This is a genomic window from Campylobacter pinnipediorum subsp. caledonicus, assembly GCF_002022005.1.
Lineage (GTDB): Bacteria > Campylobacterota > Campylobacteria > Campylobacterales > Campylobacteraceae > Campylobacter_A > Campylobacter_A caledonicus.
Window position 1 is genome coordinate 634,387 of record NZ_CP017258.1, and the last position, 115,343, is coordinate 749,729.

At 29.0% G+C, this 115,343-nt stretch carries 112 protein-coding genes, 2 tRNA genes and 1 pseudogene (2 of these 115 only partly in view); 54 read left to right on the plus strand and 61 right to left on the minus strand.

All coding sequences use genetic code 11. From position 1 onward, the window contains the following. From CPIN18021_RS03285 to CPIN18021_RS03310, 7 genes are all read right to left on the minus strand, one after another. Nucleotides 1-548: the start of a type II secretion system protein GspD gene (locus tag CPIN18021_RS03285; RefSeq protein ID WP_078423130.1), read on the minus strand. 583 nt of this gene lie to the left of the window's left edge; 548 of the gene's 1,131 nt are visible here — the first part of the coding sequence; it begins with the start codon at nucleotides 546-548; its stop codon lies beyond the left edge, outside the window. Next, nucleotides 511-1,632 (minus strand): zonular occludens toxin domain-containing protein, encoded by a 1,122-nt coding sequence (locus CPIN18021_RS03290; protein WP_078424390.1) that lies wholly within the window; start codon nucleotides 1,630-1,632, stop codon nucleotides 511-513. Before CPIN18021_RS03290 ends, CPIN18021_RS03285 begins: the two co-directional genes overlap by 38 nt. A gap of 3 nt (nucleotides 1,633-1,635) precedes the next feature. Continuing rightward, a complete protein-coding gene (locus CPIN18021_RS03295; protein WP_157888041.1) occupies nucleotides 1,636-2,034 on the minus strand; it encodes a fatty acid synthesis protein in 399 nt (132 codons plus the stop codon). Between the two features lie 30 nt (nucleotides 2,035-2,064). Next, complete coding sequence (locus CPIN18021_RS03300) at nucleotides 2,065-3,186, minus strand: hypothetical protein (RefSeq protein WP_078424392.1); 1,122 nt, start codon at nucleotides 3,184-3,186, stop codon at nucleotides 2,065-2,067. Nucleotides 3,187-3,602: 416 nt separating this feature from the next. Then, the gene (locus tag CPIN18021_RS09115; protein ID WP_257617017.1) at nucleotides 3,603-3,731 is read right to left on the minus strand and encodes a hypothetical protein; all 129 of its coding nucleotides are present in this window, start codon (nucleotides 3,729-3,731) and stop codon (nucleotides 3,603-3,605) included. 69 nt (nucleotides 3,732-3,800) lie between these two features. Then, nucleotides 3,801-4,010: a hypothetical protein gene (locus tag CPIN18021_RS03305; protein WP_078424393.1), complete on the minus strand. Its 210-nt coding sequence runs from the start codon at nucleotides 4,008-4,010 to the stop codon at nucleotides 3,801-3,803. 96 nt (nucleotides 4,011-4,106) lie between these two features. Then, the gene (locus CPIN18021_RS03310; protein ID WP_078423135.1) at nucleotides 4,107-4,502 is read right to left on the minus strand and encodes a hypothetical protein; all 396 of its coding nucleotides are present in this window, start codon (nucleotides 4,500-4,502) and stop codon (nucleotides 4,107-4,109) included. A gap of 220 nt (nucleotides 4,503-4,722) precedes the next feature. On the opposite strand from CPIN18021_RS03310, the gene CPIN18021_RS03315 reads away from it, so the two are divergent. Together CPIN18021_RS03315 and CPIN18021_RS03320 are read left to right on the plus strand one after the other, a co-directional pair. Beyond that, a complete protein-coding gene (locus tag CPIN18021_RS03315; protein WP_069637210.1) occupies nucleotides 4,723-4,956 on the plus strand; it encodes a histidine kinase in 234 nt (77 codons plus the stop codon). After that, a complete protein-coding gene (locus tag CPIN18021_RS03320) occupies nucleotides 4,953-5,483 on the plus strand; it encodes a restriction endonuclease (protein ID WP_078423136.1) in 531 nt (176 codons plus the stop codon). The genes CPIN18021_RS03315 and CPIN18021_RS03320 overlap by 4 nt, the downstream gene beginning before the upstream one ends. 11 nt (nucleotides 5,484-5,494) lie before the next feature. Here the strand turns inward: CPIN18021_RS03320 and CPIN18021_RS03325 are convergent, their stop codons facing one another. From CPIN18021_RS03325 to CPIN18021_RS03345, 5 genes are all read right to left on the minus strand, one after another. After that, on the minus strand, nucleotides 5,495-5,776 hold the full coding sequence (locus CPIN18021_RS03325) for a type II toxin-antitoxin system YafQ family toxin (protein WP_078423137.1): 282 nt from the start codon (nucleotides 5,774-5,776) through the stop codon (nucleotides 5,495-5,497). After that, on the minus strand, nucleotides 5,769-5,972 hold the full coding sequence (locus tag CPIN18021_RS03330) for a hypothetical protein (protein ID WP_078387530.1): 204 nt from the start codon (nucleotides 5,970-5,972) through the stop codon (nucleotides 5,769-5,771). Before CPIN18021_RS03330 ends, CPIN18021_RS03325 begins: the two co-directional genes overlap by 8 nt. Before the next feature lie 391 nt (nucleotides 5,973-6,363). Continuing rightward, entirely contained in the window at nucleotides 6,364-7,494 is a 1,131-nt protein-coding gene (gene truD / locus CPIN18021_RS03335) for a tRNA pseudouridine(13) synthase TruD (protein ID WP_226996003.1), read from the minus strand. Then, complete coding sequence (locus CPIN18021_RS03340) at nucleotides 7,463-8,284, minus strand: thiamine-phosphate kinase (protein WP_078423139.1); 822 nt, start codon at nucleotides 8,282-8,284, stop codon at nucleotides 7,463-7,465. The genes truD and CPIN18021_RS03340 overlap by 32 nt, the downstream gene beginning before the upstream one ends. A gap of 1 nt (nucleotide 8,285) precedes the next feature. Then, a complete protein-coding gene (locus CPIN18021_RS03345) occupies nucleotides 8,286-9,044 on the minus strand; it encodes a TSUP family transporter (RefSeq protein WP_078424395.1) in 759 nt (252 codons plus the stop codon). A 248-nt stretch (nucleotides 9,045-9,292) separates the two neighbouring features. Between CPIN18021_RS03345 and CPIN18021_RS03350 the strand changes: the two genes are divergently transcribed. From CPIN18021_RS03350 to CPIN18021_RS03400, 11 genes are all read left to right on the plus strand, one after another. Next, nucleotides 9,293-9,367, plus strand: a tRNA-Asn gene (locus CPIN18021_RS03350). A 757-nt stretch (nucleotides 9,368-10,124) separates the two neighbouring features. After that, nucleotides 10,125-12,191, plus strand: coding sequence for an ATP-dependent helicase (locus CPIN18021_RS03355; RefSeq protein WP_078423141.1), 2,067 nt, complete (start codon nucleotides 10,125-10,127; stop codon nucleotides 12,189-12,191). After that, the gene (truB, locus tag CPIN18021_RS03360; protein ID WP_078423142.1) at nucleotides 12,188-13,009 is read left to right on the plus strand and encodes a tRNA pseudouridine(55) synthase TruB; all 822 of its coding nucleotides are present in this window, start codon (nucleotides 12,188-12,190) and stop codon (nucleotides 13,007-13,009) included. The genes CPIN18021_RS03355 and truB overlap by 4 nt, the downstream gene beginning before the upstream one ends. After that, on the plus strand, nucleotides 13,003-13,233 hold the full coding sequence (gene csrA, locus CPIN18021_RS03365) for a carbon storage regulator CsrA (RefSeq protein WP_069632818.1): 231 nt from the start codon (nucleotides 13,003-13,005) through the stop codon (nucleotides 13,231-13,233). The genes truB and csrA overlap by 7 nt, the downstream gene beginning before the upstream one ends. Beyond that, on the plus strand, nucleotides 13,230-13,979 hold the full coding sequence (locus CPIN18021_RS03370) for a 4-(cytidine 5'-diphospho)-2-C-methyl-D-erythritol kinase (protein WP_078424396.1): 750 nt from the start codon (nucleotides 13,230-13,232) through the stop codon (nucleotides 13,977-13,979). Before csrA ends, CPIN18021_RS03370 begins: the two co-directional genes overlap by 4 nt. Continuing rightward, nucleotides 13,976-14,437 carry an SsrA-binding protein SmpB gene (smpB, locus tag CPIN18021_RS03375; protein ID WP_078423144.1) on the plus strand — a complete coding sequence of 154 codons (462 nt, stop codon included), beginning with the start codon at nucleotides 13,976-13,978 and terminating at the stop codon, nucleotides 14,435-14,437. Before CPIN18021_RS03370 ends, smpB begins: the two co-directional genes overlap by 4 nt. A gap of 11 nt (nucleotides 14,438-14,448) precedes the next feature. Beyond that, a complete protein-coding gene (locus CPIN18021_RS03380; protein WP_078423145.1) occupies nucleotides 14,449-15,060 on the plus strand; it encodes a redoxin family protein in 612 nt (203 codons plus the stop codon). 39 nt (nucleotides 15,061-15,099) lie between these two features. After that, nucleotides 15,100-15,534: a flagellar basal body rod protein FlgB gene (flgB, locus tag CPIN18021_RS03385; protein ID WP_078424397.1), complete on the plus strand. Its 435-nt coding sequence runs from the start codon at nucleotides 15,100-15,102 to the stop codon at nucleotides 15,532-15,534. Between the two features lie 10 nt (nucleotides 15,535-15,544). After that, a complete protein-coding gene (flgC, locus tag CPIN18021_RS03390) occupies nucleotides 15,545-16,042 on the plus strand; it encodes a flagellar basal body rod protein FlgC (RefSeq protein WP_078423146.1) in 498 nt (165 codons plus the stop codon). Beyond that, the gene (fliE, locus tag CPIN18021_RS03395; protein ID WP_078424398.1) at nucleotides 16,042-16,332 is read left to right on the plus strand and encodes a flagellar hook-basal body complex protein FliE; all 291 of its coding nucleotides are present in this window, start codon (nucleotides 16,042-16,044) and stop codon (nucleotides 16,330-16,332) included. The genes flgC and fliE overlap by 1 nt, the downstream gene beginning before the upstream one ends. Nucleotides 16,333-16,338: 6 nt before the next feature. Beyond that, the gene (locus CPIN18021_RS03400; protein ID WP_078424399.1) at nucleotides 16,339-18,090 is read left to right on the plus strand and encodes a peptidoglycan D,D-transpeptidase FtsI family protein; all 1,752 of its coding nucleotides are present in this window, start codon (nucleotides 16,339-16,341) and stop codon (nucleotides 18,088-18,090) included. A gap of 25 nt (nucleotides 18,091-18,115) precedes the next feature. On the opposite strand, the gene CPIN18021_RS03405 is transcribed toward CPIN18021_RS03400, so the two are convergent. The 4 genes from CPIN18021_RS03405 to CPIN18021_RS03420 are packed head-to-tail and all read right to left on the minus strand — an operon-like array spanning nucleotide 18,116 to nucleotide 23,972. Continuing rightward, nucleotides 18,116-20,962: a response regulator gene (locus tag CPIN18021_RS03405; protein ID WP_078424400.1), complete on the minus strand. Its 2,847-nt coding sequence runs from the start codon at nucleotides 20,960-20,962 to the stop codon at nucleotides 18,116-18,118. Further along, complete coding sequence (locus CPIN18021_RS03410) at nucleotides 20,959-21,711, minus strand: hypothetical protein (protein WP_078424401.1); 753 nt, start codon at nucleotides 21,709-21,711, stop codon at nucleotides 20,959-20,961. Before CPIN18021_RS03410 ends, CPIN18021_RS03405 begins: the two co-directional genes overlap by 4 nt. Then, on the minus strand, nucleotides 21,708-23,513 hold the full coding sequence (gene uvrC, locus CPIN18021_RS03415; RefSeq protein WP_078423150.1) for an excinuclease ABC subunit UvrC: 1,806 nt from the start codon (nucleotides 23,511-23,513) through the stop codon (nucleotides 21,708-21,710). Before uvrC ends, CPIN18021_RS03410 begins: the two co-directional genes overlap by 4 nt. Next, nucleotides 23,514-23,972, minus strand: coding sequence for a hypothetical protein (locus tag CPIN18021_RS03420; protein WP_078424402.1), 459 nt, complete (start codon nucleotides 23,970-23,972; stop codon nucleotides 23,514-23,516). Nucleotides 23,973-24,159: 187 nt separating this feature from the next. On the opposite strand from CPIN18021_RS03420, the gene nhaD reads away from it, so the two are divergent. The 3 genes from nhaD to CPIN18021_RS09120 all read left to right on the plus strand — a co-directional run bounded on the left by nhaD (nucleotide 24,160) and on the right by CPIN18021_RS09120 (nucleotide 27,933). Further along, a complete protein-coding gene (gene nhaD, locus CPIN18021_RS03425; RefSeq protein ID WP_078423152.1) occupies nucleotides 24,160-25,533 on the plus strand; it encodes a sodium:proton antiporter NhaD in 1,374 nt (457 codons plus the stop codon). Then, the gene (guaA, locus tag CPIN18021_RS03430) at nucleotides 25,533-27,068 is read left to right on the plus strand and encodes a glutamine-hydrolyzing GMP synthase (protein ID WP_078423153.1); all 1,536 of its coding nucleotides are present in this window, start codon (nucleotides 25,533-25,535) and stop codon (nucleotides 27,066-27,068) included. The genes nhaD and guaA overlap by 1 nt, the downstream gene beginning before the upstream one ends. 742 nt (nucleotides 27,069-27,810) lie before the next feature. Beyond that, on the plus strand, nucleotides 27,811-27,933 hold the full coding sequence (locus CPIN18021_RS09120; protein ID WP_257617016.1) for a hypothetical protein: 123 nt from the start codon (nucleotides 27,811-27,813) through the stop codon (nucleotides 27,931-27,933). A gap of 294 nt (nucleotides 27,934-28,227) precedes the next feature. Here CPIN18021_RS09120 and CPIN18021_RS03445 read toward each other — a convergent pair whose 3' ends face one another. After that, nucleotides 28,228-30,141, minus strand: a complete 1,914-nt coding sequence (locus tag CPIN18021_RS03445; RefSeq protein ID WP_078423154.1) for a DUF1561 family protein — start codon at nucleotides 30,139-30,141, stop codon at nucleotides 28,228-28,230. Nucleotides 30,142-30,267: 126 nt separating this feature from the next. Beyond that, a complete protein-coding gene (locus CPIN18021_RS03450; RefSeq protein ID WP_078424403.1) occupies nucleotides 30,268-34,098 on the minus strand; it encodes an N-6 DNA methylase in 3,831 nt (1,276 codons plus the stop codon). Between the two features lie 146 nt (nucleotides 34,099-34,244). On the opposite strand from CPIN18021_RS03450, the gene CPIN18021_RS03455 reads away from it, so the two are divergent. Next, nucleotides 34,245-35,732 (plus strand): protein adenylyltransferase SelO, encoded by a 1,488-nt coding sequence (locus tag CPIN18021_RS03455; protein WP_078424404.1) that lies wholly within the window; start codon nucleotides 34,245-34,247, stop codon nucleotides 35,730-35,732. An 82-nt stretch (nucleotides 35,733-35,814) separates the two neighbouring features. Here CPIN18021_RS03455 and CPIN18021_RS03460 read toward each other — a convergent pair whose 3' ends face one another. Then, nucleotides 35,815-36,447: a uracil-DNA glycosylase family protein gene (locus CPIN18021_RS03460; RefSeq protein ID WP_078424405.1), complete on the minus strand. Its 633-nt coding sequence runs from the start codon at nucleotides 36,445-36,447 to the stop codon at nucleotides 35,815-35,817. A 111-nt stretch (nucleotides 36,448-36,558) separates the two neighbouring features. On the opposite strand from CPIN18021_RS03460, the gene CPIN18021_RS03465 reads away from it, so the two are divergent. Both CPIN18021_RS03465 and CPIN18021_RS03470 read left to right on the plus strand, forming a co-directional pair. Next, entirely contained in the window at nucleotides 36,559-37,293 is a 735-nt protein-coding gene (locus tag CPIN18021_RS03465) for an ABC transporter ATP-binding protein (RefSeq protein WP_078423158.1), read from the plus strand. Then, a complete protein-coding gene (locus CPIN18021_RS03470) occupies nucleotides 37,286-38,803 on the plus strand; it encodes an ABC transporter permease/substrate-binding protein (RefSeq protein WP_078423159.1) in 1,518 nt (505 codons plus the stop codon). Before CPIN18021_RS03465 ends, CPIN18021_RS03470 begins: the two co-directional genes overlap by 8 nt. Nucleotides 38,804-38,871: 68 nt before the next feature. Here the strand turns inward: CPIN18021_RS03470 and rsfS are convergent, their stop codons facing one another. Both rsfS and nadD read right to left on the minus strand, forming a co-directional pair. Further along, nucleotides 38,872-39,210 carry a ribosome silencing factor gene (rsfS, locus tag CPIN18021_RS03475; RefSeq protein WP_069632397.1) on the minus strand — a complete coding sequence of 113 codons (339 nt, stop codon included), beginning with the start codon at nucleotides 39,208-39,210 and terminating at the stop codon, nucleotides 38,872-38,874. Then, nucleotides 39,210-39,746: a nicotinate (nicotinamide) nucleotide adenylyltransferase gene (nadD, locus tag CPIN18021_RS03480; protein ID WP_078424406.1), complete on the minus strand. Its 537-nt coding sequence runs from the start codon at nucleotides 39,744-39,746 to the stop codon at nucleotides 39,210-39,212. Before nadD ends, rsfS begins: the two co-directional genes overlap by 1 nt. Nucleotides 39,747-39,823: 77 nt before the next feature. Between nadD and gap the strand changes: the two genes are divergently transcribed. Genes gap through fabI form a run of 4 tightly spaced genes read left to right on the plus strand, consistent with a single transcriptional unit; the run spans nucleotide 39,824 to nucleotide 43,519 of the window. Further along, nucleotides 39,824-40,840 carry a type I glyceraldehyde-3-phosphate dehydrogenase gene (gene gap / locus CPIN18021_RS03485; RefSeq protein ID WP_078424407.1) on the plus strand — a complete coding sequence of 339 codons (1,017 nt, stop codon included), beginning with the start codon at nucleotides 39,824-39,826 and terminating at the stop codon, nucleotides 40,838-40,840. Further along, entirely contained in the window at nucleotides 40,837-42,042 is a 1,206-nt protein-coding gene (locus tag CPIN18021_RS03490; RefSeq protein WP_078424408.1) for a phosphoglycerate kinase, read from the plus strand. The genes gap and CPIN18021_RS03490 overlap by 4 nt, the downstream gene beginning before the upstream one ends. Then, entirely contained in the window at nucleotides 42,039-42,716 is a 678-nt protein-coding gene (locus CPIN18021_RS03495; protein ID WP_078424409.1) for a triose-phosphate isomerase, read from the plus strand. The genes CPIN18021_RS03490 and CPIN18021_RS03495 overlap by 4 nt, the downstream gene beginning before the upstream one ends. A gap of 14 nt (nucleotides 42,717-42,730) precedes the next feature. Next, nucleotides 42,731-43,519 (plus strand): enoyl-ACP reductase FabI, encoded by a 789-nt coding sequence (gene fabI / locus CPIN18021_RS03500; RefSeq protein WP_078423164.1) that lies wholly within the window; start codon nucleotides 42,731-42,733, stop codon nucleotides 43,517-43,519. A 35-nt stretch (nucleotides 43,520-43,554) separates the two neighbouring features. Here the strand turns inward: fabI and CPIN18021_RS03505 are convergent, their stop codons facing one another. Next, entirely contained in the window at nucleotides 43,555-44,868 is a 1,314-nt protein-coding gene (locus CPIN18021_RS03505) for a sodium-dependent transporter (RefSeq protein WP_078423165.1), read from the minus strand. 136 nt (nucleotides 44,869-45,004) lie between these two features. On the opposite strand from CPIN18021_RS03505, the gene CPIN18021_RS03510 reads away from it, so the two are divergent. Then, complete coding sequence (locus tag CPIN18021_RS03510) at nucleotides 45,005-46,324, plus strand: MATE family efflux transporter (protein ID WP_078424410.1); 1,320 nt, start codon at nucleotides 45,005-45,007, stop codon at nucleotides 46,322-46,324. Continuing rightward, nucleotides 46,300-46,944: a M48 family metallopeptidase gene (locus tag CPIN18021_RS03515; RefSeq protein WP_078424411.1), complete on the plus strand. Its 645-nt coding sequence runs from the start codon at nucleotides 46,300-46,302 to the stop codon at nucleotides 46,942-46,944. Before CPIN18021_RS03510 ends, CPIN18021_RS03515 begins: the two co-directional genes overlap by 25 nt. A gap of 104 nt (nucleotides 46,945-47,048) precedes the next feature. Here CPIN18021_RS03515 and radA read toward each other — a convergent pair whose 3' ends face one another. From radA to CPIN18021_RS03530, 3 genes are all read right to left on the minus strand, one after another. Further along, nucleotides 47,049-48,389, minus strand: coding sequence for a DNA repair protein RadA (gene radA / locus CPIN18021_RS03520; RefSeq protein ID WP_078424412.1), 1,341 nt, complete (start codon nucleotides 48,387-48,389; stop codon nucleotides 47,049-47,051). A gap of 95 nt (nucleotides 48,390-48,484) precedes the next feature. Next, nucleotides 48,485-49,351, minus strand: a complete 867-nt coding sequence (ftsY, locus tag CPIN18021_RS03525; RefSeq protein ID WP_078423169.1) for a signal recognition particle-docking protein FtsY — start codon at nucleotides 49,349-49,351, stop codon at nucleotides 48,485-48,487. Beyond that, entirely contained in the window at nucleotides 49,348-49,923 is a 576-nt protein-coding gene (locus tag CPIN18021_RS03530; RefSeq protein WP_078424413.1) for a TlpA family protein disulfide reductase, read from the minus strand. The genes ftsY and CPIN18021_RS03530 overlap by 4 nt, the downstream gene beginning before the upstream one ends. A 48-nt stretch (nucleotides 49,924-49,971) precedes the next feature. On the opposite strand from CPIN18021_RS03530, the gene CPIN18021_RS03535 reads away from it, so the two are divergent. The 9 genes from CPIN18021_RS03535 (at nucleotide 49,972) to purH (ending at nucleotide 60,033) form a co-directional block, all read left to right on the plus strand. After that, a complete protein-coding gene (locus CPIN18021_RS03535) occupies nucleotides 49,972-50,604 on the plus strand; it encodes a 5-formyltetrahydrofolate cyclo-ligase (protein WP_078423171.1) in 633 nt (210 codons plus the stop codon). Next, complete coding sequence (rny, locus tag CPIN18021_RS03540) at nucleotides 50,537-52,090, plus strand: ribonuclease Y (protein WP_078423172.1); 1,554 nt, start codon at nucleotides 50,537-50,539, stop codon at nucleotides 52,088-52,090. Before CPIN18021_RS03535 ends, rny begins: the two co-directional genes overlap by 68 nt. 31 nt (nucleotides 52,091-52,121) lie before the next feature. Continuing rightward, nucleotides 52,122-52,694, plus strand: a complete 573-nt coding sequence (locus tag CPIN18021_RS03545) for a lipid-binding SYLF domain-containing protein (protein ID WP_078424034.1) — start codon at nucleotides 52,122-52,124, stop codon at nucleotides 52,692-52,694. A gap of 1 nt (nucleotide 52,695) precedes the next feature. Then, on the plus strand, nucleotides 52,696-53,262 hold the full coding sequence (locus CPIN18021_RS03550; protein WP_078424035.1) for a DedA family protein: 567 nt from the start codon (nucleotides 52,696-52,698) through the stop codon (nucleotides 53,260-53,262). Continuing rightward, nucleotides 53,259-54,533 carry a YdgA family protein gene (locus CPIN18021_RS03555; protein WP_078423173.1) on the plus strand — a complete coding sequence of 425 codons (1,275 nt, stop codon included), beginning with the start codon at nucleotides 53,259-53,261 and terminating at the stop codon, nucleotides 54,531-54,533. Before CPIN18021_RS03550 ends, CPIN18021_RS03555 begins: the two co-directional genes overlap by 4 nt. 105 nt (nucleotides 54,534-54,638) lie before the next feature. Then, on the plus strand, nucleotides 54,639-55,316 hold the full coding sequence (locus CPIN18021_RS03560) for a F0F1 ATP synthase subunit A (RefSeq protein WP_078423174.1): 678 nt from the start codon (nucleotides 54,639-54,641) through the stop codon (nucleotides 55,314-55,316). Between the two features lie 178 nt (nucleotides 55,317-55,494). After that, complete coding sequence (gene purL / locus CPIN18021_RS03565; protein WP_078424414.1) at nucleotides 55,495-57,690, plus strand: phosphoribosylformylglycinamidine synthase subunit PurL; 2,196 nt, start codon at nucleotides 55,495-55,497, stop codon at nucleotides 57,688-57,690. A gap of 10 nt (nucleotides 57,691-57,700) precedes the next feature. After that, the gene (locus tag CPIN18021_RS03570) at nucleotides 57,701-58,465 is read left to right on the plus strand and encodes a DnaJ domain-containing protein (RefSeq protein ID WP_226995936.1); all 765 of its coding nucleotides are present in this window, start codon (nucleotides 57,701-57,703) and stop codon (nucleotides 58,463-58,465) included. A gap of 35 nt (nucleotides 58,466-58,500) precedes the next feature. After that, nucleotides 58,501-60,033 (plus strand): bifunctional phosphoribosylaminoimidazolecarboxamide formyltransferase/IMP cyclohydrolase, encoded by a 1,533-nt coding sequence (gene purH / locus CPIN18021_RS03575; RefSeq protein ID WP_078423176.1) that lies wholly within the window; start codon nucleotides 58,501-58,503, stop codon nucleotides 60,031-60,033. Nucleotides 60,034-60,067: 34 nt separating this feature from the next. Here the strand turns inward: purH and CPIN18021_RS03580 are convergent. The 4 genes and pseudogenes from CPIN18021_RS03580 to CPIN18021_RS03595 all read right to left on the minus strand — a co-directional run bounded on the left by CPIN18021_RS03580 (nucleotide 60,068) and on the right by CPIN18021_RS03595 (nucleotide 65,332). After that, nucleotides 60,068-61,265 (minus strand): annotated as a pseudogene (locus tag CPIN18021_RS03580) (MFS transporter). After that, nucleotides 61,262-63,070: an ATP-dependent DNA helicase RecG gene (gene recG / locus CPIN18021_RS03585; RefSeq protein WP_078424415.1), complete on the minus strand. Its 1,809-nt coding sequence runs from the start codon at nucleotides 63,068-63,070 to the stop codon at nucleotides 61,262-61,264. The pseudogene CPIN18021_RS03580 and the gene recG overlap by 4 nt, the downstream one beginning before the upstream one ends. Continuing rightward, a complete protein-coding gene (locus tag CPIN18021_RS03590; protein ID WP_078424416.1) occupies nucleotides 63,060-64,286 on the minus strand; it encodes a M16 family metallopeptidase in 1,227 nt (408 codons plus the stop codon). The genes recG and CPIN18021_RS03590 overlap by 11 nt, the downstream gene beginning before the upstream one ends. Next, nucleotides 64,286-65,332, minus strand: a complete 1,047-nt coding sequence (locus CPIN18021_RS03595; protein ID WP_078423180.1) for a dehypoxanthine futalosine cyclase — start codon at nucleotides 65,330-65,332, stop codon at nucleotides 64,286-64,288. The genes CPIN18021_RS03590 and CPIN18021_RS03595 overlap by 1 nt, the downstream gene beginning before the upstream one ends. A gap of 141 nt (nucleotides 65,333-65,473) precedes the next feature. Between CPIN18021_RS03595 and CPIN18021_RS03600 the strand changes: the two genes are divergently transcribed. From CPIN18021_RS03600 to CPIN18021_RS03660, 13 genes are all read left to right on the plus strand, one after another. Next, nucleotides 65,474-65,794, plus strand: a complete 321-nt coding sequence (locus tag CPIN18021_RS03600) for a hypothetical protein (RefSeq protein WP_078424417.1) — start codon at nucleotides 65,474-65,476, stop codon at nucleotides 65,792-65,794. A 165-nt stretch (nucleotides 65,795-65,959) separates the two neighbouring features. Continuing rightward, the gene (locus tag CPIN18021_RS03605; RefSeq protein WP_078423182.1) at nucleotides 65,960-66,628 is read left to right on the plus strand and encodes a tetratricopeptide repeat protein; all 669 of its coding nucleotides are present in this window, start codon (nucleotides 65,960-65,962) and stop codon (nucleotides 66,626-66,628) included. Then, nucleotides 66,628-67,134, plus strand: coding sequence for a tetratricopeptide repeat protein (locus tag CPIN18021_RS03610; RefSeq protein ID WP_078423183.1), 507 nt, complete (start codon nucleotides 66,628-66,630; stop codon nucleotides 67,132-67,134). Before CPIN18021_RS03605 ends, CPIN18021_RS03610 begins: the two co-directional genes overlap by 1 nt. 185 nt (nucleotides 67,135-67,319) lie before the next feature. Then, nucleotides 67,320-69,404 (plus strand): RNA degradosome polyphosphate kinase, encoded by a 2,085-nt coding sequence (locus tag CPIN18021_RS03615; protein ID WP_078424418.1) that lies wholly within the window; start codon nucleotides 67,320-67,322, stop codon nucleotides 69,402-69,404. An 84-nt stretch (nucleotides 69,405-69,488) separates the two neighbouring features. After that, nucleotides 69,489-69,761 (plus strand): 30S ribosomal protein S15, encoded by a 273-nt coding sequence (gene rpsO / locus CPIN18021_RS03620; protein ID WP_069632424.1) that lies wholly within the window; start codon nucleotides 69,489-69,491, stop codon nucleotides 69,759-69,761. 55 nt (nucleotides 69,762-69,816) lie between these two features. After that, nucleotides 69,817-70,284, plus strand: a complete 468-nt coding sequence (locus tag CPIN18021_RS03625; protein ID WP_078424419.1) for a phosphatidylglycerophosphatase A family protein — start codon at nucleotides 69,817-69,819, stop codon at nucleotides 70,282-70,284. Between the two features lie 13 nt (nucleotides 70,285-70,297). After that, a complete protein-coding gene (locus tag CPIN18021_RS03630) occupies nucleotides 70,298-71,713 on the plus strand; it encodes a COG3400 family protein (protein WP_078424420.1) in 1,416 nt (471 codons plus the stop codon). A 106-nt stretch (nucleotides 71,714-71,819) separates the two neighbouring features. Beyond that, the gene (gene aroB / locus CPIN18021_RS03635; RefSeq protein ID WP_078424421.1) at nucleotides 71,820-72,860 is read left to right on the plus strand and encodes a 3-dehydroquinate synthase; all 1,041 of its coding nucleotides are present in this window, start codon (nucleotides 71,820-71,822) and stop codon (nucleotides 72,858-72,860) included. Further along, nucleotides 72,857-74,437, plus strand: coding sequence for a mechanosensitive ion channel family protein (locus CPIN18021_RS03640; protein WP_078423188.1), 1,581 nt, complete (start codon nucleotides 72,857-72,859; stop codon nucleotides 74,435-74,437). The genes aroB and CPIN18021_RS03640 overlap by 4 nt, the downstream gene beginning before the upstream one ends. Beyond that, on the plus strand, nucleotides 74,434-75,681 hold the full coding sequence (mtaB, locus tag CPIN18021_RS03645; protein WP_078423189.1) for a tRNA (N(6)-L-threonylcarbamoyladenosine(37)-C(2))-methylthiotransferase MtaB: 1,248 nt from the start codon (nucleotides 74,434-74,436) through the stop codon (nucleotides 75,679-75,681). Before CPIN18021_RS03640 ends, mtaB begins: the two co-directional genes overlap by 4 nt. Then, nucleotides 75,668-77,323, plus strand: a complete 1,656-nt coding sequence (locus tag CPIN18021_RS03650) for an ATP-dependent metallopeptidase FtsH/Yme1/Tma family protein (RefSeq protein WP_078424872.1) — start codon at nucleotides 75,668-75,670, stop codon at nucleotides 77,321-77,323. Before mtaB ends, CPIN18021_RS03650 begins: the two co-directional genes overlap by 14 nt. 9 nt (nucleotides 77,324-77,332) lie before the next feature. Next, entirely contained in the window at nucleotides 77,333-77,875 is a 543-nt protein-coding gene (gene mog / locus CPIN18021_RS03655) for a molybdopterin adenylyltransferase (RefSeq protein ID WP_078424422.1), read from the plus strand. Between the two features lie 70 nt (nucleotides 77,876-77,945). Further along, the gene (locus CPIN18021_RS03660) at nucleotides 77,946-79,979 is read left to right on the plus strand and encodes an ATP-dependent helicase (RefSeq protein ID WP_078424423.1); all 2,034 of its coding nucleotides are present in this window, start codon (nucleotides 77,946-77,948) and stop codon (nucleotides 79,977-79,979) included. Between the two features lie 676 nt (nucleotides 79,980-80,655). Here CPIN18021_RS03660 and dnaK read toward each other — a convergent pair. The 3 genes from dnaK to CPIN18021_RS03675 are packed head-to-tail and all read right to left on the minus strand — an operon-like array spanning nucleotide 80,656 to nucleotide 83,914. After that, nucleotides 80,656-82,527, minus strand: a complete 1,872-nt coding sequence (gene dnaK / locus CPIN18021_RS03665) for a molecular chaperone DnaK (protein ID WP_078423192.1) — start codon at nucleotides 82,525-82,527, stop codon at nucleotides 80,656-80,658. A gap of 35 nt (nucleotides 82,528-82,562) precedes the next feature. After that, the gene (gene grpE / locus CPIN18021_RS03670) at nucleotides 82,563-83,117 is read right to left on the minus strand and encodes a nucleotide exchange factor GrpE (RefSeq protein WP_078423193.1); all 555 of its coding nucleotides are present in this window, start codon (nucleotides 83,115-83,117) and stop codon (nucleotides 82,563-82,565) included. After that, nucleotides 83,114-83,914 carry an HrcA family transcriptional regulator gene (locus CPIN18021_RS03675; protein ID WP_078423194.1) on the minus strand — a complete coding sequence of 267 codons (801 nt, stop codon included), beginning with the start codon at nucleotides 83,912-83,914 and terminating at the stop codon, nucleotides 83,114-83,116. The genes grpE and CPIN18021_RS03675 overlap by 4 nt, the downstream gene beginning before the upstream one ends. Nucleotides 83,915-84,200: 286 nt before the next feature. Between CPIN18021_RS03675 and CPIN18021_RS03680 the strand changes: the two genes are divergently transcribed. Together CPIN18021_RS03680 and CPIN18021_RS08995 are read left to right on the plus strand one after the other, a co-directional pair. Beyond that, complete coding sequence (locus tag CPIN18021_RS03680) at nucleotides 84,201-84,446, plus strand: helix-turn-helix domain-containing protein (protein ID WP_078423195.1); 246 nt, start codon at nucleotides 84,201-84,203, stop codon at nucleotides 84,444-84,446. 3 nt (nucleotides 84,447-84,449) lie between these two features. Then, complete coding sequence (locus CPIN18021_RS08995) at nucleotides 84,450-84,614, plus strand: hypothetical protein (RefSeq protein WP_180375108.1); 165 nt, start codon at nucleotides 84,450-84,452, stop codon at nucleotides 84,612-84,614. 11 nt (nucleotides 84,615-84,625) lie between these two features. On the opposite strand, the gene murG is transcribed toward CPIN18021_RS08995, so the two are convergent. The 13 genes from murG to murA form a co-directional block, all read right to left on the minus strand. Then, a complete protein-coding gene (gene murG / locus CPIN18021_RS03685) occupies nucleotides 84,626-85,657 on the minus strand; it encodes an undecaprenyldiphospho-muramoylpentapeptide beta-N-acetylglucosaminyltransferase (RefSeq protein ID WP_078424424.1) in 1,032 nt (343 codons plus the stop codon). Continuing rightward, the gene (locus tag CPIN18021_RS03690) at nucleotides 85,654-86,814 is read right to left on the minus strand and encodes a peptidoglycan glycosyltransferase FtsW (protein ID WP_078424425.1); all 1,161 of its coding nucleotides are present in this window, start codon (nucleotides 86,812-86,814) and stop codon (nucleotides 85,654-85,656) included. Before CPIN18021_RS03690 ends, murG begins: the two co-directional genes overlap by 4 nt. A gap of 742 nt (nucleotides 86,815-87,556) precedes the next feature. Further along, a complete protein-coding gene (gene thiF, locus CPIN18021_RS03695; RefSeq protein ID WP_078424426.1) occupies nucleotides 87,557-88,408 on the minus strand; it encodes a sulfur carrier protein ThiS adenylyltransferase ThiF in 852 nt (283 codons plus the stop codon). A gap of 14 nt (nucleotides 88,409-88,422) precedes the next feature. Further along, complete coding sequence (locus CPIN18021_RS03700; RefSeq protein ID WP_078424427.1) at nucleotides 88,423-89,592, minus strand: pyridoxal phosphate-dependent aminotransferase; 1,170 nt, start codon at nucleotides 89,590-89,592, stop codon at nucleotides 88,423-88,425. An 84-nt stretch (nucleotides 89,593-89,676) separates the two neighbouring features. Further along, nucleotides 89,677-91,512 carry a biosynthetic arginine decarboxylase gene (gene speA, locus CPIN18021_RS03705; RefSeq protein ID WP_078423201.1) on the minus strand — a complete coding sequence of 612 codons (1,836 nt, stop codon included), beginning with the start codon at nucleotides 91,510-91,512 and terminating at the stop codon, nucleotides 89,677-89,679. Beyond that, complete coding sequence (gene hisS, locus CPIN18021_RS03710) at nucleotides 91,505-92,737, minus strand: histidine--tRNA ligase (protein ID WP_078424428.1); 1,233 nt, start codon at nucleotides 92,735-92,737, stop codon at nucleotides 91,505-91,507. Before hisS ends, speA begins: the two co-directional genes overlap by 8 nt. Continuing rightward, the gene (gene tmk / locus CPIN18021_RS03715) at nucleotides 92,734-93,333 is read right to left on the minus strand and encodes a dTMP kinase (protein ID WP_078424429.1); all 600 of its coding nucleotides are present in this window, start codon (nucleotides 93,331-93,333) and stop codon (nucleotides 92,734-92,736) included. The genes hisS and tmk overlap by 4 nt, the downstream gene beginning before the upstream one ends. Next, the gene (gene coaD / locus CPIN18021_RS03720) at nucleotides 93,334-93,795 is read right to left on the minus strand and encodes a pantetheine-phosphate adenylyltransferase (RefSeq protein ID WP_078424038.1); all 462 of its coding nucleotides are present in this window, start codon (nucleotides 93,793-93,795) and stop codon (nucleotides 93,334-93,336) included. Between the two features lie 75 nt (nucleotides 93,796-93,870). Beyond that, nucleotides 93,871-94,425 (minus strand): UbiX family flavin prenyltransferase, encoded by a 555-nt coding sequence (locus CPIN18021_RS03725; RefSeq protein ID WP_078424430.1) that lies wholly within the window; start codon nucleotides 94,423-94,425, stop codon nucleotides 93,871-93,873. Then, nucleotides 94,422-95,228 carry a flagellar basal body P-ring formation chaperone FlgA gene (gene flgA / locus CPIN18021_RS03730; protein WP_078424431.1) on the minus strand — a complete coding sequence of 269 codons (807 nt, stop codon included), beginning with the start codon at nucleotides 95,226-95,228 and terminating at the stop codon, nucleotides 94,422-94,424. Before flgA ends, CPIN18021_RS03725 begins: the two co-directional genes overlap by 4 nt. Before the next feature lie 56 nt (nucleotides 95,229-95,284). Beyond that, nucleotides 95,285-95,359 (minus strand) — tRNA-Gly (locus tag CPIN18021_RS03735). A 52-nt stretch (nucleotides 95,360-95,411) separates the two neighbouring features. Further along, the gene (locus tag CPIN18021_RS03740) at nucleotides 95,412-96,572 is read right to left on the minus strand and encodes a molybdopterin molybdotransferase MoeA (protein ID WP_078423205.1); all 1,161 of its coding nucleotides are present in this window, start codon (nucleotides 96,570-96,572) and stop codon (nucleotides 95,412-95,414) included. After that, entirely contained in the window at nucleotides 96,572-97,840 is a 1,269-nt protein-coding gene (murA, locus tag CPIN18021_RS03745; RefSeq protein ID WP_078424432.1) for a UDP-N-acetylglucosamine 1-carboxyvinyltransferase, read from the minus strand. The genes CPIN18021_RS03740 and murA overlap by 1 nt, the downstream gene beginning before the upstream one ends. Nucleotides 97,841-97,962: 122 nt before the next feature. On the opposite strand from murA, the gene CPIN18021_RS03750 reads away from it, so the two are divergent. After that, the gene (locus CPIN18021_RS03750) at nucleotides 97,963-98,769 is read left to right on the plus strand and encodes a ferritin-like domain-containing protein (protein ID WP_078424433.1); all 807 of its coding nucleotides are present in this window, start codon (nucleotides 97,963-97,965) and stop codon (nucleotides 98,767-98,769) included. Further along, nucleotides 98,766-99,257: a SixA phosphatase family protein gene (locus CPIN18021_RS03755; RefSeq protein ID WP_078424434.1), complete on the plus strand. Its 492-nt coding sequence runs from the start codon at nucleotides 98,766-98,768 to the stop codon at nucleotides 99,255-99,257. Before CPIN18021_RS03750 ends, CPIN18021_RS03755 begins: the two co-directional genes overlap by 4 nt. Nucleotides 99,258-99,261: 4 nt before the next feature. Here the strand turns inward: CPIN18021_RS03755 and mnmE are convergent, their stop codons facing one another. The 6 genes from mnmE to rpmH are packed head-to-tail and all read right to left on the minus strand — an operon-like array spanning nucleotide 99,262 to nucleotide 103,826. Then, the gene (mnmE, locus tag CPIN18021_RS03760; RefSeq protein WP_078424435.1) at nucleotides 99,262-100,599 is read right to left on the minus strand and encodes a tRNA uridine-5-carboxymethylaminomethyl(34) synthesis GTPase MnmE; all 1,338 of its coding nucleotides are present in this window, start codon (nucleotides 100,597-100,599) and stop codon (nucleotides 99,262-99,264) included. Further along, nucleotides 100,580-101,461, minus strand: a complete 882-nt coding sequence (locus tag CPIN18021_RS03765) for a Jag N-terminal domain-containing protein (RefSeq protein ID WP_078423210.1) — start codon at nucleotides 101,459-101,461, stop codon at nucleotides 100,580-100,582. Before CPIN18021_RS03765 ends, mnmE begins: the two co-directional genes overlap by 20 nt. A gap of 2 nt (nucleotides 101,462-101,463) precedes the next feature. Then, nucleotides 101,464-103,038, minus strand: a complete 1,575-nt coding sequence (yidC, locus tag CPIN18021_RS03770; protein WP_078424436.1) for a membrane protein insertase YidC — start codon at nucleotides 103,036-103,038, stop codon at nucleotides 101,464-101,466. A gap of 4 nt (nucleotides 103,039-103,042) precedes the next feature. Further along, nucleotides 103,043-103,372, minus strand: a complete 330-nt coding sequence (yidD, locus tag CPIN18021_RS03775; RefSeq protein WP_078398051.1) for a membrane protein insertion efficiency factor YidD — start codon at nucleotides 103,370-103,372, stop codon at nucleotides 103,043-103,045. Continuing rightward, the gene (gene rnpA / locus CPIN18021_RS03780; protein WP_069632452.1) at nucleotides 103,369-103,704 is read right to left on the minus strand and encodes a ribonuclease P protein component; all 336 of its coding nucleotides are present in this window, start codon (nucleotides 103,702-103,704) and stop codon (nucleotides 103,369-103,371) included. Before rnpA ends, yidD begins: the two co-directional genes overlap by 4 nt. After that, nucleotides 103,692-103,826 carry a 50S ribosomal protein L34 gene (gene rpmH, locus CPIN18021_RS03785; protein WP_078398032.1) on the minus strand — a complete coding sequence of 45 codons (135 nt, stop codon included), beginning with the start codon at nucleotides 103,824-103,826 and terminating at the stop codon, nucleotides 103,692-103,694. Before rpmH ends, rnpA begins: the two co-directional genes overlap by 13 nt. Before the next feature lie 102 nt (nucleotides 103,827-103,928). Between rpmH and CPIN18021_RS03790 the strand changes: the two genes are divergently transcribed. Both CPIN18021_RS03790 and CPIN18021_RS03795 read left to right on the plus strand, forming a co-directional pair. Further along, on the plus strand, nucleotides 103,929-104,549 hold the full coding sequence (locus CPIN18021_RS03790) for a uracil-DNA glycosylase family protein (protein WP_078423212.1): 621 nt from the start codon (nucleotides 103,929-103,931) through the stop codon (nucleotides 104,547-104,549). Continuing rightward, complete coding sequence (locus CPIN18021_RS03795) at nucleotides 104,546-105,745, plus strand: hypothetical protein (RefSeq protein WP_078424437.1); 1,200 nt, start codon at nucleotides 104,546-104,548, stop codon at nucleotides 105,743-105,745. Before CPIN18021_RS03790 ends, CPIN18021_RS03795 begins: the two co-directional genes overlap by 4 nt. On the opposite strand, the gene CPIN18021_RS03800 is transcribed toward CPIN18021_RS03795, so the two are convergent. Genes CPIN18021_RS03800 through CPIN18021_RS03840 form a run of 10 tightly spaced genes read right to left on the minus strand, consistent with a single transcriptional unit; the run spans nucleotide 105,717 to nucleotide 114,899 of the window. Continuing rightward, on the minus strand, nucleotides 105,717-106,124 hold the full coding sequence (locus CPIN18021_RS03800; RefSeq protein ID WP_078423214.1) for a YbgC/FadM family acyl-CoA thioesterase: 408 nt from the start codon (nucleotides 106,122-106,124) through the stop codon (nucleotides 105,717-105,719). The genes CPIN18021_RS03795 and CPIN18021_RS03800 overlap by 29 nt on opposite strands. After that, nucleotides 106,121-106,627, minus strand: coding sequence for a threonine/serine exporter family protein (locus tag CPIN18021_RS03805; protein WP_078423215.1), 507 nt, complete (start codon nucleotides 106,625-106,627; stop codon nucleotides 106,121-106,123). The genes CPIN18021_RS03800 and CPIN18021_RS03805 overlap by 4 nt, the downstream gene beginning before the upstream one ends. Further along, entirely contained in the window at nucleotides 106,620-107,399 is a 780-nt protein-coding gene (locus tag CPIN18021_RS03810; RefSeq protein ID WP_078423216.1) for a threonine/serine exporter family protein, read from the minus strand. Before CPIN18021_RS03810 ends, CPIN18021_RS03805 begins: the two co-directional genes overlap by 8 nt. A gap of 13 nt (nucleotides 107,400-107,412) precedes the next feature. Continuing rightward, nucleotides 107,413-109,440 (minus strand): glycine--tRNA ligase subunit beta, encoded by a 2,028-nt coding sequence (glyS, locus tag CPIN18021_RS03815; RefSeq protein WP_078424438.1) that lies wholly within the window; start codon nucleotides 109,438-109,440, stop codon nucleotides 107,413-107,415. Next, a complete protein-coding gene (locus CPIN18021_RS08885) occupies nucleotides 109,433-109,576 on the minus strand; it encodes a hypothetical protein (RefSeq protein WP_153300791.1) in 144 nt (47 codons plus the stop codon). Before CPIN18021_RS08885 ends, glyS begins: the two co-directional genes overlap by 8 nt. Then, on the minus strand, nucleotides 109,573-110,493 hold the full coding sequence (locus tag CPIN18021_RS03820) for an endonuclease/exonuclease/phosphatase family protein (protein ID WP_078424439.1): 921 nt from the start codon (nucleotides 110,491-110,493) through the stop codon (nucleotides 109,573-109,575). The genes CPIN18021_RS08885 and CPIN18021_RS03820 overlap by 4 nt, the downstream gene beginning before the upstream one ends. Further along, the gene (locus tag CPIN18021_RS03825; RefSeq protein WP_078423219.1) at nucleotides 110,490-110,969 is read right to left on the minus strand and encodes a tRNA (cytidine(34)-2'-O)-methyltransferase; all 480 of its coding nucleotides are present in this window, start codon (nucleotides 110,967-110,969) and stop codon (nucleotides 110,490-110,492) included. The genes CPIN18021_RS03820 and CPIN18021_RS03825 overlap by 4 nt, the downstream gene beginning before the upstream one ends. After that, nucleotides 110,969-111,802: a formyltetrahydrofolate deformylase gene (purU, locus tag CPIN18021_RS03830; RefSeq protein ID WP_078424440.1), complete on the minus strand. Its 834-nt coding sequence runs from the start codon at nucleotides 111,800-111,802 to the stop codon at nucleotides 110,969-110,971. The genes CPIN18021_RS03825 and purU overlap by 1 nt, the downstream gene beginning before the upstream one ends. Before the next feature lie 31 nt (nucleotides 111,803-111,833). Further along, nucleotides 111,834-114,242, minus strand: coding sequence for an endopeptidase La (gene lon, locus CPIN18021_RS03835; protein WP_078424441.1), 2,409 nt, complete (start codon nucleotides 114,240-114,242; stop codon nucleotides 111,834-111,836). A gap of 9 nt (nucleotides 114,243-114,251) precedes the next feature. Further along, nucleotides 114,252-114,899, minus strand: a complete 648-nt coding sequence (locus CPIN18021_RS03840) for an outer membrane protein assembly factor BamD (RefSeq protein ID WP_078423222.1) — start codon at nucleotides 114,897-114,899, stop codon at nucleotides 114,252-114,254. Nucleotides 114,900-115,038: 139 nt separating this feature from the next. Here CPIN18021_RS03840 and fliW point away from each other — a divergent pair, with 139 nt between their 5' ends. Then, nucleotides 115,039-115,343, plus strand: the 5' portion of a protein-coding gene (gene fliW, locus CPIN18021_RS03845; protein WP_069632465.1) for a flagellar assembly protein FliW. The gene runs 79 nt beyond the window's last position; 305 of the gene's 384 nt are visible here — the first part of the coding sequence; the start codon lies at nucleotides 115,039-115,041; its stop codon lies beyond the right edge, outside the window.

Sequence of the window (115,343 nt, forward strand, 5' to 3'; positions counted from 1 at the left end):
AGTGGCTTTAAAATTGAAGTTAAATCAGTTCCACGATTATATAAATCGTTAAGATTTGTTTCAGTAATAACGATTTTAAAAGTTGCAGACTTTGGCAAAACATCATAATCTTTTATACTTTGTTTTATTTGTTTGTATGTAAAATCATCAGACCTAAAATATAAAGTATTGTTGTGAGTGCTAAAAGTAGAGTTTATATCATAAAGACTTAAAATTTTAGAAACATCATCAGGAATAAAATTATTAAATTTTATCTGTTTTAAGTCTTTTTTTAATTGCTCTTTGTCTGTAACAATATATAAATCATCTACAAAATCAATATATAAATTCTTGCTAGATAAAATCTTTTTAAACTCATCTAAACTAAGCTTATCATTATCGCCATTAAAAACAAAATGATAACTTGATACATCAATTTCACTATCAGAAATAATTCTAACATTGTTATATTTAGAAGTTAAAAACATTAAATCAAGTAGATTTATATATGTATTTATAGCATGTGAAAAACTACTTAAACAAAGAAGTATTAGTATAATCTTTTTCATCTTTAGAACCTTTATTAATAGAATTTAAAACATCAAACACGGGGCTTTTAAAAGCAAAAAAATAGTTTGTAAAACTTCCAATTTTAAAAGAAGTAAAATATAAAGCAGAATTGCGAGAAATAATAAATTCTAAAAATGATTTAGGAAACTCAATATCACTTTTTTTAATGAAACAATTAGAATCAATACAAGTAATATTATATAAATATAAATTTTCTAAATCATTATCAGATTTATTATATTTTTTTATTATCTTATTTTTGGAGTTATTAGATAAATTATAATTTTTTGTATCTATGTTGTTTATAGTTTTAATATCATTTGTATTATTTTTATTTGTGTCATCTGTCATACTATAAATAACAAAATAAAAAATAATAACTAAAACAAAAAGTAAAAATAATGATATTGAAAAGAATTTTTTTATTAAAGATGATTGATTTTTGATTTTTCCACTATGATATAAATTAAATACATCTTTAGAAAAATCAATATTTATTTTTCTATACTCATCTTTTGCATAGAGCTTATAAGAGCCATAAAGAATATATCTTAATTTATTTGTAAAAACTCTTTTAGAACTATCAACAGCTTTATAAAAAAATTCAGCAATTCTTTTATATTCTGGATTTATTAAACTTAAATCTTGAGTAATTAAATAGATTTCTTGGCTTAAATGTCTGTGATATGTTAGCCACCAAATCAAAACTTCATCTTTTTTATTTTTAAAAAAGTTATGTGCTTCATCAAGAATAATTAATACTTTAAATAAATTATATTGCTTTGCTATTTCTATTAAGTGCTTATCGCCTTTTTTATCTAAATAGCAAGCATATAAAATAGAAATATCATCATAAAACTTATCAAATTCAAAAGGTTTAAATCTATTATCTAAATCAAATTTAAAACCATCAATATTTGTATAACAAAAATAAAATTCATCTTGTTTTTTAGTTTCTTTCTTGTCTTTTTTAAATTTATAAAAAAATGATTTTTCTGGTTGTTTTAAAAAGGTTTCGTATATGCGATTAACAGCATAGTAAGTTTTACCACTACCGGGATTACCAATAATATACGAAATCATTATTTATAACTTTGATATAAATAATGTTTCTAATGTTTCCCTTATATTTTTTAAAACTACTATGCTTATTTTTAAGGAATAAACACTAAAAAATATTAAAAATATAGGCGAAAAAACAGAATAAACATCAACGAAAGCAGACCAAATACCAAAAGACTTTAAAACACTTATAAAATAACTTATTAAACTATCATTTGAATAAGAAAAATTATTAATAAAATTAATAATAAAATTAACTTTTGTATAAATAAATTCTATAACCTTATATAATAAATAAAAATAACTAAGTAAAGCAGTAGTTAAAAGCAAATTTATAGTTAACATCTTAGCAAATGTAAGAGATTTTAAAGCTATAGAAGCTATGTCAAAACCTTTTTTAAAAGTAAAAAATTCAAATATCATCATAAAAAAAATTAAGCATAACAAAACCCTTTAAAAGCTAAAGATAAATAATTTAATACAAATCATAAGAAACATGATAAAAAAGAAAATATAAAAAATTTTATAGATTAAAGGACTAACATCAGATAAAAAATTACATAAATCAATCTTTATAACTTGATTTTTAAAACCCAAGGGGACATTAAAAGATTTGGGACAACTATCAGGTATTGAAGATTTTTCTAATTGATTTAAACCATTTGTATCAAACAAATTTCTTAATTTATCAAGGTTTTTTAAATAATCATCAAATTTAGTGCTAACTTCATCTATGTCTTTTTTTACTTCATTAGTAAAATTATTATTAGCAGAATTTAAATCTGTATAATCTAATTTTTCACCAAAATTTACATCATCATCTTTACCTTCTTCATTGCCATTACCATTAACATGGTTATTTATAATATTATTACCGCTGGGTTTACCATTTGGGTCAGTTCTTTTCCCATCTTTTGGACTGTCAGACTTACCATTAGAGTCAGTTCCTTTCCCATCCTTTGGACTGTCAGACTTACCATTAGAGTCAGTTCTTTTCCCATCCTTTGGGCTATCCGGAGAAGTGGATTCATTATTTGGTTTATCTGTGGAAATATCAGGAGTGTCAGATTCAATATTTGGTTTACTTTCTTTTATTGGTCCATTTGGTTTACTTTTATCAGGTGTAAAATCTAACTCATTGTCTTTTTTTGGCTTTTTTGGTTTATCTTCTTTGTCTTCTTCTGGTATCTCTTTAAATCTTATTTCTTGACCATTAGCACAGTTAGTATCAATAAAACCACCCCAAGGAAGATAAGTACAAGCATAAGATTTAATATCAGCATTATATTGACAACTTTTATCGGTAGACTTAGACCAAGAAGAGCCTAAACCAGTGCATATACAATTAGCTATATTATCAAAGCCACGAACAGAAGAACAATCGATACAAGACTCATCAGGAAAACCAAATTTATTTAAATCTTCATCGGTGCAATCTTTGTAACATCTATCAGATTCAATGTCATAACTGTAACCATATTCACAAGGATTAATACCAACATCAGGAATATCATCATCAGCAAAAGAAAAAGAAAAAGCAAATAATAAAAATAATATTATTCTTATAGTTTTCATTTTTACATCTTTTTAGTTAATAAAGATAATCCAGCAATAATAGGAAAACAAAAAATCAAAAAATAGTAAAATATTGAAAAGAAATAATCAAAACTTGCTATATTAGTAACAGATACAACCATTTAGAACTCACTTATAAAAGAAATTACAAACGATTAACTTATATAAAACGAAAGATGATACATCCACGACTAACGCGCTATCGCTTGTTGGTGCAAAGTTTTTTTTAAACTAATTAATTAGTTTAAAAACTCTACTTTGCACTGAAAAAACAAAAAACATTTATTAACAAATAAATAAATTAAATACGAGATAGTAAAACAAGAACAATCAAGCAAAGTATAAAGCCACAAAGTGAACCACTAAGAGCCATTAAAAAATTATATTGTTGTTCGTTTATGCCTAAATCATACATTTTATTTACTTCTTAATAAATCAATAGCTAAAACAACAGATTTAACAACAACAAAAGCCGTTAAAATGATAGATAAAAGAATATTGATATTAATTATAAAATCTTTAACATCTATAAAGCTATATTCCATTACTACTTAACCTTTAATTTTTAAATACTCCCCTTACAGTAAAAGCAAGGGGTTTTATATAGGGAGTTATTATCCCCTTAAAAGGCGAAGACCTGTTTTAACAGCATAAACAACACCTAAAGCTGTAATAACAACACCCGCAACACCGTAAAATGTAGCCATTTCGACAGAACCACTCACGGCACCATCCGAATCCATAGTAACAGCAGCAGCTGCAGAATTAGCAGCAATAAGAGAAACAGAACCAAGAGCGAACAATTTTGATTTAAAATTTTTCATTTCAAACCCCTTTCATAGATAAATTTTTATTTTTAGTAGCTACTTGATAAAACATTTGATTTAAACACTTTATTAAGTAGCTACATATAAAATAAATTATTTAGCTTTTTTATCTTCTTTAAATTCTGTTTTAGTAATAGAAATATTATCGCTTAAAAAAGTATCGTAAGGCGTTATAATTTTTATAACTTTGCTATCGTTAGGTAAACTACCAGCAAAATGTAAAACTTCGCCTTTTTTAATTCTATCTTTTATTGATTTAGCAACTTTTCCGGCAGTTTCATTGTCAGGACATTCAATCTTAAAAGTTGCAATTTGTAAACTATCATCTATATTATCTGTTTTAGAGTTTTCAACTTCATAAACATTCTGTGAAATTAATCTAACACTTGGAGAATAGTCATTGCCCTCAAAAGAACCGCTCGCAGAGCTTCGAACAAGAGCAAACTTAACAGAGTAAGAAACCGTAAATTCTTCTTTTAAAATTTCCATCGTAAAACCTTTTAAATAAATTTTTTGTGTAGAACTTTTTAAAAAATCTCTCCCTAAAGGTTCTACAGCAAAAGAGAGAGATAAACAGTTTAAAGACTTGCTTAGGTCTTATCCAAAATTTTGATATAATAAAATCAATTTTTGAATAATTCAAAAGCGTTATAGGAATTATTACAAAAATAAACTTAATAATAAATTAAAATAGGTGAATAATTCAAAAATGGATAAAAAAGAAATAGCAAAAATAATAAAAAAAGACATAACAACATTATATAATTGGGAAAAGAGAAACCCAGAATTATACAAAGCTGTATATGAATATTTTAACGGGATACAGCTAACAGAAGATGAAAAAAAAATAATTGAATTATTCAATAAATTGAATAATAAAGAAAAAGAGTATTATGTATCAGAGATAACAGCAAGAATTTTAAAAAAGGAAATAGACAAATGAAATCATTAATAACAAAATTAAAAAGCTTTTTTGACACAAAAGAAGAAACAAAAAAAGATGAAATAATAGAGCAAGTAAAAAAAATCAGAGAAGAAAAAGAATTAAATGAATTTAAAGAAGAAGAAAACCAAAAACCAAAAGAAAACAGATACCAAAAGGGTAGAAAATACGAATTATATATTAAAAATTTCTTTGAAAAAAAAGAATATAAAGTATATCCAAAAGGCTATATTGAAAAAAGAAAAGATAGCGGTATAGATTTAATAGCTTATAAAAATAATGAGATGGCATTAATACAATGCAAAAACTGGACTAATCCACCAAAGCAAAAAGAATTAAAAGTATTTGTAATAAATTGCGATTTATATATAAATCAAAATAAAGATAAAATAAAAGATAAAACAATTAGAAAGCTTTTTATAACTTCAAATAGCAAACAAGATTATGGTGTAAAATGCTTTTTAGAAGAATATAACAAGCAAAATGATATAAAAATAGAATATATAATTATAAACATGGAAGATTAAAAAAATTAGTATTAATATTTTTTAAAAAGTTTAGAATGGGAGCCAATACGAGCTAATTCTACAATATTATTATTTATTCTGTAAATTACAACACAATCAGACTTTAAATGACAATCAAAAAAACCTTTATAATCGCCTTTTAAAGAATGATTTTTATAAATAACAGGAAGTGAAATTTTATCTACAAGCTTTAAATGTTCTAAAAAATCAATAAGTAAATCATCATCAAAACCTTGTTTTTTAAGATTTTTATAGTCTGATTTAAATTTATTTGAAAATTTAATCTCAATCATTTAAAGCTTTCATAATGCAATCAACATTTTGAAAAGATTTTGATAAATTTTTACCATCTTCAATATCTTTTATAACTTTCAATGTTTCATTATTAGGCTCATATTCTTCATAAAGCTCAACATCTCTATTTAAAGGCAAAAGAGATTTAATAACATTTAAAAAATCTTGATTAACATTAGTTAGTGTAATAGTCATTTTTTAATCCTTTAAATTTTTTAATATAAAATATTATACAATAAATTATATAATTATCAATATATAATAAAAATTTTACTCATAACCCGAAGGTCAGTAGTTCAAATCTACTCTCCGCAACCAAATACCGATTTTATAGTATCAAACTAACAGTTTTTTGTTACTTAATCATTTCTTAAAATTAATCAATTAAAATTCATACTTTTTTACTATTTTTTACATAACCGAATTAATTAAATTTTCTATTGTTTCACTTGATTTTTCAATTTTATTTGCAATGCGTTTCGTGTTTAGCTATAAGGCCATTTTTATATAAAATATATACAAACACTTTTTAGCGTTTGTATATAAGGCAATAAATTTAAAAATATTGATAAAAATCAGATTTTAATCACTCCATAATGTCTTTATGCAGCACTTCTTCTAAAACAACTGTAGCATAAGAGCCTTTTTGTAGTCCAAAACTTATACTATATTGCGCTGTTTCTTCATTATATTTATAGCTTAAGTTTTCAACATAGCTCCAAGAAAATCTTCTACCACCATTCATTTTTGACTCAAATTCAAAAGCTTGTTTGTAAATTTCATTTTCTATTTCATTTGCCAGACCAACAGATTTGTAAGCCTTAGAACCAATCAAAAGACCACAACTTGTCAAATCTCTTTTTAAAAATCTCTCAAGTTCATTGTCTAAATCTTCACACAAAAAGCATTTTCCAAAAGGATAGTGACCAAGAACTTCGCCTGGTAATAGTTTAAAAAATTGTTTTTGGGATTTTAGTTTCTTTACAATATCTTTATTAAATTTATAGATATCGCATATTTCTTTCTCACTGAAATCATTTACAAACCTTGAAATTTCAACTCTTTTACTAACATATTTATTAAATAGTTCACTTTGATATGCAGAAACTAAAAAATCTTTCATTTTTGGATTTTTGATTTTTTTACCATTAACCGTTCCATGTTGTAAAAGCTCAAGACCACTTTGAGAATTATCTTGAAATTTGCCAAAACGTTGATATCCAAAATAATTTGCAAAACCATTTTTATCTATACTATTTAAAATTTCATTTAACTTCAAAGCATCACTTGGCATTACTTTTTTAAGTCTTATAAAAAAACTATTTCCTTTTAAATGCCCTATTTTTAATTTATTTTTATGATAATTAACACTTAAAATTTTCATTTTATCATGTGAAAAATTGCTTAAATTGCTCTCAAATTTTTTTGGTAATGTAATAAATTGAGTTGTCATTCCTTGCTTATCTTTTAGTCCAGCATAGCCAAAATCACGCATCTTAGCACCAGTTACTTCACTTAAAATTTGCAAAGCTTGTTGGGTGTTTAAATCCTTTTTTTGAATTTGAATAAGTAGATGTTCCCCATCTCCACTTGGTTCATAAAGCGGTATTTCCCTTACTACAAAATCATCTGAGTTTTTTGAAAAATGCACATTTATAGGTGAATGTGTTAAATAATAAAGTGGCTTAAAAGTGGTGTTTTCTTGCATTTGATTTATATCTTCCTTTCGTTGCTTTTGCAAATATCGTTATTTTAGTTCTTGTTTGTTTTGAAATTTGTCTAATCTTTTTAAGATTTTTAGCAGAAAAACTAAATAAAATTTCATATTCTTCTCCGCTTTTAATCTGTAAAGTGTTTAATTTTTTTATAAATTTAACACCCTTTCTTGAAGCTAAGCATAATTTTTCCAAATCAAGCCCAAGTCCATCGCTTATATCCATTGAAGAGTTTATAAACTTTGATGCTTTGTAAAAAAACTTATCTTTTAACATTGGCTTTACAAATCTACTTTTTTTGCTTATACTTCCTTTGTTTAAAAGTGCTCTTAAACCCTTAAGACTATCGCCTAAACTACCAGTAAATGCCAAAAAATCATTAGTTTGTAAATTTTTTCTAAAAATAGGTTTATTTTTAAGTTCTCCGATAAGAGTTAGGCTAATAAAAATTTTATCACTAGCTATCGTATCCCCGCCGATAATCTTAACACCATATTCCTTACAAGCTATATTTATGCCGTTGCTTATTGATTTTATATCATCTGAACTTGTATTTTTTGGTATTCCAAGCCCCAAAAGAGCATATTTTGGCAAAGCATTCATAACAATTATATCTGAAATATTTACCGTCATGGACTTATAACCAATTTGTTCTAAACTAAGCCAATGTTTTAAAAAATGAGTGCCTTCCACAAACAGATCTTTTGCATAGACAAAATTGCCAACAACAGCGCCATCATCGCCTATAAATTCATTGTTAAAACAACTTATCGCAAAAGCTTCTTTGTCCATATTATTTAAAAAAATCCCATAAAAGTTTTAAAATAGTAAAAGCGACTACACTTAGAAAGACAAATCTTATAAATTTAATCTCTTTTTTGATAACTAAATTTGAACCAAAATAAGCACCTATGATAGCAGCCACACCCATCAACACACCAACAAACCATAAAATATTTCCACTTAAAATAAATATAAAAAGGCTTACTATGTTGCTCGTAAAGTTAAAAATTTTCGTATTCGCTACTGCTTTTTTGATATTTAGCCCAAGCAAAGCAACCATTGAAAATGTCCAAAAAGAGCCGGTCCCAGGACCAAAAAATCCATCATAAAAACCAAGCAATAAACCAAAACAAATATAAAAAACCTTTGGATCAATTTTTGATTTTCTATCTTGTTCTGTTATATTTGGTGAAAAAATAGTATAAACAAAAATAGATATAAGCAAAAATGGAACTATTATTTTTAGTATATCGGTATTTAAAAATAGTATTGTTTTTGCACCTATACATGCTCCAACAAATGTAAAAAATATGCATATAAAAACTTCTTTAAAATTTATCATACCTTTTAGTGTAAAGTTCAAACTCGCTGTAAAAGAGCCAAAACTTCCTTGTAATTTATTTGTAGCTAAAGCAGTATGAGGGTCTATGCCAAAAGCCATCAAAAGAGGGACTATTATAAGTCCTCCTCCGCCGGCGATAGCATCTATAAAACCTCCAACAAAGGCACCAATAAAAAAAACACAATAAACTAAAAAATCAAATTCCATAAAAACAACTCCCAAACAAGTTTTTACGATAAATATTAAGTAAATATGATACCAAAATTATTTTAAAAATTAGTTTTTAAAATGCATTTTATATCAAAATAACAAAAAAACACCCAACCACTATGGAGTTGATTTTGAAGAAAAATTACCAAATTTAATAAAAAATTGTAATTTTGTAAAAATTTAAATTTATTTTTATTGACAAAAAAAGATTTTTTTAATATAATCACAGCTCATTTTTATTATATTCCGGATTAGCTCAGCGGTAGAGTAGGTGACTGTTAATCACTTGGTCGCTGGTTCGAATCCAGCATCCGGAGCCACTTATGTTTAAAAACTATTTTCAAATCTCCATTTTACCTACGCTTTAAAAGGATTATATTTTCAACAAATTTGCTTTTTTCTTTCCTCTTTGTTCCGAAAATTTTTATCTTTTACAATAAATTCTAAGATGTTATAAATTCCTATAAATTATAAAAAATATTTTTAGGTGTGTAGATTTTATATAAAAATATATATTTGTTAATGTTTTATTGTGAATTAAATATATAAATTTTTTAAGTAATTTTATATATTTTTTATTATTTTTCTTATTTTTTGTTTTTTTTAAATTTATTTCTTTTAATTGTCTATATTGTATTTAAATTTGATAAATGTTGCCTAGCTTTTTGAAATATACATAAGAAAACTACTAATCTTGAATTTTTAAGATGGTTGATGGATTTAAGGTTTAAAAAATTTTATCAAGAAAAATCATACCAGATACATAGATGACAAATCATAAAAAACAAAAAAATATTAGTCTTTGATGCCAAATATAAAAATATGAATTAGTTGACGGTGAGCTAATATATCCACTTTAGCAAGGGAATAATAGTGATAATTGGTTTAGAGATATCAAGACTAAAATTATAATGGATGGTATAGAAATATTGGACGATAAAAACAAAGAAGATGAATTTATCGCTAGGATAAAAGAGCTTTTAAACACTTAATAAAATGCATAATTTATATTTTAACTATTTTTAGATAAAATCATACTAATTAATATAATCAAATTTAAAAAATTAAAGTTAGAAAATGAGTGAAATACTAAATCAATTAAACGACACACAAAAAGAGGCTGCAGCTCATATAGATGGTCCTATGCTTATACTAGCTGGTGCCGGAAGCGGTAAGACAAAAACAATAACTTCAAGACTTGCTTATTTGGTTGGAGAGGTTGGTATAGATCCAGCAAATACACTTACTTTGACTTTTACAAATAAAGCAGCAAATGAGATGAGGGTAAGGGCCTTGAGACTACTGGATAAGAATGAATTTCAAATACCTTTACTTTGTACCTTTCATAAATTTGGACTTTTGTTTTTGAAATTTTATATAGATAGGCTAGGTAGAAAAAATAATTTTATCATAATTGATACTGATGATAAAAAAAAGATTTTAAAAGGGTTTGAAAGTTCTTTGCCAACATCTGTTTTATCAAATGAAATTTCAAATTATAAAAATTCACTTTTTAGTGTTGAAGATGTTTTAAGTAATGCAACTTTATTGAGTGGAGAAAAAAATAAAGATGGCTTTTATCAAAAAGTAGCTCAAATTTATAAACAATATGAAGAGTATTTGAGTGCTAACAATCTTGTTGATTTTGATGATTTGCTAGTTCTTACATATAAGATTTTGGATAATGATGATGAGTTAGCAAAAAAAATATCCAATAGATATAAATATATAATGGTAGATGAATATCAAGATACAAATGAGCTTCAATATAAACTTTTAAGAAAGCTATGTACATCTCATTCAAATATATGTGTTGTTGGCGATGATGATCAAAGTATATATGGTTGGCGTGGTGCAAAAATAGACAATATTTTAAATTTTAAAAATCAATTTAATAATACAAAAATTATAAAACTAGAGCATAACTATCGCTCTACTTCACAAATTTTAAAAGTAGCTAATGAGCTTATAAATCACAATAGAAATCGTCTTGGAAAAATACTTATTAGTACAAAAGAAGATGGCGAAAATGTAAATCTTTTTGAAAGTATAGATGAGGTTGCTGAGGCTACAAAGATAGCTAAAAGCATAAAAGAACTTATACAAAGTGGTGTAAATGCGCCTGATATAGCTATACTTTATAGGGTAAATGCACTTTCTAGGTCATTGGAAGAGGGGTTGAATAAAGAAAACATACCTTACAAGATGGTTGGCGGTGTTAAGTTTTATGAAAGAGCCGAGATAAAAGATATCATAAGCTATATAAGACTTGTCACAAATCAAAATGATGATTTTTCTTTAAGAAGAATAATAAATCGCCCAAAAAGAGGTCTTGGTAAGGTTAGTCTTGAAAAGATAGAAAATTTTGCTTTTGAAAATAAAATTTCGTTGTTTAAAGCGGTTGAATTGCTTAGTGAAAAAGATGATATTTTTAATAAAAAAACAGCAACTTCTTTGTGTGATTTTATACAAAATTTAAAAGATATTGGCGATTCTGATGGAATTTTTAAACTCATTGATGATTTGGAAGCTAAGTTTGGAATAAAAAAATATTATGAAAGCTTGCCAGATGGTAGCGATAGAGCTGCGAATATTGATGAATTTTATGCAATGATAAAAGATCAGATAAAACAAGATCCAAGTTTTGATTTGGACGAGTTTTTAAATGAGCTTACTTTAACCAGCGAACAAGATGGTGTTAGCGATAAGATGATATCTATAATGAGTGTTCACGCTAGCAAGGGTTTGGAATTTGAGCATTTGTTTGTTATAGGTATGGAGGAGGGATTTTTCCCTTTGATAGGCGATGGAAGCGATTTGGAAGAAGAAAGAAGACTTGCTTATGTTGCTATAACAAGGGCTAAAAAATCACTTAGTTTAAGCTATGCAAACTCAAGATTTTATAAAGGTCAGCGTGCTAGACTTAATAAAAGTAGATTTTTATCAGAGGCTGGCTTGATCCAAGGTTCTTTGGTTATTGAGCGAAGTAATGAGTATAAAAAAGGAGATCTTGTAAAACATAAAATTTTTGGAATAGGGCGTGTTACCGGGCTTTCTAGAGTTAAAAAAGAGTTTAAACTGACTATAAATTTTGGCGGAAATGTAAAAGAGATAATGTCTAGTTTTGTGGAAAAAGCCGTATGAATGCAATTTTTGTAGCAAACAAACCTTATGGTTTGAGTTCAAATCATTTTTTAAGTAGGCTAAAACGCAAATACAAAGTAAAAAAAGCTGGTTTTTCTGGCACTTTAGACCCATTTGCTACCGGAGTTTTGGTTGTAGCTTTTGGCTCTTATACCAGGCTATTTTCTTATCTAAATAAAACTCCAAAAGTGTACGAAGCTACAATTTGGTTTGGCGCAAGTAGTGAGAGCGGAGATAATGAAAATATATCTCAAGTTGAAAAACTAAGACCGTTTTCGCCAGATGTTTTTGAGATAGTAAGAAAATCTTTGCTGGGCAAGGTTAGTTATATTCCGCCAAAATTTAGTGCTAAAAATATTAATGGTGTAAGGGCATATAAGCTTGCTAGAAGTGGTGTTGAGTTTGAACTAAAATCTCAGGAAATGGAGATATTTTCTTGTGAAATTTTAAACTATTCTCATCCGTTTTTAACTATAAGACTTAAAGTAGATGAGGGTGCTTATGCGAGATCTTATGCTCAGCTTTTTGCACAAAAAATGGGTGTTAGTGCTACACTTAGTGCTTTAAAAAGGGTTAGTGAAGGTGAGTTTAGATTTGAGAATGAACGATTTTTGGACCCTATAAGTATTTTAAATTTGCCAAAAAATGAGTATTTCGGCGATATTGATGAAGTGATGGATGGTAAAAAGTTAGATTTGTATAAGCTTAAAATGCAAAAAAATGGAAAATATTTATTGGAATATGATGAATTTTTTAGTATTATTGAGATAAAAGATGATGAGATAAGTTATTGTTTAAATAAGGTAAAAAAATGTTAATATTGTCAAGAAAAGAAAATGAAGAGATATTATTAGGCAATGATATAAAATTGGTTGTAGTTAGTATAAATAAAGGTGCTGTAAAGCTCGGAATAGAAGCCCCTAAAAACACAATGATACTAAGAAGCGAGCTTGCAAATCAAATTAAAGACTCAAATAAGCAAGCTAGCAAGGATGTTCCTTGTGATAGCTTTGATGAGCTTAGAAAAAAAATAGAAAAATGAAAAGTTTTGCTAAATTAAATATATTTTTAAAAATAGTTGGTACTCGTGGAAATTATCACGAAATTAACTCAAGATTTATACTTTTAAATGATATTTATGATGAGATTGATTTTAAGCTTTCTGATAAATTTTATATAGAAAGTAATTATGATATAGATGATAATATCGTATTGAAAGCAAAAAAAGAGTTAGAAAAATCAGGATATAAAAACGAATTAGATGAGTATTTTAAAAATCATAAAATAGTATTGAAAAAAAATATACCTATGGGAGGCGGAATGGGAGGTGGTAGTTCAAATGCTGCTACCTTTTTAAAATTAGCAAACGAAGAATTAAATCTAAACATAAAAACAGAAAAACTTGCTGAGATAGCTTCAAAAATAGGTTCAGATGTGCCTTTTTTTGTATATAATTACCCTAGTGCAAATGTAAGTGGTGTTGGTGAAAATGTGGTTTATTTTGATGATGAAATTCCACAAATAGATCTTATTATGCCAAATATATCTTGTGAAACGCCAAAGGTTTATCGTGAGTTTAGAGATAAATTTATGCAAAATATAGATATAAAACAAGCTGATAATTTTATGAAGACAAAAAGCAATGAGCTTTTGGGCGTGTATAAAAATTATGAGTTAAATGATCTATTTTTGCCTTGTCTATCTCTTTATCCTAAGATGAAAGATTTTGATGATAAATTTTTAAGCGGTAGCGGAAGCACTATGTTTAGTTTAAAGGGCGCAAAGTGAAAGAGATAGCAAAAAATAAAAAAGCATTTTTTGAATACTCTATAATAGAAAATTTTGAAGCTGGTATAGTTTTAAAAGGTAGTGAAACAAAGGCCTTAAGGCTTGGCAGGGCAAATTTAAAAGATAGCTTTGTTCGTATAATAAAAGGAGAGATTTTTTTATTAAATGCACATATTTCTCATCTTGAGACAACTCATAGTCATTTTAGACCAGATGAAAGAGGTGCGAGAAAGCTTTTGATGCATAGAAAACAGATAGATAGAATGTTTGGACTTGTAACTAGAGATGGATTTACTATAGTTCCTATTTCTATATATCTAAATGATAAAAATATGTTTAAGGTTAGAATTGCGCTTGCAAAAGGTAAAAATTTGCACGATAAGCGTGAGACATTGAAGAAAAAACAGGCTGACATGGACGCAAAGTCTGCTATGAAAAATTTTGGTAAAAATTTATAAAAAGGAATAAAATGAAAAAAGGTTTATTGTTTTTAATAATGGCTATATTTTTTATTGGCTGTTCAGAAGATAAGATAGATAATATTTCTGGTTTTAAAGAATTTAAAGATTCTGAAGAGGTAGTTTTAAAAGGCGTAAATGGACAAAATAAGGTTTTGGTCCGTAAAAATGGTGGCTTTGTTGTAAAAGGTGAAGAGAATAAGGTTGTTGTTCTTGATATATTTGGTACTTTTTGCCCACCTTGCCAAGAAGAGGCTCCAGGTATAGCAAAGTATCAACTTGACAATCAAAAAGATTTTTTAATCATAGGTTTAACTCATTTTGAAAATGTCACGGATGAATATGTTGTAAGTGATTTTATTCAAAAATATAATGCTTTTTATTTTATAACAAATGATCAAAGTGTAAATGATAGAATTGCAGAACAAGTTGTTAAAGATATAAGTTATCAGCACGAGATAGCACTTCCGTTTAAAGTTATTTTGAAAAATGGATATTATCAACTTGTAACTGATAATAATACTGGCAAATTCGGAGTTAAATACTATCTTGGTGGTATTAAAATGAGTAGAATGCAAAGTGATATTGAAAGAATTAATAATCTTAAGCAAAATATGGAATAAAATTTGCTTATAGTATTGTGTGATTAAAAAGGAGTAGCAATGTTTGTTTTAGAGACATCAAAATCAAGACCATTAGTTGAATCAGCTATGAGCGCTAGGGAGCTTAGACAAAAGATGATCTCTAGCAACATTGCAAATATAGATACTCCATTTTATAAATCAAGAGATATAGGTTTTGAATCAGAGCTTAGTTCTAGAGCTAGTGAAATTTACAATAAAACAAAAAGTAAAGAATTGAAATTAGCAAAAACAAATGACAAACATATAGATATGGTTGGTTTTCCAAGAACCGGGTTAGCTAGTGTGTTTTTAAGAGATGGTCATTTGGCTAGAAATGATGCAAATACTGTTGATTTGGATGTTGAAACAACAGAACTTAGTAAAAACTATATAATGTTAAATGCTTTGGATAGTGCTTATAAAAGAGATAGTTCTATATTTAAAAGTGTAATAGATGCAAGTGGCAAAATGTAAGGTTGAATAGATGTATTTAAATGATTTTGATATTAGTGGATATGGACTTAGTGCACAACGTTTTAGAATGAATGTTATTAGCTCAAATATAGCTAATGCAAATACGACTAGAACAGCAGAAGGAGGTCCTTATAGAAGACAAGAAGTTATCTTTAAAGCTTTTGATTTTGATAAAGTTTTAAATAAACAGATAAAAGAGCAAAACTCTATGCTTGAATATTCAAATCCTCTAGATGACCCTGCATCACCAAAAGATGCTTTTCCATCTGTTATGAGTGTTGTTGTTGATAAGATAGTTAGAGATGATAAGGATTTTCAGCTAAAATATGATCCAAACCATCCAGATGCAAATGCAGATGGGTATGTTTCTTATCCAAATATTAATCCAGTTATAGAAATGAGCGATTTGATAGAAGCTACTAGGGCATACCAAGCTAATGTTTCCGCCTTTCAAAGCGCTAAAAGCATAGCTCAAAGTGCTATACAGATGATTGCAGGGGGTCAATAATGAACGATATATCTAGTATATCCAAGATTTCACAATTAAATCAAAATAAAACTACTCAAAAAAAATCAGATGTTGATTTTGCTAGTGTTTTAGATAACTCATTAAAAGAGTTAAATAAGGTTCAAGAAAATGCCGATAAAGCAATCGCTGACCTTGCTACTGGAGAGGTTAAGGATCTACATCAAGCAGCAATAGCAATAGGCAAGGCTGAAACAAGCATGAAATTGATGTTGGAGATTAGAAATAAAGCTTTAAGCGCTTATAAAGAGATATCAAGAACTCAAATTTAGAATTTTATGAACTCAAACAAAACAAAAACTACTGTTCTTTATATAGTTATTTTAGTTTTTATATTGATTTTTTTATCATCTATGTTTTTTCGTATAAGCATAGATAGAAAATTACCAAGCATGCAAACAAGTGAGGATAATACTGCCTTACGAGGTTCTATAATTACAAAAGATGGTTTTAGGGTTGCTGTGAGTCAGAAACTATATACAGCCAAGCTAGATACAAGAAGTATAGACCCAAATAAAAAAGATATGTTTGTAAAACTTTACTCTATTTATAGTGGTGATAGTGAGAAAAAAATACTAAGTCTTATAAACAAAACAAGAGGTTTGCTTATATTGTCTGAAAATATAGATGCAAAAACAGCTATGCATTTAAAAGAATTATCAAGAAAATTATATCAAAAAAAGATTTTTATACCGATACATGGTTCTAGTTTTGTTCAGGGTCTTGATGTATTTGAGAGTGAAGAGAGTAGAAAAAATAGAACTTATATAGCAAAAAATGCTTTAACTCCTATAATTGGATATATGATACAAAAAGATGGAAAAAGCTCTGGTGCAAAAGGTATAGAAAAGTATTATGATGATTTTTTAGCACCTATTCAGGATGCAAAATTTATAGGCCCAAGAGATGTTGGAAGCAATATAATATTTACGAGTGAATCTAATCTAGCAAATAGGGTAGATGGATACGATGTTGGAATTTCTGTATCTTTAAAATTTCAAAGCATGCTTGAAAAAATAGTGGATAATCAAAGAGAATTTTTAGATGCTAGTGAAATTATAGCTTGTGTTATGGATAGCAAAACAGGTGAAATTTTAGCTCTTGCATCAAGTTCTAGATATGATCCATCAAGTATTAGAAAACAAGATATATTGTCTTTAAACTCATCAGCTACTGAGTATTCATATGAGATAGGTTCTGTGTTTAAACCTTTTATATTTTCTATATTGATGTCTGAAAAAAAAGTAAATCCAGTTGAAATCGTAAATACTTATAATGGTAAATATAAACTTGGAAAAAGAATCATAAGAGATACTCATCCTGAGCCAAGCATGAGTGCTGAGGATGTTATAGCATATAGTTCAAATATAGGTATGATTGAGCTGTCTAGGCGTTTAGATGGTATTCAGATATATAATGGTCTTATAAATTTTGGTTTTACTCAAAAAACTGGCGTTGATATACCTTATGAACAAGTAGGTGCGATACCAAGTGCCATTAAGCTTAATTCTCAAACATATAAAGCAACAGTTAGCTATGGCTATGGTATTAGTGCAACATTTATGCAGCTTTTAAAAGCTTATAATGTTTTTAATAACAAAGGTATTGCGGTCATACCACATTTTGCTGTATATTTTGAAAAAAATGGTAAAAAGTATTCGCCTCCTATACTAAATGGAATAAATCAAAACTCAAAGCAAATAATATCTCAAGATATTGCAAAAAGAATGAAGAGAATACTTATAAAAGTTGTTGAAAAAGGAACCGGGCAAAAAGCATTTACTCCTGGTTTGGAAGTTGGTGGCAAAACAGGAACAGCTCATATAGCTAAAAATGGAGTATATTCTAATACATACAATGGATCATTTTTTGGGTTCGCAAATGATGATTTTGGACATAGTTATACCATAGGTGTTCTTGCCAGAAATCCCAAGAAAAAATATTATTATTATGGGGCGCAAAGCGCTTTACCAGTATTTAAAAATACAGTTGATTTGCTTGTAAATGAAGGATATTTATTAAAAAAATAGATAAATAATTATTTGCTTGCAGTTTCTACACCCCTCCCATTATCTCTTTTTTTACTATCTCAACTAGTTGAGCCTTATTTATCTGTGGTGATAATATTTTAATATAAGGTTTAATGTTAAAATTATTTCTAGATTTATTGCTAAATATAAATAATTTTGTATCTATGCCAAATAGTATTCTAGAGTCTTCTATTAAGTTTAATGCTTTTTCGGTATCAAAATTTTTTTCATTATCATCTATAAATATTAGACCATAAATTTTATTTTTTATATAGTTTTCGAATTCTTCAAAGCTATCGGCAGTTGTCAAATATGTGTTAAATTCAGATAATGCTCCAGCGAATATTTTATTTTCAATAGGTGATTTTTTGAATAATAAAATATTGTAACTTTTTTTATATATATTATTGTTTAAAAAAGTATCAAAATTTGGTATAAAACTTGTGAGTATTCTTCTTAAATTCTTTTTGCTAAATGGTTTTTTTATGTATTCATCAAATACTGTTAATGATTGTTCCGGTGATATACTTCCAGCACTAGATATCATAGCTATTATAGGCGTGTGCCTTCCAATTTCATTATTTTTATATTTTTTTGCAATTTCTAAAGATTTTATTCCGTATGCATCTGTATCCATTAAAAATAAATCAAATCTTTTATTTTTTGTTAATTCTTCTATATTTTTATGATCACTTGCTGATGTTATATCAACATTATATTTCTCAAATGAATGCTTTATGATATTAAGATTTATATTATTATTTTCTATTATTAGTATTTGTGGTTTATTTAAAATAAATTTTTGAGTTGATTTTATATCTGTATTTTTTTGTAGATATTGTAAAATTTTTATAGGTGTTAAAGGATCTTTTATGCTTATAATATTTTGTGAATCATAAGATATATCTTTTGTTTTTCTTGTAAATATTATTCGATAATTTTTAATATTATCTACTTTATTTAAGCTTGAAAAAACAGTTGGATTTAAACCGATATTTTGTAATGTTTTTTTGAAAAATATATTATAGTCTTTATCTAAATCATCGATATATGCAGTAGGTATTTTGTTGTTTAAATTTTGATATTCTTCTATTTCATTCATTGTTTTTAATACAATTTCAAATGAAAATTCATTACCAATATCTTTTGAGCTTTTTATTTTGAGCTTTGATTGCATACTTTTTAAATAAAGGGAGGATAGAGATAGCCAAAATTGCATATATTCATCATCTATTGTTTCTATATCAACATCTTCGTTCTGAATAAAATTTTCAAGTGTTGAATCAGCATTGTTTTTTATAGTAAATAGTATATTTGCTACATCATTGTTTTTAGAATTTATGACTTGTTTTATTTTTACTATAATTTTTGAATATTGGTTGCATTGATATATAGCACAGAACAAAATATTAGATATTGTATTTATGATTTTATCTTTATCTCCTATAAGATTATTTTTTATTTTAGGATCTATAAAGGTTGCGTAATTTATATTTTTTTTGTTGATTTCATTAATTCTAGATTCAAGAGCTATGCTAAAAACATCTTGTGGATTAAAGACAACTTCGCTTTTTTCTAATTCGTTGTTTTCAAAATATACAGTGCTTAAGATATCATTGAACGTAGAGTATTCTTTTGAGTAATTTTCTTCTAATACACTAAGTGCTTTTAATTGTTCAGATGATGTGTAACTTTTTCTTAAAAATGATATGCTATGAAGTTTTTCTTCTAGTTGCATTTTTTGTCTTTGAGTTGCTTTTTTTATATATTTGCTTTTAATTTTATTTAAAGTAATAATTTTTTTATGTGATTTTTTTAAATTTTCATATATGTCTTTAAAATTTAAGATCGTATTGTAATTTTCTAAATTTAATTCATCTTGATTGTCATAAAAAGAATCCTTTGCTAATCTTATATTTTCTTTTATAATTTTTAGCTCTTTAATTTTTTTAACAATATTGATGGTAATAAATATAAAAATCATAAGCAACGCGACTGATAATATTATATTTTGTTTATATCTTTTTAAAATAATTGAATTTTTTATAGATAATTCAGACTCTATGATGTTTGAAGCTTCTAACAAAAATATAAATTTATCTTTTTGAAAATTATCTATTAGATAAAATTCTTCGTTTGTTATATTTTTTTTCTTTAATTCTGATAGTTTATTACCTTCTTCAAATATTTTTTTTAAATATCCACTATTTTTAGAAGTATTTAAAAAATTTATCATTCTTTCTTTTGATTCATTTTTTGGTAAAAATTTTATATCTATAAGATTTGAAATATCAGCTTGGAGCCAGTTTAATATATTATTGCTTGAAACTTGTTCGTTATTTATTATAGCTTTTTGTATGTATTCTCTATTAAAGTTTATTTTTGATGCATTTATATATATATCATTTAATATAATAATATATGTTCTTAATTCATTATTTAATGATTTGAGATCTAAAAATTTAGAATTTCCATTTATTATTGAATCATTTATATTTCTATAAAAATTTAAAAATATATTTAAAAATGTGTAATTACTAGTTATCCTTTGTCGTAAAATTTCAACTTGTGATTTTATTGATATTGTTTCATCTTGTTTTTCTGGCTTAAAGGAAATTAAGGCATCTATGTCATCATCGGTTTTTTTTCTTAAAATATCTATATTGTAAAAATTATTTTTTTTGGAATTTACTATCTCTCTTTCTAGTATAAGTGATTTTATTATATTTTTTAAAATATTTTGCTCTTTTATGCTCTCTGCTAATTTGTTAGAGTTGTAAACATAGGTGGAAAAATTATATATTTTATACAATATGAAAAAAATAGTAAAAATTAAAGGTATGATTACAATGTAGTCTTTAAATTTTTTCATAAATTCTCCTGATATTTAGACAAAACATTTTGTAATTCATCTATATTTTCTTTAACATTAAGTATTAATGTATTTAACTCTGAGTTGTTTGAATTTTGAATTTCTGTAAAAATTTTAACCAGGGGTGTTATATGTAATATAATTGCAGTTTCTTTTATTTTTTTTGTGATTTTTTTTATTTCTTGTATATTATGTGTAATAATTGCATTTTGTATTGCTAATTCATGTCTCTTGGCGCCTCTTATAAAAATATTCATATATGAAATAAATTCATCCTTTTCTAGGTTTAAGAAATTTCTATTTTTTTCAAGCCAAGCTTCATCAATAGATATATTTCTATGAAATTTAGATGTTTCTTTATTTTTTGTATTCTTTAGTATTGGAAGTCTAACTTCTGGAATATGAAAAATATTATCTTTTGTATTATTTTTATCTTGTGAAATTACATCTTCAATTACAAGCTCTAAGCTATAGAAACTATCAGTGCCTTTAGTAAAAAATTCATCTATTTTAAAAATCGCGATTGCAGTTTTACCACTTTTTGTTTTTATATTAAATTTTGTTTTTGTGCTTGAATTTTCTATGATATTTTGTATAAAAGGTTTGTTGATATTTTTCGGATAATTTTGTATTATTTCATCTATATCTTTGTGCTGTGATAAAAAATCTTCTAAGTCTTGATACTCTAAAATTCCTAAAGTTTTTTTGTCTATCCCTATAATCTTATAATCTTTGTTGTATATTATCAAGACTTTTCCTTAAATATTTTATCCGCAACACTTTTGTTTGTTATTTTTTTTATATCATCATAACTTGATTTATAGATTTTATCAAAACTTCCATAAAAATTAACTAATTTCGTAATGCTTCCCTTTGAAATTCCAAGCTTTGCTAGTTTTGAATTTTGTGTATCTTGTTTGTTTTTAATTTTTCTATGAAAGCTTATTGCAAAACGATGAGCCTCATCTCTCATTTTTTGAAAAAACAAAAGTTTTTTATCATCTGTAGCTAAGTTAAATTTATTGCTTATAGTATAAATTTTATCCTTTGCTTTCCCTTTTGCTCTATGTGCTTTTGCGTCAATTTTTTCTTTTGATATTGCTATAACATCTATATTTGTTCCAGAACTTTTTAAAATTTCAACAGCTAGATTTAACAAAGCTTCTCCGCCATCTATTATCCACAAATCAGGCGGACTTAATTTATCAAATCTTAAAGCTCTTATTGTCAAACTCTCTCTCATTTGGTCATAATCATTTTTGCTTTCAAGATGAAAATGTCTATACTTTTCTTTTATAAAGTCTCCATTTTCATATCTTATCATACCAGCAACTGTTGCTTCTCCAAATAGATGTGAGTTGTCAAAACATTCTATTGTGTTTGGTGTATGGCTTAGGTTAAAATATTCTTTTAGCTCATTTAAAAAGCCCATATCATTTGTTTTTATATGTTTTTGTATTGTTATTTGTGCATTTTTTTGCGCTATTTCACAAATTTTTCTTTTTTCTCCAACTTTTGGTTGTTTGATTGAAAATTTCTTATTGTGTCTTTTATTTAAAATTTCAGCTACCAAATCAATATCTTCAAACTCATCAAATGTATAAATTTTAGTTGCAGTTACTGGTTGATTTATCGCAAAATTATCAAGTATAAAGTGCTTGTATATCTCGTTTATTTCGTTATTTTCTCCATCTTTTGCATTCGTTATATCGCTTTTTACACCAACTATTTTTCCTTTTTGTATACTAAATCTTATCCCGCAAAATAAATCTAAATATTTAGTTACACAAAATACCTCAAAATCTTCAAGTTTTGCTATATCAACCTCTATTTTTACCTCTAAATTTTTTATACTATTTATCTGATCTCTTGTTATTGCGGCTTGTTCATAATTTTGTGAATTTGCATATATTTGCATGAGATTTGTTAGCTTTGGTATCATCAAACTTGGATTTTGTAAAGATATCAATGCCTCATCTACTATTTTTTTATAATCCTCTTTTGAAATTTCATTTTCGCAAGGAGCATAGCATCTTTTCATCTGATAAAAAAGGCACTTTTTTTTACTTTTTAGACATGATTTTTTTTGAATTAGCTTAAAATTTATATAAATAGCTTCTAGTAAATCTTTAGATCCGCTAAAAAATGGTCCAAAATATTTTATATTTGCGCCTTGAACTATCTTTCTTGTGATTTCAAATCTTGGAAAATCTTCGTTTAAATCTATAAAAATATAAGGGTATGTTTTATCATCTCTTAATAAGATATTATACTTTGGTTTTAGTTGTTTTATAAAAGAGTTTTCAAGTATTAATGCATCAGCTTCGCTACTAGTTACTATGTATTCAAGATGATTTGTTTCACTTATCATTTTATGAATTCTAGGGCTTAGATTTGATGATGGTGATAGAGTTGGTGTAAAATTAAAATAACTTTTTACTCTATTAAAAAGGTTTTTGGCTTTTCCTACATATAAAAGCCTATTTTTTTCATCAAAGTATTGATATACGCCAGAACTTTTTGGCAAAGTTCTTAACTCATCTAATAGCAATTAAATTTTTCCTTTTATGATTGTTCTAATCTCTTCAAAATGAATGTAAATTTCTTGAGTTTTTGCTAAATTTTTAAACTCACCTTTGGATTTTTTTTGCGTTTTTGTATTTTGATTGTAATTTATAACAAGGCTATTTTGTAATTGTATCTTATTTGTTACAAATATTTTTATATCGCTTACGCTAGCAAAAACAGATTCCGGTCTTATCTGAACGATAGTTTTTAATAAACCTTTTATCATTTTTATATTATTATCGTAACGCAGTTCACGAAGCAATATTGGATTTTTAAGTACTATAAATAATGTTTTGTCTTTTACGTAGCAAAATGATATAAATTGTTTATGAGCTTCGCTCATCATGCTTATTAGCTCTTGATATTGCCTTATTTTGTTTAGTTTTTCATATAAAGGATTTTGATACACATGTTTTTCAATAATAAATTTAATATCTTTCATAAAGTTATTTTAGCATTTCTTATATTAATTTTTCTTGGAGGGTGTGGTTATAAAGCAGATCCTTTTTATAATGAAAATGCTAAACAATCTGAGCATGTTAAAAGTTAAAATATATACTTAAAACTTAAATTTATATTGTTTTAGTAAAATACTTAGTTATTTAATTTTCATTCAAGGAGAAAAGTAGATGAAATTTCTTGGACTTATAGTCTTGTTTTTTGCAGCGGCCTTTGGTTCTGGTGCTGAGGTTGCGGTTGAGCATATAGACCTTAGTACAACTTGGGCTGGCTGGTTATGTCTTGTAGTATTTGTTATTGGATATTATTTTATAGCGGCTGAAGAGCTGTATCATGTAAATAAAGCTAAACCAGCTATATTTATAGGTACTTTTATGTTTATACTTTTGGGTATTTATATGGCCATAAATGGTATGTCTATGGAGCCTTTAAATAATGAGATAAATCACCTTATTATAGAGATTGCTCAGATAGTATTTTTCTTGATGGTTGCTATGACATACATAGAAGCATTGATAGAAAGAGATGTTTTTAATGCATTAAAATACAATCTAGTTTCAAAAGGATACTCTTACAAAAAACTTTTTTGGCTAACTGGTGTTATTGCATTTTTCTTAAGCCCAGTAGCTGACAATCTAACAACAGCACTTATTTTATCTACCGTTCTTTTAACAATAGATAGAGAAAATAAAGCATTCTTAGTAGCCGGTGCGATAAATATAGTTGTTGCAGCAAATGCCGGTGGTGCATGGAGTCCATTTGGAGATATCACAACTCTTATGGTTTGGGCGGCAGGAAAATCTCCATTTATAGATTTCTTAGCACTTTTCCCTGCTTCATTTATTGGTTGGATTATTACTGGATATTTATTGTCTTTAAAAGTTCCAGAAGGAAGTCCTCATTTTGATGTAAAAAGCGAGAAAAAAGTTATCATAAAACCTGGTGGTAAGGTTGTTATAGCTCTTGGAATTTCCACTATAGTTATAGCTGTTTTATGTCATCAGTTCTTTCATTTACCTGCTATGTGGGGTATGATGTTTGGTTTTTCTTTACTTACTATATTTTCATATTCATTTAAGAAGAAACACAAAAATGAAGACACTATGAATGTTTTTCACTATATGTCAAAAATAGAAAATGATACATTGTTATTTTTCTTTGGAATTTTAGCTGCTGTTGGCGCTTTGCACTACGCTGGTTTCTTGGAGTATCTAATAAAACTTTATGATAGTTTTGGATTTACTAGCATAAACATTGCTGTTGGTTTTGTATCTGCTATAGTTGACAATGTTCCTGTTATGTCGGCTGTTTTAAAATCAAATCCGGTAATGGGCGATGATGAGTGGTTGCTTGTAACGCTTACAGCTGGTATCGGTGGTTCTATGATCAGTTTTGGTTCAGCTGCTGGTGTCGGTGTTATGGGTAAATTAAGAGGTATTTATACTTTTGGTGCTCATATGTCTCAGGCTTGGAAAGTAGTTGTTGGATATATTATTTCTCTTGTTATATGGTATATTCAATTTGAAATTTTAGGATGGTATTAATGAAAAAAGCTGATATTATTGTTTTGGATTTTGGTTCTCAATATACACAACTGATAGCTAGACGCCTTAGAGAGCAGGGGTTTTATGCTGAGCTTTTGCCTTTTAATTCAAAGCTTGAGGATATAAAAGCAAAACAGCCTAAGGGTATTATTCTTAGTGGTGGACCAGCAAGTGTTTATGCTAATGATGCTTATTTCTGTGATGAAGGTGTTTTTGAGCTTGGAATTCCTGTGCTTGGAGTTTGTTATGGTATGCAACTTATAGCTCATCATTTTGGCGGTAGTGTTATACCTGCTAGAGAAAAAGAGTATGGTAAGGCTGAGCTATTTTTTGATGTTAATCATCCTCTTTTTGAAAATACAAAAGATGGTCAAATCGTATGGATGAGTCATTCTGATAAGGTTGAAAATTTACCTTCAAATTTTAAAGTTTTAGCTAAGTCAAAGCACTCTGATTTTTGTGCTTATGGTGATGATGAACGTAAAATTTATGCTTTACAATTTCACCCTGAAGTAGCTCATAGTGAATCAGGTGATGCTATTTTGAAAAATTTTGCAAAGTTGATATGTAAATGCGAAAGCAATTGGAATATGGGAAATTTTGCAAAAGAACAGATGGCTAAAATAAAAGAAAAAGTTGGTAATGATAAAGTTCTTTGTGCTGTAAGCGGTGGTGTTGATAGCTCTGTTGTTGCGGCTTTGTTGGCTCATTCTGTCCCTGATAACTTGATAGTTGTTTTTGTTGATAATGGTCTTCTTAGAACAAAAGAGCGAGAGCAAGTAGAAAATATATTTAAATCCAAACTTGGTGTTGATTTGATTGTCATTGATGCTAGTGAGTTATTTTTGGGAAGGTTAGCTGGAGTTGTGGATCCTGAACAAAAGCGTAAAATAATAGGAAATACTTTTATTGAAGTTTTTGAACAAGAAGCAAAAAAACATGAAAACGTAAAATACCTAGCTCAAGGCACACTCTATACAGACATTATAGAAAGTAGTGTTGTTGGTTCTAGTAAAACAATAAAAAGCCATCATAACGTAGGTGGTTTACCTGATTGGATGAAATTTGAACTTATAGAGCCTTTAAAAGAGATATTTAAAGATGAGGTTAGGGTGCTTGGACTAGAACTTGGTCTTAGTAAAGATTTGGTTTATCGTCATCCATTCCCAGGTCCAGGACTTGCTATACGCATAATGGGCGAAGTAAATGAGCCTAGCTTGGAACTATTAAGAGCTGCTGATGTTATCCTTAGAGATGAGCTTAAATCTAGTGGCTGGTATAATAAAACTTGGCAAGCATTTTGCGTGCTTTTAAATGTAAAATCAGTTGGTGTTATGGGCGATAATAGAACCTATGAAAACGCTGTTTGTATACGTGTTGTTGATGCTAGTGATGGTATGACGGCTAGTTTTTCAAGACTTCCTTATGATTTGCTTGAAAATGTAAGCCGCCGTATTATAAATGAAGTTAACGGCATAAACCGTGTTGTTTACGATATTAGCTCAAAACCACCCGCAACTATCGAGTGGGAGTAGTTAAAAACAGGCTCTAAAGCCTTATAAATAGCTATTTTGTGAGTGTTGTACTTGTAAAATTTATAAATGGGTCACTTAAAGAGTAATTCTTTGGGTGATATTGAAGAAAAAGCAACTGAGATTTTTGATTTTAGTTGCTTTTTGTTAATAATAAATTATAGTTTTAATGCTGCTTTCATTGAAACAGTGAGTAGTAGTTCTGTAGCAATAGTTTTAGCTATCTCTATTGTGAATGGTAGGGCTTTTTCTTTGATTACTTTCTTTATATATTCCATGTTATATCTTCTCTGATTTTATCTAAAAAACCATGTCTATATCTCTTTTCAAACTTAGTATCTCCTGCATGAGTTATAAATTTTGTTATGTCAAAGATTCTTTTTTTATAATAAATTATTTTCTTTCGGGCACTCAACCATCTTTTTAGAATTTCATCACGACTTAGTTCTTCAAATTCTTTCTGTGTAAGCGGTAATAAATGGTATTCGATAGATTTATTTTACATAGAATTAAACTGCTCTTTTGTAATAGAGTAAAACTCCAAGTCAAACAAATTATCGGATAGCTCTCTTAAGATATTACATAAATCACCATTAAAGGGATATTTCTTGTTATGTCATTGTCTTATCTATATCGTAAGTCTAAATAAACAAGAAAGTATAAAAAATATGATAAAAATGTATGTTAATGCTAAGAAGACTAGTAGAGATTGGGATGGAGGGTTTTAAAATCCAAGGCATACAAAATGATAAAAAAATTAAATGAAATAATGTTAAAAGACAATCCAAACTTAATAGTGATTGCAGGCAATGTTAATCAAAAATTTTATGAAGAAAACTGTTATGGACAAGAGAAAGAAGTGTATTAGTAAGCAAAGATAAAGAAAAGAGATGCATGGAAAATTTATTTGATATTTGAGGTATGTTGATTATGCTGAACATGATCTGGATAGATTATTGCTACCTGCTTTAAGAAGGGGTGGCAAGAGAAAAAAGAAAGTATACTTGGTAAAATAAGACATATTTTTGAGGTGTTTTTTGGTGTTTGAAATAGTCCAATATTAAGTATTATATCAAGTATGAATTTTATTATTTTTTGAAGAGCTTTATTATAATAAATCAAATAGATATTGTAATCTATTTGATTTTTAAAATTGTAAATTTTATCTACTTTCTAACAAACCACATCTTTTACTCGGAGTATCACATTGATTTATTAAATTTACTTCAGGTTTTCTTTTGCTCCCTCTTCTGCTTGGCCCTTCTCCTGTGCAGTTGTTTTGTGACACACTTAAAACGATAGGATTAAAATACCTTCTTGAAACTTGTATGAACTGGGTATAAGCTAAATTTAATGTTCCGTTATTTGTAATTCGATTTCTTACATCACTAGTAGTATTTATAGTGCGACTAAGTCTTTGTCTAAATTCATCAAGTGTTATATCTGGAAAATTTGTAGTAACATAAACCATACCACCTTGTGTTCTGATAACTGGCATGATATGACCTTCTAATTCGTTTGTTCTTGGATTTATGGTGTAGATGAAATTTATCCAAACAGATCCAGGTGAAGATCTAAGTACTGATTGAACTCCTATGTCTAATTGAGATTCGTTTAGCATATTTGTTCCTGTAATCACATAATTAGATAAAAAAGTTCCAACTAATCCTAAAGCACTGTGGCCTAATGCTGTTTGCATTTGCGCCCATTCGTATCTGGCAGACTCTTCAAATCGCCCTTGAGTTTCTAGTACAAGGCTTAAGCCAGGATATCTTTGTCTAAATGCTATAAAAGGATCTCGCATATGTGCTGTTGGAAATAAATAACCTTCGCCATCATTTCTAATAGAAGTGTCATTTAAAATTTCAAGCACCATTTGCATAGTTTGTAAAAGACAAGTACCACAAATTCCTATACCCTCGCTTTCATTGTTTGAACCACTTCTTGCTATTTGCCAAAGTCTTCTTTGCCAAGCTTCATCTTCTAGTCTAAAGCTAGGATGGATATCTCTTTTAACTCTTATTTTACTATCTGTTTGTTTTCCTGAAGCTGGACAAACATTAAGTTCATCAGCAAGATTTGCATTGACAAATCTTAGCCAATCTCCAAGTTCATGAGAAATAGTAAAATATTCTTTTGGTGCATTGCTTGTATCTTTAGGCATATAACTTGGTTTTATGGTATACGGAACGCCCCAATTAACTCCATAAGCACTAAGTCTTAGTATGTTTCCTAAATAATCAATTATCATACTATCATTTTCATGCGGTGACAAGAAACTCCACTTATGTTTTTCGTCACTTTTTGTAACTACATCTTTGCATTCTTCCCAACTAGCCCAATTCCAATTTTGTGTTTTTTTCTGATTTGAAGTGAGGCAGTATAATTGACCACTTTCTTTATAATATTGAGCAATATGGCCATTTGTGGAATTGTAATAAAGTTCAACTATATTATCTGGGACAGATTTATTATTTTGCAAATAATACAAAGCCCATTGAAATCTATCTATAAAAGGCCAAGCTATAGGTGTTTTAAAACTTAAAGTTGCCGGAGCAGCCCTTAGATTTGCCCATGATTTCATTTCAGAATGTAGCTCGTGATTTTCTTTGTCGCTTGATTTTTTAGATATATAGGCATAGTATTTGTAATGCTTAATTCGTAAATTGCCTTCGTTTGTAAATATTTTACTATTTTTAATCATAAAACGTTGATTTCTGTCATTTAAAGTGCAAGGCGATAAATGCATATAATCCCACGATTGAGTTGATTTACCATCTATGCCAGTAACACTAGAAGGTGCTACAAGACATAAGTAGTTGCCATTTACTTCAAAACTGATTCTCCCAAAAACATCGTATCTAGCTTTTGGCAGTTTATTACTACAATAATCCAAATAAATATAGCTCTCTCCTTTTGAAAAAACAGGACTATAACACAGATTTTGTCCATCTTCAGTTCTAACCTTTAAAATCATATCTTTAGGAGTATCGGCTACAACCTGTCTTACATCTTGTGCGTTTAAAAACAACAAAAAAAAGTTCAATATAAACAATACTTTAGTATAAAATTGCATTGAATATCCTTTTAAAATGAAATTTATGTTACAGTATTATATCAAAAATATAACGATTTGTTATTAAAATTTTATATAATTTTATATTTTAGAGTATCTTAATCTACATGTGATAAATAAAATCAATCAATTTAAATAATTATCTAAAATTTCTTTATATAAACCTTGTTCTTTTTCTAGTTTAATTTTTCTTTGTGATATTTCTTTTTCATATTTTTCAAATTCTTGTATGATTTGTTTTTGAATGTTTTTAGATGGAAGTTTTGGAATTTTTATATTATTTAAATCTTTTGAATTTAAGCTTTTGCCAAAAGCATTCAAACTATCTTTTTTAAGTTTTATTATATTACATTCAAATAAGCAAAATATAAATTTATTTAAAATATTATTTTTATATTCATCTTTTACAACAAATCCAGCTATTGCTTCATTTGTATATAAGTCTTTTCCTGCGATTGCCGTTTTTCCTATGCTAAGTTTAAAACTTACTAATGTTGTATCTTTTGGGATCAATTTAACATTTGAGTTTTTAACTCCTAAATCGCTTATTTTTTCTTTTGTGTCAGTAATGACATTTGAGTTCATTTCAGAAATACTAAGCCATAAATTTGAACCATTATAATATGATGAGTTATCTCTTTTTGGAGTTCCACCTATCAATATATCACAATATTTTGATATTAGCTCATCCCCCCCCCCATTTGTTTGAATGCCAAATTTATCAAAAATTTTATTCATTTTTTCTTTGTATTCTTTGATTTCCATTCTTATGGTTTTAAACTCATTACTTACTTTTTCGCATTCTTCTACTATTTGTTTTTGAATATCAATTGAAGGACGAGGAATTTTTATGTTTTTTAAGTTTTTTGAATTAATTCCACCTTGTGTCGAGCCAGTTATATTCGATTTTAATAGCTGTTGTCCTAATGGCGAGTATAAAAAATAGAATATGTATTTTTGAATATTTAAATTAGAATTTCTAACAAGAAATACATGCTCGTTAATCATGGCTTTTTTGTTATTTAATTCATCTCCTATTATTGCTATTTTGCCAGTCAATGCTCCATCTTTGCAAATTAAAATATCATTTTTTTCTATCTTGCCTTGGTTGTTTTTATTATAATATTCTTCATCAACAAATTTTAAATTACTTAGGTTTACTCTTCCATATGTGTTGTGTATATGTTCACCGCCAAGACTTAAGATACCTTTGTCTAAAATTCCAACTCCTCCTTTTGGTCTAGAGCCAGTTTCTAGTTTTTCTATGATATTTTCAAGTTTTACAAGCGGAAATTTGCTGATAATTTCAATACTATTATTTGCACTTAAGCTTATTGATTTATTGAAAAATGGCTTTGTGAAGTCTATACAGTCTTTTAAATTTACTAATTTTGTAAATGTTTTTAAATTTTCTGGAATTTGAACATTGTTTTTGGCAATATGTTGTCTTATAAGAAAATTTAATTTTTCATGATTGTTAAAATCCATAGGATCATAAAGAACACTGTCTATATTGTCAAGCCCATTTATGTTTTGTAAAATTTCACTATCTTCATTTTTTAAAGGTTGTTTTGATATATATTTTATACCTTCTTGACCTTTTGCGCTACTCCAATCATACCCCAAGAATTTCTTTTGTTCTTCATTCCCACTAGGTGCTTGAATTATGATAGTCTTTTGATGTTTTATAGTTTGAAAAATGCTAAATTTATCACATTCTATATCTTTTATATAGCTTAATAACGCTTTTTTTATCTCATTGTCTTTATCTAGTTCTTTATATTTTAGAGTTATTTTTTTCTTTTGTAAATTTTTATATTCACTTGAAGCTTCAAAAGATTTTTTATACTCATCAAATATTTCGTTATTTAAAATTTTGCCATTTTTTATAAAGTCTAGATAATCGTTAAAATCATACCTTAAAAATTCACAAAATTCTTTTAAATTATTTTTATCTTTATATTCTTGTAAAAAATTATTTTGATATATTATATCATTTGCTCTATTTTTCGAGTGTTGATATATATTTGGATTGTTTGACAATTTTTGTAAAAACAAAACTACTGTATTTGTTCCAGTTTTTCCAAAAGTTTTATTTCCAAACTCACTTATTGCTAAAATTTCAAAGTTTTTAAGTAAAATTTCTCTAGTTTTTTCATAAATTTTGCCAGATTTATTTATAAGAGAGCTTGGAACTATTATAGAGGCTAGAGACTCAGTTTGTAAAATTTGAGCGGCACGTTCAATAAAAAAGCATTCAATCGAATTACTTGTTTCTAAATTTTCGACCAAACTTGTAAGTTCGTAATTGTTAAAATTTTCATCGTCTTTTAATGTTGTTAGAAAACCTTTTACACTATATGGTGGATTTGCTATTAATATATCAAATTTTTGATTATCTATTTGTTCATTGTAAGCTAATGCATCGTGGTCAATAATATTTATATCTTGACCATACATAAAACTTGCAACCTTACTAACCTTGCTTAAACGACTCTCTTTTTCTATACCAAAAATATTTTTATAGTGTTTTTTTAAAATATCTTTGTCTTTTATATAATGAGTTTTTATAAAATTTGCATATTCATTTAAAAAATGACCAGCCCCACAAGCATAATCTATAACGAACACATTTTCTTTACTATCTAAAATTTTATCAAGAGGCAAAGATGAGATCATAAATTTAACTATAGGAAGTGGAGTAAAAAATTGTCCTTCGCTTTGCTTGACACCTTGATCTAAAAATCCTTCAAACAAATCTCCTAAAAATTGATTGTGTGTTGAGCTGGTGAGGCGAATATTTTCAAACATTTGGACTATTTCTATTAGTATTTTTATATTTTTCCTAAAAAGCTCTTCGTTGTAAACTTCTATAAAAGCAAAGTCATTATTTGTAAAAAATTTTAATTTTTTAAAGTATTCACCTATTACTCGTTTTGTTTCATCCGGGCTATCTTTCACAAATTTAAATGCTTCATCTATTTCTTTTTGACTTACATATGTTATATCTCGATTTAAGAATTTAGACATTCCTTTTTGATATAGCTTTTGCAATCTATCGCAAAAATCAAAAATGTCATCATATCTTTTACCTTTGTAATTAAACTCTAATTTTGATGAATTTTCTAATTCATCTATAATTTTACATAAAAATAAATTTAAAAGTTTATCAAAGGCATTTTCTCTACCACTTATGTTGTGTTTTCTTAATATAGTTGCAAATTCGTTGTATTTACCACCTATGTCACCAAATGTTATTTCTTGTAAATTTTGTATGCTTGGTTGATTTTGTCTTATTTGAAAAGGTAGTATATTTTCTTCAAAAATTCCAAAGTGAAATTTATCAAACTGATAAGTTTCTTTCCATACATTAAAATATTCTTCTACATTTTTGGCATTTTTATATAATTTCTCTGTATTTGTGATATTTTCATCATCTAACATTTCAACTGCTGTATATAGGTTCTTTATCTCGTAACCATCAAAAGCACTAGTATATAAGACTAAAAATTTAGCACTTTGGTCTTGTTGGTAATAGCTAAAAAGCTGACCGCCATTTTTAAACATATTTACTAATTCTTTTTCATATTCTTCTTTGTATGTTTTGCATTCTATTATCATATAAGCATTTAAATTATTATCTCTTACTACTATATCAGCTTTTCCACTTTTTGCACTTCTTCCTAGCTTCCACTTTGTTTCTATTTCTATATTTTTTGAATTATACCCTTGTGATAAAAGCCTATCAATACATTCAAGGACAACAAAATTCTCATTATGAGAAAAATTACAAGTTGTATCATCACCTCTTTTTATTGTTTTTGGGTATATAATCTTTTCGTTTTTGAAGTCTATTATTATTTTTTCATTTATGTATTTCTTTATAAATTCGTTGTTTGATATTTCTTTAAAACCTGTCTCTTTCAAAAAGTTTTTAAAATTGTTTAATGTGATCATGTTTTGCCTTTTTTTATTTTTATAATTTTATCCGAATATTTATTAAATGTTATTTTAAGTGTGGCAAGTTAAATTTATATATTTTGTTTAAAGAATATAACTAAATATATAATAGAATGTAATAAATAGTATAAAAAGGAAACCATATGAAACAAGAAAATTTTGGTTGGAATATAAGCAATACATACGAACAGCTTCCTAAAAGATTTTATTCATTTGCTAAAAACTCAGCTTTTCCAAAACCTAGTTTAGTTATTTATAACGAAGACCTAGCAAAGCAACTAGGGCTTAGCGAAGAGCTAAAAAAGTTAAATGATGAGCAAAAATCAGAGCTTTTTGTGGGAAATGCATTTTTAGATGACATGAGACCTATATCACAAGCTTATGCTGGACATCAGTTTGGGTATTTTACCACACTTGGAGATGGCAGGGCTATTTTACTAGCGGAACAAAACGCACCAGATGGAAAAACATACGACATACAACTAAAAGGAAGTGGAAAAACACCTTATTCTCGTGGTGGAGATGGTAAGGCGGTGATTGGTCCTATGCTTAGAGAGTATATCATAAGCGAAGCCATGTATGGATTAAATATAGCCACCACTAGAAGTTTGGCTGTATCTTTAACGGGTGAAATGGTGTTTAGAGATGGTATGGAGCAAGGTGCTGTTTTAGCAAGGGTTGCTAGTAGTCATCTTAGGGTTGGGACATTTGAGTTTGCATATCTTGGAAATGATGGCGATGTCAAGGCTTTGGCTGATTATGCCATAAAAAGGCACTATTCTTATATACAAAACGATAAAAATCCATATCAATCTTTGCTAAAAGAAGTCATAAAAAAACAAGCCAAACTTATAGCAAAATGGCAACTTGTAGGCTTTATACACGGCGTTATGAATACCGATAATATGAGTATTTGCGGCGAGAGTATTGACTATGGTCCTTGTGCTTTTATGGATAGATATGATCCAAAAACGGTGTTTAGTTCTATTGACAAGCATTCAAGGTATTCTTATGAGCACCAGCCACCTATTGGGCATTGGAATTTATCTGTGTTTGCGGACACACTTTTGCCTATTTTAGATGAAAATCAAGACAAAGCTATCAAGATAGCAGAAGATGAGCTATCTAAATATTTGCCTATTTTTAAAGAGGCATTTTTAAGCGGTATGAGAGAAAAGCTTGGTCTTATAAAAGAGCAAGAAAATGATGAGGTTTTAGTGTCCGAGCTTTTAAATTTGATGTATAAAAATGGTGCTGATTATACAAATACATTTGTTCGTTTAAGTCTTGAAGTAGGCGAGCAAGATGGGTCTTACTTACAAGGCACAAGCGAGCTTTTTGATGATATAGAGTTTAAAAAATGGCAAGAAAAATGGTATGAGAGTATAGAAAAATCAGAACAAAACAGGCAAAAGGTGTACGATATGATGAAAAATGCAAACCCTTTTGTGATACCTAGAAATCATCTTGTTGAAAGTGCTTTAAGTAGCGCAGCAAAGGGCGATTATCAAGAGTTTAGTGAGCTTTTAAATGTTTTGCAAAAGCCTTATGAATATGATTTTAAAAACTCAAAATATCAAGAACTGCCAAGTGTTTCAATGGCAAACTATCAAACATTTTGTGGGACTTGAAAATAAAACTGTAAATATAGAAGATGTTTTTTAAACTCTTCTATGGTTTAATTTTTTAATATTAATCAAAATATAATTTTTGTTAGTAAGTATACTTACTTATAACTTCTTTATAAATTTGAGCTTTTTTGTCGAGACTTAAAGGATATGCTCTTGAGCTAGATGGCATACGGTATATTTTTATGCTTTGTTTTTCATTATCTTGTGTATTTGGTGCAAAAGCTTGTGTATATTCGCCTGTTTTTGGAGCTTTTATAGTATCCTTGCTATCTAAAATCCAGCCATTATTTTTAGCTTGTTGCAACACTATCTCACAAGCCTTTGTGCCAGTTGTTAAAATAGCTTTGCAATTTGGCATTTGTTTTAATATCTCGCCAATGTTTAGTGCTTCTTTTACTTCTAAGAACTTATCATCGGCATTGCCTTTTAGCCTTTGCACTTTTAATGCACTATCGCCTATGGCTATGCCTTTTAGTTTTAAAAAATCCATAATCTTATCTTGATAAAAGGTCTTTTGTTCTAAATTTACAAAATACATTTTATCATTCATAAACGCTAGTCCAAATATCCTCCACATGTCGTTGTTAAAATTTGGATAATAAAAGGGCATACTCCATCTTGCTTGTGGTGGTGGAAAGCTACCTAAAAGCAAAATATTTGAGTCTTGTGGTATAAATGGTTTTAGTATATGAGTTTCAATGCTATTTAAATTCATTTTTAAATCTTAGCTAAAATTTGCTAAAGTTTTATATAAATAATTTTTTTATGCTAAACTATACTTTTTAAAAAAAATAATATAAATTATTATAATGATGAGTGAATTTTTATGATTAGTATGGAAAAAGTAACCAAGATTTATAACGATAATTATGTTATAAAAGATCAGACTTTAAATATTAAAAAAGGTGAGTTTTTTGTTTTGGTTGGTCCAAGCGGTAGCGGAAAAACAACGACTCTTAAAATGCTAAATCGCCTTATAGAACCAACTTCAGGGGTTGTAAAAATCAATGGAAAAGACATAAAAGACTATGACCTAAGAGAGCTTAGGTTAGATACTGGATATGTTTTGCAACAAATTGCACTTTTTCCAAATTTAACTGTTCTTGAAAATATATCTCTTATTCCAGAGATGAAAAAGTGGTCTAAAAAAGAGCGTATACAAAAAACCATAGAGTTGCTTAAAAAAGTAAAAATGCCTCCAGAAAAATATCTACATCGTTATCCAAGAGAGCTTTCTGGTGGCGAACAACAAAGGATAGGAATTTTAAGGGCGATTATAACTCGTCCTCAAGTTATTCTTATGGATGAGCCATTTAGTGCTTTAGACCCAATTTCGAGACAACAACTTCAAGATTTGATTAAAGAACTGCATAAAGATTTAGGCATGACAATAGTATTTGTTACACATGATATGCAAGAAGCTGAGTATGTTGCCGAGAGAATTTGTATAATGAGAAAAGGGGAGATAATGCAAATTGATTCGCCAAAAAACATAAAAGATAATCCGGCAAATGAATTTGTTGCTAAATTTTTTCAAGCAGGTAATACAATAAATGAATGATTTAATAATTACTTTTAATGAACGTAAATTTGAGCTTTTTGATGCTGTTTTAGAGCACCTTCAAATTTCATTATCATCGCTTTTGATTGCTATTGCTATTGCTGTTCCTTTGGCTATTGTTATTTCTAGTAATAAAAAAATAACAGAAATTGTGTTGCAAGTTACAGGTATTTTTCAGACCATACCATCTTTGGCGCTTCTTGGCCTTTTTATACCTCTTTTTGGGATAGGTGCTGTTCCTGCGGTTATAGCTCTCGTGGTTTATTCTATTTTTCCTATAGTTCAAAATACTATTACCGGACTTAATGAGATAAATCCATCTTTGAAAGAAGCGGCGGAAGCGTTTGGAATGACAAAATGGGAAAAACTTAAAAAATTTGAACTTGCTATTGCTATGCCGGTTATTATTTCTGGTATCCAAACAGCTGCTGTTATGATAATAGGTACAGCCACTTTGGCTGCTTTGATAGGGGCTGGTGGACTTGGGCGTTTTGTATTGCTTGGTATAGATAGAAATAATACATCTTTGATTTTAATTGGAGCTATTTCATCGGCACTTTTAGCGATTTTGTTTAGTATAGGTATTCGTTTTTTAAGAAAGCAAAATATAAAACTTGTCGCATTTGCTTTGTTTACAATGGTTCTTTCTCTTGGATTATCTTTTTTGCCTAGCATGGAAAATCAAAATAACAAAATAATTATTGCTGGAAAATTAGGTGTAGAACCTGAGATATTGATCAATATGTATAAAGAAATCATAACCAACAATAGCGATATCAAGGTTGAATTAAAGCCAAATTTTGGAAAAACTAGTTTTTTATATGAAGCCTTAAAATCAGGAGACATTGATATATATCCAGAGTTTAGCGGAACTGTTGTTAAAAGTTTGCTTAAAAAACAACCATTGACCTTATCAAATGATTCACAAGAAGTTTATGAGATGGCAAGAGATGGCGTAAAAGCTCAAGATGATTTGGCATTTTTAAAGCCTATGGAATTTCAAAATACATATGCTGTTGCTGTTAAGTCTAGTTTATCTAAAGAGTATAAGCTTAAAAATATATCAGACCTAAAAAGAGTTAGTGATAAATTTATTGCTGGATTTACTTTGGAATTTAACGACAGAAAAGATGGTAATTTGGGCTTAAAAACAGAGTATGGTCTGAATCTAAAAGTAAAAACGGTGGAGCCTGCATTAAGATATAAGGCTATTGAAAACGATGAGGTTCAAATCATTGATGCTTATTCAACCGATAGCGAGTTAAGGCAATATGACTTAGTTGTATTAAATGATGATAAAAAGATATTTCCACCGTATCAGGGGGCGCCACTTATCAAAGAAGATACACTTAAAAAATATCCGAAGCTAAAATCAATGCTTGAGCTTTTAGCCGGTCATATTAGCACAAAAGATATGAGTGATATGAACTATGATGTTAGAGTAAAAGGTCGTCTTGCTAAAGATGTCGCTAGAGAGTATTTAATAAAAAACAATTTGATAGACAAATAAGATTTTTATAAAAGCTAATTATCAAATTTAAGATTGATATTCTTTAAGATATCAATCTTTTTTGTTATTTAGTTTTGAGTATCTTTTTTTAGTTTGCTAAGTAGCTCTTCTATATTGTATTTCGCCCTGTATTCTGGTGTGAAAAGATGGATTAAAATATCTCCAAGGTCTATAACAACCCAATCATCAGAGCTTTCTATGTTTAAAAATTCTTCCCCATCAGGTTTTAGTTTTTCTTTTAATTCATCATTTAATGACATTGAGTGTCTTTGTCCAAGAGTAGTGGCTAGTACTACAAATTTAACAAAATACTCATCATCTCTCATATCAAAAGCTTGTATGTTTTCAGCTTTTTTCTCATCAAGTATGGATACTATTTTTTCAACTCTTGTTGATATATCTTGCATTATTTTCCTTTGTAAAATTTAATTATATCTTCTTTTATGTTATCATTAAGTAATTCATAGCCAATACCTTCTCTTATCTCAGATGAGCTTATGTGAACATCTGTGTTTATCTTTTGAAGATTTTTTGGTATTTCTATTTCATCTCTTTTTGCAACTATAAATTTAACTATATTTTTAAGCTCATTATAGTTGTGCCATGTGCTTAAATTTCTTATATGATCAGCCCCAAGCAATAGATAAAAATTTTCAGGGTTGTATTTTTCTTTTAGATAAATAGCTGTTTGTATCGTGGGAACTGGTCTTTTTTGTTCTATCTCAAAGTCTGAAATTTCAACGTTTTCAAGACTTCCCCAGATGGATTTTATCCATTTTAGTCTAACATCTGGCGGTGCTGAAAAATTTGCTTTAAATGGACTTATGAATGTCGGCATTATGATTAGTTTATCTATGTCAAGTTCATTTAGTGCCATTTTTACAATGCTATCGTGACCTAGGTGAGGAGGGTCAAAACTTCCACCAAATAGTGCCAAATTCAAATTAATTGCCTTTAATATATGTTTGTTTAATTTACATTTTTGTAAAATTGTCACGTATTATATCAAAAGGAAATAAGATGTCGATTAAAATGGCTATAAATGGTTTTGGGCGCATAGGAAGATGTGCTGCTCGTATTATTTTGGAAAGAAATGATGTTGAGTTGGTTGCTATAAATGATACTGCAACAAGGGATTTGACTAGGTATTTACTTAAATATGACAGTGTTCACGGTGAGTTCAAACATGATGTTAGAGTTTTAAATGATGATTATATAGAGGTTGATGGTAAAAAAATTAGAGTTTTTAGCACTAGAGATGTAAATGAGCTAGCTTTTTCAGATTTTGGTACAGATGTTGTACTTGAATGTACAGGTGCAAATTTAACAAGTGAGAAATGTGAAAAATTTATACAAAACGGGGTTGGTAAAGTTGTAATGTCAGCACCTGCTAAAGATGATACTCCAACTTTTGTTTATGGTGTAAACTCAGACTCTTATAAAGGTGAGGCTATTGTTTCAAATGCAAGTTGTACTACAAACTGCCTAGCCCCTGTGGCAAAGGTTTTAGATGATGCTTTTGGTATAGAAAAAGGTCTTATGACTACAATACACGCTTATACAAACGGACAAAGCATAGTTGATGCAAAATCAGCAAAAGATATAAGAAGGGGTAGAGCTGGTGCCGTAAATATAGGACCCACTACAACAGGTGCTGCAAAATCTATAGGGCTAGTGCTTCCACACTTAAAAGGCAAATTAAACGGCGTTAGTGTTCGTGTACCAACACCTAATGTTTCTATGGTTGATTTAGTTGCTACTCTTAAACAAAATTTAGACAAAGATGCACTAAATGAAGCTTTTTTAAAGGCCAGTGAGGGCGGACTTAAAGGCATACTTTTAGTTGATGAAGATAAGCGTGTTTCTAGTGATTTTATAGGTTGTGAGTATTCAAGTATAGTTATATCTGATATGTTACAAGTTATATGTGAAGATACTGTAAAAGTTCTTGCTTGGTATGATAATGAATGGGGCTATTCTGCTCGTTTGGTAGATATGGGTGTTTTAGCGGCTAAGTTTACAAAGGATAACAATTGAATGGTATAATTTCTATAAAAGATATAGATATAAGTGGCAAGAGAGTATTTATAAGATGTGATTTTAATGTCCCTATGGATGAGTTTGGAAATATTACAGATGATAGACGAATAGTTTCTGCCATACCTACTATAAAGTATTGTTTGGATCAGGGCTGTAGTGTTGTTTTAGCTTCTCATCTTGGTCGTCCAAAAAATGGCTTTGAAGAGAAATACTCAATGAAACCTGTTGTAAAAAGACTATCTAGGTTATTGCTTCCAGATGTTGGTTTTGCTAATGATGTTATTGGTTCTGACGCAAAAGATAAGGTCAGTAAATTAAAACCAGGAGAGGTTTTATTGCTTGAAAATTTGCGTTTTGAAAAAGGCGAAACCAAAAACGATGAAAACTTAGCAAAACAACTTAGTGAATTTGCTGATGTTTATATAAATGATGCTTTTGGTGTTTGTCATAGAGCCCATAGTTCAGTTGAGGCTATTGTTAGATTTTATGATGAAAATACTAAGGCAGCTGGATTTTTACTTCAAAAAGAGATTGAATTTGCACAAAAATTAATAAAACAGCCTTCAAGACCATTTGTTGCTGTTGTTGGTGGTAGCAAGGTAAGTGGAAAGCTACAAGCTTTGACAAATTTATTGCCAAGGGTTGACAAACTTATAATAGGTGGCGGCATGGCATTTACATTTTTAAAAGCTCTTGGTTATGATATAGGAAATTCTCTTCTTGAAGAGGAATTAATAGATGAAGCAAAAAATATCTTGACAAAAGGAAAAGCTCTTGGTGTTAAAATTTATTTACCAGTGGATGTTGTAGCTGCTCAGACATTTTCTGCTGATAGCGCTATTAAGTTTGTAACCGCTCAAGAGATACCTGCTGGATGGATGGGACTTGATATAGGACCTGCTAGCACAAGGCTTTTTAGACTCGCAATAGCTGATGCTCAGACTATATGGTGGAATGGACCTATGGGTGTTTTTGAGATGGACAAATTTTGTAAAGGTAGCATAAAAATGAGTCATGCTATAGCTGAAAGTCATGCTACTACGGTTGTTGGTGGTGGAGATACGGCTGATGTTGCTCAGCGTGCTGGTGATGCTGATGAGATGACATTTATATCAACTGGCGGTGGTGCTAGTTTAGAACTTATAGAAGGAAAAGAGCTTCCTGGCGTAAAACCTTTAAGAAAGAAGGATGATGAATGAAATTTTTTGCAAATTTAAAATCAAATCACACAAGAAAAAGTTTCTCTGAATATGTAAAAAACATAGAAAAAAATTTACAAACTCAAGAGGTTGTTGTATATCCTCCATTTACTGCACTTGATTGCTCTTTATCAAAAAAAATAAAAATAGGAGCTCAAAATTTTTATCCAGCTCAGAGTGGGTCTTTTACTGGTGAGATAACATCACTTATGCTTGATGAGTTTGAAATAAAAAATGTTATTATTGGGCATAGCGAAAGAAGAGAACTTGGTGAAAATGAAGATTTGTTAAAATCTAAATTTAATTTTGCAAAAGAAAAAAATTGGGAAATAGTTTATTGTATTGGTGAGAATTTAGATACTTTTGAAAACAAAAAGACAAAAGAATTTTTAAGCAAACAGCTTGAAAGTATTGATTTGGAATATGAAAAACTAACAATAGCTTATGAGCCTATATGGGCTATAGGAACTGGTAAGAGCGCTAGCGCAGGGCAGATAGAAGAAATTTTGGATTTTATAAGAACTAAAACTAATGCTGATTTGCTGTATGGTGGAAGTGTAAATTTAAGTAATATCTTAGAAATTTCAAAGATACAAAACTGCCAAGGCGTTCTTGTCGGCACTGCTAGTTGGGATGCTGATAACTTTATAAAATTAATAAAATCTGTTTGCTAAAAAAGGAAATAAATATGATAATGAATGGTAAAAAGGGTCTTATAGTAGGTATTGCAAATAACAAATCAATTGCTTATGGAATAGCTAAAGCTTGTAAAGAACAGGGTGCTGAGCTTGCTTTTACATTTTTAAATGATTCTATAAAAAAGAGATTAGAGCCTATAGCTAGTGAGCTTGGATCAAATTTTATATACGAGCTTGATATAAATAATGATGAGCATTTAAAAAATCTTGCTCCGATGATAGAAAAAGAGTTTGGAAAGATTGATTTTGTTGTTCATGCTGTCGCTTATGCGCCAAAAGATGCTTTGTCTGATGATTTTATAAATACTACAAAAGAGGCTTTTGAAATTACTATGAATACATCTGTGTATTCTTTATTAAGCTTGACAAAGTCAGTGCTTCCTATCTTAAATGATAATGGCTCTATTCTTACCCTTAGTTATCTTGGTGGTGTTAGATTTGTTCCACATTATAACATTATGGGCGTTGCAAAAGCAGCTCTTGAAAGTTCTGTAAAATATCTAGCGCATGATTTGGGTAAGAAAAATATACGTGTAAATGCAATAAGTGCTGGACCAATCAAAACACTTGCCGCAAGTGGAATAGGTGACTTTCGTATGATTTTAAAATACAATGAAGCCAATGCTCCTTTAAAACGCAATACAACAATAGATGATGTTGGTAAAAGTGGAATGTATCTTTTAAGCGACCTTGCCAGTGGTGTTACTGGTGAGATTCACTATGTTGATTGTGGATACAATATAATGGGAATGACTGATGTTGCACAAGATGGCGACTGATTTAGAAAAAAATAAGTAGGAAAATTTCCTACTTATTAAAATGATATATGCATATTTAGTGCTATTATACATAGTATAAGCGCCATAGGAACATATAAATATCTTCCTATGCTATGCCATAAAAGACCTTGCTTGTTATCTGTTCCTGTGTTTATCTCTTCTAGAATTTCATCTTTTTTGATAATCCAAAACCAAGATATAGCACCTATAACAGCTCCGATAGGTATTATATAAATAGATACAAAATCCATCCAAGGACCCCAAGTTGTTATATCTTGCATTGTTACCCCTATACCAAAGCATATAATACACAATGCGATTAAAATAGGAGTTCTTTTTATTTTTGGAAATTTGTGCATTATAGACTCAGCAACCGCTTCTAGCATATTTTGTAAAGATGATATCCCTCCAAAAATAACAGCTGTAAATAAAATAATAGCAAATATTTGCCCACCAGGCATATCTTGTAAAATTTTAGGCAGTGTAACAAATAAAAGCCCGGGACCACCTGCTGGATTCATGCTATATGCAAAAACAGCTGGTATCATAACTAAAGCCGCAACAGTGGCTGCTACCGTATCAAATATAGCTGTTTTTTTAGCCGAATCAACAACATCTTCATCTTTTGATAAATATGATCCATAAACTATCATTCCAGAACCTGTTATCGATAGTGAGAAAAATGCTTGACCCATAGCCGATACCCATACCATTGGCTCTTTTAGTTTTTGCCAGTCAGCTTTAAATAAAAATTTATATCCATCAATAGCATTGTCCAAAAACGAAACCCTGATAGCTAGTATTATAAAGAGTATAAAAAACAGGGGCATCATTATTTTATTTGTTTTTTCTATACTTTTTGCACCAAAAAAAAGAGTAAGAAGTGTGCCTGCTATCACTATAAAGTGAAAAGGAACTACAGAATATTTTGTTAGTGCAAACGACTCAAACCAAGTATTTATATCAACACTCATAAGCGAGCCATCTATTGATTGATATAATGCCTTTAAAACATAGGCTATTATAACAGCATATCCTATTGCTATACACATAGAACCAGTCAGTGGCAACCAGCCTATTATTTTTCCTATTTTTTTAAATCCTCTTGAATTCCAAGCATATTCATATGAACCTAGTGTTCCTGTTTTTGCTCTTCTTCCTATTGCATATTCGGCTGATAATCCAACATATGAAAAAATAAGTACAAACAATAGATATATAAGGAAAAATACTCCACCTCCGTTTGTGCCTACTTTATAAGAAAAACCCCAAACATTTGCCATGCCGACAGCAGAGCCAACACAAGCTATAATAAAAGCCCAACGAGATGTAAAACCAACCTTTTGCACATCAATCCTTTTAAGTTATTAATGTATCTGATTATACTTTTTAAAACTTTAATGCTTCTTAATTATTTTGTTATGCTTTTGATATTATTTATATAATAATTTGGATAAAATAAAATTTTACAACTAAGGATTAAAATTGGAATTATCTTTAAAAAAACTAGCAATACCTATATTTTTTGATATATTTTTGCATTTTATAACTCTTGTTATCAATACCTATATGGTTTCTAAGGTTAGTATAGGTCTTGTTGGTTCTATGGGTGCTGGAAATCAAGTCATGGATTTTTTTATGGCTATTTTTAGCTTTTTAAGTGTTGGGTGTTCTATAGTTGTAGCACAAGCAATAGGAGCAAAAAAATTAAAATTAGCAAGAGAAATAATACATACAACCATAAGTTTTAATACAATTTTGGGTATCTTTTTTGCCTGTTTTGTGTATTTTTTTGGATTTGAAATTTTAGATATTTTAAATATCCCAGATGAGTTAAGAAATGAAAGCCACACCTATCTTCATATGCTTGGTATAGCTCTTTGTTTTGATGGTATAGGTATGACATTAGCGTCTATTTTAAGAGTTTATAACCGTGCTTTTTTGGTTATGTTTGTATCTTTTGTTATGAATATAATAACTCTTATTGGAAATGCTATTGTTCTTTTTGGATTGATAGATGGATTTGATTATGGGCTTTATGGTGTTGCTGTTTCTACTATAATAGGGCGATTTGTTGGAGTTTTATTGCTTATATTTATTTTATATAAGATAGCAAAGATAAGAATTTATATAAGTAGATTGTTTGTTTTGTCATTTGATAAATTAAAGATGATTTTAAAAATAGGGCTTCCTAGTGCTGGAGAGCATCTTCTTTGGCTTGGTCAGTATATGGTAGCTTTTTCATTTGTCGCTAGTATGGGATCTAATGAGCTTTCTGTTCAGACTATTTTTATGCAACTTACGCTTTTATTGCTTCTTTGTGGTGCTAGTATAAGTATGGCAAATGAGGTTATTGTTGGTCGTTTGATTGGATCTAAGGAGTTTGATAGGGCTTATACCCATACTTTCAGGTCTTTAAAAATAGGAATTTTATTTACGATAATAGCTGTTATGATTGTTTTTATTTTAAAAGATAAAATTATGTTTGAGTTTGGGTTAAGTGATGAGCTTAAAAGTATAATGTTACCTTTGTTTTTTCTATCCATAGTCCTTGAAGTCGGCAGGACATTTAATATAGTTATAGTAAATGCATTGCGTGCTACAGGCGATGCAAATTTTCCGTTTATTACCGGTTTTATATTTATGTGGTGTGTTAGTTTACCACTGGGGTATTTTTTAGGTATATATCTTAAATTTGGGATAATTGGTATTTGGCTTGGCTTTTTGGCTGATGAGTGGCTTAGAGGTATTGTAAATACATTGCATTTTAGAAGTAGAAAATGGCAATCAAAACGACTTGTGTAAACTTTTGTGATTTTGTTGTAGAGCTAAAATTTAAATCAAATGTCAAATATCTTAGACTAAAAATAGACAATAATGCAAAAATAACTTGTTCTTTACCGTATAAAACAACAAATAAAAGGGCTATGGAATTTTTAAATGAAAATAGACAATGGCTTATTGATACACATAAAAAAGTAGTTTTAAAAAAAATTAAAGATGATGAGTTTTATTATCTTGGTGAAATATATAAGATAAAAATAGATCAAAATATAAAAGAGATTTTGTTTAAAGATAATGAAATTTTTATAAAAGATAAAAAAATGCTTGAAAATTTTAAAAGAGAAAAATTTCAAGAAATTTCATATTTTTTTATAGATAAATTTATGCCTTTTATAAATAGAAAAATAAATCATGTAAGTATAAAAAACATGAATACAAGGTGGGGAAGTTGTAATCATAAAAAAGGCTATATTAATCTAAATTTAAAACTCATCCATAAAAAAATAGAGCTTATAGAATATGTAGTTTTGCATGAATTAACTCATCTTATATATCCAAATCATAAAATGGAATTTTATAAATTTATTGAAAATATAATGCCTGATTTTAGACAAAGAGAAAAGAGTTTAAAAAATATTTAAACCTTTATTTTTTAGTATTAATATGTTTAAGTTTGATAATTTTAATTTATATTATTTTTTATGATGTTTATTAATTTGTGATTGTAGAGTTGCAAAAAGTAACTCTACATCCAATCAAGTACCTTTGTTATATCTTTTGTGTAAAAGCATTTTAACCCTTGTGTTTCAAGTGGTTTTGTAGGTATTATTGCGTTTTTAAATTTTTGCGTTTTTGCCTCTTTTAGGCGTTGGTCTATGTTAAATACATCTCTTATTTCGCCGTTTAAACTAAGTTCTCCTATAAATACACTCTCTTTGCTGATAGGTCTATTTCTAAAACTTGATATTATTGCTGCAACTACAGCTAAATCAGCTGCCGTTTCTGTTATCTTCACACCTCCTGAAACATTTATAAAAACATCATAGTGCCCAAGTGGAATTTCAAGTTTTCTTTCAAGTAGCGCTAAAAGCATATCTAAACGATTTTTTTCATATCCGGTCGAGCTTCTTTTTGGGTATGCACTTTCACAAACTAGTGCTTGAATTTCAACACTTAAAGCACGCGAACCTTCCATTATTATGGTTATTGCACTTCCACTTATCGCACTTCCTCTTGTAAAAAATTTGCTTGAAATTTCTGTAGCACTAACAAGTCCATTTTTACTCATTTCAAAGATTCCAACCTCACTTGTTGAACCAAAGCGATTCTTAAATCCCCTTAGCATTCTTAGCTCTCTTGATGCATCACCTTCAAAATACAACACTACATCAACCATATGTTCAAGCACTCTAGGCCCAGCTATAGAGCCTTCTTTTGTTATGTGACCTATGATAAAAACAGAGATATTTTCATTTTTAGCAAGTCTCATAAGCTCAAATGTTATCTCTCTAACTTGTGAGATTGAGCCGGGTGCCGAGTTTATATTTTCGCTATATAGTGTTTGAATAGAGTCTATTATTAGAATTTTATATTCGCTTTTTTTGACTTCTGCTATTATGTTTTCTACTATAATTTCAGTTAAAAGATATAAATTTTTATCTATTGCGTTTAGTCTATCTGCTCTTAATTTTATTTGTGAAGCACTCTCTTCACCGCTTACATAAAGTGTTTTTTTACCATCTTTTGAAAGATTTGAGGCTATTTTAAGAAGTAAGGTTGATTTGCCTATGCCCGGACTTCCGCCTATTAATACCAAAGAGCCTTCAACTACTCCTCCTCCAAGGACCAAATCAAGCTCAAAATCACCAGTGCTAAATCTATTTATGCTTTCTATTTCTATCTTGTCAATGCTTACAGCTTTTGTGTTTTGTGTGATTAGTTTTGAAAGTTCTTGTGTGGTTTTGATTTGCTCTTTGCTTAATTCTACAAAGCTATCCCAAGCTCCGCAATTTGGACATTTTCCTATCCATTTGCTTTGTTGATTTCCACAAGCTTGACACTCAAATACACTTTTTGATTTAGCCATTTTATCTACCTTTTTTTGTTTGGGTGTTGTAGATTGAAGGATGAAATACTTAAAATATCTTATCCTTTTTTTGTTTTTATGGTTTAAATTAGATTTTATTCAAATATAGCATCTAAAAGTTTATCCAAAAACTCATCTGGATCAAATTTTATCAAATCATCAACACCTTCGCCAATACCTATGTATAAAATAGGGAGTTCAAGTTCTCTTGCTACTCCAAATAAAGCTCCACCTTTTGGTGTTCCATCAAGTTTTGTTATGATGACTCCATTTAGTGATACTATCTCATTAAAGGCTTTTGCTTGTTCAACACCAGCATTTCCTTGTGTTCCATCTAGTATCAAAATTTTTCTATGAGGTGCTTTTTCGTAAGCTTTTGTACTAATTCTGATTATTTTGCTAAGTTCATTTGCTAAGTTTTTTTGATTTTGAAGTCTTCCAGCGGTATCTAACACGACTCTATCTATATTTTTTGCTATTGCTGAACTTATTGTATCAAATGCAACAGCTGATGGATCGTGTCCTTGTTGAGTAGCTACTATAGGAATATCTAATTTTATTGCCCATTGTCTAATTTGTTCTATTGCACCGGCTCTAAAAGTATCACAAGCTCCAAGTATCACGCTTTTTTTATTTTTTTTATATAAATTTGTTAGTTTTGCTATAGTTGTTGTTTTTCCAGCACCATTTACGCCAAGTATCAAATCAACAAAAGGTTTATCATCGGCTATAGAGTTATCTTTTTCATATATAAAATAACTACTCATAACACGCTTCAAATCATCTCTTTTTACCTCTTCTTGTGGTGGTAAATAATATATAATTTCTTCAATTATCTCATAAGCTACATCGGCTTCTAAAAGTAATTCTTCAAGTAATTCTTTGGTTATTTTTTTGTTTTCTTTTGTTTTATTGATAATTTTAAATGTTTTTTCAAAACCCTTTTTTAAAAAATCTATCATTTAATAGCCTTTAAGATATCGGTTTCTAACATCTCTTCAGGAACAAGACCAGTATATGTTATAGCGTGTTCGCCATTTGGTTTATAAAGTATAGAAAACGGAAGACCTATAACACCACCTATTGCTTTTTCAAGTAAAAAATTTTCACTTCCTATTGCAATATCATATTTTACTCTATAGCTATCAGCAAATTTTTTCATCTCATCGGCTTGTTTGTTTTCTAATAAAACACCTATTATGTTTAGTTCTTTTTTAAATTTATCACTCAAATTATTAAGGTGTGGTATTTCAACCTTGCAAGGAGGACACCAAGTAGCAAAAAATACAAATAATGTCGCTTTTTCATTATCTTTTATTGAAATTTTACCATTTTCTACCATTAGTTGTATTGTTTTATTTTCAAGAGTTGTTAATGTTATATTATTATCTAGTTTTTCCTCTTGTTTCTCTTCTATTTTTATCTCTTTAACTGTTGTGCTGTTTGTATCATTATTTTTCTTTTTATCTTCTTTTTGACCACAACTTACAAATAAAAAAATTGAGATTAATAGTATTAAATTTTTAATTTTCATGCATTACCTTTTTTAAAAATGTGTATAATTATACAAAAAGTAATTAAAATGAGTGTTAAACATACAAAAGAAGAGATAAGGTCTTATAATTTAAAACAGATAAAAAGACATGTTAAAATTAGTGCAAAGTGCAAACATTATTCGGTTTTAAATAATCTTTATAGTCTTATAAAGCACACTAAATCAAAAAATATTTTGATGTATATGCCACTTGAATATGAAGTTGATGTATACAAGCTAAGAAGAAAATTGTCAAATAAGTGTAATATTTTTATGCCGTTTATGGTGGGTCTTAGCTTAAAAATGGTAAAATCAAGGTCGCCATTTTTAATTGATAAATTTAAAGTTAGGCAGCCTGTTAATAGGCAGATATTTAAAGGTTATCTTGATATGGCTATAGTGCCAGTTGTTGGAGTTGATTTGAGTCTAGGCAGGATAGGTCATGGTAAGGGTTTTTATGATAGATTTTTTTCAGAGCTTAACCATCGTCCAAAAATTATTGTTTTTGTGCAAATGATAGATCTATTTTATAATAAAGAAATAACACAAAAACATGATATATCTTGCGATATATATATGACTCCAAGGCAAAATTATATAAAAAGAGGAAAAAATGATAGAGATTTTTGTAGGATTGGGGGCTGGTGCCATTGGCGCTGGAGCAGGATATCTTGTAGCTAAAAAGATAAATGATGCAAATTATAATATTTTTTTAGAACAAGCAAAAGCAAAAGCAAAAGCTATAGAATATGAAGCTGAAATTATTTTAAAAAATTCAAAAATTTCAGTTCAAGAAGCTGAATTTGAAGCTAAAAAAAAATATGATGAAAAAACAGTAAAGCTTCAAAAAGACTATACTGTAAAATTTGATGAACTAAGTAAAAAAGAGCAAATTTTGTCGAATGAAAAAGAGCTTTTAAATAGCGATAAATTGGTAGTTGAGAGAGAAAAAAATGAAGCTAAGATAACCTATGAAGAGGGAGTTAGTTTAAAAAATACCTATAAAGATAAAGTTGCAGAGGCATTAAAGGTTTTAGAACACGCTGCTGGTCTTACGGAAGATGAAGCCAAAGATATAGTCTTAAAAAAAGTAGAAGAAAATAGTAGAGCAGAAATAGCTCATATAGTAAGAAAATATGAAGAAGAAGCTAAAAAAGAGGCTAAGAAAAAAGCAAATTATATACTAGCACAAGCTACTTCGCGTTTTGCTGGAGAGTTTGCAGCTGAAAGGCTTATTAATGTTGTCAATATCAAAAACGATGAGTTAAAAGGTAGAATAATAGGCAAAGAGGGTAGAAATATAAAGACTCTGGAGATGGTTTTAGGTGTTGATATAATCATAGATGATACTCCAAATGCTATTATACTTAGTAGTTTTAACCTTTACCGTAGAGCTATTGCTACTAGGGTTATTGAATTATTGGTTGAAGATGGAAGAATACAACCAGCAAGAATAGAAGATTTGTATAAAAAAGTAACTGAGGAATTTGAGCAAAGCATACAAGAAGAGGGTGAAAATATAGCAATGGATCTTGGTCTTAACAAAATTCATCCAGAGATAATTAAGCTTATAGGAAAGCTTAAATTTAGAGCTAGTTATGGTCAAAATGCGTTAGCGCATAGTCTTGAAGTAGCACATCTTGCTGGAATTATAGCAGCAGAAATCGGTGGCGATGAAAAACTTGCAAAAAGAGCCGGTATACTTCACGATATAGGCAAAGCTTTAACACATGATTTTGAAGGATCTCACGTTGATTTGGGTGCTGATGTTTGCAAGAGATACAAAGAACACCCAGTTGTTATAAATGCTATTTATGCACATCACGGACACGAAGAAGCTTTAAGTATAGAAAGTGCGGCTGTTTGTGCAGCAGATGTTTTAAGTGCAGCGAGACCAGGTGCTAGAAGAGAAGTTTTAGAAAGCTTTTTAAAACGTGTGGAAGAGATAGAAAACATAGCAAAAACAAAAGATGGCATAAAACAAGCTTATGCTATCAATGCTGGTCGTGAAATTCGCGTTATAGCAAATGCTAAACTAGTAAATGATGATGAAGCAGTTTTGTTATCAAAAGAGATAGCATCCGAGATAGAGGATAAAGTTCAATATCCTGGTGAAATTAAAGTAAATGTAATAAGAGAGACAAGAGCTATCAACTATGCTAAATAAGTTTTTATTTTGTAAAATAATTTCTTTTTTTATGATAATAAGCACATCTTGTTTTGCTTCTGAGGAAATTTTACTAGATTGTGCTAATTCATTTATAATGACATATAGAGCAAACAAATCAGCACCATTTAAAAATCTTTTACAAAATTCTAAAGCTATTTTGATATTTCCAAGTGTTAAAAAAATTGGATTTTTATTTGGTGGCATGTCAGGTAAGGGTATTATGGTTTTAGACCCGGTAGGTAAAAATAAAGAAATTTTAACCACTAGTATTGATGGTGGAAGTTTGGGATTGCAAGTTGGATACTCTGATAGCACTCTTGTTCTTTTTGTTTTAAATAGTTCAATTATATCTGATATAAAAGATAGTAAGATAGTAATAAGTGCTGATGCTAATTTTGCATTTGGTGATATAAATGGAGGATATAAAGATATAAAAGATTTTCAGTTTTCAAAAGATATATATGCTTATGCCACCGATAGTGGTTTTTTTGCCGGTGCAAGTTTTGGAGGTGCTGTTATAAGCTTAACTAATGAACATTTTAGGAAAAACGGATATGGTTATTTGCAATTACAAAATGCTTTAAAAGGATTTGGTGAATAGTATGCAAGATATGCTTTTAAATTTGTCTACATATGGATATTTATTATTATTTTTATACTCATTAGGCGGTGGGATGGTTGCTATTATAGCGGCTGGAGTGCTAAGCTATATGGGTAAAATGGATTTAAATATAAGTATAATAGTTGCTTGTGCTGCTAATTTTATAGGAGATAATATCCTTTTTTATATTGGCAGATATAATAAAGATATGCTAATGCCTTATTTAAAAAATCAGAAAAGAAAATTAGCCTATTCTCAAATCTTAATGAAAAAACACGGTAATAAGATGATTTTTATTCAAAAATATATATATGGTGTAAAAACTCTTATTCCAATAGCAATAGGATTAACTAAATACTCATTTAAAAAATTTATTATATTAAATCTCGCAGCTTCTGTCTTTTGGGCATTATTGCTTGGAAATTTGAGTTATTATGCTGGAGATTTTGTAGTGAATATAGAAGATTATTTTGGTAATTATAGTTGGTCAATGCCTGTTTTTTTATTTGTTTTGCTTGGTAGTATTTGGTTATTTTTAGATAAAAAAACAAAGAAAGTGTCAAAATGAAAAAAATTATTTTTATTTTTATCGTGTTTTTTCTAGCTTTACTGGGATTTAATTATTATTATTCTAATACTGTAAAAGATGAGTTTGATAGTTTTTTAAAACATTTAGATTCAAGAGATGATATTAGTGTTTCAAATATCGTTTACGATAAGAGTTTTTTTAATTCAAAATCTTTTTTTGATTTGTCTATAGATAATTCTATGAAAGAAAAGATAGTTTTTCATATTAGTTCTGATATTAATACAAATTTTTTAATGTTTTTATTGAATGCAAATAATAAAATTTTAAAATCCAATATAGTTTTAGAACGTGAAAAAAATATAGAAATTGCAACAGTTTTAATAAAAGCTGGTCTGTTTAGTGATTATAAAACAGAAGTTAATTTTAAAAATTTTGATGATGGTATGTTTTTTACAAAAGATATATTTGTTAATTTAATGCTAAATAAAAAATATGAAATTAAAGATTTAAAATTAAATATCGGAATGTTTGATTTTAAACAAAACGATATTTATTTAAAATTAGATAAGTTTTCTTATGACTTAAAATATGATAGTCCAGTTCCTTATTATGATATTTTTACAAAAATTTATCCAGTTAAAACTAATATTTCACAAAATAGTTTGGATTTTGGGTATATGCAAAACTATATAAAAATTGGAAAAACTACATATAAGTCACAAGTAAAAATAGATGACAATAAACTATTTTCTAGTGATGATATGCTAAAAATTGATAAAATAGCAGTTAATGATTTTTATTTTAATAGTATATCTATTAATAACAATATAAATCATATAAACTCTACAGCATTGAATAAAATTTTAGAAATCATCTCAAAATATGATACAAAAAAATATGATACAGGTTTGGTAAATAAATTAGATTTAGTAGCTGATATTTTAGAAAACAATCCAAAATATCATCTTAACTTTAAGGCAAAAAATGGAGAAAAAAATAAAATACACGCTGATTTAAATTTAGAATTTAATGGATTTAAGAAGAAAAATAATTTTAATTATGGATTGGATAATAAGAATATATTAAATTCTCTTAATTTGAACGCAGATATAAAATTTACTCCGACCTTTTCTGATTTTTTATCACAACTTCCAGAACTTGGTATTTTTGAGCCTATGTTGATATCCGGTGGTATCTTAAAACAAAATGATGATAGCATGACTATGTCAGTTAGGCTTGATAGGGAAAAAGAGGATTTGATTATTAATGATAAAGTTTTATTAAATAAGGTCATAAATTATAAAAAATAAATATATTTGTATTTTAAAGTGTGATTGTATAAAATATATTAACTTAAAAGAGAATTAATTTAAATTAAGTTAAAATATATAAAAAAATTAAAGCAAGGGTTTTAAATGAAGGACTTATTTTTATTTTCGGATTTGATTTATCATAGCCATTCTTTTGTCTATGTATTTCATTTTTTGCTTGTAGTGGTTTTAATCGTTCTTGTTGCTAAAATGTCTTCTTCTAAGATGCAACTTGTCCCAAGAGGTGTTCAAAATATAGTAGAAGCTTATCTTGAAGGTGTTATGTCCATGAGTCAAAATACTCTAGGAAGTGAAAAATTAGCTAGAAAATATTTACCTTTAGTAGCAACTATAGGATTGGTTGTGTTTTTTGGAAATGCTATAGGTATCATACCAGGGTTTGAATCTCCTACATCCAGCCTAAATTTAACTCTTACATTAGCTCTAATTGTATTTTTTTATTATCACTTTGAAGGCATAAGAGAAAATGGATTTTTTAAATACTTTAAACACTTTATGGGCCCTAGCAAAATTTTAGCTCCGTTAATGTTTCCTATAGAGATAATATCTCATATATCTAGGATTATATCTTTATCTTTTCGTCTATTTGGAAATATAAAGGGTGATGATTTGTTTTTGCTTGTTATGCTTACACTTGCTCCATTCTTTGCACCATTACCAGCTTATGCATTGCTTACACTTATGGCTGTTTTGCAAGCTTTTATATTTATGATGCTTACTCTTGTTTATCTTGCTGGTGCTGTTATTATAGAAGAACATTAATTTTTTGAAATTTCGTAGAGGTAATTTAAAATATCTCTACGTTTTTGTTATATTCTCTCAAACTTGTTTTTTATTATTTTTTTCACTTAAAATTTATTTAGCTTTTAAATTATTATTTATTGGCTTTTTAACCTTTTTTTGTTATTATCCTTTCAAAAATTTATATAAGGCAAAAAGTATGGATAAAGCCACCGTTAAAGCACATAAAATAAGTGATTTGGAGTATGAAAATATTCTTAAAATTTTAGGAAGAGAACCTAATTTATTAGAACTTGGCGTTTTTTCTGCTATGTGGAGCGAACACTGTTCTTATAAATCTAGTAAAAAATATCTAAATGGTTTCCCAACCAAAGCACCTTGGGTTATACAAGGACCAGGCGAAAATGCTGGTGTTATAGATATAGGAGATGGTTACGCTGCTATTTTTAAGATGGAAAGTCATAATCACCCAAGTTTTATAGAGCCATATCAAGGTGCTGCTACCGGAGTTGGTGGAATTTTAAGAGATGTGTTTACTATGGGGGCTAGAGTTGTTGCAAATATGAACTCTCTTCGTTTTGGTAATATAACAGGAAATGATAGTGTTGCTAGGCATCATAGATATTTACTAAAAGGTTGTGTTTCTGGTATAGGACACTATGGTAACTGTATGGGTATACCAACTGTTGGTGGAGAGATCAGTTTTGATGAGAGTTTTAACGGCAATATTTTAGTAAATGCATTTGCACTTGGTGTTTGTAAAAATGATGAGATATTTTACGCTAAAGCCGAGGGTGCGGGAAACTCAGTTATGTATGTCGGTTCAAAAACTGGTAGAGATGGTCTTGGTGGTGCTGTTATGGCAAGCGATAGCTTTACAGATGAAAATAAAAGCCTTCGCCCTACTGTTCAAGTTGGTGATCCATTTGCTGAAAAATTATTACTTGAGGCTTGTTTGGAGCTTTTTAAGCATGATTATATAGTTGGAATTCAGGATATGGGTGCTGCTGGACTTACTAGTTCTAGTTTTGAAATGGCTGGTAATAGTGGCAGTGGTATGAAAATGCATCTTGATTTGGTGCCTATGCGCGAAGATAAAATGACTCCTTATGAACTTATGCTTAGTGAATCTCAAGAAAGAATGCTTATTTGTGCAAAAAAAGGTTATGAGGATAAGATAAAAGAGATATTTAATAAGTGGGATTTGGATGCTGAGGTTATAGGAGAGGTTACAGATACCGGAAAAATGGAACTATTTTGGCATAATGAATTAGTTGGAGAAATACCAATAGAGCCACTTTCAAATAGTGCACCTGTACTAGATAGACCTACTAAAAAACCAAATTATATAGATGAGATAAAAGATATAAAATTAGAAAATTTTGAAAAAGTTTCAAATGAAATAGCCTTTGATAAGTTACTAAAAGATGTTCATGTTGTAAATAAATCTTTTGTTTACGATCAATATGATGCCAATATACAAACAAATACAATAAAACAACCCGGATTTTTAGGTGCAAGTACTATAAGGGTTAAACAAACAAAAAGAGCTATAGCAATGGCTGCTGAATGTTCTCCAAGGCATAATTACGTAAATCCAAAAATAGGTGCTGCTATGGCTGTCGCAAGTAGCGGTAGAAAAATAGCGATGAGTGGTGCTATGCCACTTGCTATAACTGATTGTTTAAATTATGGTAATCCAGAAAATCCAGAGGTTATGTGGCAATTTGCCGAGGGTTGTGATGGCATAAAAGAGGCTTGCAAAGAGCTTCAAACTCCTGTTGTAAGTGGAAATGTTAGCCTTTATAATGAAACCGATGGTGTAAGTGTTTATCCTACTCCTGGTATCGTTAGTGTTGGTGTAAATGATGATATGACAAAAAACCTTCCTAGTGTTTTTAACAAAGATGGCGTTAGTGTTTATATTATTGGAGATACTACCGGCGAGTTTAGTGCTAGCTTATATATGAAATCACTATTTAATGTAGTTGGTGGTGAATTAAAAGAGATTGATTATAAAAAAGAAAGAGCTATCTGGGAATTGGTTATAAATGCAAATAAAAAAGGAATTTTGGATTTTGCAAATTCAATAGGAACCGGTGGTATAGCTATCACATTAGCAAAAATGGCTTGTTTAAGCAAAAAAGGATTAGATGCTAAATGCAATTTTTCTGATGAGAGATTTATCTTTGATGAGAGTTTTTCAAGGGCTGTTGTTGGTGTATTAGATGAAGATAAATTTATTAAAATGGCTGATGAGTATAAACTAAAAATACAAAAAATAGGTGCTGTTGGCGGAGATAAGTTTTGTCTAGATGGTTTTTGTAAGGATTTAAACGAAATTAGTAATGTTTATTTTGGTGAGTTTGAAAAGATAATAAAACAAGATGATTAAAGGCTAGAGTATGATGTCTTTTATCTTTTATATATTTGTTTTTTGGGTTCTTTATCGTGTCTTTGATAAATTTAAAGGGACTCAAAATTTTTCACACAATAAAAGGGTAAATTTCAAAGAAGCGAATTATCTTATCGCCTTGCTTGCTAAAGTTGCAAAAGGTGATGGTCGTGTACATGAGCTTGAAGCTAGGATTATTAGTGAAACCATAACTGATATGTCTTATCAAACAGGTATAGATAGAGATGAGTTTAAGAAAATCTTCAATAAAGAAAAAGAATGCATTAGTGATGCTTATGATGTCGCAAGAAGATATAAAGATGAGTTTAGACTAAATAGGCAAGTAGCTATAGCTAGGATAACATTTTTTTTAAATTTAGCATACATAGATGGTGATTTTGCACCATCTGAACAAAAAATTATCAAAGAAATAGCAAATGGATTTGGCATAGATGATGATTTATTAGATACAATAATATACAGATTTGATACTTTTTATCGTTCTCAACAAAGATATAGACAAAATAGATATAATAATAGCTCTCGTTCAAATGATACTCAAAATAAAAAATTACCTTATGAAATTTTGGGTGTTAGTAAAGATTCTGATTTTAAGGATATAAAAAAGAGATACCGAGAGCTTGTTAAAAAATATCATCCTGACATCTTAATGGGGCAGGGTGAAAGCGATGAAGTTATAGAAAAATCAACCAAAAAGCTTCAAGAGATTAATGAAGCTTACGAAGAGATAAAACAACAAAGAGGTGAAAATTAGTTTTGAATGTATTTAAATTTTTTTAAGGAGTATAGATGAGAGCCTTGCTTAGTGTTAGCGATAAGGATGGCATTGTTGAGTTTGCCAAAGGTCTTTGTGAGCTTGGTTATGAGATAGTTTCAACCGGTGGCACATATAAGCTTTTGTGTGAAAACAATATAAAAGCGATAGAGGTGGCTGATATTACAAAAAGTCCAGAGATGTTTAATGGTAGAGTTAAGACATTGCACCCTAAGATTCATGGTGCTATTTTACATCAGCGTGATAATAATGAACATGTTAAACAAGCCAAAGAAAATGATATAAGCGGTATAGACTTAGTATGTGTTAATCTATATCCTTTTAAGCAAACAATTATACGCACCGATGATTTTTCTGAAATAATAGAAAATATAGATATCGGTGGTCCGGCTATGGTGAGAAGTGCTGCAAAAAATTTCAATGATGTTATAATTGTTACTGATATTGTTGATTATGATGAAATTTTAAATCGCATAAAAACTAAAACAGATGATTTTGATTTCAGAAAAAAACTTATGATAAAAGCTTTTGAACATACCGCAAGTTATGATTGTATGATAGCAAATTATATGAATGAGCGTTTTAATGGTGGTTTTGGAGATTATAAGTTTATAGTTGGTAGTAAGGTGTTTAATACAAGATATGGTGAAAACCCACATCAAGATGGTGCTTTGTATGAATTTGAATATTTCTTTAAACACAATTTTACAGCCTTAAAAGGCGAAGCTAGTTTCAATAATCTAACGGATATAAATGGCGCATTGATGCTTGCTACTAGTTTTGATGAACTTCCAGCTGTATCTATCATCAAACACGCCAATCCTTGCGGATTTGCTGTAAAAAGCACTCTTTTAGAAAGTTATATTGAAGCTTTAAAATGCGATCCTGTTTCAGCTTACGGTGGTGTTGTTGCTATAAATGGGACATTGGATGAAGAGTTAGCTAAAAAAATCAATGAAATTTATGTAGAGGTTATAATAGCTGCAAATGTTACAGATGAAGCATTAAAGGTTTTTGAGAGCAAAAAACGCATTAAAATTTTTACTCAAAATAATAAATTTTTAGTTAGAGCAAATGATAAATATGATTTTAAACATATTGATGGTGGATTTGTATATCAGCAAAGAGATTTTGTTAAAGATGAAGAGTTGCAAAATATGAAGCTAGTTAGTAAAAAAGTTGCAAGCGAGTCTGAACTAAAAGATGCTGATATAGCTTGGAAGGTAGCAGCTCTTACAAAAAGTAATTGTGTTGTTTATGCTAAAAATGGTGCAGTTGTAGCTATAGGAATGGGTATGACAAGTAGAGTAGATGCTGCTCGTGCTGCTGTTGCTAAAGCTAAGGATTTGGGTATTGATTTAAATGGTTGCACTTTGGCTAGTGAAGCATTTTTTCCTTTTAGAGATAGCATAGATATAGCAAATGCCGTTGGTGTTAAATGTATAGTAGAACCAGGCGGAAGCATCAGAGATGAAGAGGTTATACAAGCAGCAGATGAACATGGTATAGCTCTTTATTTTACAGGTGTAAGACACTTTTTACACTAAGAGTTGAAAACTCAGCTATTTTTTATAGCTGAGTTTATTTTATCTCATATTTTTTGAAAATTTTATAATAATAAATAGCTCCTACAACAAATGAAAGACCCATTAAAATAGTTATCATTCTTAAACTCACACCATAATTAAATAAAAATCCTATAAATAAAGACATTAAAGCACTAGCTCCTAAAAATAACATATCGTTATATGCTATAACTCTTCCATAAAAATTTTCATCACAGTTTTGTTGTATAAGTGTATAAGTGTAGCTCCAAAGAGTTGATGTAAAAAAAACCAGCGCAAAACATTCCTATAAAACCTATATAAAAATTATTTTGTAAAAACGACCATAGTATTATCCCGGCACCTTGCAATACATAAAAATAATGAAGGTTGTTGTTATTGATAAACTTGCCTAAAATAGCAGGTCCTACCATAAGAGCAAAAGCTCTTGAAGCATTGGTTAGCCCTATTGCAAGAGATGCCGAGAGGATAAATTTGTATTTATAATCGGCCAAAAGTGCAATGAGTGCATCATAAGCAGTAAGTCCAACAAATGCATGTATTAGCATAAGATGAAGTATTAGTTTATTGTTTTTTATATACTTCAATCCTTTGCTTAGCATTTGAAATACTGGCTCTGTTATCTTTTGTTTTATACTCTTAACATCTAGTTTTAACAAGAAATAAAAACCAACTATATATAAAGAAAAATCAAACAAAAATGCAGCTTTTATTCCAAAAAAATGTATAAAAATTCCAGCCATACTCATTCCAGCCGTATATGCAACAGCCCATATCACGGAGTGTATCTCATTTGCAGTTTTAAGATCTTGCTTTTTTAAAATTTTTGGAAGTAGGCTCATTTCAACTTGAAAATATACTCCCCCCACACCCATTCTTATAAATATTAATATTAAAAGTAGCCATAATAAATCAAGTGTGTTTATAAATAAAAGCATTAAGGCTGAAATCGCTTCTATAATTAGCATAATTACAAGCATTGGTTTGGGTGAAAATTTATCTATAAAAACCCCGCTAAAAGGTGCTAAAAAAACACCAGGCAAAAATGCCATTGCGGCACTTATTGTTATAGCCCAAACAGGTGCTTTTAGATCTATAAGTAGTGTAAAAATACCAGTGTGTGAAAACCAAGCCGCAAAGTAGCATATAAGTTGAACTATACTTAAAATTCTAAAATTTGTATCATTTTTTAAAAGATTTATATAAGTTTTCAATTTGTTTTTCCTAATCTTTTTAGTGCTAATTGTGTTATATTTTCTTCATAATTATAATATAAAAAAGTTGCCCCATGTTGAACAGTTCCATTTAATATATCGCCGCTTTGGCGATTTTTTAAGTCTATTTCGGCAATTTTAAAACCGTCTAATGTATCACAAAATTCCTTTAATCTTTCTGGTGGATTTTTTAGCTTTGTATATAAAAAGCAAAATCCATTTCCGCCATTTCTTCCAACCCTACCACGGAGCTGATGAAGTGTTGCAAGTCCAAGCCTTTCAGCTCCAACTATAAGTATTGTTGATAGTCTCGGTAATGAAATTCCAACCTCTATCACCGTTGTGGATAATAATATATTTCCATTTTCTCTAAATTTATTTAAGATTTTTTCCTTTTCTTTGTCTTTCCCGTGCGTAAAATATACATTTTTGAAATTTTTAATCCAAAAATCCTTTGCTTCATTTAAACTTTGATAATTTGAAGTCTCTGAACTTTCTACTAATGGATATACGATAATTATTTGCTTGTTTTTTTCAATTTGTTTTTTTATATGAGATAATAAGTTGTTAAAATCGTTATTTTGTAAAATTTGCGAATGAATATTTTTTTCAAACGGCATCTGTTTTAAAAAGCTAAAATTTACAAGTGATGATTGAATTAAACTCAATGTTCTTGGTATTGGAGTTGCTGAAAATTGTATAAAAGTTGCACGAGCTTCACCATCTTTTACTATCTCTTCTATCTTATTTCTTTGATTTGAACCAAATCTATGCTGCTCATCTATCATTACTAAAACAGCTTTTGGCAACTCTTGATAAAGTAATACATGTGTTCCTATGATTAGATTCGTATCATCAAAATTTATATTTTTTTCACCACTTTTTACTAGTTTTATTGATATAAAATTTGGAAGCAATTTAATGGCCTCATTATAAATTTGATCAGCTAGTATACTAGTTGGCGCCATTAGTATAGCTTTATTTGGATATACACTAAGCGCAGAAGCTAACATTACAAGAGTCTTTCCACTTCCAACATCACCCATTACGACTCTTCTTTTTGCTTGTTTGCTTATCAGGTCTTGTCTTATGTCTTTTATTGCATTTATCTGATCTAAAGTTGGTTTAAAAGGTAGGTTATTTATCCAATCTTTTATCTCAAATAGCTCTATTTTTTTATTTTTAAAGTATGTTTTTTTTGTGCCTAATTTTTTTACATAGTTAAATATTTCAACAAATTTCAAGATATCAGACTCTGATTTTCCTTTTTTTATATCTTCTAGTATTGCTATGCTTTTTTGTGAGTTTTCTTGGATTGAAAGTAAAAAATCACTCTCTTTATCGTTTAGACCACAAGATAGTAGATTCTCTTTATTTATATATTTTTCTATTAAATTTTTTACTTTTTCATCTCTTAAATCAGTTTTAAATTTTGGTATGATTTGATCTGTTTTGGTTATTATTTTTGGATTTGTTATTTGCCAATTATTATAAGCAAAAGAGCAAATACCAGTTATTGTGGCCTCTTTTCCGCTTTTAAAAACCGAAAAATGCCAACCTTTTGCATTAAAAATAACTATCTTTACATCGCAACCCCATTCGTGTGCAAATGCTGTTGCTAAAATCATTCCTTTATTTGTTTTATTTATAATGTTTAGTTTTATGTTTATACATACTTGCCCGCTTTTTGGGGCTTTGGTTATTGTTGTATCTTCAAAGCTTTTTGGCAAAACAAGAGCTAGATCGAGAAGTGAACTAACCCCTATCTTGCTTAATTCTACTTTGTCTTTGGTTTCAAATTTCATTTCTTAAAACACAAAAACTAAGCTTTGTTATCTCATCGTGTTGTTTTATAAAATTGTTTAAATCATCTAATTTTAGATTTTTTATTTTTTCAAGCTCTTTTAGAAAATCACCAATTTCTTTACCTTGATAAAATTCCCCTTGAGCTATTGCAAATCTTTTAAATAGTGTTTCAAGTCTTAGTGGTAAAGAACCAAGTAAGAATTTCTTAGCTTGTTCTAACTCTTTATCACTTACACCATTAGTTATAAATTTTGTAAATTCTTCTCTAACTACTGATATGGCTTCATCTTTGCTCTCATTTTTTGTTTGTAAGTAGCCAAAAATTTGAGAATGACTTAGGTTAAATAAATTTCTTGCATATGCAGAATAAGCAAGACCTCTTTTTACTCTTATTTCCTCCATTAGCCTTGCACCAAAGCCACCTTCGCCAAGTATAAAGGTAGCTATACTTGCCATATATTTTTCATCTTCAGCCACATTATATGGAGATCCAAAATAGATATATGCTTGTTCACTTTGCTTTATTATCTCTTTTACCGAGCCTCTTTGGCTTGTTTGCAATTTTTCTAAACTTAATTTTTTATTTGATTTTATTACATTTGTTATATCTTGTAATAATGAAATTTCACCTTTGTCAACATCTCCACCAAATACGATAAATAAATTTTTAAGATCTAGCGCGTCATTTAAATAATCTTTAATGTCTTTGAGTTTTATAGAACCTATACTCTCTTGTGTTCCTATGCTAGGTGTAGCTAGATTTGTATCTGGGTATAGAATTTGCATAAGACCACATCTTGCCAAATAATCATTGTCATTTTGATTGTTTGCTATCTCTCCAAGAGTAATATTTTTGCATTTTTCAAGGCTTTGTTCTGATGTATTTGGATTTTTAAGTAATTTTTTTAGCATATCAAGTGTAAAACCAAAATGCTCTTTTAAACAATTTATCTCTATTGTAAATGTCTCAAATCCAACACTTGCATACATGCTTATAGCTCTTTTTTCTAGCTCTTTGGCAAATAAGCTAGAACCCATATCTTTTTCGCCTTCATTTAAAATCATAGCACTTAGCTTTGCAAGGCCGGGTATTTTTTGCATGCAAACACCAGATGCCTTAAATATAAGCTTTAGATATGCTACATTTAACTCTTTTGAGTTTTCAAAGATAACTGGTATATCATCATTTTTGGCTTTTAGATGTAAAATTTCCATTAAAATTTCTCCAATATATCATAGTTAGTATTTCTTTTTGCTGGTATTTCCCCGATATCTTTTATTAGTTGTATCATTTGTTCTTGATTCATTCTAAAAGCCGCGCCAGCAGCTTTTACGACATTTTCTTCCATCATTGTTGAGCCAAGGTCGTTAGCGCCAAACAATAGTGCTAATTGACCAACATGACTACCTTGAGTAACCCAGCTACTTTGTATATTTTTAAAATTATCCAAAAATAATCTCGATACAGCTAGTAGTCTTAGATATTTATTAGAGCTTTGTTTTTTAATTTGAGGTTGTTCTAGCATAAGTTTTGTATTAAGTCCTTGAAAACTCCAAAGTATAAAAGCTCTAAAACCGCCGGTTTTGTCTTGCAAGTCTCTTATATAAGACCAATGTTCAACTATCTCTCTTGTGGTTTCAACTGTCCCAAACATCATTGTAGCTGTTGATTTTATATCTAGTTTATGTGCTTGTTCGTGAATATCAAGCCATGTTTGCGTATCACATTTTTTTGGAGCTATTATATCTCTTACTCTATCACTTAAAACTTCAGCACCAGCTCCCGGTATAGAGTAAAGACCTTTGTTTCTTAGTCTTGTCAAAACTTCAGTTATGCTTATTTTTGAAATTTTAGCTATATAGCTTATCTCTACAGCAGAAAATCCATGAACTGTTATGCTTGGATAATTTTTGCTTATATACTCTAATAAGTCCTCATACCATTCTATTTGTAATTTTGGATGGACACCACCTTGAAATAATATCTGAGTTCCACCTATGTCTATAAGTTCTTCTATTTTTTTACCAATTTCTTCAAAGCTTAATATATATGCACCTTCTTCTTTTACATGTCTATAAAAAGCACAGAATTTACAATCAACCCAACAAACATTTGTGTAGTTTATATTTCTATCAACTATGAAGGTTGTTATCTTTTCTGGATGTAGCTCTCTTTTTTTAGCTAAAGCTAGGTTTCCTAGCTCAGTTAGCTCTGCGTTTTCTATTAAGTCTATTGCCTCATCAATGCTAAGTCTTCTCAAAGTTATCACCTTTTATTATATTTTTTGAAAGTTTATCAAAAAATAGCTTTTAAATTTTAAAAATATATATATTAAGTTAAAATTAAATATTAAATTTATAGAATACTGATAATTTTGATTTTATAAAAGTAAGGAGAAAATATGAAAAAATATACTTTATTATTAGCTACTTTGGCTTTTTTTGCTGGGTGTGCTAAAAACTCAGATATGATGGCTCCAAAAGCAAATGCGCACATGTCACACCAACATGGTAACAATGTTGCTCACGAACACAAACACGTAACTGATATGAAAAAAGGTTGTTCTATGGATAAAAAGTGTGAGATAATGAAAGATGAAAAAATGCCAAAGGATCATAGCCATATGCATATGATGAAGGGTAAAATGCCAAAGGATCATAATCATATGCATATGATGGAAGATGGTAAAAAACCCGAGTGCGGATGCTCTAAAAGCAAATAAAATAAAATGGGTTCTTATAAAACCCATTTTATTCTTTAAAAGTCTATATTTTATAAATACTTATAATTTTATTTTTTACTCTTGAAAATTAGTATGCTTATCTTAAAATCAGGAAAAAAGTTGTAAAATTACTATATTGTTTAATTTAATATATGGTGGTGATTTATGCTTAGAATTATTATATTTTTGCTTTTTAGTTTGTTTATTTATACTGGTTGTTCTGTAAAATATCAAAATGTTGATAATAGTATCAATAATAGTCAAAAATTAGATGAAAAAATATCACTAAAAAAAGAAAGAGATCTAATTACCGCTAATAATATTATTTTATCTCTTAAGCCAAAATGTGAATCTGGTGATAATGAAACTTGTAATGATATTGGTGTTGTATTTGAAAATATGCAAGATTATAAAAATGCATTTTTGTATTACAAAAGAGCTTGCGATAGTGGTGTTGAACATTCTTGTGCTAATCTTGGAATGCTTTATGAAAAAGGTCTTGGTGTTAGTAAAGATCCACAAAAAACTATACAAATTTATACTCAATCTTGCAACAATTCAGGTGCTTTATCTTGTTATAATTTAGCAAATGTTTATAGAAAAGGCGAAATAGTAGCCCAAGATTATAAAGCGGCTTTAAATGCTTATATAAATGCATGTGAATTACAAGATATGGCTTCTTGTGCAAATATAGGCTCTATGTATGAGCTTGGACTTGGTGTGCAAAAAGATGAAGTTAAAGCTTATGGTATATATAGAGTTGCTTGTTTTAGAGGATTTAATAAGTCTTGTTCTCATATGAAAAGACTTGAAAAAAAACTTAAGGTTGATTAATGAAAAAAATACTGTTTTTGGTTTTTGTATTTTTATTTTTAAATGGATGTGGCTCTTTGCAAAAGACACTAAGTTTTGGTTATCTTAAAAATGATAAAGATATAGCTTATGAACATCTTTTATCTAAATGCAATCAAAAAGATGCAATATCTTGTAATAATTTAGGTGTGAATTATACTAAAGATGAAGATTTTAAACAAGCAAAACATTTTTATGAAGTAGCGTGTGATTTAAAATTAGCTACAGCTTGTTCGAATTTAGGACAAATTTACGAAAAAGGTTTAGATGGTAAATCACCTGATTTTAAAAGAGCTATGAATTTGTATAGTTATGCTTGTCAAAATAATGATGGTGTAGGTTGTTATAATGAGTCTATAGCATTATATGGTTTTTCAAAATATTATGATCAAGAATATAACTTAAAAAAGAGTATGCTTTTATTAAAAAAGAGTTGCAAGCTTGAGTATAAACAGGCATGCTTACTTTTAGAACAGTTAAAAAATTAAAATGAAATTTTTTTAAAAATAGCAAATATTATAATAAAGATTAAAAAAACACCTAAAAGTGTTATGTAGTCTGACATATTATATTTTCCTTTTTTAATATTTGTATTAATATTTTGTTATTTTATCAAAAAAAATGTTTTTTTCAAAACATATAGTATTCTTAATGTTTTAAAGGAGTTTGAGTATTGGAAAATCAAAATATTTTTATAAATAGAGAACTTAGTTGGCTTAGGTTTAATTCACGTGTGTTGGCTCAATGTGAAAAAGATCTTCCATTGCTTGAAAAATTAAAATTTTTAGCTATTTATAGCACAAATTTAGATGAATTTTATATGATAAGAATAGCTGGGCTTAAACAATTATTTGCTGCAGGTATAACAACTAGTGGCAGCGATGAGATGAGTCCTCTTGAACAGCTTAAAGAGATAAGAAAATATCTTCAAAATGAGCAAAAAGTTTTAGAGCATCACTACAATACTACAAAAGAAGAGCTTAGTAAAAATGGTCTTTTTATAAAAAATTATAATGAATTAAATGACGATTTAAAATCAAAATGTGATGAATATTTCTTTTCAAATATATTGCCGGTTATTGTCCCGATAGCTGTTGATACAACTCATCCTTTTCCTCATTTAAATAATCTTAGCTTTTCTTTGGCTGTTAAGCTTTCAGATATTAACCATCCTGAGACATTAAAATATGGCATGGTAAGAATTTCTCGTGTTTTACCTCGCTTTACTCAAGCTTGTGAAAATACATATGTTCCTATTGAAAGCATAGTTCAAAAACACGCCGAAGAGATTTTTCCTGGATATAAAATGATTAGCTCTTGCGTATTTAGAGTTACAAGAAATGCTGATATAGTAATAGAGGAAGAGGAAGCTGATGATTTTATGATGATTTTAGAACAAGGTTTAAAACTACGAAGAAAAGGTGCTTTTGTTCGTATGCAAGTAGCTCACGATGCAGATCCAGATATACTTGAATTTTTAAACTCTCATATGAAAATTTTTCATAAAGATATATATTTTTCAAATATTCCAATTACTTTAAGTTCTCTTTGGCAGATTGTTTCAAATAGAGATTTTAGCCATCTTTGCTTAACTCCATATACTCCAAAAACATTACCTCCTTTTGGAAAAAGTATAAATATTTTTGATGCTATTGATAAGGAGGATGTTTTGTTGATGCACCCTTATGAGAGTTTTGATCCAATAGTTGAGTTTATAAAAGAGGCTAGTAAGGACCCAAAAGTTATATCTATAAGAATGACGCTTTATAGGGTTGATAAAAGTTCTCCTATAATTCAATCTTTAATCGATGCAGCAAGCGAAGGAAAGCAAGTTACTGTAATGGTTGAGCTTAAAGCTAGATTTGATGAGGAAAATAATCTACACTGGGCAAAGGCTCTTGAAGATGCTGGAGCACATGTTATTTATGGTATAACAGGATTTAAAGTTCATGCTAAAGTTTCTCAGGTAATAAGACAAGTAAATGATAAGCTTAAGTTTTATATGCATTTTGGAACTGGAAACTACAATGGTTCATCGGCTAAAATTTATACAGATATTAGTTTGTTTACTAGCAAGGAAGAGTTTGCAAATGATACTACTACATTTTTTCATATTTTATCTGGATATAATAAAAACCGCAGACTTCAAACCCTTAGTATGTCGCCTTTTCAGATAAAAGAAAAGATTATAGAAAAGATAAGATTAGAGGCTAATGAAGGCACAAACGGCCATATTATAGCTAAGATTAATTCATTAGTTGATAGTGATATCATAAAAGAACTAAGCAAGGCTTCCAATGCTGGTGTAAAAATAGAACTTATTGTAAGAGGTGTTTGTTGTTTAAGACCTGGTATTAAAGGTCAAAGTGAAAATATTTATATTAGATCTATCATAGGTAAGTATTTAGAACATGCGAGAGTTTTATATTTTAAACATTCTGAGCCTAAATTATATATATCAAGTGCTGATTGGATGCCTAGGAATCTAGAAAGAAGACTTGAACTCATGACACCTATTTTTGATAAAAAACTACAAGACAGATTGCTTGATATGTTAAAACTTCAACTTCGTGATAATTCATTAGCATTTGAATTAAGAGAAGATGGCGAGTATGTAAAATTGGATAAAGAAAATGATATTATAAATAGTCATGAAATTTTAGAAAATCATATTAATAAAATTTATAAAAGTATAAAAAAAGATAATGATAAGGCAAAGGCCGATTTGATAGCATCTAATCTTTTAAGGGAAGATTGATATTTTTAACATTAAATTTATTTAATTTTATGTTTTATTGTGATATAATACCCGCTTTTAAATCTTACCAATCAGGAGGTCATAATGGCTTTGGATTCGGCTAAAAAAGCAGAAATAGTTGCGAAATTCGCTAGAAAAGATGGAGATACTGGATCAACAGAGGTTCAAGTAGCTTTATTAACAACTCGTATATCTGAGTTAACAGAACATCTTAAAATTTTCAAAAAAGATCACTCTTCTCGTCTTGGTCTTTTAAAGATGGTAGGTAAAAGAAAGAGACTTTTAAAGTATTTTAAAAACAAAAATTATCCTGCTTATTCTAAGTTAATTGCTGAACTAAATATAAGAGACAAATAATTTTTTATGGAGCTTTTGCTCCATATTCTATTTTTATAAAATTTAAAGGTTGTTTATGCAAAGACTTTTTTTGACATTTTTCTATGTTGGTCTTTTGCCTAAGGCGCCTGGGACTTTTGGATCAATAGCTGGGGCTTTGGTTGCTTGGGTTATTTTATATTTTTTTTCTTCTACAACACTTTTTTTATTATCAATATTTTTGTTTCTAGTTAGCATAAATATAATAAATTCTTATGAAAACAAAACAAAAATACACGATCATTCAATTATTGTTATAGATGAAGTTGTTGGTGTTTGGTTGGCTATAGTCTTAAGCGGAGATACTAATTTTCAATTAATAATGTCATTGATATTTTTTAGATTTTTTGACATAAAAAAACCATCTATTATAGGCCGTGTAGATAGAAATACTATCGGTGGTTTTGGTGTTATGTTTGATGATGTGTTGGCTGGAATTTTTGCTGGAATTTTAAGTTCTATTTGTTATTATATTGCCAACAAATTAGGATTTGTTATTTTTTAGGTGTGAGGAATATATGGAAAAAATTTTAGTAGTAGCACAAGGTGATCTTGCTGTTGGCTTTTTAAAAAGATTGTTTGAAAATAGATCAAATCAACATTACTATACTATAATTTCAAATGTAAAAGAGAGTGATTTTAACAATAATAGCGATTATTTTAAATTTTATAATTTTGATCCAACAAGTTTTTCAAAAATAAGTGCTATTGTAAAAGATAACTTTAGTCAGTTTATAATATTTGCAGATGATAAAAATGAAAGTTTGGAAATATACAAAAACCTAAGAAATATAAGTAAAAAAACAGAGATAATCTTACTTAGTCTTTGGGGTGTTGTTGAACAAGATATAAAGAATGATAAATATACTAAATTTATAGATGCTAAGGATATCTTATCATCCATTTTTATAAGATATTTACCAAATATGCCTATTTTGGCTGATAATATAGGTCTTGGTGAGGGTGAGATAATGGAGGTTAAAGTTCCAGTTGGAAGCTCTTACATGTATAGACATCTAAGTTCTATACAACAAAGAAAATGGCGTATAGCTCTTATATATAGACAAAATGATATTATTTTACCTAAAAATAATACAATGATACTTCCAAATGATACTTTAATTATTGTTGGTGACCCTAATGTTTTAAGAAATGTCTTTAGGTCTATTAAGTTAGAAAAAGGTCAATTTCCAAATCCTTTTGGGAATAATATATATACTTTTATAGATATGAAAGCCATGAATGAAAAAGAGATAAAAAAGCTAATAGACAATAGCCTTTATCTAAACTCAAAGCTTAGTAATAGGCGTTTGATATTTAAAATTATAAATCCTACATTGGGCGATAATTTAAATAGAATCGTGAGTAAAATCAGTGATAAAAATATATCTTATAATATAGATTATTATACAAGAGATAATTCTCATATTGTTGGAGATGTTGTAAATTTTGATATTGGTCTTGTTATAACAAGCAATGATTACTTTTTTAAGTTTAAAAAGTTATTTCATTCACTTGCCTTGCCTATATTAAAAATAGGAAATTCTGCTATAAATAATATCAAACAAGGTGTTATTTTTGGTGATAGTAAGATGGATATAGAGAATCAATCAGCTGTTATACTTGATTGTTGTTCTCAGCTTGACATAGGTATAGAGCTTCATTATTTTGATGATAATGTAAATGAAGATGATACTTTAGCTGAGCATTTTGATAGTATTAGCGCTCTTTTTAATAAAAATATAGAGATAAAAAAATACGAAGAAAAAAATCCTATTTTGCACTTATCAAAACAAGATGATTTATTACATTTTGTATCATTTGATGAGTATGTTAGTAGATCAGATGGCTTATCTTTATTTTCTAATACTTTAAACCGCCAGTATAAAATACTAAAAGACAATTCTCAGCTTTTTATTCCAGCTGTTTTATGACAAATAAAATTAATTTATAGTTCGCTTAATTGCAATTTATTCTCTGCTAATTAAGGCAAAATATTGGTTTTTTTAGATAGTATTTTAATACTAAAGGAATAGTGCTATGCAAATAGATGTAAGATTAAATTGTAGTGAAAAAAATTACAAAGTTTATGTTAATGAGCTTGATAAAATACAACATAAAGGTAAGATAGCTATTATCACAAACCCAAAGGTTTCAGGGCTTCATTTGAAGTCATTGCTTGAAAATATAGTTTGTGATGAGTGCTTTGTTGTAAGTGTTCCAGATGGAGAACAATATAAAAATTTACAAACTTGTGAAAATATTTTAGAACAACTTTTTATTAGTAAGCTAGACCGTTCTAGTATGCTCATATCTTTTGGTGGCGGGGTTGTTAGTGATATTACCGGATTTGTGGCTAGCATTTATCAAAGAGGAATAAAATTTATAAATATTCCTACCACTCTATTGTCACAAGTTGATGCTAGTGTTGGAGGAAAGACTGGCGTAAATAATAAGTTTGGTAAAAATTTAATCGGTTCTTTTTATCAACCAGAGGTTGTTTATTGCGAAACTAAATTTCTAAAAACACTATCACAAAGAGAATTTTCTGCTGGACTTGCGGAAGTGGTTAAAATGGCTGTTATGTTTGATAAAGATTTTTTTGATTTTATGCAAAATAGTGATATTAAAGATAAAAATATATTGGAAGAAATTATTAAAAAAGCGATAAAATTAAAAGCGGATATAGTTATGCAAGATGAAAAAGAGCTGGGGATAAGAGCTTTACTTAATTATGGCCATACATTTGCTCATGTTATAGAAAACGAAACAAAATATAGCGTTTATTTGCATGGTGAAGCTGTTGCTATCGGAATTAATATGGCAAATGAGCTTTCTTTAAGATTGGGATTAATTACGCAAGATGAAAAAGATATGATTAGGAATTTGTTAGTTAAGTTTAATTTACCTGTGTCGTATAAAATAGAAGATATTGAGAGATTTTATAATGCTTTTTTTCTTGATAAAAAGAGTCAGAACAATAGTATAAAATTTATATTAGCCAACGGAATTGGTAAAAACATTATAAAAAGCGATATTGATAAAGATTTAATTTGTGAAGTATTGAGTGAATTTAGATGAGATTTGTATTATTATTTTTTATTTTTTTATTTCAAGTTTTTGCAGACAATAATGTTAGTATTGATAGTAACTTAACAAATACAAGTATTTTAGATAGTAAAAAGCAACTAGAAAGTATAAACCTTTACCTTAAAAATAATATTTGGATGGCTAGATATGCCAACTATAATACTTTTCAAAGAATAAATAATGAACTTGAAGATAATGAAAGATTGATTAAAAAATACTCAAAAGATAGTAAGAAAAAGTCAGATATTTCTAAAAAAATAAAATATCTAAAAGATCAATTAGAGCTTTTAAAAGAGTATGAAAAAACTCCATTTTCAAATATGCTATCAGCTCCAGAGGTAGCTATTGCGCCTCGTATTACAAACCCAATCATGATGATTTCAGGGTTTTCATATATTAAAAAAATAAGAAGCGATAAAGAAGAGTATAAACATCATATTAATGAGCTTGATAATTTGTTAAAAAAATTAAAAGAAAAAGAGGAAATTTTAACTACTATCTTGCCAAATGATTTTAACAAAACAGTGCCAAATAAAATTTATGAACTCAGGACTCAAATAAGCGAGTTTGAGAGTGCAAAGCAGATTGCCGACACTACATTTGATGTATATGAAAAACGGGCAGATGAGTCTATAAATATAGCTACAAATGATATAAAATCACAAATTATAAGCACTATAAATATAGCTATTTTTATTATAGCTATAATAGCTATTTCATTCTTTTTTAAATTTATAGCAAAAAAAACTATAACAGATAATGATAGATTTTATATTGTAAATAAATTTATAAACTTTATAAATTTTGTTCTTATTATTCTTACATTGCTTTTTGTATATATAGAAAATGTTACATATGTTGTTACAGTTTTAGGTTTTGCATCAGCTGGTATTGCTATTGCTATGAAAGATATGTTTATGTCTATGCTTGGCTGGGTTGTTATAATATTTGGTGGTTCTATTCATGTTGGAGATAGGGTTAGAGTTAGCCATAATGGAAATATATATGTTGGCGATATCATAGATATATCTGTGCTTAGAATGACACTTTTTGAAGATGTCACCCTTACTACATATAAAGAAAATAGGCGTGGCGGAAGGATAGTTTTTATACCAAATAATTATATTTTTACAGAGCTTATATCTAATTATTCTCATCACGGCATGAAGACTGTATGGGATGGAATAGATGTTGTTTTGAGTTTTGATAGTAATCACAAAAAAGCTGTTCATATAGCAAAAACAATAACAAGAAAATATGCAAAAGGTTATACTGATATAGCTAAAAGACAGATGACAAGACTTAGAAATGAATATAGTATAAAAAATCCAAATGTAGAACCTAGGGTTTTTACATTTTTTGAACCCTATGGTATAAATGTTTCTATATGGTTTATGTCAAACTCATATGCTACTTTGACATTAAGAAGCACTATTAGTTCAGAGCTTATAGATGCTTTCAATAAAGAAGATGATATAGTTATAGCTTACCCTACTCAAACTATGTACTTTAGTAAAAAGCTATCTCCAAAGGAGCATGCTGATTTAGATAAAGAGGTGCTTTCTTGAAAAGAGATAAAATTTTTTTTAAAACATTTGGTTGCAGGACAAATATCTATGATACAGAACTTATAAAAAGTTATGTTAAAGATTATGATATAACTAATGATGAAGATACGGCTGATGTGGTGGTGGTAAACTCTTGTACGGTTACGAATGGTGCAGATAGTGGTGTTAGGAGTTATATAAATGGTCTTAAAAAGCGTGGAGTTAAGGTTGTCTTGACTGGTTGTGGTGCTGTTAGTAAAGGAAAAGAGCTTTATGATAAAAATGGTATTTTTGGAGTTATAGGTGCTAGTGAAAAGTCAAAAATAAATGAGTTGCTTTCAAACAACTCTAGATTTTTTGAACTCGGAAATCTAAACTCAATAGATAAAAATATAGTTACAAATTATGAAAATCACACAAAGGCTTTTATAAAAATTCAAGAGGGTTGTAATTTTGCTTGTTCTTATTGCATAATACCTAGTGTTAGGGGTAAGTCAAGAAGTATGGATGAAAACTCAATAATAAATGAGGCAAAAATTCTAGCTTCAAATGGTTATAACGAACTTGTTTTAACTGGTACAAATATAGGAAGTTATGGTAAGGACAGTGGCAGTTCTTTGGGTAAGCTTTTGTATAAACTTGGTCGCATATCTGGCATAAAAAGAATAAGGCTTGGAAGTATAGAGCCTAGTCAGATAGATGATGATTTTAGAGAAATTTTAAAAGAGCCTTGGCTTGAAAGACATCTTCATATAGCACTTCAACACACAAGCCAAGCTATGCTTAGTATAATGAGGCGTAGAAATCAAGCATTTAAGGATTTAGAACTTTTTTGTGAATTAAGAGAGCTTGGTTTTGCTTTAGGGACTGATTTTATAGTGGGACATCCTGGCGAAAGCGATGATATTTGGGAAGATGCTTTAATAAATTTTAAGAAATTCCCATTAACTCATATTCATGCTTTTATATATTCTCCAAGAAACAACACTTATTCATCAACATTAAAGCAAGATGTTAATGGTGCTGTGGCAAAACAAAGGTTAAAAACACTAAAAGATATAGTTTTACAAAATAATATTGATTTTAGAAGAGAAAACAGCATTCCTTTGCAAATTTTAGTAGAACAAAAAAATGGTGATTTCTTTGAGGGTTCTGATCAATTTTATAACAAGGTAAAAATAAGCTCAGATAAAGATATATCAAAAGAGTGGGTAGAAATTAAAAACTACAAAATAAGGGATGATGCAAATTATGCAGAAATTTAAATTTGAAAAGAAAAATATAGCTATCATAGCTCTTGTTTTACTTGTTGCGGTTATAGTTTTTGCTGTTTTTAGGGGTGAACCTAAAAATATAAGCTATGTAAATTTAGACCAATTTATAAAAAATGAACAGATACAAAAAGCCGTAATTAGTGGAAGCGATATCGTTTTTTATACAAAAAACAACAGATATAAAATTATAAAAGATGCTATAGATATAAAAGAACTTGCAAAAACAATACCAATAGAGCAAGAAAAACAATATATTATGATGGATGAGGTTTTTACAATTTTATTTTTGTTGATTATGATTTTTGTGTTTTTATTTGTTTTAAGTAAAATTAAAACAAATAAGGCGAATTATATGAATAAAAATCCAGCTTTTGAGCTTGAAAATATGGTTCAGTCAAGTATAAATCCAGTTGTATCAAATATAAATTTTAGTAATGTAGCTGGCATTAAAGATGTTAAAATAGAGCTTAGTGAGATAGTTGATTTTTTGAAAAATCCATCAAAATATAAAGAATTTGGTATAAAAATGCCAAAAGGTGTTTTGATGGTAGGACCACCGGGTGTAGGTAAGACACTTATAGCAAAAGCTGTTGCTGGCGAAGCAAATGTTCCATTTTTTTATCAAAATGGTGCTAGTTTTGTTCAAATTTATGTCGGTATGGGGGCAAAAAGAGTTAGAGAGCTTTTTGCAAAAGCAAAAGCTTATGCGCCATCTATTGTTTTTATAGATGAGATAGATGCTGTTGGTAAAAGTAGAGGTGGTGATAGAAATGATGAAAGAGAGGCTACATTAAATCAGCTTTTAACAGAAATGGACGGTTTTTTGGATAACTCAGGTGTTATTGTCATAGCTGCTACAAATCGTATAGAGATGATAGATGAAGCACTTTTAAGGTCTGGTAGATTTGATAGAAGAATTTTTTTATCAATGCCAAATGTTGGCGATAGGATAGATATCTTAAAATCATACTTGTCTGGAAAAACAACAAATGTTGATATTGAAGAAATTGCAAAAATGACAGTTGGTTTTTCAGGAGCTGCGCTTAGTACGTTGGTTAATGAAGCTGCAATAAATGCTTTAAGGCGTGGTGTTAGGGTTATAGAAACTTCTGATTTTGAAGCTGTTTCAAATAAAGTATTACTTGGTAAAAAAAGGGTTTTAAGCTATACAGAGCATGAAAAAAAGATACAATCCATTTATCAGGGTGCAAAGGCTCTTAGTGCTTATTGGTTTGATATAAAATTTGATAAAATTTCTCTTATCGAGGATCGTTTTTTGGGTGCTGAGCGAGAGATAGAGTCAAAGACTCAAATGTTATCAAGGATTAAGGTTTATCTTGCTGGAATGGTTAAACTGGAGCTTGAGTTTAATGATGTCTTTTCAAATTCTTATTATGATTTAAATATAGCAAAAAGTATAGCCGAAAAAATGGTGTTTGAATACGGAATGGGGCAATCTTTTACTTCAAATGTTTTGGATGTTGAGAATATATTAAAAACAGCCAAAACTGAAATATCTGAGTTTTTACAAGGTATGAAAATACAAAGTGAAGATATTTCAAATTTTATCTTTGAAAATGAAAGTATAGATAGATTTGATGTTTCTAAAATTTTAAATAAAACTTATGATTAGGAGTATGAGATGGATAAGAAATTAAAAATAGGTATATTAACATTAAGCGATAGAGCTAGTGAGGGCATTTATGAAGATATTTCTGGAAATGCCATAAAAGAACTTATGGATGATTGGATTGTTAGCGAAAGAGATTATGTTTATAGAGTTATCCCTGATGATTTTGATCTTATAAAAAACACACTTATTGAGTTTGCAGATGAGCTAAAATGCGATTTGATTCTTACCACTGGTGGAACTGGTCCTGCCTTAAGAGATGTTACGCCTGAAGCTACTGAGGCTGTTTGTGAAAAGATGATGCCAGGTTTTGGTGAGATGATGAGAAATGAGAGCTTAAAGTACGTTCCTACTGCTATTTTGTCTAGGCAGACAGCTGGAATTCGTGCAAATTCTCTTATAGTAAATTTACCAGGAAGCCCAAGAGCTATAAAAGAGTGTTTAGAGCCTATTTTTCCAGCTATACCGTATTGTATAGATTTGATAAATGGTGCTTATATTAAAACAGATGAAACAAAAATGAAAGTTTTTAGACCTAAACAAAGAAAGGCTTAAAATTTTATATTTTTCTACCAGATAAAATCAAAACACATATTTAGATTATTTTTATACATTAGGAGTTTTTATGCCACTTTCTAGACTAAATCAAGAGCAATATACTGCTGCTACTGCACCTTTTGGTGCGAATTTAGTTATAGCTAGTGCGGGAACTGGAAAAACTTCTACTATAGTAGCTAGAATCGCACATCTTTTAAATTTGGGTTGTGAACCGCAAAAGATACTGCTTTTGACTTTTACAAATAAAGCTGCTACAGAGATGATAGAAAGGTTAAATCGTTATTTTGATAAAAGTATAACTTCATCTATCACATCAGGCACATTTCATTCGGTATCTTATACCTTACTTAAAAAAATTGGGAAAAATGTAACATTAAAACAGCCAAGTGAGCTAAAAATGCTTCTAAAAAGCATAGTAGAAAAGCGAAAATTTTATCATTTAAGCGACATTAAACCATATGGTGGAGCTTATTTGTATGATGTTTATTCACTTTATCAAAACTCATCACAAGATGATAATTTTCACGATTATTTTGTAGCAAAAAATAGCGAACAAGCTCTTTATGCTGAAATTTATGAAGATATTTTAAAAGAATTTGAATTAGAGAAAGAGAAATTTGGCTATGTTGATTTTAATGATTTGCTTATTAAAATGAGAGATGAACTTAAAAATAATATAGATATAAAATATGATGAAATTTTAATAGATGAATATCAAGATACAAATACTCTTCAAGGGTCTTTAATAGATGCTTTTAATACAAAAAGTTTGTTTTGTGTTGGTGATTTTGATCAAAGTATTTATGCTTTTAATGGGGCAAATATAGAGATCATAGGTTCTTTTAAAGATCGTTTTAAAGATGCAAATATATATGCTTTAAATGTTAATTATCGCTCAAGCTCTTCTATACTTGCACTTGCAAATAAGGTTATATCAAACAATCCTAGACTTTACGAAAAAAAGCTGGTTGTGAGTAGGGAAGGTAAGTTTAAAAATCCGACATTGCTTGTTTATAATGAGCTTTTTGACCAATACACAAACATAGCAGATATTATCTCTTTATCGCCTTATGATAGAGAAAATATAGCTATTATTTTTAGAAATAACTCATCAGCAGATGGGATCGAGGTAGCTTTAAAAGAAAAAGGTGTAAATTCAAAAAGAAAGGGTGGTATTAGCTTTTTTGAAAGTAAAGAGATAAAGTCTTTGATTGATTTGATTGGAATTTATGTAAATCCAAAAGATATTATGGCATTTATACATATATTTGAATATGCAAAAGGTATAGGAAATGCTTTGAGTAAGGACATTTTTGATACTTTAATTAAGCTTGGGCATGGTGATTTGGTAAAAGGGCTTTTAAAACCAGACAGCACTGTGGATATAAAAAGTAAAAAAGTTCGCAATTATCAGCTTGGGCTTTTTGATGACTTTGATGATATTTCTGATGTTAATAAATTTAAAAATTTAAACTTTGATAGTGAATTTTTGTCTCATCCGGTTTTAAAAAAAGAAAAATTAAGCGAAGATGGTGCCAACTTTTTATATGAACTTTTAAATTTATTAAAAAAATTACAAAATTTAAATGATCCATATTTTTTTATAAAACATATACAAAATAGTAAAATTTTCTATTTTATAGTTGATGTTTTGTCTACAAAAAGGGCAACTTTAAAAAATGGAAATGTTGATTTGACTCTTAAAGAAGAGATACAAGAAAAGATATTTCAAAAAACAAATGTCTTGCTTGAGCTTAGTAAAAAATATAATAATGTTGAAAAATTTTATAATTTTATAACACTTGGTAGTAATGAAATGAGTGAAGGGCAGGGGGTTAGTTTGCTTAGTGTTCATGCTAGTAAGGGACTTGAGTTTGAACAAGTTTTTGTCGTTGATTTAGCACAAAATAGATTTCCAAATTTGAAATTAATGAGTATGGGTGGGAGTTTGGAAGAAGAAAGAAGGTTGTTTTATGTTGCTGTTACTAGGGCAAAAGATGAGCTTTATCTGAGTTATGCGAGATTTGACAAAATGAAAAAAGTAAACTATCAACCAAGCTGTTTTTTGGTTGAAGCTGGAATGGCAAAAGAAAGTTATTAGATTTTAATTTTTAGTAATTTATTTTACAAAGTGCTTAAATATAAAAACGATATTACTAATTTCAACAACCGCTCTTTTTGTGATGGATATTTGTAGCTACAAACAATCTTATTGTTGAAGCCTTGTCGCGTAGAAGTTTTTTGGGTTAGGATATTTTTATTAAGAAGACAAAGAAATGAAGCAATCATAAAAAGAATACTAGATTGTGAATTTTGTGATTTTAGTTTTAAATTTGGTTGCTCTCAATATAATAATTTAAATAAACTAAAAAATAGATAAAAAATAATTTCCACCAAAGTTTGTATATACCAATGATGTATTTCCTAAAGACTTTATGTCAAAATAATGGAGTTGTATAACAAAAAGCTAAATTTCTAAGACTTAATGTTCTTTAAAATATTGGTAATATAGTAGCTTTAAAATTTTTTATCAAGAGTTATAAACATTGTAATTGCTAAATCTTTCTAAACACTTGCGTTTAACAACGAGTTGTTTGTATTTTACATTAAACAATTTAAAAGAATAATTTTAAAACATGAAGCTTTTATAAATATCAATAGAAGTTTATGCAGGTATTATATAGATAAAAGAATATTAATAAATTTATTTTTTAGAGAAATTTTTATATAAATAATTAAATTATTAGGGGTGGTGTCCACCCCTTCAAAAAAGTATCTTACTCAACTTCGGCGTCTATAACGTCATCATCTTTTTTCTTAGAATTTGCTTCGTTTGCATCGCCTTCTTTTTTATACATAGCTTCAGCAAGTTTATGACTAGCGGCACTTAAATCTTTTACCTTAGCATCTATTTGCTCTTTTGTAGAGTTTTGATCTTTAAGAGTCTCTTTTAACTCATCTAGAGCTTTTTGTATATTATTTCTGTCTTCTTCCGGTACTTTTTCACCAAGCTCATCCATGCTTTTTTGTGTTTGATGAACTAATGCATCAGCTTGATTTCTAGCCTCTACAGCTTCTTTTCTTTTATTGTCTTCTTCTTTGTGAAGCTCTGCCTCTTTTACCATCTTGTTAATCTCTTCATCACTTAAGCCGCTTGAGCCAGATATTGTGATATTTTGAGCTTTTCCGGTAGCTTTATCTTTAGCTGAAACAGTAAGTATACCATTGGCATCTATGTCAAACTCAACTTCTATTTGAGGAACTCCACGAGGTGCAGCTGGTATTCCTTCAAGGTTAAATTGTCCTAAAGATTTATTATCTCTTGCAAACTCACGCTCACCTTGTATTACGTTGATTGTAACAGCACTTTGATTATCTTCAGCTGTTGAGAATACTTGGTTTTTCTTAGTAGGTATTGTTGTGCCTTTTTCTATTATTTTAGACATAACTCCACCAAGTGTTTCTATACCAAGGCTAAGTGGTGTAACATCAAGAAGCAATACATCTTTAACATCGCCTTTTATAACAGCACCTTGGATAGAAGCACCTATAGATACTACTTCATCAGGATTTACGCTTTTATTTAGCTCTTTACCAAATGCTTTTTTAACCTCTTCTTGAACAAGTGGAACCCTTGTAGAACCACCAACCATTACGATCTCTTTTACTTCGTTTTTACTTAGTCCAGCATCTTTTATAACTTCATTTATTTTTGTTATTGTTTCAGCTACTAAAGATTCTATCATTCCTTCAAATTTAGCACGGCTTAAAGTTTTTACAAGGTGTTTTGGACCACTTGCATCTGCTGTAATAAACGGAAGATTTATATTTGTTTCTGATGCAGAACTTAACTCTTTTTTAGCATTTTCAGCAGCTTCTTTTAAACGTTGAGAAGCCATTACATCACCTTTTAAATCTATTCCGGTTTCAGATTTAAACTCATTTGCAAGCCAGTCAATTATAAGGTTGTCAAAGTCATCACCACCTAAAAATGCATTACCACCAGTAGCTAGAACTTCTACAACATTGTCGCCAGTTTCCAAAACAGTAACGTCAAATGTACCACCACCAAGGTCATAAACCAATATCTTTTCAGCTTCTTTTTTATCTAAACCATAAGAAAGAGCAGCTGCTGTTGGTTCATTTATAATACGTAAAACATTTAATCCAGCTATTGTTCCAGCTTCTTTTGTAGCTTTTCTTTGGCTATCGTTAAAGTAAGCAGGCACAGTAATAACAGCATCAACAACTTTTTCACCTAAAAATGCTTCAGCATCTTCTTTTAGTTTCATTAAAACTTTTGCAGAAATTTCTTGTGGCGTATAAACTTTGCCAGAAATTTCAATAGCGCATGCGCCATTTCTATCAACTACGTGATAAGGAAGTCTGTTTTTTGCTTCTTTTGCTGCATCTTCATTGCTCATAAGTCCCATAATACGCTTTATAGAATAAATAGTTTTTTCAGGGTTTGTTACAGCTTGACGTTTTGCAACATCACCAACTAATACATCGCCTTTATCTGTAAAAGCTACCACTGAAGGAGTTGTGTTTTTTCCCTCCTTATTTGGTATAACCTTACTTTCTCCACGTTCAAAAACGCTAACACAAGAGTTTGTTGTTCCTAAGTCTATTCCTATAACTTTTGACATGTTCTTTCCTTTTTATTAAATTTTTATTTTCTAAATTAATTTGCGATACTAACCATTGCTGGTCTTAAAACCCTACCGTTTATAGTATATCCTACTTGCATAACTTGCACTATTTGTCCACTTGTGTGATTTTCGCTATCTACTCTTAATACAGCGTTATGCACATTTGGATCAAAATCTATATCAGTTTGTATCTCTTTTATACCGTGCTTTTCAAAGCATTTTTTAAACTCATCTAACGTTAAAAGCACACCTTCTTTTATCTTTTTTGCAAATTCATCTTCTGACGCATCAAAATTTACAGCCATAAGCATAGCATCTATGACGGGCAAAAGATCTCTTGCAAATTTCTCATTTGCATAGCTTGCTATCCCTTCTTTTTCTTTTTCAAAACGCTTTTTCATGTTTTCAAAATCAGCATTAGCTCTATAATACTTATTTGTTAATTCACTAAGTTCTTTTTCTAATTCTAAAACTTTTGAAAACTCTTCTTGTGATAGATTGTTTAAGTCAATATTATCACTAGTTAATTCCTCGTTTTCAGTTACATTTTCTAAATTATTTTCTTCTTGTTTTATATCTTCGCTCATGCTACTTCCTTTATGTTATTTAAAAATCTAATATAGTTAGCATATACGCTTCCGCTACATACCATTATAGAGTCTTCTCCTTTGTAATTTGCTGCCAATTTTAAACCCATAAAACCATCTTCAAATAATGGAGAAAAAGTTAATTTTTTCTTCATAAAATTTTCAAAACTTGGCTCTAAAATAGATTTTATTTTTTTATTTTCAAACATCTTCAAAGCCAAAATTTCATTTTCTTGAAAATAGATTTTTGTTCTTTTAAGCTCTCTTATTTTGCTTCTAAGTTCGCTTAAACCAACTTGGGATGATACTAATTCAAGCTTGTTTAAACTAACTCCTATTAAATTAGATAAGAATTTTTCAACCCTTATATCATATTTTAAAACTATCTCATCTTTTGTGAAATTAAGCACTAAAAATCTACTATCAACATTTAAAATTTCTTCTAAATTTTGATCGAGATTTCCAAAAATCATGCAATAAAGCTCATGCTTATCACACAAAAATTTTAAAATATTTTCATCATTTATAACAATTTCATCTGAAAAGTCATAGAAAAAATCATTCCAATATTTTTGCATAGCATTTACAGTAGGTATTCTTCCGCCACTTATATGAAGTTGCATTATTTCGCCTTCATCAGATAGCTTTTTAAAATATACTCTAATGGTAGATGCTGAGATATTCATATCCATGCGAGAGCCTAACTCATTAGAACCTATTGGAATGTTTTGTTCGATATAGGCATCTATGATTGAGTTAAGTATTATATCTCTTTTGCTTATTTTATTTGATTTCATCTATTAATTAGCACTCTTTCATTTAAATTGCTAAGTGAATTATACAATATTGAGTATATTATTGTCAAGTGTTAAATTTAATTATTTTAATTTATTTTACTTTAGTCTTATTAGCTAAAGTTTTATTATATAAAATAAGTCATATTTGATATAAATATACTACATATTGTATAAAACATATTAAATTTAATATATTTATATATATTTATAGTGCATTTAATGCTTAATATATAATTTTTTATATTTTTTAATGAATATTTAATACAATATTTAATATAATACTCGAATGATTGAAACAAATGATATTTTTAATTTACTTCACAATGCTGTTGAGTCTAAAAATTTGGGAAAGAAAATTTCTCAAAATGAAATGGCAAAAAGTCTTGGAATTCCTATGCGAACTTATCAGGACTGGAGACTTGGAAGAACAAAGCCTCAAGCTGCAGCTGTTGTTTGTAAAATGCTTTGCGAGCTTGATGATGAAGAAGTATTATTTGTTTTAAAAAAGATAAAAAAATTAGCTGGAGCATAATTTATGGATAAAATTACAAACAAAGAGCGTAGAGAGTTAGAGAGTGTATTTGCTTGTATATGCAGTAAAAAAGAGTCTAGATTTGTTTGTTTTTATAGAGAATTTTATGCTTTCACAACGTATAGATTAAAAAGAATAAAGGTTAGATTTAGATCAAAAAAGTGCTAAATGAGTTAAAATCAATCATTTAGCTTAGAGATAATATCTTTTATAATCTCATCTGTATTATCTTGATGTATTAAATTAGATAAAAGTTCAGATGTATTTTTTATATCGTATTCTTCAATCATTTTTAGAATTTCTTTATCATTTGCGCTATTTTTTATCTGTGTTGATATTTTTGCCAGATTTTTGTCTTGTAAAAATTTAGCATTGTGGTATTGATGGTTTTTTGCTGCATGTGGAAAAGGTATAAAAATACAAGGCAATGCATTTGCTATAAGCTCCCATAAAGAACTAGCTCCAGATCTTGTTATAGCCAAATCTGCTTTTTGCATTTTTTTTTCTATATTGTTGCAAAAGTCAAAAAGTTCTAGTTCTTGTTCTGTAAAGCCTAGCTCTTTGTATTGATTGTTTAATATTTGAAGTGAATCTTTACCACATTGATGTATGATGTTTATATTTTTTTCTTTTAAAATAGGTGCTATTTTGATAGCAAGTTCATTTATAGCTTTTGCACCCTGAGAACCACCTAAAAAAAGTATAGTTTTTAGATTACTTCTAACTCTTTGTGTTTGGAAAAATTTATCACTTACAGGATAAGCAAATGGATGTTTTTCATATGAACTATAAAACTGTTTTGCAAAAGGTTTGAGCATATAATTTAGTTTACCAATGATCGCATTTTGTTCATGTATAAAAATTGGTATATTTGATAAAATCGCTGCCAAAGATGCTGGTGCTGCGGAGTATCCACCAACACTAATTACAGCTTTTATATTGTTTTGTTTAAATATTTTTTTGCATTCAAACGATAGCTTTATGATATTTAAAAATGATTTTAGCTTGTTTAATCCTTTTTTGTTAACAACACCAGAGCTTTGTAAAAAGTATTTCTTATTAAAATTTGTATCATTTTCAAACCACATTTTATCTTGACCATTGGTTGAGCCTATAAAAATAGTTTGCTTGTTGTGTTGTTTTAATTGATGACAAAAGCTTCTAGCTATCGCTAAATGTCCGCCTGTTCCTCCGCCTGTTATTGCTATCATTGTTTTACCTTTTTACTTACCATCAAAACCATACCTATGCTTATACATACTGCTAAAACAGAGCTTCCGCCATAACTTAAAAATGGAACAGCTAGACCCTTTATTGGGACTAATGAGTTTATTCCGTAACTATTTATCAAAAATGAAAAAGATATCAAAAGTCCAATTCCAAGTGAAAATAGATGATAAACTTTGTTCTCACTTCTTGAAGATATCCTAAAAATTCTAAAAAGCAAAAATGAAAAAAGTATAACTATCACACTTATGCCCACAAATCCAACCTCTTCAGCTATACCAGCAAGAACAAAGTCAGTATGAACTTCGCTTAAAAACCCAAGCTTTATAACTCCAGCCCCTAAGCCTTCACCAAATATTTCTCCATGTTTTATTGCATTTAAAGAGTGTCCTACTTGGTATGGTTCTGGTGCATTATCTACTCTTAATACATCTGCTATTTGGTGTGGAAAAAATGACAAAATCATATCTTGTATGCTTCCCCACCAAGATTTTATTCTTAAAATTCTATGATCGGAGCTAAATATTATGATTATCGCAGCCAATGTTGCTGCTAATATTCCTATGCCAAAAAATTTTTTACTTGTTCCAGCAAAAAGTGCCATTATTATAAGTGTTAGTGCAAGAACAACTACTTGTCCTAAATCGTTTTGCAAAACAGCTATAAGATATATAATGATCATAAATAAAAATAAATATGGTGCTAGGATTTTCAACTCATCAACTAATCTTTTTTTTGAATTATCTATTTTTCTACTAAAACTCCAAGCTAAGAAATATACAAATCCTATTTTAAAAAACTCAACCGGTGCTAAAGAAAATCCAGGAAGTCTTATCCATCTTCTAGCGCCTCCAGCCTCTGTTACAAGAGAGCTTGGTAATACATACATTAATCCCATTATTAGTGTGCATGATATAAATAGACCAAAACCTATCCATATGAGAAATTTATCTGGATTTAGTCTAGAAATTCCCCACATCATAGCTATGCCTATCAAGGCTACAATAAATTGTCTTATAAAAAAATGATACTCGCTATAATTAAATGATAAAACCGTAAAAACAGATAAAGAAAGAGAAAATACTACGCCGATTATAAGTAACGAAACACTTAAAAAAAATAGAATTTTATCAGCACTCAAAATATTTCTCCGCTTTTATATAAATAGCCTATTATTTTATTTAAAACTATCTTATAAAGGTTTGAATTTTATATCTTAATAAACTCTTTGAATTATATGTCATTATTTGGGTTTGTGTGTTTGTAAAATAAATTTGACATACTTTGATTTTTAAACATATCCCGGCTAAATACAACGTTTTCACATTTAAGATCTTATGAATGCTCATATATAAAATCAGCAAAAATATGCCAAACTTTTAATACAACCAAAGCTGATATTGTGTGTTATTGTACCAGCTATTTTAAAATTCATCATAGATTTTTAAAATTTATACAATTAAATTCATTTTTGATTGCTTTGTATTAAATCTAACTCATTTTTTTTAATACTAAAATCATCAGCATTTTCTATGAGTTTTTACCAGCTTTATAAAAATCATTTTCTAGTTTAAGTATTATTTCTATGATATAAAATAAGTTAAATATGCCTAAAATAAGATCAATATCTCCAGTTAATAGAGTATATTTTTTTTGAAATTTTACATAAAGACTTGTTTTTTAGTGTTAAAAATTATGTTTTTTTGGTTTAACACCTAAAATTGGTGTAACTTGTTGTAAGGTGCATATTAAAAAATCATCAGTGGTTTTTACATAATAAAAATATTCGCATTTTGATAGTTTTTGCCAAACATAGCATTAGTTTTTATTGATATGATTGGCTTTTGAAGCTTATAAAAACTACTTAAAATTGTTTAATGATTTTATACATCTAAGTTCATCAATAGTCTTAATGCTAAGTTTGCTTCATGGTTTGCACATATAGCAACTCTAGGCGCCATTAACCCTTGACCTATTTTTGCTTCGTTTGTAAAATCTCCACATATATATAAGTTATTTGCAAATTTTACAGTTTTTATTAAGTTTGAACTATGCATTCCAGCCATTCCAGAACCACAAATTATTTTTTTCTCTTTTAGACTATTTCCAGCTTCTTTTATAATCATTGATTTGCTCAATGTATTGTCAAATGCTTCACAAACTATGCTACATTCTGAAAAAATATCTGCTACATTTGTTTTATCAAGATAAATTTCATGTGTTATCACTTCAACGAATGGATTTATTTTGCTAATTAGGTCTTTTAATGCATGTGTTTTATTCATGCCTATATGACTTACATAGTATTGCTGGCGATTTAAATTGCTTGGTTCTACTATGTCAAAATCAACCAAAATAAGTTTTGATACACCGACTCTAGCAAGACTTAAAGCTATGTTTGAACCAAGTCCGCCAAGTCCGGCTATGCCTACACAAGCATTTGATAGAGCATTGTTTAATTCAGGGGAATTTCTAGCTTCTATCATTGATTTTAATATCTCGTTGCTAGGCATAATACCACGTTTTATTATATTTATTTTATCGTTATCTTTTAAAGGCTGATTTTCTTTTGTGGCAAAACCATTTAGTATAAAAATGTCAGCTTCAAGTAGATTGTGTTTTTGTATAAAAAGAGAAATTTCACTTTTTAATTCATCTGAAATTTCACTTTTTAATTCGTTTAAGTCTTTTGAGTTTGTGTGAAAATTATATCCGTTAATTTCTATTTTTATCAATTTTTTACCCGATCTTATATTTTGTAATTTTTTATAAAATTACTTATTCTTTCTATTCCTTTTTTTATGCTTTGCGTATCTGTTGCGAAGCTTAGTCTAAAATAGCCTTCCATTCCAAAACCTATCCCAGGTACTGTTGCAACCTTTGCTTCTTCTAGCATTTTTTTACAAAATCTTACTGAGTCTTCATCGACTTTTTTACAATTTACAAATAAATAAAATGCTCCATTTGGTTTTTTGACTTTTAACCCATCTATATTGTTTATAAGTTCAACAGCCAAATCTCTTCTTTTTTGAAACTCGTTTTTCATATACTGTATATCATCATCGCTTTTGCCAAGAAGTGATGCTATGGCTCCTCTTTGGGTTAGTGTTGATATGTTGCTAGTGCTTTGGCTTTGTAGTTTTTTAACGGCAGCATTTAGCTCATCCATAACGCTTGCCATATACCCAAATCTCCATCCAGGCATAGCTCCGCATTTGCTAAGTCCATTTATAGTAACAGTTCTTTTAAACATATCATCACTAATAGAAGCTACTGCTACAAATTCTGTATCATATGTTAGTTTTTCATAAATTTCATCGCTTAAAACTATTATATTTGTATCTTTTAAAATTTCTGCAAATTCCAAAAGTTCATCTTTTGTGTAAACAGAACCTGTTGGGTTGTTTGGGTGATTTAGACAAAATACCTTTGTTTTATCTGTTATTGCATCTTTTAATTGTTTAGGTGTTATTTTAAAATCACACTCATCGGTAGTTTCTAAAAATACAGGAACGCCGCCACTAAATTTTACAATTTCAGGATAACTTACCCAGTAAGGGCTTGGAATAATAACTTCATCACCTTCGTTTATAAGTGCTTGAAATATATTAAAAAGTGAGTGTTTTGCTCCAACATTTGTTATGATTTGATTTGTTGTGTAGGTTAAGTTGTTATCTTTTTTTAATTTTGTAGCTATTGCTTTTAATACTTCAGGCTCGCCAGCTACAGCTGTATATTTTCCACAGCCACTATCTAGTGCTTCTTTTACAGCATCTTTTATTACTTTTGGTGTGTCAAAATCAGGTTCGCCAGCACTAAAACTTATAACATCTATGCCATCAGCTTTCATTTGTTTTGCTTTAGCTGATATTGCTATGGTTAAAGACTCACTTAAAGTTTGCATTCTTTTTGATAACATACTTAATCCTTTGCTTTATATTTCAAATATTGTTATAGACCAATATTTTATCACTTTTTTATAAACTAATAAAAATTTTTAAATTTAGTTTATTGTTTTTAGATAACCATTATCATTCAAAAATAGATATATTTCTCCTAGTATCTGTTTTTTTTGCGTTTCGTTAACAAGATTTGATCGTTCTAAGCGTTCGTTTAAAGTATCTTGTATCTCATGTATATCATAGTCCATATCTTCCATAATATCAAGGATAGATTGACTTTCAAGTAGATTTTTTATCTCAAAGCCGGTCTCATTTATTTCAACAATAGCCTCTGTTGGATGTGTAAAAAGATTGTGTTTCATTCCTAAAACTTCTTGATATGCCCCAACTAAGAAAAATCCTAAAAAATACTCATCTTTTTCTACATCAACATCGTGTAAAAATAGTTGATTTAGTTCATCTTTATAGCTTATCTCTCCATCGCTATCACAAGTAATATCCCAAATACAAGCAGGTAGAGTAGGGCGTATATCAAGACAATCTAATGGCATTATAGGAAAGTTTTGTTTTAGCCCCCAAAAATCAGGCAAGGATTGAAATAGTGAGAAATTTACCAAGTATCTCTCTTTTATCTCTTCTTGGATTTTCAATAAATCAGATGTACTGTTTTTATTTCCAAGCATTATTACAGCTTTTTTTCCTATTAGTTGAACTAATACCTCAGCATTAGATCTATCTTGTAAATCAACATAACCAAGGTCAAAAAGTGTCAATACGCTTTCCATATGATCTATACTATCGTGTAGATATTCTAATGCATTTGATGGTCTTATAGAGTTGTATAGGTCATAAAGTTCTGTTATAAGTTGTGGATTTTTTTCTTTTAAATTTAATTTTTCTTCTGTGTGATCTTGTGAAAAAAGTTCAAGTACCGGAGCAACAAGTAAGGCATGAGAAGCTGATATAAAACGCCCTGATTCTATAAAAATATCAGGCTCTTGTTCATTTTTTTGTTCTGCTATGCTTTTTAAAAGATAGACAACATCATTTGCATATTCATTAAGTGTATAATTTCTACTTGATGCTTGTTTAAATTGTGAGTATTCTATCGCTAGACCGCCACCTAAGTTTATAGCTTTTAGATTTTTTGCACCCATTTTTCTTAACTCTGCGTATATGTTTCCAGCTTCCGTTAAGGCTTTTTTTAGTGGATGAATTTCTGTTATTTGCGAACCTATATGAAAATGTATCATACTAAAACATTCCAATAAATTTGCTTTTTTTAGCATATTTATAGCTTCTATAAGTTCGGTTGATGTAAGCCCAAATTTAGAGTATATACCACCACTTTTTGCCCAAATTCCAGAACCAGTAGAGTGAAGTCTTATTCTAAGTCCTATGTTTGGTTTTGGAGAAAAACGCTCTTTTGCTGTTGCTATAATTGCTTCAAGTTCATTTAAGCCCTCTATTGTAAGTGTTATATTGTGTCCCATTTCAGAAGCTATAAATCCTATATTTATAAGCTCTTTATCCTTAAAGCCATTTACTGTTATAGGTGCATTTTCGTTATTATAAGCCATTGCTAGTAGCAACTCAGCCTTGCTTCCAGCTTCAAGTCCATAATTATAAGGCTTTCCTAATGTAACTAGGTTTTTAACAAATCCTGGATATTGATTTACTTTTAATGGATAAACGGCATTAAAATTTCCCTTGTATCCAAATTCTTTTTTTGCCTTAGAGAAACTTGCATAAATTTGCTCTATCTGTTTTTTGATAAGGTGTGGAAAACGAAGCAATATAGGGCCTCTATAGCCTTGAGAATTTATCTCTTTTACTATATCTAGTATCGCTGGTTTGCTTTTTTTATTTACACAAACCTTACCTTGTTCTATAATAAAATTGTTATCACCCCAAATACTAAGGCCATAATCATTCATTTTCAAGCTCCTTATAAATATCATCTATTTTTATAGTTTTTTCATTTTTTGTTTGTAGGTTTTTAAACCAAATTTCATTGTTGTTTTTTTCATTTTCTCCAACACATAGGAAAATTTTTGAATTGTTGTTGTCTGCATCTGATAGATGTTTTTGAAGTTTTTTTGCTTTATAAGATATATCTACTTTAAAATCTTTTCTTAGCTTTATGCCCAAGTTAAAAATATAATCTGTATATTTTTCATCTAAAGCACATATATAAATTCCATCTCTTTTTTCATCTATCTCGTTTAAGATTTCCATAATTCTTTCTATGCCCATAGCAAAACCAACACCGTAATTTGCCTTGCCTCCAAGATATTCAACCAGTCTATCGTATCTTCCGCCACCAGCAACAGCGCTTTGTGAGCCTATCTCGTTGCTAATAAACTCAAATGCTGTTTTGCAGTAATAATCAAGACCTCTAACAAGTTTTGGATCTATCTCAAAAGATATTTGATTATTAGTTAAAATTTCTTTTAATTTTTCAAAATCAGCCTTTGCTTCATCGTTTAAATTATCTATCATAAGCGGTGCATTTTTGTATATTTCTTGACAGCTTTCATTCTTACAATCAAGAACTCTTATAGGATTTAAGGCCTTTCTTCTTTGGCAATCAGCACATATCTCATTGTCATGCTCATCTAAGAACTTTACCAATTTTTCTTTATAAGTAGCCATTGATGAAGCATCACCTAGTGAGTTTATTTTAAGAGTGGTTTTGATATTTAGTTTTGTTAGTATCTCGTTTAGCATAAGAATAACACTTGCATCTTCTTTTACATCAGCTTCTCCAAAACACTCAACTCCAAATTGATGAAATTCCCTAAGTCTTCCTTTTTGTGGTCTTTCGTATCTAAACATAGAACCGTGATAAAAATATCTATAAACACCATTTGTTTTATCTTGTTTTGACTCTATAAACGCTCTTACAACACCAGCTGTTCCTTCTGGTCTTAAGCAGACATCGTTGTCGCCTTTGTCTGTAAATTGATACATCTCTTTGCCGACTATATCGCTACTTTCACCAACACTTCTTTTAAAAAGAGATGTCTGTTCTAAATGAGGAGTTTTTACTAATGTATAGCCATAATTTTTTGCTGTCTGTTCGCAAATTTTTACTATATGCTCATATAATTTGGCTTTTTTTAACATCATATCTTTCATTCCACGAAGTGCGTTTATCATATCCTATCCTTATCTAAGTTTATAAAATTTATTATCTGTTTTGTTATCTCATCTTTTTTTAAAGTAGCATCTATTTTTAAGCTTTCGATACCTAATTTATCTATGGTATTTTCCATATTTTCTTGAACTTGCAAGAGATATTTTATACCTCTTTTTTCTATTGTGTCTTTTTTATTTCTAAGCTTAAATCTTTTTAAAATCAAGCTCTCATCAGCTTTAAAAAATATAATTTTATCAGGCATATTATTGTTTAATGCAAATTTATTAAAGCTCAAAAGAGTATCAAAATTTAATTCGCTATCATTTGTTATGGCATATGAGATACCTGACACAAAACCTCTATCGCTAAGTATTAATTTATCTTGGTTCTTTTCTATTACGCTTTGGGTGTGTTCAGCTCTATCTGCTAAGAATAAAAACATCTCCGCCTTTTTGCTTAAATCAAATTTTCCATGCAATAAAATATCTCTTATCTTGTCGCCAAAAGGCGTTGCGCCTGGCTCTTTTGTTATTAAAACATCATTATAAAATTGTGATATTTTTTTTATCTGTGTGCTTTTACCAACTCCATCTATACCTTCAAATAAAATATACATTTATTTTATCTCTTTAAGATATTTAATAATCTCTTTTGGAACTAATTTACTTACATCTCCATTGTGGTTTAATACAGACCTTACTATAGAGCTTGAGATAAATGAATTATTTAAGCTAGGCATTAAATATATTGTTTCAAATTCATGATAAAGTGTAGAGTTTGCATAGCCCATTTGTAGTTCATACTCAAAATCACTAACAGCCCTAAGACCTCTTATATTTATCTTTATATCGTGTTGTTTTGCAAAATCAACAAGTAAACCATCAAATCCCAATATCTCAACATTTTTTAGTTTTTTTACACACTCTTTTGCCATTTTTATTCTATGTTCTAAGCTAAACAAAGGCTTTTTGTTGTCGTTTTTTGCAACAGCTACTATTACTTTGCTAAAAATCTTAGATGCTCTTGTTATAACATCTACATGTCCATTTGTTAAGGGGTCAAAGGTTCCAGGATACATACAAGCTTTCAATTCAATACCTCGTAAAAATTTAAAATCGTTATTTTATCTGTTTTTTATTAAAAAATAAATTTATTAATTCCATCTTTTATATAATGAGTTTTCTATCCCAAGAGTATCAAGCCATTTTCCAACTATAAAATCACAGATATCATCAAAACTTTGTGATTTTGAATAAAATCCAAACACCGGTGGAGCTATCATAACATTTAATGAGCTTAGTTCACTCATCTGTTTAAGGGATATATTTGAAAATGGCATCTCTCTTACTCCAAGTACTAATCTTTTTTGTTCTTTTAATGCAACGGCTGCCATTCTTGTTATTAGTGTATCGCAAAAACCATTTGATATCTTTGCTAGTGTGTTTATGGAACAAGGTGCAATGATGGTCTTTTGTATTCCAAATGAACCAGAAGCAACACAAGCACCTATGTCTTTATCATCAAGGATTGTAGCTTTTTGTAGCTTTTGTTTTTCTTCATTAAAATTTATTCCATTTTCAAGTTTTAGTGTGGTTTTTGCACTTTCACTTATCACAACATATGTTTCGTGATTTTTACTTATTTCATAGGCTAATTTAAAGCCTAAAAAACAACCACTAGCGCCCGTTATTCCTACTGCTATTTTCATTGTATAATCGCCATATTTTTTGATACTATCTTTGCTTTAAAGCTTTTTCTATCTTTTGTTCTTACTGTTATTTCATCACCTAAGTTTCCATTTTGAACAGCTATTGTCTCTATTATCAAGCTTAATCCACCATCGTTTAATGTGGCATTTATCTTATCACCTCTTTTTATCAAAGAGATTTTTGTGAAATTCTGTGTTAATAGAACATCTCCGGCTTTAATCTCTGTTTTTACTATCATTTTAGAATTATCAATATCTTTTAATAAGTTTATATCAAATTTATTAAAATCCACAAATGATTTTTGATAATCAAAAACATCTAATTCATCGCCCCTATTAAGGTTTTTTATAGCAACAAAAACAGGTATTTGGGCTTTAAAATTATATCTAAAATAAAGAGTTTTGATATTAAAGTCATTTACCACAAAAGTAGCTTTAAAGTTTCCATTTGATTTTGGATTTTTTAATACCGAAATTTCTTTTAATTTAAAATTATCAAAATTATCTGGAAGTTTATTTTGTGATATTATATCAATATCCTTGATATCTATATTTTGATACTCATTGCTTAATGTTTTTATAAATTCTGCTTGAATTTTATCATAGGTAGTGCAATTTCTTACAAAGGCGACTGTTTTTCCTGTTTTATCATTAAATGTTTTAAAATTAGATTTTAAAATTTCAAATAGTTTTTCTTTATCTATCTTTGCTGCACGTTTGTTTTCAAGATTTAAAATTTCATTATCTTCGCCATCAAAACCAAATGTTTTTAAGCTTATAGTGCTATCGTTTATACAATACATTGGATAAATATTTACATCAAAACCAAATAAAAATAGTGGTAAAAGTAGGATTATGATGGAGCGGGAAACGAGATTCGAACTCGCGACCCTAACCTTGGCAAGGTTATGCTCTACCCCTGAGCTATTCCCGCATAATTTAAGTTCAAAAATAAAGCGTGATTTTATCAAAAACTTTTTCATTTGTCAAGAAATTTTCATTATATAAATTTCTTGGTCTTGCATAATTTGCTCTTCAGATGGGTTTGATATGTATATAAAATCGCTTTGTGTTAGCGGTGTTATCATACCTGAGCCATATTTGTTGTTATTTAAACTATAAAATTTACCATCTTGTAAATTTCCTAAAACAACATTTGCACGACCTTTTTTAAACTTTATATTCTCGCCAGATATGCATTTTATCATCTCAGGCTTACTATTATTTAAAAAAGGTACAACTATAACAAGATTGCAAATATATGCAGCCATTGGATTTCCAGGTAGTATAAATACTGTTTGGTTATCTTTTTTATAAGCTTTTGTTGGAGCTCCAGGTTTTAGGTTTATTTTATCAAAAATTTGTATATATCCAAGCTTATCTAAAGCCATTTTCATAAAATCAGCATCACCCATGCTAGCCCCGCCAGAACATATAACTACATCAAAATTGCTTGTATTTTTTAAGGAATTTATTGTTTGTTCTAAGTCATCTTTTATTATTCCAAAGTATGATGAGTTAAATCCATTTTTTTGAAGTAGTGATGAAATTCCAAGTGCATTGGCATTATAAATTTGTGTCTCATTTGCAAATTCCCAAGGCTCTTTTAATTCATTCCCGCTTGAAAATATAGCTATTTTAGGGTTTGGTTTTACCTTTACATTATATATACCTTGAGCTGCTAGTAGCATTACGTGAGTTGGCTCTAGTTTTGTTCCTTTTTTTATTAGGATATTTCCTGTTGTTATCTCTTCACCTTTAAATCTATGCGCATCACCTTTTTTTAATTTTTCTGGGTTTTTTGGATATATTTTTCCATCTTTTTCAATACTATCCTCTATTTTTAAAATAGTATCAGCTCCTTCTGGGAATATAGCCCCAGTCATTATTTTTATACATTCATTGTCTTTTATTTGTGTTTTTCTTGTTTCGCCAGCAAAGACAGTGTCTATAAGCTTGTATCCGTTTTCTTTTTGATCAAATTTTATGGCAAATCCATCTAAGGCCGAATTATCAAAACAAGGAAGATCTTTTATAGCTATTATATCCTGGCTTGTTATTTTACCCAATGCATTTTCTAAGGCAACACATTCATCTAGCGTTTCATTGCTTTTTAAAATTTCAAAAACTTCATTTAATTCAAGCATTATTCTTCCTTAAGTCTTTGTATGTTTGCGCCAAGCATTTGTAGTTTTTCATGTAAATTTTCATACCCTCTATCAAGGTGATAAATTCTATGAACTCTACTCGTTCCTTCTGCTGCGAGAGCTGCGAGAACTAGAGCCGAACTTGCTCTAAGGTCTGTAGCCATAACATCTGCGGCATTTAGCTTTTTGCCACCATAAATACTTGCCATATGACCGTTTAATCTTATATCAGCACCCATTCTTAAAAGCTCACTTACATGCATAAAGCGATTTTCAAAAAGTCTTTCATCTATAGTGCTTACGCCATCAGCGACTAAAGATAGCGCCATAAATTGAGCTTGCATATCGGTTGGAAACCCTGGATACTCTCTTGTTACAATTTCGCAACTATTTATTTTATCAGCCGGAATGATAGTTGTTTTATTTTCATTTGTTTGTATTTTAAATCCCATTTGTTCAAGTTTTGTTGTGATAGCTTCTAAATGTTTTGGATTTACATTTGTGATTGTTATTTGTGAGTTTGTTATAGCTCCAGCACATAGGTAGGTTCCAGCCTCTATTCTGTCTGGTATAACATTTATTTTATCTATATCTAAAAGCTCTTTATTTGTTCCGTGTATTATAAGCTCATCTGTGCCTATGCCTTCTATTTTAACACCAGCTTTTGATAAAATTTCACATATTTGAACAACCTCAGGCTCTTTTGCTACATTTATTAGATGCGTTTTTCCATTTGCCAATGCAGCAGCCATTATAATATTTTCACTACCAGTTACTGTTACCTTATCAAAAACTATTTTTGCACCTTGTAAGCCATTTTTTGCACTGGCTACGACATATCCTTGTTTGATTTGTATTTCAGCACCCATTTTTTCTAGTGCTGATAGATGAAGATCTATAGGTCTTTGACCTATCGCACATCCACCAGGAAGACTTACTTCGCATTTACCAAATCTAGCTAAAAGTGGTCCTAATACAAGTATAGAAGCTCTCATTTTCCTTACTATGTCATATGTTGCAGTGGTTGAGTTTATCCCTGTTGTGTCTATATTGATTTCATTATCGTTTTTATATTCGCAATTTGAGCCTAAATTTGTTAATAATTGCGCTAGTGTTTTTATGTCAGCTACATTTGGAATATTTTTTATATTAACTTTGTTTTTTGCAAGCAAAGTTAGTGCTATTATAGGTAGAGCTGCATTTTTAGCTCCACTTATCTTAACTTCGCCTGATAGTTTGTTTTGTCCAGTTATTTGCAAATAATACATTTAAAGCCTTAGAAATTTTAAAAAGTAAAAAAATATTATATTGATTTTTTGCTTAGAAAACAAAATTTTGATAAAATAAAAACTTCATTGATTTGTGATAATTTTACCAATAAGGTTTTTTAGTGAATTTTTTTGATTCGATTTGGGATATTATTAATGAAGGCAATAAAAACAAAAAGATTGCAAAATTTCATAAATTTTATAAAGAATACAAAAATACAAAAGATATAAATTTTAATAGGGTAAGTGAGCCAAGATCTCTTGAAAAACCTTGTTATGGTGATTTTTGTGATGTGGTTTCTATGAGGAATTTAAATAAAAAAATACCACAAAAAGATAAAAATTTATATTTTATACATTCTGTTGCTCATATAGAATTTAGTGCTATTGATATAGCCTTAGATGAGTGCTATAGATTTGATTTGATGAGTCGTGATTTTTATGATGATTGGCTTGAGGTAGCCGATGATGAGGTGCGTCATTTTTTGATGATAGAAGATTTGCTTGCTAAAAATGGTGGATATTATGGCTGCATGCAAGTGCATGATGGGCTTTTTGTGGCACTTAAAAAAACAGAAAATAGTCTTTTAGAAAGAATGGCGCTTCTGCCTAGATATATGGAAGCAAATGGTCTTGATGCAAATGCTCATATAATCAAAAAATTAAAAAAACAAAATGCTAGCATTGATCTTATAAATGCTTTGCAAATTATACTTGATGAAGAGATAGCCCATGTGAAAAAAGGCGATAAGTGGTTTAAGTATGCTTGTAAAATTGAAAATATAGATCCGCTAGAATACATAAACATAATACAAAGACTTTATCCAAATTCATTTTTGACAAGTAGAGAATTAAACGAAGAAGATAGGCTTAAGGCTGGTTTTTCTATAGATGAGATAAAAATCATAAAACAGATGGCTATAAGATGAAAAAAATTTATTTTATGAGACATGCAAAAGCTGTTGAAACAAATTCTGATAAAGATTTTAAAAGAGCTATTAATGATAGAGGTAAAAAAGATATAAAACTTATAGCAAAAGCTCTTAAAAAACATGATATAGCATTTGATTTGGTTATCTCTAGTGACGCTATTAGATGTAAACAAACTGTAAAAGAGCTTTTTAATGAGATGGGTATAAAAAAAGATGTAAAGTATAAAAAAAGATTTTATACAGCAACTGCAAATTATATTTTTGAGTTTATACAGACGATAGATGATGATATAAAAAATGTGTTTTTAGTTCTTCACAATCCGGCAATAACTGAAATTTGTGAGTATATAAGTGATGTTTGTATAGGAAATATGCCAACTTGTGGAGTTTTTGCTATAGAGTTTGAAGGTAAATTTTCAGACATAAAAAAAGATGAGGTTAGGGTGCTATTTTTCGAATATCCAAAGAGATATAGAGAAAAATAGTATTTTATTTTCCTAGACAAAAATTAGAAAACATTTCATCAAGTAATTCAGAATATTCAACCGGTTTTGTTATATCTGCTATGTTTTTTATAGCCTTGTTTAATTCATAAGCAAAAAGTTCTAGCTCGTTATCTTGCATTAAGTCTAAACCGTTTTTTAGTGCTGTACTAGCATTTTCACAAGCATTTATTTGAGAAACAGAGCTTAGCATTAGCTCACTTGTATCTTGATTATTTAAAAAGTTATTTAATGTGTTTAAAATTTCATCTACACTATCATTTGCCGATATTTTTATAGGATCTTTTAAATCCAAATCAAATTTAATATCTAAATCAATCTTATTTAATATAAAAAATATCTGTTTATCAGAGTTGTTTATAAGTTTAATTATCTGTTTATCTTGCTCGGTTGCCTTGCTTGAGGCATCAAAAACAGCTAGTATTATATCGGCTTCTTTTATTGCTCTTAAGGTATAGCTTATTCCTATTTCTTCAATAGCTCCTGTATTTTCTCTGATTCCAGCTGTGTCTATTATTTTTATTATATGAGTTCCTACTTTTAACTCTTCTTCTATTGTATCTCTTGTTGTTCCAGCTTCATTTGAAACTATTGCTCTTTCATATTTTAAAAGTGAATTTAGTATAGAGCTTTTTCCGACATTTGGTTTTCCGACTATTGCTATTTTAAAACCATCTATAAGACCGCTTCTTTGTTTGCTTATCTGAACTATTTTATCAAGACTTTGGCTATTTTTTACAAGCATTTGCTTTATTTGAATTATTATATCTTCGGGTAGGTCATCATCGGCATAGTCTATGCTTGTTTCTACATATGCCAGTGTTTTGATAAGTTCAAGTCTTATATTTTCAACATACTCTTTTAATTCGCCTTTCATCTGTCTAGCTAGTATTTTAACAGCACTTTGGCTTCTTGCATTTATCATAGCACTTATTGCATTTGCTTTTAGTAGGTCTATTTTATCGTTTAAAAAAGCTCTTTTGCTAAATTCACCAGGGTTTGCCAACCTAGCTCCAGCTTTTATAAGTTCATTTAAAAGCATATCTGTTATAGTAAATCCACCGTGAATTTGAAACTCAACTATATCTTCGCCAGTAAAGCTATTTGGGGCTTTAAAATATATAATTAACCCCTCATCCATAAAGGAGTTGTCTAATGAGTAAATTTTGCATAAAGTTGCATATCTTGGAGTCAATTCTTCTTTTTTTATCATCTTTTTGGCAATTTTTAAAGAATCAAAACCGCTCATTCTGATTATACCTACAGAGCCGGCTCCGTGTGCTGTTGCTGTTGCAACTATTGTATCATTTTTTAATGAAGTCATTTACTATAACAAACTTATCGTTTCCATTGGTTTTTATACCAACATATTTATCTGGAAATTTCTCTCTCAATTTAGAAACAGCAATTTTTACAAGCACTCCATCAAGTGGTTTTGTTTGAGCTTTTCCATTTGTTTGAATTCTTTGTATGATATTGCTTAGGTATTGATCCATCGTATTTTCTTGATTTTTTAAAAACTCAGCTATTTCAAGTCTTATTGATAGATTGTATTTAAGGTTAAGCCAATTATGAATCAAATAAGATATAGCTTTATATCTATATCCCTCTTTACCTATAAGTAAAGCCGCATCATCTCCATCAAGCTCAATTAATACACAATCATCTGAATACTTACTAACTTCAATTTTATCTATTTTAAAGAAACTAGAGGCAAAAAGTTTTACTAGACCAGTTTTGATTTCAGGTAAAATTTTATCAAAATCAATATTTTGCTGAGGTTTGTTTTGTTTAGACTCTATGTGATTTTGTGTATTTTCTTGTTTTGCTTTTTCTTGCTTTTTCTTGTCGTTTTCTTCTTTGTCTAAACGCTTTATAATATAATCTTGTTTAGGTTCATTTTGTTTTTCTATATTTGTTGGTTCAGTTTTTTTATCATTTTGACTTTTTTTATTTTTATTTCTTTTTTTATTTTTGTCACTAGAATCTTTTTGCTCATTTTTTGGTTTAGGTGTATTTATGGTTTTTTCATTATTGGCTTCTATAATTGCATTTTTTTTAAAAAACCCTAAAAATCCATTATTAGGGTGCTGTATAACCTTTATATCAAGTTCTGTTACGGAGCAATTTAACTTCTCTGCTGCTTTTTGAAAAGCTTCTTGTAAATTTTGTGCTTCTATACGCATTATTATTTTACCTCCGCACTCTTATTTTTTTGCTTTTCAAATATTCTATTTACAAAAGATTGTTGTGCTACAGAAAACAAGTTGTTTATAAACCAATAAAGTGTAAGTCCTGCTGGAAATGAAACAAAAAATACTGTAAATATAAGTGGTAAAAATTTCATTATCTTTTCTTGCATTGGGTCGTTAAATGTTGTTGGTGTAAGTTTTTGTTGTAAAAACATTGTAGCACCCATTAATATAGGTAGTATAAAATATGGATCCATCACAGAAAGATCGTGTATCCAAAAAATCCATGGAGCAGCTTTAAGCTCTATCGCATTTAGTAAAACTCTATATATCGCAAAAAATATAGGTATTTGCATAAGTATAGGCAGACAACCACCCATAGGGTTTGCATTATGTTTTTTATAAAGTTCCATCATGTGTGTATTTAGTTTTTGTGGATCACCTTTATATTTTGCTTGAAGTTCTTTCATTTTTGGAGCAATCTCTTTTATTTTATTCATAGATACCATACCCTTATATGTAAGAGGGAATAAAATTATTCTTATAGAAATTGTTAAAACAACGATAGCCCAACCCCAATTTCCTATGTGTGTATGTAAGAAATTTAAGAAGCTAAACATTGGTTTTGCTATAAATGTAAACCAACCATACTCTATAATATTTGTTAGCCTTTTATCTATATTTTGTAAAACATCGTGATCTTTTGGTCCTATATAGGCTTTTGTTTTAAAATCACCATTTTGTTTTATAAATACAAGTGCATTTTTGTTTTCATCTGTGCTCATAACAACATTTAGTGGTTTTCCAAAAGAGAAAAACAAAGATGTATAGTATCTGTCAGAAGCTGCTGCTATGTCTACATTGTTAAATTTCTCATTTCCTTCAAGATCATCATCTTTTAAAACAGTTATTTTATCATCTATATGTCTTAATAATACACCATGAACTGTTAGTGTGTCTATTGCAATACTTGGTCTTAATCCAGTAGTTATAAAATAATCAATATTTTTACTTGTAGAAACTTCTATATCGTATGTTCCATTTTGAAAGAATGTTATCTTTTTATTTAAGGTAAAATCTTCCAAGTCTTGTTTTAGATTTATTGTTTTTGAATCATTTGTTATATTCACTTCATTTATATCTGTTGTGTATTTATTTTTAAATGCAAGCTGATTTACTTTTTCATCACTAAATCTAATTTCCAAAGGCATTAATGATTCGCTTACAAGTTGTATTCTTTTTTCATCTTCGGTTTGATATTTATCTTCATTTAGATAAAATTTGCTGATTCTTCCTAGAGTATCTATGTGTGCTTCAAATTTATCTGATTTTATTTTTACAAGAATTTCATTACTTGTATTTGACTTTGAATTTATTATTTCATTACTTGTGTTGTCAATTTCTTTTTTTGTAAAATTATTTTTTTGCTCTATATTTGAATTTGTTTTTGCGCTTATATTGTTATCTTGTATCGGTTGTTTTGGTATGAAAAAAAAGTCATAAGCGATAAAAAAAACAAATGAAAATATTGTCGCTAATAAAACCCTTTTTTGTGTTGATAATTTATCCATAATTTCATATTCCCTTAAATTTTTTTATAACATAGAATTTGTCATCCTTAAATGGAACAAACCAAAAAATAATATTTATAGATTTTATTTTTTTAAAGACATATAAAGTTTCAAAATTCTTACTAACAATAGGGTAATTAATACCACCTTTGAAAAATTGATTGCATTTTAAAATTCTCAGTGTAGAGTAGATAATGGCTAAGAAAAAATTGTTATTTTTAAATTGCCAAATTGTGTATTCTGAACAAGTTGGATAATATCTACAAGAAGCAGGAGTAAATTTGGATATGTATTTTTGATAAAAATTAATCATAAAAATAACAATACTTTTCACTTTAAACACCCTAATTTCTTTAACGACCACTTTAAATTTTTATTAATATCGTTAAAAGATATTTTATCTACGCCAGATTTTGCTATTAAAATATAGGTTCCGTCTTTTAGATTTGAAGATGCATTTATAAATGCTGATTTTAATAGTCTTTTACATCTGTTTCTTATGACGGCTTTACCTACTTTTTTGCTGGCCACAACTGCCATTTTGTTTTCCTGAGAAGGTCTATAAAAAAGAATACAGGACTCGCAGTGCCATTTTTTAGCATCTTTATAAACCAAAGAAAATTCTTTTGAGTCGCCTATAGACTCAAAACCAACTAGACTGCCAATCTTCTTCTTCCTTTTGCGCGTCTAGCATTTAAAACTTTGCGACCATTTTTTGTTTTCATTCTAACACGAAAACCATGAGTTCTTTTCTTAGGTGTTTTATGAGGTTGATAAGTTCTTTTCATACTAATCCTTAAAATTTAATGTAAAAGCGTGATTTTATCAAAGCAATACTTAAAAAGCTTTGAATAGCTAAATTTAATCAAAAATTAACTATAATTATATGCATGAATGATAATGATTTAAAAAAATTATATTTTTTAAAAGCTATTGGGTATAATTTTGTAGGAAAACAAGATTTAAAAAGCACTTCATGTTTTTATTTTGATAGTTTTGATAAATTAAATAATCAAATTATAAATTGCAACCTTTGTTGTTTAAAAAATTATTCGGTAAAATCATATACTGGTTTTGGTAATATTAATTCAAAAATAATATTTGTTATGTTAGAACCAAATTTAAATACTAATATTATGGATAATTTTTTTGAGTTATTGAGAAAATATCTTAAATTTTCAGAGAGAGATTTTTATATAAGCTATTTATTGCATTGCAAAAAACAAATGAGTTTAGATTTATCTGATTGTTTTTTTAAATGCAGACCGTATTTGGATGAAGAAATGAATTTTATTAAGCCTAAAATTATTGTGGCTTTAGGTGAAGATGTTTTTTTGAATTTATATATTCAAAATGCAAAAAATAGCTCTTTTGAAAGTTTACGTGGTAGTTTTTTAAAGTTTGGAAATGCTTTTTTGATGGCAACATATTCTTTGGATAAAATAATTAAAAATCCAAGTCTACAAGCAAATTTTATAAACGATTTAAATAAAATAAAGGACGTTTTATGAAATATATACTGATTTTTTTTCTTTTCTTTTCTGTTTTTGCAAAAGAACAAAGAATGTCAGATATAAAACCTGTTACGATGTACTATATTGATTTAGAACCTGGTTTTTGTGATGATGATTGCTTGAATGAGCTTTTGCAACAGGATATGATAGCTAGTTTTTTAGCTCGTTTTGATAGGCTTAGAGTAACAAGCTTAGAGCTTTTGGATAAATATTTAAAAATATATTATTATACTCCTGATATGGTTTTAAATGATAATTTAAAAATAGCTGTTATATTACCACAAAAGATTATAAAATCATATTCTGATAGTGTTACAAAATCATTGATTTCTTATGCTTTAAAGTATGATTTAAATGTTGATTTGAAATTTATAAACAGTGATGATGAGAGTCCTGAAAATATTCAAAAAGCGCTGGATGAGGCCAGAAAAGATTCTATAAAATATTTTATAGCTCCATTGACTGCTAATGGAGTCATCTTGGTAAATAAACTAGCCTATCCGAATGAAACTTTCTTTTTGCCAAGTATCCATTCATCACTTTTTAAACTAAATAATCCAAATTTTGTATTTGGAGGTGTGGATTATCAAGCTCAGATTAAATCACTTTTTGAATTTGCCAATAATAAAATAAGTGCTTTTAGTGATGGAAGTTTTACCGGGAATTCTTTAAATAACTATGTAAAAAATATATCTGAAAATAGTGTGTATGAAGTTGAAATGTTAGCTAAAAATATAAAATTTGAAGAGTATTTTAATAATTTTTCATATATTAATAACTCAAGTATATTTTTAAATTTATCTCTTATTAAAGCATCGCTAATAGCAACGCAATTAAAAATTTTTGAAATAGAGCCATTTGCTTTATTAAGTACTCAAATAAACTACAATCCAAAATTTTTGCAACTCGTAAAAACAAGTGATAGGGAGAAATTTTATATCGCTAATTCAATTTTCCTTGATGATGATAGTTTGAGTAGTATAAATGCTTTATTTGGTATAGATCTAAGATATAACTGGATTGGTTATTCATCTAGTGTAGGGCTTGATTATATATATAGTCTAGCTACTGGAAAAAATAGAAAATTTGATCAAGAAATAATAGATAATCAGGTTATATATGGTGTTGATATTTTAAAAACAGATGAATATAACTTTATTAAAACTAATGATTTGAGTGATTATAATTATTAAAAAATAATGCAATTTCGTCATTCATTTTTTTTGGTTTTAAATTTGAAACGAATGCGATTTTGATTTGTGCTTTAAACAATAAATCGTCTTTTGAGTTCTTTTCAATATCTTCAACCCTATATATGCTCTGTTCCAAGACAGCACTTGCTTTTTTTATTTCTAAAATTTTAGTCCTTACTTCTATCAAATCTCCTATAAAAGCAGGTTTTATGTATTTTGCTTCTATGCTTGAAACAACAAAAAAAGCATCTTTTGTAAATGGCTTTATTGATGAAGAAAAAAACATTTCACTTCTTGCTCTATCGCAGTATTTTATATAATTTGCATGATATACAATCCCACCTGTATCTGTATCTTCATAGTATATTCTTATCTTCATTTTTTGTCTTTCTTTGAGTTTTTTCTAGCTCCCCTTGTGCTCATCAAAGCTCTTTCGTAAAATAGTAAAAGTGTTATAGAAACTCCAACCCCAAGTGCTAATGCTACAGAAATTGTAGTTAGTGCATTATCAAAAAACAATACCAAATGTTTTGACTTTATAGCAACATCATCATTTTTTATAAATAAGAATAATGCCAATATGCTTTTATAGGCATAAATTCCGGGTATCATAGGGAGTAGGGCTGGAAATGCTATGATTTCAGCTGGAACCTTAAGTCTAAATGCAAAAAACATTCCTAGTATACCTGCCAAAAAAGATGCAATAAGAGTTGCTAGCGATATATTTAAAATATCATTATGCAAAATGAGATATCTAAAAGAGTGCGCTATGGCAGCTATAAATGCTGATACAAGAAGTGTATTTTTTGGCGGTGAACTTACATATGCAAATCCAAATCCGGCAATAGCAGCAAATACTGCATCAAGTATAAAATTATACATTTAATAACTTTATGCTTGATATGGATAGTGTTATGTATACGCCTATTGCTATACATACTATCAAAAGTCCTGTATTTATGGCTTTTGCTAGACCAATCAATACATTACTATTTAGTATATCAAATGTTGAGTTTATAAGCATAACACCAGGCATTAGATATAATACGCTTGAACCTATGGCTATATCTGGTGTTGAAGAAAAACCAAAATATATACCAAGATAGGCCACAAATGATGATATAAATGCTGCCATTAGATGTTGTAATTTTATATTTAATCTTATTTTTGTTGTTAAATGTCTAAAAATAAATCCAATAAAAGTAGCTACAAAAACAACAAACATACTTCCTGTGTCGCCTCCAAATAATTTACAAAATGCAGCATTTGCAAGACTTATGAATAAGATAGTTTTTTTGATATGATTTTGTTTGAAATTTATGATCTCGTTGTAGTTTTGTATCGCATCTTGTATATTTAGGCGCTCATCTTGTATTTGCCAACTAAGTGCACTAAGTTCAGAAATAAGGCTAAAACTTATAAAGTGATTTGGTGTATCAATTACGTAAGTTCTAAAAATAGAACTATTGCTATTGTCTGTTATACTTATACTAAAATGCTTGGTTAATGCTGTAAGGCTTACATTATATCCGTAAGACTTTGCTACTCTAGATACACATCTATCTACTCTTGCTGTATATGTGCCTATGCTTAGCATTTTAGATGTGTATTCTATGAGAAACTTTGCTACTTCTTCTATATCAGGCTTATTCATAATAAAATCTATATTAAAAACTTATCTCTTTTATATCAGCTATTTTTTTGAATGCTAAATAAATTTGACCTATTAATGCTATTCTGTTATTTTTGATTTTTTCATCATCGGTATTTATCATAACATTTTCAAAAAACTCATCAATTTCTTGTTTTAAACCAAATAGCTCTCTTAATCTCTCTTTATATTTTTCTTCATTGCTGTTTAATGCTTTGAATTTATCATTTAGATTTTTTTCATATTTATTTTCAAATAATTCTTCCTTAACATCTTGTATTTTTGTATCTTTTATGATGTTTGAAAGTCTTTTAAATGTAGAAAAATTATCTTTAAAATTAGGCTCGTTTGATATGATATGAAGTGCTTGTATGGCATTATAAAGTTTAACTATATCTCTATTTTTACTGTCTATACAACTTTTTATTATAGATGAATTTGCATCAAAAAATGTATATAATCTATCAAGTATAAAATTTTCCAAGACACTCACATCAAAGTTATTGTAATTTTTTGCTATTTCGTTTAAAATTTCTGATATATCAAATTCCAAACCTTCGTTTAAAATTATTTTTATAACTCCATTTGCTGCCCTTCTTAGTGCATAAGGATCTTTTGTTCCTGTTGGAATTTTGCCAACACTAAAAAGACCAACCAAGCTATCAAGTTTATGCGAGAGCGCAACTATTGAGCTAAAAAGAGTGCTAGGGCAATCCGCATTTTCTCCATCTGGTAGGTATTGTTCTTTTATGGCTATTACTATATCTTTATCTTCACCTTTTTTTTCTGCATAGTAATGACCCATAATACCTTGAAGTTCTGTAAATTCATAAACCATACTACTTGTCAAATCAGCTTTACTTAGCATTACAGCTCTTGAAATTTTTTCTATATAGTTATTTCCTACTTCTTTAGCTAGTCTATTTTTGTATTTTTCTGCTAAAATTTTAGCTATTTTTTCCTCTCTAAGTTCTTTATCATATAGCGTTCCTAACTCTTTTAGGTATGTTATATTTTTTAGTTTATCAGGTGTGAAAGGTGCTTGTAAGTCACTTTTCCAAAAGAACATTGCATCGCTAAGCCTAGCTCTTAAAACCTTTTCATTGCCTTTTATTATTAGTGATTTTTCTTCATTTAATGAGTTGCTTACAACTATGAATTTATTTTCTAATTTTGAGTTTTTAAATACAGGAAAATATCTCTGATTTTCTTTCATTGATGTTATTATGACTTCTTTTGGAATATCTAAAAATTCACTTTCAAATTGACCAAGCAAAGCTGTAGGGTATTCTGTTATAGCGACAACTTCTTTTAATAAGTCTTCATCAATCTCAATGTTTATATTGTTTTCTTTTTCAATTGTTTCAAATTGTTTTCTTATAATGCTCTCTCTCTCATGTTGGCTAAGAATAACACCTCTTTGTGTAGAATTTTCAAAATATTGGTTTATATTTTCTATTTTTATTTTATCGTAGCTTATATTTCTGTGTGGATATGTTGAGTTTTCGCTTTTTACTCCAAATTTTGTAAACTCCAAAGACTCATTTCCTAAAAATACTAAAAATGAGCGTATAGGTCTTATAAACTCAAACTCACCATTACCCCAACGCATAGATTTTCCAAAGTTTAGACTGAGTAGAAATTTTTCTATCATATCTGGTAAAATTTCTTTTACATCTTTTCCTGATACTTGTTTTTGATAGTAAAGCACCTCTTTACCATTTATATCTTTAAAACTAAGTTCGCTTTCTTGTATTTCACATTTTTTTGCAAAACTAATAGCCGCTGGTGTAAATTTACCATCTTTTATAGCTATATGTTTTGGTGCTCCTATAAACTCTACATCGCTATCATCTTGTTTTTGCTTGAAATTTTTATGAGATAAAACAAGCCTTCTTGGGGTATAGAAAAAATCAAATTCGCTTTTTAAATTATACTCATCTAGCACCTTTTGCCATTTTGTTTTTATGTTTGGCAACTCTTTTAAAAATGGTATTGCTGGAAGTTCTTCAACTCCTATTTCTATCAAAAGTTCTTTATTCATTTTTCTTTTTTTCCTCTTGTTTGATTTTTTTTCTTAATTCATCTTTTTTTGCTGTTTGAAGTATAACGCCTCTTATCATAAAAAACAAAAAGCCAACTAAACAAATCACCATAAAAATATCTAAAAAATTTTTCATTTCTTGCCTTTAAAAATATCTAAAAAATTACTCCAAGACCGACAAGCTTTATCTTTGTCTGTTGAAATTTCAAATACCAAAGGTAGATGATCTGAGTATTTATGTTCTTTATTTTCTGTTTTTGCAAAACCTTTATTATTTAATAAATTATTTTTAAAAACTTTAAAACTATCACAAACATATATAAAATCATATTTTGTATCCATAAATTCAGGCGATAAAAGGATATGATCTATAGCTCTTTTTTTACCATAAGCCGCAAAACTATATCTTTGTTTTGGTTCTATAAATTCCCAGAGGTTTATATAATTTTTTGTAATTTGTATGTCGTTTAGTATGGATTTTTTTCCATAAGGACTATTAAAATCCCCAAGTACTATCGCATTTTTTTCATTTTCTAAAGCTACTCTTAGTGTTCTTTCTGCTTTTTTTTGAGATGTTATTCCATTTTTCTTAAAAGCCGGAAAGTGATTTATAAAGATACTAAATATTTTTTCATCTTCTTCAAAACTAACTTTTAAAATATCTCTAGTTTTTACGCCTGCTATACTAAATGATTTTGTTAAAATTGGTCTTAGCTTGGATATTAGTCCGAGTCCAACAGGGGCATTTTTTGTTGTTTTAAAGCTTATAAATTTATAATCAGTACCTTTTATAAGCTCTTTTAAAACATCTTCATTTTCTATCTCTTGAAGTGCTATTATATCAGCATCTATTGATTTGATTACTTCTTTTATGTTTGCAAGTTTATGTTTGTATTTTTGATAATCCCACGGAGATTTTCCTATTTTAAAATCTCTATATTCGTTGCCATTATTTTCGCCATCAAATAAATTTTCAACATTATAAGTAGCAATTTTTATAGTTTGTGCAAAAATAAAAATAGGTATAAAAAATATAAATATAATTTTATTCATATTTTCTCTCTAAAATCAAACTCATTTATGTTTTGTCTTATAGCTTCATATGCTATTATGCCAGTGCTTATTGCTAGATTTAAACTTCTTCCATTTTTACCCATGGGAATTGTTATTTTATTTTTTGGCATTATATCCATAAGAGTTTCTGGCAATCCAGTGCTTTCTCCTCCAAAAAATATAAAATCACCAGTTTTAAAATTAGCTTCAAAGTAGTTATTGTTTGTTTTTGTTGTGGCAAAGAAAAACCTATCTTTGAGCTTTATATTTTCTTCTAAAAACTCGTTCAAGCTTTCCCAAATTTTAGGCTCTAGTATCTTCCAGTAATCAAGTCCAGCTCTTCTTACCGCCTTTTCGCTTAGGTCAAAAACAGTTGGTTTTATGATATGAAGCCTTAAATTTGCATTTACACACAGTCTTCCTATGGCTCCTGTGTTTTGGGGAATCTGTGGACTTACTAAGACTATATTAAACATTAAAAAACAATAACCTTATTTTCATTTATAAATAATCTATCTTCAAGTGCTAAATCCAGCGCCTTTGCTAATACATTTTTTTCACAAGCTCTACCTGCTTTTTGCATATCTTTCCAGCTCATTTCGTGGTTTATATTTATTACATCTTGAACTATTATTGGACCTTCGTCTAGATTATCATTTACAAAATGAGCAGTTGCTCCTATTATTTTAACTCCTCTTTCAAAGGCTTGTTTATATGGATTTGCTCCTATGAAAGCCGGTAAAAACGAGTGATGTATGTTTATTATCTTGTTGTTATAGTTTTGGACAAAATTTGGAGTTAATATTCTCATATATTTTGCTAATACAACATAATCAAAATCATATTTTGCCATAATGTCTAATACTTTTTGTTCATGTTCTTCTCTGCTTAAATTATCAGCACTTACATACTCAAAAGGTATATTAAATCTTTCAACTAGACTTCTTAAAACTTCATGATTTGCAACAACTGAAACGATATTTGCGTTTAGCTCACCGCTATCAAATTTGATAAGCAGATCTCCCAAACAATGGCTCTCTTTTGTAGCAAGTATTATTATATTTTTTTTATTTTTGTGGGTGCAAGATATCTCGGCATTTTTTGGCAATACAGCCTCAAGGTTGCCTATAAATTCATCTATATTTATATCTCCAATAAGTTCACTTCTCATAAAAAATGTATTATTTTCTTGATCTACAAACTCATTATTTGTTTGTATATTTAGCCTGTATTTAAAGACTATATCAGAAATTCTATATATAAGTCCTTTTTCATCATTACATTTTATTTTTAAAACATACTCTTGCATATTTTTCCCTTTAACATTTAAAATCTACTCGCTATTTCACAAGTGCATTTTTTAATACATCATCTATCATATCAACAGGAATGATTTTCATATCTTTTTTTACATCCTCTGGTATATCTTCCAAATCTCTTTCATAATTTTTTCTTGGTATTAGTGCTAGTTTTATGTCTGCTTTGTGTGCAGCTATAAGCTTTTCTTTTAGCCCTCCTATAGGAAGCACTCTTCCGCTTAGTGTTATCTCGCCAGTCATTGCTACATCGTGTCTTACTTTTATGTCTGTAAGTATAGATGCTATTGCTGTTACCATTGTGATACCAGCACTTGGACCATCTTTTGGCGTAGCACCTTCAGGAACGTGCAAATGCAGATCAAATCTCCTATACACATCGCTAGGCTCAAGCTTTCTTTTATCGTCATCAAATTTAGGAATTATACTCATTGGTACTTTTATTTTTTTATTGTCTATGAGAACCTTGACAACGCTAAATGCTATCTGGGCGCTTTCTTTCATAACATCTCCAAGCTGCCCTGTTATTTGCATATTTCCTTTGCCTTGTAGGCGAATAGCCTCTATTCTAAGAACATCTCCGCCAACACTAGTCCAAGCTAGACCATTTACTTGACCTATTTTATCTTTTTTGTCTGCTTGTTCTATTTCAAATACTTTCTTTTCTAAAAATTCTTTTAGGTTTTTAGAATTTACTGTTATTTTTCCTTGGTTGTCTGTAAGTATTTTTTTTGCTACTTTTCTTAGTATATCCGCTATTTTCCTACGTAAATTTCTAACTCCACTCTCTCTTGTGTATTCTGAAATCATCATTACTATAGCATCTTTGGTTATATTTACATCAACAGGTTTTAGTCCATGCTTTTTAAGCTCTTGTGGTATTAGGTATTTTTTTGCTATCTCAAATTTTTCTTGAGGCGTGTATGAGCTAAGATGTATAAACTCCATCCTATCGCGAAGTGGAGCAGGTATCATACTTATATCATTTGCAGTAGCTATAAAAATAACCTTGCTTAGGTCTATATTGAAGTTAAGATAATAATCTCTAAATTTATTATTTTGTTCAGGGTCTAATATCTCAAGTAATACAGCCGTAGGATCCCCGCGGTAGCTTCTTCCTACTTTATCTATCTCATCTAATACAATAACAGGATTCATTTGTTTGGCTTCTATAAGTCCTTGAACTATACGACCAGGCATAGCACCTATATATGTTCTTCTGTGTCCCCTTAGTTCATTCACATCTTCAAGTCCGCCTAGAGCTATTCTTACTAACTCTCTTTTAAGTGCTTTTGCTATTGAGTTTGCCAAGCTTGTTTTTCCAACTCCTGGAGGTCCCGCAAAGCAAAGTATAGCTCCATTATTAGCCTTTTCATCTACGCCTCTAAGTTCTAATAACTCTCTTAAGGCAAAATACTCTTCTATTCTTTCTTTTGGTTTTTCTAAGCTATGATGATCTGCATTTAGTCTTTTTGATACTTCTATTATTGATGATTTTTTCTTAGATACATTTTCAAATGGAACCTCAAGAGTCCAGTCAAGATAGCTTTGTATCGTGTTTGCATCGGCAGAGTCTTGGTGCATACGAGATAGTTTTTCTATCTGTTTTTTTATCTCTTTATATGCATCTTCGCCCATAAATTTCTTTTTGTTTTCTAGTTTTTTCTTATATTCTTCTATCTCTTCATCACGACTAGTGTCGCTTCCTAGTTCTGCTTGAATTTGTTTTAATTGCTCTTTTAGAAAATATTCTTTATTGTGTTTATCAATTTTTGAGTGAACTTTGTTTTTTATCTCTTTTTGAAGTTTATTTGCCTCTATTTCTTCTATGATATAGTCTATAAGTTTTAAAAGTCTCTGCTCTAAGTCTTCTTCTATAAAAAAACTATAAGCTATTTGTTTTTTTAATCTTAATGCGCTAGAAAGCAAGTCGCATACTCTTATAGGCTCTACACTTTCTTCTATAGTTTTAAGCAAGTCAGGTGGAAAAAGATGGCTTATAGCGCTTAGTTCTCTAGCTTTTTCTCTTAAAACCACAAGTAAAGCTTCTGTCTTGGCTGTAGATGGTCTTGTGATGTTTAGCTTATCTACTAATGCGACTAATGGGCTAGTGCTTGTTTGATTGATTATTTTTGCTTTATCTACCCCTTGAAAAAGAATCTTCACACGACCATCTGGTAAAGGAACTTTTCTCATTATAGTTCCTAATACTCCAGTGTCATATATGCTGTTAAAATTTCTTTCGCCATCTTGATTTGGCTTGGATGAAACAACTAGTATTGATGTTTCGTTTTGTATGGCTAGTTCAAGTGCTCTTAAGTTTTCTTCATCACTTAAAAAAAGTGGAGTTATCATAAATGGATATAAAAATAACTCATCTTCAACTATAATTGGAATTTCTGTCGGTAAAAATTTATTTTCATCTAATTGCAAAAGGCACTCCTAATTAAATATTCTTCTATACCAAGGACGTTCTGGATTTAAAATTTTTGCATCGTTTAAAGGAGATTGCTTAAGTTTTTCTTTATATATCTCTGCTGAAATATCTCTTCCTGTTCTTATGTATAGGTCTGCTATATCTTTATCTAAACTATAAATAGCTAGTTTAAACTTAACAAGCATTGTTTGCACTAAAGGTTTAAACTTTGTATTTGGATATAGATATAAAAACTTTTCTATAGAATTTATACTATCTTGCATTAGTTTTTGGTTTCTATTTGGTTGTAAAAATGAGTCAAAATTTGCTTTTATCTTTAAAAACTCCGCAAATTCTGTTTTTTCTGCATTATCCCCATATCTTTTTACATACTCATTAAGATAGAAGTTAGCAAGTAAATACTCTTCATTGTTTGCATGAGCCTGAGATAGTATCATAAGTATTTGTTCTAGCAAAGGAGATGCCACATGTTCACTAGCCATAGATACATAATACTTATCAGCTAGCTCTAGTTCATTAGCTTTGATATTTTCTAATATCTGTGAATACCACTCGTCTGGTGTGAGATTGTATAGTTTAGCTTGTTTATCAGAACATCCTAAAAACATAACAACTAAAAAAATTGATGCCAAAAACTTATAGATATTTATCATTGTATTCCTTACGTAAATTAAAATAATTTGTTATTTTACATTGTTTGGGATTATTTTTATATAAATTTTTGCATATTTTTAGTTTTTTAATTAAAAAGATGATACAATGTTACAATTTTTATATCAAGGAGATTAAAATATGATTTTTACTGTTAAAAGCCCTATACTAGGTTTTGAACATATAAAAACTATGGAGCTTATAGAGCTTGATAAGTTTTTTGTAAAACTCCAAAGCAAAGACGATAATACATCTTTTACTATGATAAATCCTTATGCTTTAAGAAATTATGAATTTGATATTCCAACATACTACGAAGATCTTATGGATATCAAAAACAGCAGTGAGCTTAGAGTTTATAACATACTTGTGGTTGCTACACCTTTAGAGAAATCTACTGTAAATTTTATAGCTCCTATAGTTTGTAATATGGACAATATGACACT

Excerpts from the sequence above, each read along its gene's own strand:
- CPIN18021_RS03290 (WP_078424390.1), bottom strand. The coding sequence starts at position 1,632 with ATGATTTCGTATATTATTGGTAATCCCGGTAGTGGTAAAACTTACTAT.
- CPIN18021_RS03295 (WP_157888041.1), bottom strand. The coding sequence starts at position 2,034 with ATGATATTTGAATTTTTTACTTTTAAAAAAGGTTTTGACATAGCTTCT.
- CPIN18021_RS03300 (WP_078424392.1), bottom strand. The coding sequence starts at position 3,186 with ATGAAAACTATAAGAATAATATTATTTTTATTATTTGCTTTTTCTTTT.
- CPIN18021_RS09115 (WP_257617017.1), bottom strand. The coding sequence starts at position 3,731 with ATGGAATATAGCTTTATAGATGTTAAAGATTTTATAATTAATATCAAT.
- CPIN18021_RS03305 (WP_078424393.1), bottom strand. The coding sequence starts at position 4,010 with ATGAAAAATTTTAAATCAAAATTGTTCGCTCTTGGTTCTGTTTCTCTT.
- CPIN18021_RS03310 (WP_078423135.1), bottom strand. The coding sequence starts at position 4,502 with ATGGAAATTTTAAAAGAAGAATTTACGGTTTCTTACTCTGTTAAGTTT.
- CPIN18021_RS03315 (WP_069637210.1), top strand. The coding sequence starts at position 4,723 with ATGGATAAAAAAGAAATAGCAAAAATAATAAAAAAAGACATAACAACA.
- CPIN18021_RS03320 (WP_078423136.1), top strand. The coding sequence starts at position 4,953 with ATGAAATCATTAATAACAAAATTAAAAAGCTTTTTTGACACAAAAGAA.
- CPIN18021_RS03325 (WP_078423137.1), bottom strand. The coding sequence starts at position 5,776 with ATGATTGAGATTAAATTTTCAAATAAATTTAAATCAGACTATAAAAAT.
- CPIN18021_RS03330 (WP_078387530.1), bottom strand. The coding sequence starts at position 5,972 with ATGACTATTACACTAACTAATGTTAATCAAGATTTTTTAAATGTTATT.
- CPIN18021_RS03340 (WP_078423139.1), bottom strand. The coding sequence starts at position 8,284 with ATGGACAAAGAAGCTTTTGCGATAAGTTGTTTTAACAATGAATTTATA.
- CPIN18021_RS03345 (WP_078424395.1), bottom strand. The coding sequence starts at position 9,044 with ATGGAATTTGATTTTTTAGTTTATTGTGTTTTTTTTATTGGTGCCTTT.
- CPIN18021_RS03355 (WP_078423141.1), top strand. The coding sequence starts at position 10,125 with ATGAGTGAAATACTAAATCAATTAAACGACACACAAAAAGAGGCTGCA.
- truB (WP_078423142.1), top strand. The coding sequence starts at position 12,188 with ATGAATGCAATTTTTGTAGCAAACAAACCTTATGGTTTGAGTTCAAAT.
- csrA (WP_069632818.1), top strand. The coding sequence starts at position 13,003 with ATGTTAATATTGTCAAGAAAAGAAAATGAAGAGATATTATTAGGCAAT.
- CPIN18021_RS03370 (WP_078424396.1), top strand. The coding sequence starts at position 13,230 with ATGAAAAGTTTTGCTAAATTAAATATATTTTTAAAAATAGTTGGTACT.
- CPIN18021_RS03380 (WP_078423145.1), top strand. The coding sequence starts at position 14,449 with ATGAAAAAAGGTTTATTGTTTTTAATAATGGCTATATTTTTTATTGGC.
- flgB (WP_078424397.1), top strand. The coding sequence starts at position 15,100 with ATGTTTGTTTTAGAGACATCAAAATCAAGACCATTAGTTGAATCAGCT.
- flgC (WP_078423146.1), top strand. The coding sequence starts at position 15,545 with ATGTATTTAAATGATTTTGATATTAGTGGATATGGACTTAGTGCACAA.
- fliE (WP_078424398.1), top strand. The coding sequence starts at position 16,042 with ATGAACGATATATCTAGTATATCCAAGATTTCACAATTAAATCAAAAT.
- CPIN18021_RS03400 (WP_078424399.1), top strand. The coding sequence starts at position 16,339 with ATGAACTCAAACAAAACAAAAACTACTGTTCTTTATATAGTTATTTTA.
- CPIN18021_RS03405 (WP_078424400.1), bottom strand. The coding sequence starts at position 20,962 with ATGAAAAAATTTAAAGACTACATTGTAATCATACCTTTAATTTTTACT.
- CPIN18021_RS03420 (WP_078424402.1), bottom strand. The coding sequence starts at position 23,972 with ATGAAAGATATTAAATTTATTATTGAAAAACATGTGTATCAAAATCCT.
- nhaD (WP_078423152.1), top strand. The coding sequence starts at position 24,160 with ATGAAATTTCTTGGACTTATAGTCTTGTTTTTTGCAGCGGCCTTTGGT.
- guaA (WP_078423153.1), top strand. The coding sequence starts at position 25,533 with ATGAAAAAAGCTGATATTATTGTTTTGGATTTTGGTTCTCAATATACA.
- CPIN18021_RS09120 (WP_257617016.1), top strand. The coding sequence starts at position 27,811 with ATGATAAAAAAATTAAATGAAATAATGTTAAAAGACAATCCAAACTTA.
- CPIN18021_RS03445 (WP_078423154.1), bottom strand. The coding sequence starts at position 30,141 with ATGCAATTTTATACTAAAGTATTGTTTATATTGAACTTTTTTTTGTTG.
- CPIN18021_RS03450 (WP_078424403.1), bottom strand. The coding sequence starts at position 34,098 with ATGATCACATTAAACAATTTTAAAAACTTTTTGAAAGAGACAGGTTTT.
- CPIN18021_RS03455 (WP_078424404.1), top strand. The coding sequence starts at position 34,245 with ATGAAACAAGAAAATTTTGGTTGGAATATAAGCAATACATACGAACAG.
- CPIN18021_RS03460 (WP_078424405.1), bottom strand. The coding sequence starts at position 36,447 with ATGAATTTAAATAGCATTGAAACTCATATACTAAAACCATTTATACCA.
- CPIN18021_RS03465 (WP_078423158.1), top strand. The coding sequence starts at position 36,559 with ATGATTAGTATGGAAAAAGTAACCAAGATTTATAACGATAATTATGTT.
- CPIN18021_RS03470 (WP_078423159.1), top strand. The coding sequence starts at position 37,286 with ATGAATGATTTAATAATTACTTTTAATGAACGTAAATTTGAGCTTTTT.
- rsfS (WP_069632397.1), bottom strand. The coding sequence starts at position 39,210 with ATGCAAGATATATCAACAAGAGTTGAAAAAATAGTATCCATACTTGAT.
- gap (WP_078424407.1), top strand. The coding sequence starts at position 39,824 with ATGTCGATTAAAATGGCTATAAATGGTTTTGGGCGCATAGGAAGATGT.
- CPIN18021_RS03495 (WP_078424409.1), top strand. The coding sequence starts at position 42,039 with ATGAAATTTTTTGCAAATTTAAAATCAAATCACACAAGAAAAAGTTTC.
- fabI (WP_078423164.1), top strand. The coding sequence starts at position 42,731 with ATGATAATGAATGGTAAAAAGGGTCTTATAGTAGGTATTGCAAATAAC.
- CPIN18021_RS03515 (WP_078424411.1), top strand. The coding sequence starts at position 46,300 with ATGGCAATCAAAACGACTTGTGTAAACTTTTGTGATTTTGTTGTAGAG.
- radA (WP_078424412.1), bottom strand. The coding sequence starts at position 48,389 with ATGGCTAAATCAAAAAGTGTATTTGAGTGTCAAGCTTGTGGAAATCAA.
- ftsY (WP_078423169.1), bottom strand. The coding sequence starts at position 49,351 with ATGATAGATTTTTTAAAAAAGGGTTTTGAAAAAACATTTAAAATTATC.
- CPIN18021_RS03530 (WP_078424413.1), bottom strand. The coding sequence starts at position 49,923 with ATGAAAATTAAAAATTTAATACTATTAATCTCAATTTTTTTATTTGTA.
- CPIN18021_RS03535 (WP_078423171.1), top strand. The coding sequence starts at position 49,972 with ATGAGTGTTAAACATACAAAAGAAGAGATAAGGTCTTATAATTTAAAA.
- rny (WP_078423172.1), top strand. The coding sequence starts at position 50,537 with ATGATAGAGATTTTTGTAGGATTGGGGGCTGGTGCCATTGGCGCTGGA.
- CPIN18021_RS03545 (WP_078424034.1), top strand. The coding sequence starts at position 52,122 with ATGATAATAAGCACATCTTGTTTTGCTTCTGAGGAAATTTTACTAGAT.
- CPIN18021_RS03550 (WP_078424035.1), top strand. The coding sequence starts at position 52,696 with ATGCAAGATATGCTTTTAAATTTGTCTACATATGGATATTTATTATTA.
- CPIN18021_RS03555 (WP_078423173.1), top strand. The coding sequence starts at position 53,259 with ATGAAAAAAATTATTTTTATTTTTATCGTGTTTTTTCTAGCTTTACTG.
- CPIN18021_RS03560 (WP_078423174.1), top strand. The coding sequence starts at position 54,639 with ATGAAGGACTTATTTTTATTTTCGGATTTGATTTATCATAGCCATTCT.
- purL (WP_078424414.1), top strand. The coding sequence starts at position 55,495 with ATGGATAAAGCCACCGTTAAAGCACATAAAATAAGTGATTTGGAGTAT.
- CPIN18021_RS03570 (WP_226995936.1), top strand. The coding sequence starts at position 57,701 with ATGATGTCTTTTATCTTTTATATATTTGTTTTTTGGGTTCTTTATCGT.
- purH (WP_078423176.1), top strand. The coding sequence starts at position 58,501 with ATGAGAGCCTTGCTTAGTGTTAGCGATAAGGATGGCATTGTTGAGTTT.
- recG (WP_078424415.1), bottom strand. The coding sequence starts at position 63,070 with ATGAAATTTGAAACCAAAGACAAAGTAGAATTAAGCAAGATAGGGGTT.
- CPIN18021_RS03590 (WP_078424416.1), bottom strand. The coding sequence starts at position 64,286 with ATGGAAATTTTACATCTAAAAGCCAAAAATGATGATATACCAGTTATC.
- CPIN18021_RS03600 (WP_078424417.1), top strand. The coding sequence starts at position 65,474 with ATGAAAAAATATACTTTATTATTAGCTACTTTGGCTTTTTTTGCTGGG.
- CPIN18021_RS03605 (WP_078423182.1), top strand. The coding sequence starts at position 65,960 with ATGCTTAGAATTATTATATTTTTGCTTTTTAGTTTGTTTATTTATACT.
- CPIN18021_RS03610 (WP_078423183.1), top strand. The coding sequence starts at position 66,628 with ATGAAAAAAATACTGTTTTTGGTTTTTGTATTTTTATTTTTAAATGGA.
- rpsO (WP_069632424.1), top strand. The coding sequence starts at position 69,489 with ATGGCTTTGGATTCGGCTAAAAAAGCAGAAATAGTTGCGAAATTCGCT.
- CPIN18021_RS03625 (WP_078424419.1), top strand. The coding sequence starts at position 69,817 with ATGCAAAGACTTTTTTTGACATTTTTCTATGTTGGTCTTTTGCCTAAG.
- CPIN18021_RS03630 (WP_078424420.1), top strand. The coding sequence starts at position 70,298 with ATGGAAAAAATTTTAGTAGTAGCACAAGGTGATCTTGCTGTTGGCTTT.
- aroB (WP_078424421.1), top strand. The coding sequence starts at position 71,820 with ATGCAAATAGATGTAAGATTAAATTGTAGTGAAAAAAATTACAAAGTT.
- CPIN18021_RS03640 (WP_078423188.1), top strand. The coding sequence starts at position 72,857 with ATGAGATTTGTATTATTATTTTTTATTTTTTTATTTCAAGTTTTTGCA.
- CPIN18021_RS03650 (WP_078424872.1), top strand. The coding sequence starts at position 75,668 with ATGCAGAAATTTAAATTTGAAAAGAAAAATATAGCTATCATAGCTCTT.
- mog (WP_078424422.1), top strand. The coding sequence starts at position 77,333 with ATGGATAAGAAATTAAAAATAGGTATATTAACATTAAGCGATAGAGCT.
- CPIN18021_RS03660 (WP_078424423.1), top strand. The coding sequence starts at position 77,946 with ATGCCACTTTCTAGACTAAATCAAGAGCAATATACTGCTGCTACTGCA.
- dnaK (WP_078423192.1), bottom strand. The coding sequence starts at position 82,527 with ATGTCAAAAGTTATAGGAATAGACTTAGGAACAACAAACTCTTGTGTT.
- grpE (WP_078423193.1), bottom strand. The coding sequence starts at position 83,117 with ATGAGCGAAGATATAAAACAAGAAGAAAATAATTTAGAAAATGTAACT.
- CPIN18021_RS03675 (WP_078423194.1), bottom strand. The coding sequence starts at position 83,914 with ATGAAATCAAATAAAATAAGCAAAAGAGATATAATACTTAACTCAATC.
- CPIN18021_RS03680 (WP_078423195.1), top strand. The coding sequence starts at position 84,201 with ATGATTGAAACAAATGATATTTTTAATTTACTTCACAATGCTGTTGAG.
- CPIN18021_RS08995 (WP_180375108.1), top strand. The coding sequence starts at position 84,450 with ATGGATAAAATTACAAACAAAGAGCGTAGAGAGTTAGAGAGTGTATTT.
- murG (WP_078424424.1), bottom strand. The coding sequence starts at position 85,657 with ATGATAGCAATAACAGGCGGAGGAACAGGCGGACATTTAGCGATAGCT.
- CPIN18021_RS03700 (WP_078424427.1), bottom strand. The coding sequence starts at position 89,592 with ATGTTATCAAAAAGAATGCAAACTTTAAGTGAGTCTTTAACCATAGCA.
- speA (WP_078423201.1), bottom strand. The coding sequence starts at position 91,512 with ATGAATGATTATGGCCTTAGTATTTGGGGTGATAACAATTTTATTATA.
- hisS (WP_078424428.1), bottom strand. The coding sequence starts at position 92,737 with ATGATAAACGCACTTCGTGGAATGAAAGATATGATGTTAAAAAAAGCC.
- tmk (WP_078424429.1), bottom strand. The coding sequence starts at position 93,333 with ATGTATATTTTATTTGAAGGTATAGATGGAGTTGGTAAAAGCACACAG.
- coaD (WP_078424038.1), bottom strand. The coding sequence starts at position 93,795 with ATGTATCCTGGAACCTTTGACCCCTTAACAAATGGACATGTAGATGTT.
- CPIN18021_RS03725 (WP_078424430.1), bottom strand. The coding sequence starts at position 94,425 with ATGAAAATAGCAGTAGGAATAACGGGCGCTAGTGGTTGTTTTTTAGGC.
- flgA (WP_078424431.1), bottom strand. The coding sequence starts at position 95,228 with ATGTATTGTATAAACGATAGCACTATAAGCTTAAAAACATTTGGTTTT.
- CPIN18021_RS03740 (WP_078423205.1), bottom strand. The coding sequence starts at position 96,572 with ATGCTTGAATTAAATGAAGTTTTTGAAATTTTAAAAAGCAATGAAACG.
- murA (WP_078424432.1), bottom strand. The coding sequence starts at position 97,840 with ATGTATTATTTGCAAATAACTGGACAAAACAAACTATCAGGCGAAGTT.
- CPIN18021_RS03755 (WP_078424434.1), top strand. The coding sequence starts at position 98,766 with ATGAAAAAAATTTATTTTATGAGACATGCAAAAGCTGTTGAAACAAAT.
- mnmE (WP_078424435.1), bottom strand. The coding sequence starts at position 100,599 with ATGACTTCATTAAAAAATGATACAATAGTTGCAACAGCAACAGCACAC.
- CPIN18021_RS03765 (WP_078423210.1), bottom strand. The coding sequence starts at position 101,461 with ATGCGTATAGAAGCACAAAATTTACAAGAAGCTTTTCAAAAAGCAGCA.
- yidC (WP_078424436.1), bottom strand. The coding sequence starts at position 103,038 with ATGGATAAATTATCAACACAAAAAAGGGTTTTATTAGCGACAATATTT.
- rpmH (WP_078398032.1), bottom strand. The coding sequence starts at position 103,826 with ATGAAAAGAACTTATCAACCTCATAAAACACCTAAGAAAAGAACTCAT.
- CPIN18021_RS03790 (WP_078423212.1), top strand. The coding sequence starts at position 103,929 with ATGAATGATAATGATTTAAAAAAATTATATTTTTTAAAAGCTATTGGG.
- CPIN18021_RS03795 (WP_078424437.1), top strand. The coding sequence starts at position 104,546 with ATGAAATATATACTGATTTTTTTTCTTTTCTTTTCTGTTTTTGCAAAA.
- CPIN18021_RS03800 (WP_078423214.1), bottom strand. The coding sequence starts at position 106,124 with ATGAAGATAAGAATATACTATGAAGATACAGATACAGGTGGGATTGTA.
- CPIN18021_RS03805 (WP_078423215.1), bottom strand. The coding sequence starts at position 106,627 with ATGTATAATTTTATACTTGATGCAGTATTTGCTGCTATTGCCGGATTT.
- CPIN18021_RS03810 (WP_078423216.1), bottom strand. The coding sequence starts at position 107,399 with ATGAATAAGCCTGATATAGAAGAAGTAGCAAAGTTTCTCATAGAATAC.
- glyS (WP_078424438.1), bottom strand. The coding sequence starts at position 109,440 with ATGAATAAAGAACTTTTGATAGAAATAGGAGTTGAAGAACTTCCAGCA.
- CPIN18021_RS08885 (WP_153300791.1), bottom strand. The coding sequence starts at position 109,576 with ATGAAAAATTTTTTAGATATTTTTATGGTGATTTGTTTAGTTGGCTTT.
- CPIN18021_RS03820 (WP_078424439.1), bottom strand. The coding sequence starts at position 110,493 with ATGAATAAAATTATATTTATATTTTTTATACCTATTTTTATTTTTGCA.
- CPIN18021_RS03825 (WP_078423219.1), bottom strand. The coding sequence starts at position 110,969 with ATGTTTAATATAGTCTTAGTAAGTCCACAGATTCCCCAAAACACAGGA.
- purU (WP_078424440.1), bottom strand. The coding sequence starts at position 111,802 with ATGCAAGAGTATGTTTTAAAAATAAAATGTAATGATGAAAAAGGACTT.
- CPIN18021_RS03840 (WP_078423222.1), bottom strand. The coding sequence starts at position 114,899 with ATGATAAATATCTATAAGTTTTTGGCATCAATTTTTTTAGTTGTTATG.